82 protein-coding genes (1 of these 82 cut by a window edge) are annotated in these 84,287 nt (G+C 40.5%); 43 read left to right on the forward strand and 39 right to left on the reverse strand.

The annotated features are described in order from the left end of the window. Positions 1 to 1,446: the 3' portion of a glucan 1,4-alpha-glucosidase gene (locus tag EGC86_RS16815; RefSeq protein WP_123778314.1), read on the forward strand. It extends 1,017 nt beyond the left edge of the window; only the last 1,446 of its 2,463 coding nucleotides appear in the window; its start codon lies off the left edge, out of view; its stop codon occupies positions 1,444 to 1,446. A 173-nt stretch (positions 1,447 to 1,619) separates the two neighbouring features. Continuing rightward, positions 1,620 to 2,015 (forward strand): DUF805 domain-containing protein, encoded by a 396-nt coding sequence (locus tag EGC86_RS16820; RefSeq protein WP_011637240.1) that lies wholly within the window; start codon positions 1,620 to 1,622, stop codon positions 2,013 to 2,015. A 165-nt stretch (positions 2,016 to 2,180) separates the two neighbouring features. Here the strand turns inward: EGC86_RS16820 and EGC86_RS16825 are convergent, their stop codons facing one another. The 3 genes from EGC86_RS16825 to EGC86_RS16835 form a co-directional block, all read right to left on the reverse strand. Next, positions 2,181 to 3,113, reverse strand: a complete 933-nt coding sequence (locus EGC86_RS16825) for a DUF808 domain-containing protein (RefSeq protein WP_011637239.1) — start codon at positions 3,111 to 3,113, stop codon at positions 2,181 to 2,183. Between the two features lie 197 nt (positions 3,114 to 3,310). Beyond that, positions 3,311 to 4,348 carry a LacI family DNA-binding transcriptional regulator gene (locus tag EGC86_RS16830; RefSeq protein WP_011637238.1) on the reverse strand — a complete coding sequence of 346 codons (1,038 nt, stop codon included), beginning with the start codon at positions 4,346 to 4,348 and terminating at the stop codon, positions 3,311 to 3,313. A gap of 88 nt (positions 4,349 to 4,436) precedes the next feature. After that, a complete protein-coding gene (locus tag EGC86_RS16835) occupies positions 4,437 to 5,147 on the reverse strand; it encodes a DUF3334 family protein (RefSeq protein ID WP_011637237.1) in 711 nt (236 codons plus the stop codon). A gap of 276 nt (positions 5,148 to 5,423) precedes the next feature. Between EGC86_RS16835 and EGC86_RS16840 the strand changes: the two genes are divergently transcribed. The 13 genes from EGC86_RS16840 (at position 5,424) to EGC86_RS16900 (ending at position 17,665) form a co-directional block, all read left to right on the forward strand. Beyond that, positions 5,424 to 7,040, forward strand: coding sequence for a methyl-accepting chemotaxis protein (locus EGC86_RS16840; protein WP_123778315.1), 1,617 nt, complete (start codon positions 5,424 to 5,426; stop codon positions 7,038 to 7,040). A gap of 333 nt (positions 7,041 to 7,373) precedes the next feature. Continuing rightward, a complete protein-coding gene (locus EGC86_RS16845) occupies positions 7,374 to 7,631 on the forward strand; it encodes an HPr family phosphocarrier protein (RefSeq protein WP_041413537.1) in 258 nt (85 codons plus the stop codon). Positions 7,632 to 7,643: 12 nt separating this feature from the next. Next, positions 7,644 to 9,368, forward strand: coding sequence for a phosphoenolpyruvate--protein phosphotransferase (ptsP, locus tag EGC86_RS16850; RefSeq protein WP_123778316.1), 1,725 nt, complete (start codon positions 7,644 to 7,646; stop codon positions 9,366 to 9,368). A gap of 78 nt (positions 9,369 to 9,446) precedes the next feature. After that, positions 9,447 to 9,956, forward strand: a complete 510-nt coding sequence (crr, locus tag EGC86_RS16855) for a PTS glucose transporter subunit IIA (protein WP_011637233.1) — start codon at positions 9,447 to 9,449, stop codon at positions 9,954 to 9,956. 275 nt (positions 9,957 to 10,231) lie between these two features. Continuing rightward, positions 10,232 to 10,573, forward strand: a complete 342-nt coding sequence (locus EGC86_RS16860; protein ID WP_123778317.1) for an ArsC family reductase — start codon at positions 10,232 to 10,234, stop codon at positions 10,571 to 10,573. Then, positions 10,573 to 11,706: a succinyl-diaminopimelate desuccinylase gene (gene dapE / locus EGC86_RS16865; protein WP_123778318.1), complete on the forward strand. Its 1,134-nt coding sequence runs from the start codon at positions 10,573 to 10,575 to the stop codon at positions 11,704 to 11,706. Before EGC86_RS16860 ends, dapE begins: the two co-directional genes overlap by 1 nt. After that, positions 11,697 to 12,407, forward strand: a complete 711-nt coding sequence (locus EGC86_RS16870; protein WP_123778319.1) for a M15 family metallopeptidase — start codon at positions 11,697 to 11,699, stop codon at positions 12,405 to 12,407. The genes dapE and EGC86_RS16870 overlap by 10 nt, the downstream gene beginning before the upstream one ends. Before the next feature lie 35 nt (positions 12,408 to 12,442). Then, positions 12,443 to 13,291, forward strand: coding sequence for an alpha/beta fold hydrolase (locus EGC86_RS16875; protein WP_123778320.1), 849 nt, complete (start codon positions 12,443 to 12,445; stop codon positions 13,289 to 13,291). Positions 13,292 to 13,400: 109 nt separating this feature from the next. Beyond that, positions 13,401 to 14,015, forward strand: a complete 615-nt coding sequence (gene can / locus EGC86_RS16880; RefSeq protein WP_011637228.1) for a carbonate dehydratase — start codon at positions 13,401 to 13,403, stop codon at positions 14,013 to 14,015. Between the two features lie 169 nt (positions 14,016 to 14,184). Continuing rightward, the gene (kdnA, locus tag EGC86_RS16885) at positions 14,185 to 15,369 is read left to right on the forward strand and encodes an 8-amino-3,8-dideoxy-alpha-D-manno-octulosonate transaminase KdnA (protein WP_123778321.1); all 1,185 of its coding nucleotides are present in this window, start codon (positions 14,185 to 14,187) and stop codon (positions 15,367 to 15,369) included. Between the two features lie 71 nt (positions 15,370 to 15,440). Next, on the forward strand, positions 15,441 to 16,511 hold the full coding sequence (kdnB, locus tag EGC86_RS16890; protein ID WP_123778322.1) for a 3-deoxy-alpha-D-manno-octulosonate 8-oxidase KdnB: 1,071 nt from the start codon (positions 15,441 to 15,443) through the stop codon (positions 16,509 to 16,511). Positions 16,512 to 16,599: 88 nt separating this feature from the next. Next, a complete protein-coding gene (gene kdsB, locus EGC86_RS16895) occupies positions 16,600 to 17,337 on the forward strand; it encodes an 8-amino-3,8-dideoxy-manno-octulosonate cytidylyltransferase KdsB (RefSeq protein WP_011637225.1) in 738 nt (245 codons plus the stop codon). A 76-nt stretch (positions 17,338 to 17,413) separates the two neighbouring features. Next, positions 17,414 to 17,665, forward strand: coding sequence for a DUF2897 family protein (locus tag EGC86_RS16900; protein WP_123778323.1), 252 nt, complete (start codon positions 17,414 to 17,416; stop codon positions 17,663 to 17,665). Between the two features lie 271 nt (positions 17,666 to 17,936). Here the strand turns inward: EGC86_RS16900 and EGC86_RS16905 are convergent, their stop codons facing one another. Then, on the reverse strand, positions 17,937 to 19,019 hold the full coding sequence (locus EGC86_RS16905; protein ID WP_011637223.1) for an AI-2E family transporter: 1,083 nt from the start codon (positions 19,017 to 19,019) through the stop codon (positions 17,937 to 17,939). 25 nt (positions 19,020 to 19,044) lie between these two features. Beyond that, positions 19,045 to 19,266: a sulfurtransferase TusA family protein gene (locus EGC86_RS16910; RefSeq protein WP_011637222.1), complete on the reverse strand. Its 222-nt coding sequence runs from the start codon at positions 19,264 to 19,266 to the stop codon at positions 19,045 to 19,047. 163 nt (positions 19,267 to 19,429) lie between these two features. Here EGC86_RS16910 and bepA point away from each other — a divergent pair, with 163 nt between their 5' ends. The 4 genes from bepA to EGC86_RS16930 all read left to right on the forward strand — a co-directional run bounded on the left by bepA (position 19,430) and on the right by EGC86_RS16930 (position 23,802). After that, entirely contained in the window at positions 19,430 to 20,863 is a 1,434-nt protein-coding gene (gene bepA, locus EGC86_RS16915; protein ID WP_235585896.1) for a beta-barrel assembly-enhancing protease, read from the forward strand. A gap of 97 nt (positions 20,864 to 20,960) precedes the next feature. Continuing rightward, entirely contained in the window at positions 20,961 to 21,323 is a 363-nt protein-coding gene (arsC, locus tag EGC86_RS16920) for an arsenate reductase (glutaredoxin) (RefSeq protein ID WP_245423176.1), read from the forward strand. A gap of 11 nt (positions 21,324 to 21,334) precedes the next feature. Further along, complete coding sequence (locus tag EGC86_RS16925) at positions 21,335 to 21,712, forward strand: DUF2069 domain-containing protein (RefSeq protein ID WP_011637219.1); 378 nt, start codon at positions 21,335 to 21,337, stop codon at positions 21,710 to 21,712. A gap of 149 nt (positions 21,713 to 21,861) precedes the next feature. Further along, on the forward strand, positions 21,862 to 23,802 hold the full coding sequence (locus EGC86_RS16930) for a hypothetical protein (protein ID WP_123778325.1): 1,941 nt from the start codon (positions 21,862 to 21,864) through the stop codon (positions 23,800 to 23,802). 115 nt (positions 23,803 to 23,917) lie between these two features. Here the strand turns inward: EGC86_RS16930 and hda are convergent, their stop codons facing one another. Further along, on the reverse strand, positions 23,918 to 24,628 hold the full coding sequence (hda, locus tag EGC86_RS16935; RefSeq protein ID WP_059745344.1) for a DnaA inactivator Hda: 711 nt from the start codon (positions 24,626 to 24,628) through the stop codon (positions 23,918 to 23,920). 153 nt (positions 24,629 to 24,781) lie between these two features. Then, complete coding sequence (locus EGC86_RS16940) at positions 24,782 to 25,879, reverse strand: DUF2066 domain-containing protein (protein WP_123778326.1); 1,098 nt, start codon at positions 25,877 to 25,879, stop codon at positions 24,782 to 24,784. Between the two features lie 238 nt (positions 25,880 to 26,117). On the opposite strand from EGC86_RS16940, the gene EGC86_RS16945 reads away from it, so the two are divergent. Next, a complete protein-coding gene (locus tag EGC86_RS16945) occupies positions 26,118 to 27,347 on the forward strand; it encodes a uracil-xanthine permease family protein (protein ID WP_059745346.1) in 1,230 nt (409 codons plus the stop codon). A gap of 126 nt (positions 27,348 to 27,473) precedes the next feature. Here the strand turns inward: EGC86_RS16945 and grxD are convergent, their stop codons facing one another. After that, positions 27,474 to 27,815 (reverse strand): Grx4 family monothiol glutaredoxin, encoded by a 342-nt coding sequence (gene grxD / locus EGC86_RS16950; RefSeq protein ID WP_011637214.1) that lies wholly within the window; start codon positions 27,813 to 27,815, stop codon positions 27,474 to 27,476. A 235-nt stretch (positions 27,816 to 28,050) separates the two neighbouring features. Between grxD and sodB the strand changes: the two genes are divergently transcribed. The 4 genes from sodB to EGC86_RS16970 all read left to right on the forward strand — a co-directional run bounded on the left by sodB (position 28,051) and on the right by EGC86_RS16970 (position 33,747). Next, positions 28,051 to 28,635 carry a superoxide dismutase [Fe] gene (sodB, locus tag EGC86_RS16955; protein ID WP_011637213.1) on the forward strand — a complete coding sequence of 195 codons (585 nt, stop codon included), beginning with the start codon at positions 28,051 to 28,053 and terminating at the stop codon, positions 28,633 to 28,635. A gap of 297 nt (positions 28,636 to 28,932) precedes the next feature. After that, entirely contained in the window at positions 28,933 to 30,867 is a 1,935-nt protein-coding gene (locus EGC86_RS16960; RefSeq protein WP_102036894.1) for a PrkA family serine protein kinase, read from the forward strand. 63 nt (positions 30,868 to 30,930) lie between these two features. After that, positions 30,931 to 32,196 (forward strand): YeaH/YhbH family protein, encoded by a 1,266-nt coding sequence (locus EGC86_RS16965; protein WP_123778327.1) that lies wholly within the window; start codon positions 30,931 to 30,933, stop codon positions 32,194 to 32,196. A 9-nt stretch (positions 32,197 to 32,205) separates the two neighbouring features. Further along, the gene (locus EGC86_RS16970) at positions 32,206 to 33,747 is read left to right on the forward strand and encodes a SpoVR family protein (protein ID WP_123778328.1); all 1,542 of its coding nucleotides are present in this window, start codon (positions 32,206 to 32,208) and stop codon (positions 33,745 to 33,747) included. A gap of 124 nt (positions 33,748 to 33,871) precedes the next feature. On the opposite strand, the gene fadR is transcribed toward EGC86_RS16970, so the two are convergent. Then, positions 33,872 to 34,591: a fatty acid metabolism transcriptional regulator FadR gene (fadR, locus tag EGC86_RS16975; RefSeq protein WP_011637209.1), complete on the reverse strand. Its 720-nt coding sequence runs from the start codon at positions 34,589 to 34,591 to the stop codon at positions 33,872 to 33,874. Between the two features lie 590 nt (positions 34,592 to 35,181). Here fadR and nhaB point away from each other — a divergent pair. Together nhaB and dsbB are read left to right on the forward strand one after the other, a co-directional pair. Further along, a complete protein-coding gene (gene nhaB / locus EGC86_RS16980) occupies positions 35,182 to 36,768 on the forward strand; it encodes a sodium/proton antiporter NhaB (RefSeq protein WP_011637208.1) in 1,587 nt (528 codons plus the stop codon). A 112-nt stretch (positions 36,769 to 36,880) separates the two neighbouring features. Then, the gene (gene dsbB / locus EGC86_RS16985; protein WP_011637207.1) at positions 36,881 to 37,390 is read left to right on the forward strand and encodes a disulfide bond formation protein DsbB; all 510 of its coding nucleotides are present in this window, start codon (positions 36,881 to 36,883) and stop codon (positions 37,388 to 37,390) included. A gap of 70 nt (positions 37,391 to 37,460) precedes the next feature. Here the strand turns inward: dsbB and EGC86_RS16990 are convergent, their stop codons facing one another. From EGC86_RS16990 to EGC86_RS17000, 3 genes are all read right to left on the reverse strand, one after another. Beyond that, on the reverse strand, positions 37,461 to 37,907 hold the full coding sequence (locus tag EGC86_RS16990; RefSeq protein ID WP_123778329.1) for a YcgN family cysteine cluster protein: 447 nt from the start codon (positions 37,905 to 37,907) through the stop codon (positions 37,461 to 37,463). Positions 37,908 to 37,969: 62 nt separating this feature from the next. Continuing rightward, positions 37,970 to 38,938, reverse strand: coding sequence for a lytic murein transglycosylase (locus EGC86_RS16995; RefSeq protein ID WP_123778330.1), 969 nt, complete (start codon positions 38,936 to 38,938; stop codon positions 37,970 to 37,972). Between the two features lie 31 nt (positions 38,939 to 38,969). Further along, a complete protein-coding gene (locus tag EGC86_RS17000) occupies positions 38,970 to 39,248 on the reverse strand; it encodes a YcgL domain-containing protein (protein WP_011637204.1) in 279 nt (92 codons plus the stop codon). 118 nt (positions 39,249 to 39,366) lie between these two features. Here EGC86_RS17000 and minC point away from each other — a divergent pair, with 118 nt between their 5' ends. Genes minC through minE form a run of 3 tightly spaced genes read left to right on the forward strand, consistent with a single transcriptional unit; the run spans position 39,367 to position 41,132 of the window. Then, positions 39,367 to 40,032 (forward strand): septum site-determining protein MinC, encoded by a 666-nt coding sequence (gene minC, locus EGC86_RS17005; protein WP_123778331.1) that lies wholly within the window; start codon positions 39,367 to 39,369, stop codon positions 40,030 to 40,032. Between the two features lie 27 nt (positions 40,033 to 40,059). Beyond that, entirely contained in the window at positions 40,060 to 40,869 is an 810-nt protein-coding gene (gene minD / locus EGC86_RS17010) for a septum site-determining protein MinD (protein ID WP_011637202.1), read from the forward strand. A 2-nt stretch (positions 40,870 to 40,871) separates the two neighbouring features. Then, complete coding sequence (gene minE, locus EGC86_RS17015; protein ID WP_011637201.1) at positions 40,872 to 41,132, forward strand: cell division topological specificity factor MinE; 261 nt, start codon at positions 40,872 to 40,874, stop codon at positions 41,130 to 41,132. Between the two features lie 102 nt (positions 41,133 to 41,234). Here minE and rnd read toward each other — a convergent pair whose 3' ends face one another. The 11 genes from rnd to EGC86_RS17065 all read right to left on the reverse strand — a co-directional run bounded on the left by rnd (position 41,235) and on the right by EGC86_RS17065 (position 51,499). Continuing rightward, complete coding sequence (gene rnd / locus EGC86_RS17020) at positions 41,235 to 42,347, reverse strand: ribonuclease D (protein WP_059745357.1); 1,113 nt, start codon at positions 42,345 to 42,347, stop codon at positions 41,235 to 41,237. Positions 42,348 to 42,437: 90 nt separating this feature from the next. After that, a complete protein-coding gene (gene fadD / locus EGC86_RS17025) occupies positions 42,438 to 44,111 on the reverse strand; it encodes a long-chain-fatty-acid--CoA ligase FadD (protein WP_123778332.1) in 1,674 nt (557 codons plus the stop codon). A gap of 198 nt (positions 44,112 to 44,309) precedes the next feature. Beyond that, on the reverse strand, positions 44,310 to 45,203 hold the full coding sequence (locus tag EGC86_RS17030; RefSeq protein WP_123778333.1) for an alpha/beta hydrolase: 894 nt from the start codon (positions 45,201 to 45,203) through the stop codon (positions 44,310 to 44,312). 21 nt (positions 45,204 to 45,224) lie between these two features. After that, the gene (locus tag EGC86_RS17035) at positions 45,225 to 46,088 is read right to left on the reverse strand and encodes a class I SAM-dependent methyltransferase (protein ID WP_123778334.1); all 864 of its coding nucleotides are present in this window, start codon (positions 46,086 to 46,088) and stop codon (positions 45,225 to 45,227) included. Continuing rightward, a complete protein-coding gene (locus EGC86_RS17040; protein ID WP_123778335.1) occupies positions 46,085 to 46,762 on the reverse strand; it encodes a M50 family metallopeptidase in 678 nt (225 codons plus the stop codon). Before EGC86_RS17040 ends, EGC86_RS17035 begins: the two co-directional genes overlap by 4 nt. Next, positions 46,755 to 47,084: a hypothetical protein gene (locus tag EGC86_RS17045; protein ID WP_123778336.1), complete on the reverse strand. Its 330-nt coding sequence runs from the start codon at positions 47,082 to 47,084 to the stop codon at positions 46,755 to 46,757. Before EGC86_RS17045 ends, EGC86_RS17040 begins: the two co-directional genes overlap by 8 nt. A 59-nt stretch (positions 47,085 to 47,143) precedes the next feature. Next, positions 47,144 to 47,845, reverse strand: coding sequence for a tRNA (adenosine(37)-N6)-threonylcarbamoyltransferase complex dimerization subunit type 1 TsaB (gene tsaB, locus EGC86_RS17050; protein ID WP_123778337.1), 702 nt, complete (start codon positions 47,843 to 47,845; stop codon positions 47,144 to 47,146). A 73-nt stretch (positions 47,846 to 47,918) separates the two neighbouring features. Next, on the reverse strand, positions 47,919 to 49,844 hold the full coding sequence (gene yoaA / locus EGC86_RS17055) for a DNA repair helicase YoaA (RefSeq protein WP_011637193.1): 1,926 nt from the start codon (positions 49,842 to 49,844) through the stop codon (positions 47,919 to 47,921). A gap of 240 nt (positions 49,845 to 50,084) precedes the next feature. Beyond that, positions 50,085 to 50,213, reverse strand: a complete 129-nt coding sequence (locus tag EGC86_RS21165) for a hypothetical protein (RefSeq protein WP_259397006.1) — start codon at positions 50,211 to 50,213, stop codon at positions 50,085 to 50,087. Positions 50,214 to 50,238: 25 nt separating this feature from the next. Next, positions 50,239 to 50,469 carry a thioredoxin family protein gene (locus tag EGC86_RS17060; RefSeq protein WP_123778338.1) on the reverse strand — a complete coding sequence of 77 codons (231 nt, stop codon included), beginning with the start codon at positions 50,467 to 50,469 and terminating at the stop codon, positions 50,239 to 50,241. Positions 50,470 to 50,485: 16 nt separating this feature from the next. Further along, positions 50,486 to 51,499: a permease gene (locus tag EGC86_RS17065; protein ID WP_123778339.1), complete on the reverse strand. Its 1,014-nt coding sequence runs from the start codon at positions 51,497 to 51,499 to the stop codon at positions 50,486 to 50,488. Between the two features lie 349 nt (positions 51,500 to 51,848). Here EGC86_RS17065 and EGC86_RS17070 point away from each other — a divergent pair, with 349 nt between their 5' ends. Then, on the forward strand, positions 51,849 to 53,192 hold the full coding sequence (locus EGC86_RS17070) for a hypothetical protein (RefSeq protein ID WP_123778340.1): 1,344 nt from the start codon (positions 51,849 to 51,851) through the stop codon (positions 53,190 to 53,192). A gap of 162 nt (positions 53,193 to 53,354) precedes the next feature. Next, positions 53,355 to 53,906: a DUF1569 domain-containing protein gene (locus EGC86_RS17075; RefSeq protein WP_123778341.1), complete on the forward strand. Its 552-nt coding sequence runs from the start codon at positions 53,355 to 53,357 to the stop codon at positions 53,904 to 53,906. Between the two features lie 54 nt (positions 53,907 to 53,960). Here the strand turns inward: EGC86_RS17075 and EGC86_RS17080 are convergent, their stop codons facing one another. Beyond that, positions 53,961 to 54,335, reverse strand: a complete 375-nt coding sequence (locus EGC86_RS17080; protein WP_123778342.1) for a Fis family transcriptional regulator — start codon at positions 54,333 to 54,335, stop codon at positions 53,961 to 53,963. Between the two features lie 189 nt (positions 54,336 to 54,524). After that, positions 54,525 to 55,409 (reverse strand): diguanylate cyclase domain-containing protein, encoded by an 885-nt coding sequence (locus EGC86_RS17085; protein WP_123778343.1) that lies wholly within the window; start codon positions 55,407 to 55,409, stop codon positions 54,525 to 54,527. A gap of 836 nt (positions 55,410 to 56,245) precedes the next feature. On the opposite strand from EGC86_RS17085, the gene hisG reads away from it, so the two are divergent. From hisG to hisIE, 8 genes are all read left to right on the forward strand, one after another. Next, the gene (hisG, locus tag EGC86_RS17090; protein WP_011637186.1) at positions 56,246 to 57,145 is read left to right on the forward strand and encodes an ATP phosphoribosyltransferase; all 900 of its coding nucleotides are present in this window, start codon (positions 56,246 to 56,248) and stop codon (positions 57,143 to 57,145) included. 5 nt (positions 57,146 to 57,150) lie between these two features. Further along, on the forward strand, positions 57,151 to 58,443 hold the full coding sequence (hisD, locus tag EGC86_RS17095; protein ID WP_123778344.1) for a histidinol dehydrogenase: 1,293 nt from the start codon (positions 57,151 to 57,153) through the stop codon (positions 58,441 to 58,443). A 73-nt stretch (positions 58,444 to 58,516) separates the two neighbouring features. Further along, positions 58,517 to 59,566: a histidinol-phosphate transaminase gene (hisC, locus tag EGC86_RS17100; RefSeq protein WP_123778345.1), complete on the forward strand. Its 1,050-nt coding sequence runs from the start codon at positions 58,517 to 58,519 to the stop codon at positions 59,564 to 59,566. Positions 59,567 to 59,639: 73 nt separating this feature from the next. After that, positions 59,640 to 60,707: a bifunctional histidinol-phosphatase/imidazoleglycerol-phosphate dehydratase HisB gene (gene hisB, locus EGC86_RS17105; RefSeq protein WP_102037562.1), complete on the forward strand. Its 1,068-nt coding sequence runs from the start codon at positions 59,640 to 59,642 to the stop codon at positions 60,705 to 60,707. A 9-nt stretch (positions 60,708 to 60,716) separates the two neighbouring features. Continuing rightward, entirely contained in the window at positions 60,717 to 61,379 is a 663-nt protein-coding gene (gene hisH / locus EGC86_RS17110) for an imidazole glycerol phosphate synthase subunit HisH (RefSeq protein WP_011637182.1), read from the forward strand. After that, on the forward strand, positions 61,376 to 62,113 hold the full coding sequence (gene hisA / locus EGC86_RS17115; protein WP_123778346.1) for a 1-(5-phosphoribosyl)-5-[(5-phosphoribosylamino)methylideneamino]imidazole-4-carboxamide isomerase: 738 nt from the start codon (positions 61,376 to 61,378) through the stop codon (positions 62,111 to 62,113). Before hisH ends, hisA begins: the two co-directional genes overlap by 4 nt. Further along, a complete protein-coding gene (hisF, locus tag EGC86_RS17120; protein WP_123778347.1) occupies positions 62,095 to 62,868 on the forward strand; it encodes an imidazole glycerol phosphate synthase subunit HisF in 774 nt (257 codons plus the stop codon). The genes hisA and hisF overlap by 19 nt, the downstream gene beginning before the upstream one ends. A gap of 58 nt (positions 62,869 to 62,926) precedes the next feature. Continuing rightward, positions 62,927 to 63,547 (forward strand): bifunctional phosphoribosyl-AMP cyclohydrolase/phosphoribosyl-ATP diphosphatase HisIE, encoded by a 621-nt coding sequence (gene hisIE / locus EGC86_RS17125; protein WP_123778348.1) that lies wholly within the window; start codon positions 62,927 to 62,929, stop codon positions 63,545 to 63,547. Positions 63,548 to 63,609: 62 nt separating this feature from the next. On the opposite strand, the gene EGC86_RS17130 is transcribed toward hisIE, so the two are convergent. The 14 genes from EGC86_RS17130 to speA form a co-directional block, all read right to left on the reverse strand. Next, complete coding sequence (locus EGC86_RS17130; protein ID WP_011637178.1) at positions 63,610 to 64,485, reverse strand: mechanosensitive ion channel family protein; 876 nt, start codon at positions 64,483 to 64,485, stop codon at positions 63,610 to 63,612. Positions 64,486 to 64,533: 48 nt separating this feature from the next. Next, entirely contained in the window at positions 64,534 to 65,469 is a 936-nt protein-coding gene (gene lpxM, locus EGC86_RS17135; RefSeq protein WP_123778349.1) for a lauroyl-Kdo(2)-lipid IV(A) myristoyltransferase, read from the reverse strand. 315 nt (positions 65,470 to 65,784) lie between these two features. Beyond that, positions 65,785 to 66,084 (reverse strand): integration host factor subunit alpha, encoded by a 300-nt coding sequence (gene ihfA, locus EGC86_RS17140; RefSeq protein WP_011637176.1) that lies wholly within the window; start codon positions 66,082 to 66,084, stop codon positions 65,785 to 65,787. A 3-nt stretch (positions 66,085 to 66,087) separates the two neighbouring features. Beyond that, positions 66,088 to 68,475: a phenylalanine--tRNA ligase subunit beta gene (gene pheT, locus EGC86_RS17145; protein ID WP_123778350.1), complete on the reverse strand. Its 2,388-nt coding sequence runs from the start codon at positions 68,473 to 68,475 to the stop codon at positions 66,088 to 66,090. Positions 68,476 to 68,490: 15 nt separating this feature from the next. After that, entirely contained in the window at positions 68,491 to 69,474 is a 984-nt protein-coding gene (pheS, locus tag EGC86_RS17150; protein WP_123778351.1) for a phenylalanine--tRNA ligase subunit alpha, read from the reverse strand. Positions 69,475 to 69,953: 479 nt separating this feature from the next. Continuing rightward, positions 69,954 to 72,812, reverse strand: coding sequence for an ExeM/NucH family extracellular endonuclease (locus EGC86_RS17155; protein ID WP_123778352.1), 2,859 nt, complete (start codon positions 72,810 to 72,812; stop codon positions 69,954 to 69,956). Between the two features lie 523 nt (positions 72,813 to 73,335). Then, entirely contained in the window at positions 73,336 to 74,220 is an 885-nt protein-coding gene (locus EGC86_RS17160; protein WP_011637172.1) for a putative ATP-dependent zinc protease, read from the reverse strand. A 54-nt stretch (positions 74,221 to 74,274) separates the two neighbouring features. Continuing rightward, on the reverse strand, positions 74,275 to 74,625 hold the full coding sequence (locus tag EGC86_RS17165) for a DUF3802 family protein (RefSeq protein WP_011637171.1): 351 nt from the start codon (positions 74,623 to 74,625) through the stop codon (positions 74,275 to 74,277). An 82-nt stretch (positions 74,626 to 74,707) separates the two neighbouring features. Beyond that, entirely contained in the window at positions 74,708 to 75,283 is a 576-nt protein-coding gene (locus EGC86_RS17170) for a YceI family protein (RefSeq protein WP_041412905.1), read from the reverse strand. A 50-nt stretch (positions 75,284 to 75,333) separates the two neighbouring features. Beyond that, positions 75,334 to 75,831, reverse strand: a complete 498-nt coding sequence (locus EGC86_RS17175) for a YaiI/YqxD family protein (protein WP_123778353.1) — start codon at positions 75,829 to 75,831, stop codon at positions 75,334 to 75,336. Further along, positions 75,831 to 76,469, reverse strand: coding sequence for a pyridoxamine 5'-phosphate oxidase (gene pdxH / locus EGC86_RS17180; protein WP_102037126.1), 639 nt, complete (start codon positions 76,467 to 76,469; stop codon positions 75,831 to 75,833). Before pdxH ends, EGC86_RS17175 begins: the two co-directional genes overlap by 1 nt. A gap of 102 nt (positions 76,470 to 76,571) precedes the next feature. Continuing rightward, positions 76,572 to 76,772, reverse strand: coding sequence for an arginase family protein (locus EGC86_RS17185; RefSeq protein WP_123778354.1), 201 nt, complete (start codon positions 76,770 to 76,772; stop codon positions 76,572 to 76,574). A gap of 261 nt (positions 76,773 to 77,033) precedes the next feature. Continuing rightward, a complete protein-coding gene (locus EGC86_RS17190; RefSeq protein ID WP_123778355.1) occupies positions 77,034 to 77,963 on the reverse strand; it encodes an adenosylmethionine decarboxylase in 930 nt (309 codons plus the stop codon). A 244-nt stretch (positions 77,964 to 78,207) separates the two neighbouring features. Continuing rightward, positions 78,208 to 80,118: a biosynthetic arginine decarboxylase gene (gene speA / locus EGC86_RS17195; RefSeq protein ID WP_059745387.1), complete on the reverse strand. Its 1,911-nt coding sequence runs from the start codon at positions 80,116 to 80,118 to the stop codon at positions 78,208 to 78,210. A gap of 585 nt (positions 80,119 to 80,703) precedes the next feature. Between speA and EGC86_RS17200 the strand changes: the two genes are divergently transcribed. The 4 genes from EGC86_RS17200 (at position 80,704) to EGC86_RS17215 (ending at position 84,063) form a co-directional block, all read left to right on the forward strand. Then, complete coding sequence (locus tag EGC86_RS17200; RefSeq protein WP_123778356.1) at positions 80,704 to 81,537, forward strand: CvfB family protein; 834 nt, start codon at positions 80,704 to 80,706, stop codon at positions 81,535 to 81,537. Positions 81,538 to 81,642: 105 nt separating this feature from the next. Beyond that, the gene (locus EGC86_RS17205) at positions 81,643 to 82,296 is read left to right on the forward strand and encodes a YceH family protein (RefSeq protein WP_059745388.1); all 654 of its coding nucleotides are present in this window, start codon (positions 81,643 to 81,645) and stop codon (positions 82,294 to 82,296) included. A 37-nt stretch (positions 82,297 to 82,333) separates the two neighbouring features. Continuing rightward, positions 82,334 to 83,167 carry an ABC transporter permease gene (locus EGC86_RS17210; protein ID WP_123778357.1) on the forward strand — a complete coding sequence of 278 codons (834 nt, stop codon included), beginning with the start codon at positions 82,334 to 82,336 and terminating at the stop codon, positions 83,165 to 83,167. Next, on the forward strand, positions 83,164 to 84,063 hold the full coding sequence (locus EGC86_RS17215) for an ABC transporter ATP-binding protein (protein ID WP_011637161.1): 900 nt from the start codon (positions 83,164 to 83,166) through the stop codon (positions 84,061 to 84,063). The genes EGC86_RS17210 and EGC86_RS17215 overlap by 4 nt, the downstream gene beginning before the upstream one ends. Positions 84,064 to 84,287 lie beyond the last annotated feature (224 nt).

Here is an 84,287-nt window from a genome sequence, read left to right on the forward strand (position 1 = left end):
AAGCCATTAAATGACATGAGCAGCAACACTAAAGATAACGGTAAATTACTCTATGCCAGCGCCTTAGTGTTAAAAGCTCAAGAAGATAAAACTCATGCTGGTGCGTTAATCGCATCACTTTCAAATCCTTGGGGCGACACGGTTTCAGCTAAAGTCGGTAGCACAGGCTATAAAGCGGTATGGCCACGTGATTTTTACCAATGTGCAATGGCATTTTTAGCCATGGGCGATACTCAAACACCCAAAGTGGCTTTTGAATATTTAAAGCAGGTTCAAGTTCAACAACAAACACCGGATTTTGCAGGTACACCTGGATGGTTTTTACAGAAAACCCATGTCGATGGTGAAATTGAATGGGTTGGCGTGCAGCTCGATCAAACTGCCATGCCAATCATGCTCGGCTGGAAACTGTGGCAAGCAGGTGTACTTAACGATACAGAAATAACCCAATGGTATAACGACATGCTTAAACCAGCCGCTAACTTTTTAGTTAAAGGCGGCAAAGTAAAACTGGATTGGAATGACACTAAAATTACTCCTCCAAGTACTCAACAAGAACGCTGGGAAGAACAAGCAGGATTCTCTCCATCCACAACTGCAGCCGTAATTGCCGGTTTAGTGGCTGCCAGTGATATTGGATCGCTAGCGAAAGATGAACAAGCACCTGAGTATGCCGATTTAGCACGTAAGCTACAACGTCAGCTCGAAACAACGATGGTCACCACCACAGGCTTATTAGGTCAAACAGATTCCAAAGGTAAAGCGGCACCTTATTATGTGCGCATTAGCCCAAATGGTAACCCTAATAACACCGATAAGCTCATTGATAACAATGGTAAACCTGGTTTAGATCAGCGCTTGATCCTCGACGGTGGATTTTTAGAATTAGTCCGTTATGGTGTGGTTAACGCTAAAGACCCTGTTATTAAAAACAGCGTCATGCTAATAGACAACCAAAATCTTGAAGATAACTTACGAGTTAAATACCAATTTACCGCCAAAGATGGCAGTAAAGTACCAGGATACCGCCGCTATGGTAATGATGGATACGGTGAAGACACTGTTACAGGCTTTAGCTACGCTGAAAAAGGCGACACCGAAAATCAACGAGGCCGAGTATGGCCCTTCTTTACCGGTGAACGCGGTCATTACGAATTAGCCTTAGCAAAAGCAAATGACACGTTAACCCCAGACACGAAGAAAGTTTTAATCAATACCTATGTTCAAGGCATGGAAACCTTTGCTAACCAAGGGTTAATGTTGCCAGAGCAAGCTTGGGACGGCGTAGGCAACGCGACTCGTTATAATTACAAAATGGGCCAAGGTACCAATACAGCAACACCGCTAGCGTGGACCCATGCTGAATACGTTAAATTGGTGCGTTCGATGACCGATGAAAAAGTATGGGACTTTTACCCTGTTGTACAACAAACACTCGCTAAATAGCACTGTATTAATCGCAATATATTGATGGCACTGTTATTAGCTTGTTCAATAAGCCGTTGTGACTCACAACGGCTTTATTTTTTGTGTGTATTATGAAACAAAACCTTGTTAATTCAACACTATCTTGTTACTAATACTCCAGATTAAAAAAAGTTAACGTTAAGGAACAACAAATGGATTGGTATGTAAAAGTATTGAAACAGTATTTTGATTTTAGCGGCCGTGCACGTCGCAAAGAATACTGGATGTTTGGATTAATCAGCGCCGTTATCAGTATCGTATTGACGCTATTAGACATGGGTGTCGGTTTGTACAGCGACGTTTACGGTGCTGGGGTATTAAGCTCAATTTATTCACTCGCCATCATGATCCCAAGTATCGCAGTGAGTGTCCGTCGTTTACACGACACAGACCATTCCGGTTGGTGGTTATTGTTGATATTTATTCCACTGCTTGGCGTATTAATTTTACTGGTTGTAATGTGCTTTAACAGTAAAGATGACAACGAGTATGGGCCAAATCCAAAAACAGTACCAAATCCAGACAGTCCGGATAATTTAGCGGTTTAGTCCTAAGAGACTGATTAACATCGTCGTTATCGTCAATACCACGAAAAAAGCATAGTCATAGACTATGCTTTTTTTGTATGTTTTTACCCATCATTGCTTACCACAACAATTGCTTGGATTTACTAATCTTTTTGCAGGCATTAACTAGTTTTTTGCAGGCACTAACTAATCTTTTGCAGGCAGTAACTTGGTCACACCATTCATCAATAATACCGCCAAACCACCAGCAACGACGCCAAAGAGCGCATTTAACACGCTTGGGGTTAATAGTCCTAAAACGTCACCAACAACACTCACTTGGCTAACCAGCGTTTCTGCATGTAAAATCCATTCAGACACGACATGAATACCATGAGTTAAAATACCGCCACCGACCATAAACATGGCAATAGTGCCGACAAATGTCAGGATTTTCATTAGATAAGGAGCAGCAGATACTAATCCTAGGCCTAATTTATGCCCTATTCCACTCGGTTTACGCTGAGCAAGATACAAACCAAGATCATCGATTTTAACAATCCCTGCCACTAAGCCGTACACCCCGACCGTAATCACAATGGCAATAACGCATAAGGTTAAAAATTGCCCCATTAGATCCATGTGTGCTGCCACGCCTAAACTAATTGCGATAATTTCAGCCGATAAGACAAAGTCGGTGCGAATAGCCCCTTTTATTTTTTCTTTTTCGAATGCGGCTAAGTCTTCGATATCAGCTTTTGCTTTGGCGACTACCGCATCGTCATCGATCACAGGAGCGCGTTTATGAGTTAATGAATGATAGACTTTTTCAAAGCCCTCATAACATAAAAACAAACCACCAAACATCAATAAAGGCGTTATAGCCCATGGAATAAACGCACTGATCAGCATGGCCATCGGCACTAAAATCACTTTATTTTTAAATGATCCCATCGCTACCGCAAATACCACCGGTAGTTCACGCTCAGACGCAACACCCGACACTTGTTGCGCATTTAAGGCTAAATCATCACCCAGAACGCCCGCTGTTTTACGTGCAGCCACTTTACTCATGGCCGCTACATCATCCAAAATAGTCGCAATATCATCTAATAGGGTTAATAAACTGGCACCTGCCATAAAAAAATTATCCTTTAAAAAATTTAACTAGCAAGATCGACGCACAAGTATGATAGCGTTTAATAGTATCTGCATAGGACGGTCGCTGGAAATAAATAATATTAACTCAGTGTTTTAGCTCGCCAAGACTCTGCAAACAAAATAAAAAAGGGTCTACATAAAATGTTAGATGCACTTCATGGCTTGATGTCTGTGAGTTAATTATCTTCTACATTTGCACCACATGAACTACGTACCACTAAATGGGTCTTGATTAATCGCTGGCTAACTTCTTGACCACGGATTAACTTCAACACACTTTCGACAAGTATTTCACCTGCAAACTGAGTATCTTGCTTAATGGTTGTCAACGCCGGATTGGCAAAACTGGCCACCGGAATATCATCGTATCCCACTACAGCAACTTGCTCCGGAACTAAAACACCGCGCTTTTTCAATGCACGAATCGCCCCTATCGCAATTAGATCACTCGCAGTAAAAATAGCATCAAATGTCACGCCGCTATCTAATAATACGTTGGCGGCATGATAGCCAGAGGCTTCGGTATTAATAGCGTCATGCTGTAACTGTGTGTCGGCCTCGATACCGGTAGATTGTAAAGCATCAACATGACCTAAATATCTGTCGCGAAATTCAGGGCTGCGACTTGACGAGTCACCTAAAAAAGCAATGTGTTTATGCCCTAACCCAAGCAAATGTTCCGTGGCAACAAAACCACCTTGATGATTATCGCAACCAATAGACAACACCGCTTTATTGTTATGCTCAGCTCCCCAGATAACAAAATGAGTATTTTTTTCGATAAGCTTATCAAGCTTATGGGCATAATCCATATAATCGCCATAGCCTAATAAAATAATACCATCGGCTTTATTACTGTCTTCATAATCTGCATGCCAATCAGTTGAAAGCTGCTGAAATGACACCAATAAATCATAACCTTGACGGGCGGTTGCTCGAGTGATCGAACCCAACATAGAGAGGAAAAATGGGTTGATCATCGACTCATCATTAGTTGGATCTTCACAAATTAGCAATGCTAACGTATGGCTGTTTTGCATGCGCAAGTTACTGGCATTTTTATCGACTTTATAATTGAGTTCTTTTGCAATGGCTTGGATACGCTGTCGCGTTTCTAAATTTACCAACGGACTGTTTCTTAACGCACGAGACACAGTCGATTGCGACACGCCTGCACGGTAAGCTATATCAATAGAAGTCGCTTTAGATGCCATTTTTATGGTTAACCTTTTATTTTTATTGTCATCGCCACTATAAAAAAACCACCAAGTTGATAAACCAACCTGGTGTTATAAAGCGAACTTATAATCCAAGCTCACTAAGCAAGTCATCTGCGTCATCGACAACAATGCCTTTAATATTGGGATCATTTAATACATCTTTTGATTTTGCAGTGTTAACTTGCGCTGCTTTACCATGAGTTTCAATTAACGAATCTAAATCAAACTCTTCGTCCATTTCAAAATCAGCAGAACGAATAAACTCGGTTTTATCCATGGCGAATTCGAGATAAAAGATATGATTGTTTTCAGTCTTAAATGATACTCGTCTGGCTACGGCATTATCGAGGTTAGTGTCTACCGAAATCGTTAATTCTTTATTGATAACCAACATTTTAGGTTGGCTTTGGCTAATTGATGTTTGTAATTCTTTTGATATTTTACCAATAAAATCACCCAAAATTTGGTTCATTAATTCGCCCATAACATTACTGACATCATCAGAAGTATGTGAAAACGCGAGTTCTGTTTCAGGCATACCCATGTTGAGCATATAGCGACGGTAAATCTCAATCGCTGCTGCGGCAGAAAAGTTAATCACAACCAAGCCAGAAAAGCCGCCGTCGAATATGGAGAAACATGCCAAATCCGGTTTTAAACGGGTACGAGAAATACTTTGAACCATCCCAGCATGACTAACATGGCTCGCACTAGTGCTAGAAAGAACATGAGAAACAGAATGACAAAGCTTAAGTAAAATGTCGTCATTTTTGACTGTAGAAGATGAATTCATAACGTTGATACCTTATCCATTAATTAAGCTAATCTTGCGGGTAAAACAAAAAAAAATCAAAATTAAAACAATCGATTAGCATGATAATTAATCAATCGGATTTAATGGTACACTAATCCGTTGATAATCAATAATTTTTTACTAAATTAATACATTTTATTCACAAATGTAAAAATCAGCTGTCTGCTCACAAAAACAATCTTTCAAGCTTATGTTTTTTGAAATTTTCATTATAATTGCTTCACTTTGTATGGATACTTTGAATTAGGACAGATAATGATTAGATTATTAAGGCGTTTAACCATTTTAAAGCGCTTATTCATTATGTTAGCTTTAGCCGCTGTAGGTACTGTGGTTTTCGGTTCTTTTTCAATTAAAGAACAATACGATCATTTAATCGAAGAAAAATATAAGCAGATAAGTGGGCAAGTCAACCAATTAAGTAGCACTCTAGATGCGTTTAAATTGGCCAAACCGGATGCTACGGTTGAAATATTAAGCCAATTTGCCAGTAAAATTGAAGTTAATGATCATCAAGCTTTTATCATTGTTGATAACCAAGATCGCATTATTGTTAATCCATTAAATCAAAACTCAGTCGGCAAGCCCCTCTCCAATTTAGCAACATTCAACGGATCCAATTCATACCAACAGTTGTTCGCCAGCGCCAAAAAAAATAACGTCGCACAGGCTGAACTAGCTATTGTTGATCAACAAAATCGGCCACAAACAGTATTAGCAGTAGCGCAATATTATTCAGCCCTTAATTGGACCTTAATCACTCAAGCTAACGTCAACGATGTTAATGAAAGCATGACGGGTATCATTATTGACTATTTTATTATCATGATGATTATTTCAGTGCCTATTTTTGGGTTCTTTTTATTGCTGAATCATTCTATTACCCAACCTCTCAACGTCACTATCGATGCGATGGAACAGATAGCCAAAGGTGAAGGTGACTTGACCCAACGCTTGTCTACCGAAGGTAATGATGAAGTAGCCAAATTAGCAGATGCATTCAATCAGTTTGTGATTAAAATTGCCAATATGGTGGCTAATTTGCAACCGCTCGGGCATACCTTAAATAATGAAGCCATACATTTATTAGACACCGTAAAGTCATCGAATCAAAGTGCGAATCAAGTGCATAGTGAAACTCAAAGCGTCGCCGCAGCTATCAACCAGATGTTGTCGACTAGCCAAGAAATGGCACGAAATACACAAGATGCAGCTGACGGGGCCGCTAATGTAAAACATCAAGCGGAGCAGAATCAAAAATTGATGCAACAAACCGTTGAACAAACACAAAGTTTAGTCCACGAATTACATCAAGCTGAAACAGTATCATTAACACTGAGTCATTCATCCGCTGAGATTGGCAGTATTCTTGATGTTATTGGCAGCATTGCAGATCAAACTAACCTGCTTGCGCTCAATGCCGCCATTGAAGCTGCACGAGCCGGTGAACATGGTCGAGGTTTTGCTGTCGTGGCAGATGAAGTACGAGCTCTTGCGAATAGAACTCAGTCATCGACTAATGAAATCAATAAAATTATTAGTCAGATCCAAACGGGTATTCAATCGGTTATCGACAGCATTACTCATACACAACGACAATCTACTCAGTTACAGTCAAAAGCCGTACAATCAAGCGATGCGATTATCGAAATTTTAGCGCTCATCGATAATATTAGCGGCATGACAGCACAACTTGCTAGTGCCACTGAAGAACAAGCATTGGTTACCGAAGACATCAATGTCAACGTCAATACCATTTCTGAACTCACCGAACAGTCGTTAACAGCGAACGAAACTCACAATCAGGCAGCGCAATCGTTGCAAGGCATTAGTGTTGATATGAGCAAAACTCTAGGGCAATTTAAAATATAGCTATTAAAACAATTGATTAACTAAGGCTTTTTAGACTTGGCTTTACAACTGCCAACCTAAAAAGCCTTTAGATTTACCTTCTAAACTTTCATATTATTACCGCAACCAATATTGACTTAAAGCCTTGATTAATACATCACGGGCAATTTCGAGTCGAACATCACTTTTAGCCCTTATGACTTTAAGGTATATTGTGTCCATCAGATTAAATACTTGAGCTCAACAAGGTATTTTAGCAAAAAATGCTAGTAAACATTTCCCACTAGCGTATTGAAATATTGATACTTAATCCAATGAGTATTTAGTTGTCATTCATTACAGAGTATGTTTTTTATGTATCAAAAAACGGTCACCATTGTTGCTCCTCACGGCATTCACACGCGTCCAGCGGCATTACTGGTAAAAGAGGCAAAAGAGTTCGACTGCGACATCATGGTCGAATGTAATGGAAAACAGGCCAGTGCTAAAAGTTTATTTAAATTGCAAACATTGGGCCTTTACCAAGGCATGTCGGTGACGGTATTGGCGTCAGGTGAACACGGTCAAGCGGCTGTCGACAAAATAGCCTCAATGCTGATTACACTTAGCTAATAGGACAACGTTATGTCAATCAATGGAATCGTTGTATCTGCAGGCATCGCTTTTGGTAAAGCCCTGACTATTACCACTCAACTGCCACCTCTCGATTTTAAACTGCTTTCTATTGAGCAAATTGACCAGCAACAGCAACAGCTAACCCAGGCAATTAATCACTTAATTGCTCATTTACAACACTGCCAACATCACCTGTGCCCAGATTGCGATAATTTCCAACTCATTGATAGCGATATTATGTTGCTAGAAGATGAGGAGCTACAGCAGCAACTACATCAACATATTAATCAATTTAGAGTTTGCGCAGCGGTCGCGGTTGATCGGATTTTTAATCAACATGCAGCAGAAATGTCGTCATTAGACGACCCTTATTTAGCCAATCGTAGCGGTGATATTATTTGTTTGGCTAAACGCCTGACCAGTGCTTTGCATGGCCATTTGCAATGGGACTTATCAACACTCGCAGAAGACACGATTTTGCTCGCTGATGATTTAACTCCTGCTGAATTTGCCATATTGCCACTAACCCACATAACCGGACTTATTCTCGAATCTGGAGGCCTAACAAGCCATACTGCGATTTTAGCTCGGGCAGCGGGTATTCCAGCGTTACTTAATTATCAATTCTCACAATCTGAAAACCTCATCATAGATGGCTCGCAGCTCATTTTAGATGGTATGTCAGGTGAGTTACATATCGCCCCATCACCTGAACTTTTCGACCAGTTAAAGCAAAAACAACAACAAGAATTGCTGCGTCGTCAAGCATTGATGATTTATAAAGATAAGCCCAGTCAAACCCTTGATGGTCATAAGATCACTTTGCTGGCTAATGTGGGAAATCTGAGTGAAATATCTCATACAGCCGAAGTCGGAGCACAAGGTATTGGCTTGTTTCGTACCGAATTTTTATTGATGAATGCTAAAGCGCTACCCGATGAACAGCAACAATATAAACTCTATAGCGATGCTCTGCATAGTTTACAAGGCGACGTGTTGACTATTCGAACGTTTGATATTGGCGCAGATAAAGAGATCCCTTGTTTGCCGCAAAGTAACGAAGACAACCCTGCCCTTGGTATTCGTGGTATTCGCTATAGTTTGGCGCACCCAGAGACCTTTATCCCCCAAGTAAAAGCGATACTTCGGGCGGCAAACCATGGCCAAGTTCGATTAATGTTTCCGATGGTTAGCCAGGTTGAAGAACTTGACGCCGCGTTTTTATTAATTGAACGTGCCAAAGCGGAGTTAATTGAACAAGAAAAAGGTTTTGGTACTTTGAGCTACGGTATTGTGGTTGAAACCCCAGCAGCAGTTATGAACCTACCCAGCATGCTGCCACTGCTTGATTTTGTCAGTATCGGCACCAATGATTTAACCCAGTATACTTTAGCGGCCGATCGTACTAATCCGCATTTAGCCAAACAATATCCGCCTCTGTCACCTGCTGTTATCCAGTTAATTTCCATCAGCATAAACCACTGTAAAAAGGCAAACGTTAAAGTCTCTTTATGTGGTGAACTTGGTAGCGATCCACGCGTCTTACCTTTATTAGTCGGACTTGGGCTTGATGAATTGAGTATCAACCCAGCTAATTTATTAGATGTAAAAGTGGCATTGATTAAGGGGCATTACGCTGAATATGTCCGCCATGCACAACACATTGCTTTGTTAACTCGAATTACTGATATACGCTCAGCCATTAACGCTTTTGCACTTGATTACAATCAATAGCACGAATAAAGTTGGTAAAGTTCGCAGAGCCGTTTACAATTAACCGCATAAAAATATTAATAAAAGAGGCTTGTTCTTATGGGATTTTTAAGCCGTATTAGACGACTTATTTCTGGCCAACCACCATTAACAGGTGGTATTGCCATTTATGCACCTGTATCTGGTGATATTGTTGCAATTGAAAAAGTACCCGACGTGGTATTTGCTGAAAAAATTGTTGGCGATGGCATTGCTATCGACCCAAAGGGCGAATTTATTGTCGCTCCGATAGATGGCACCATAGGTAAAATTTTTGAAACCAACCATGCATTTAGCATTGAGTCTCCACAAGGGCTTGAACTGTTTGTGCACTTTGGGGTTGGAACCGTTGAACTGCGAGGTAATGGCTTTAAACGTTTGGCCGAAGAAGGTCAGCAAGTTAAAGCCGGTGAACCGATTTTGTCTTTCGACCTTGCCTATTTACGCGGCAAAGTCGACAGTTTACTGACTCCGGTAGTGCTGGCCAATATGGAAGACGTTAAACAATTAGATAAGGCTCAAGGCAGCGTTGTTGCTGGTAAAGATATTATTTTTACGGTGCAAATGTAACATCAAGTTGACTCTATCTATTTAACAACCCTATTCAATGGTTATCGTAAACTATCGCGCCACAATAATATGCAACCTTCAGCTTAAGTGAGCGTAGGTTGCATATTATGAAATCTTTTCAAAACACCGTCTTCGGCTTGTTCAAGCCGCTTCACAATGCCACAATGTTGTTAAATGCATTCAATGATATCCCTTTTACATAAGGCACTTTTTCAGGCTTATCTACAAAGCCAAGCCTTACATGACAACCCTATCGACATTAATGGAGTATTCTTTTGACTTTATACGGCATAAAAAATTGCGATACAGTTCGTAAAGCGCGTAAATGGCTTGAAGCCGAAAAAATTGATTACACGTTTCACGACTTCCGTGAAGATGGTCTAAATGAAACCATGGTTACGCAGTGGGCTGATGTTGTCGGTTGGGAAACCTTATTTAACAAACGCAGCACCAGTTTTCGTGGTTTGACTGATGCTGAAAAAACGGATATCACTCAAGACAAAGCCATAGCATTAATGGTGCAATATCCAACATTGATTAAGCGCCCGGTTCTGGTCAACAACGATAAATTACTGGTTGGTTTTAACCTAGCTCAATACCAAGCGTGGTTCGCATAATGAATAATGATGTAGTTGAATTAGCAAAAGATCTGATATCACGTCCATCGGTAACACCATTGGATGAGGGTTGCCAAACCTTAATGGCCAATCGCCTTGCCGCTGTTGGGTTTAATATTGAACCGATGGTTTTTGAAGACACCACCAATATGTGGGCAAGACGCGGTAACTGTGATCCGGTTTTCTGCTTTGCAGGTCATACCGATGTAGTCCCAACTGGCGATCTTAACCGTTGGCATACTCCTCCGTTTGAACCGACCATTATTGATAACTATTTACATGGTCGCGGCGCGGCAGACATGAAAGGATCGTTAGCCGCGATGATTATCGCGACCGAACGATTTGTTGCTAAACATCCAGACCACAATGGCTCTATTGCTTATTTAATTACCAGTGACGAAGAAGGTCCATTTATAAACGGCACCACGCGGGTTATTGATACGCTCGAAGCTCGTAATGAAAAAATGACATGGGCGCTAGTTGGCGAACCTTCTTCAACGCATAAATTAGGTGATGTCGTCAAAAATGGTCGTCGTGGCAGCTTGACTGGCAACTTAACCGTTAACGGAATTCAAGGCCATGTTGCCTATCCACACTTAGCCGACAACCCTATTCATAAAGCGGTTCCAGCACTAACTGAACTCGCACAAATGCATTGGGATAATGGTAATGAGTTTTTCCCACCGACCAGTTTCCAAATTGCTAACATTAATGGCGGTACTGGTGCATCGAATGTTATCCCCGGTGAATTAACCGTGATGTTTAACTTCCGTTACTCTACCGAAGTGACCGCAGAAGAATTGATCCTGCGGGTGGTGAGTATTCTTGATGCTCATGGCTTAGATTATGATATCAACTGGGTTTTTAATGGTTTACCGTTCTTAACGGGTGCCGGTCCACTGCTTGATGCCACACGAGAAGCGATTCGCGAAGTCACAGGTTATGAAACCGACCCACAAACTTCAGGTGGTACCTCAGATGGTCGCTTTATCGCACCAACTGGCGCACAAGTGTTGGAGTTAGGCCCAGTCAACGCGACAATTCATAAAGTGAATGAATGCGTCAACGTGGCCGACTTAGAAATATTAGCTAATTGCTATGAACGCATTTTGGAAAAGCTATTGTGCAAATAAGCTCACTGCTTTGTTCGATTGATATCCCTAGCGAGCAAGCTAAATTATACGGCTTAGACGATCGACATTTAGTTTCAATCGGACAGTTTTTGCTTGAACAACGCACTGCAACTGCATTTATGCAGTTGCAGTGCGCGGCATCTGTTGCGGGGTTTGATGTACAAATATGTTCTGCATATAGACCATTTGATCGTCAATTGAGTATTTGGAACGCCAAAGCCACAGGTCAGCGACCATTACTCGACCAAGACTCAAATCCAGTTGAGTTTACGTCACTCACGCCCCAACAGCTGATTGATACCATTTTGATATGGTCTGCCCTGCCTGGCGCATCTCGGCATCATTGGGGCACCGATTTCGATATATATGATGCGAATAACATTAGCAAACAAGCACTGCAGTTAATCACTGCAGAATATACAGCCGATGGCCCTTGTGCTCATCTACATAAATGGCTTATCTCGCATGCTGCTGAGTTTGGATTTTATTTTCCCTATCAACCTGATTTAAGTGGTGTTAGTCCTGAGCCATGGCACATGAGCTATTTTCCTGTCGCTAATGAGTTGTTGGAGCAATTTAGCGCAGATGAATTTGCAAAAGTGTTGTCTGCGGCAAAAATATCGTTAGAATCACCCTTAATTGAACGGCTAACAGAGTTAGTTAATCATTATGTTTTCTTTGTTGCGCCCTCTCCGGCTTAGTGTTTGCGCGCATTTCCTCTTTAAATGAGTCTGTTATGTCCACTTTACTGCATCACATAAAAATTGATAATCAACCACTGTATTACTTGGATGAAGGGCATGGACCTGTTGTTATCTTTTGTCATGGCTTACTCACCAATAGCACGATGTGGCGATCGCAAATTGACCAACTTTCATCACAGTATCGATGCATCGCCATCGACTTTTGGGGTCATGGTAAAACAACCACTATCCCTGAATCTGTTGAAAATTTACAAGATGTGGCTCAACACGTATTAATGTTAATGGATAAGCTTGAAATCGACTCTGCCGCCATCGTAGGTCATGGTAGTGGCGGCGCAATTGCAGCTGAACTTATTTTACATGCACCGGCTCGTATTAGTGGCTTGGTGATGTTAAACAGTTTTGTGGGGTTTGAACCGCAAGTTAATTGCGTTAAATACCAAGGGTTAATGGCTCAAGTTGCCAACGAACAAGCAATATCAACAGACCTTGCCCAAACCATTAGCACGTTATTTTTTAGTAAAGATATTGAGCAATTGATCAGTCTAGCCCCTAATCTGGCGACAAGAGTTACACAGTTTAACGCTGAATTAACGTCTTACTCTAGCGCCCAACTTAGTGCGTTACTGAAGTTTGCCAATATGGCCATATTCAAACGAGACACACTCGAATCGGTTGAGTTATTAACATTACCGACTTTAGTGGCGGTAGGATTAAGTGGTTATTTGCGTACTGCACTAGAAAGTTATTTAATGCATGACTGTATTGATGGCAGTCAATTATTGCACATTGAACAAGCTGGTCATTTAGCTAACATCGAAAAACCAGCCATTTTTAATCAACATCTTATTGATTTTTTGAGTAAAGTTAATTTTAATTAATCACCTCAATGGATAGACCAGATCCGTCAACATTGCTGATATACTCATTACAAAATGACCTATTACCTGTAATACCTTACCGGTAAAAAACGACCTAATTCGAGCGCTCATGAAACTTCTTAAACCATTATTTGATAATAATCGCCGTTGGGCTGAACGGATCAACAAAGAAGATCCTACCTTTTTTGCGCAACTGGCAAAACAACAAAACCCAGAATATTTATGGATTGGTTGCTCAGATAGCCGAGTGCCTTCTAATCAGATTATCGACTTATTACCCGGTGAAGTGTTTGTTCACCGTAACATCGCTAATATGGTCATTCACACAGATTTAAATTGTTTATCAGTGCTGCAATATGCTGTTGATGTGTTAAAAGTAAAGCACATCATGGTCGTTGGGCATTATGGCTGTGGTGGTGTTCGTGCAGCAATGAATAAAGAGCGATTGGGCTTGATTGACAATTGGCTCGGACATTTACGCGACATTTATCGTATTCACGAGGAGGCTCTTGAATCGATGAGTGAACAAGCACGTTTTGATCGCCTATGTGAGCTTAATGTAATGGAACAAGTGTCAAATGTTGTGTCGACCAACATAGTTCAAGAAGCATGGGATCGTGGTCAAGATGTAGCAATACATGGTTGGATTTACGGAATTAATAACGGATTACTCACAGATTTAGACGTGACAATTGACCGTCTTCATGGCCGCAATTTAGCATAATCTTGCCTTCTATCTCCATTTACACTTTTAATAGGCCTGTTATTTAGCAGGCCTTTGTTTATTGTTATTAAAAATATGCAATAAAAGTCGCGAACCACCACTGAAGAACGTTATAATCATCCAGTTTATTTAGCGCTACTATGCGCAGAATTTTTAGGAGATGATTTCCATGCCTGGTTTTGAATTATTTGGTCCTGAAGAAAAGCAGGAAGTTGCTGACGTAATGGAGAACGGTTTTACCTTCCGTTATAACTTCGACCATATGCGTAATGATCGCTGGAAAACCCGCGACATGGAGCAACTACTTTGCGAAAAAATGAACGTGAAACACGCTCATTTAGTATCAAGCGGTACTGCTGCATTACAAACTGCAATGGCAGCAGCGGGCATTGGTGCTGGCGATGAAGTCATTGTGCCTCCATTTACCTTTGTAGCCTCTGTTGAAGCCGTGTTTATGGCCGGTGCTGTACCTATTTTTGCTGAAATTGACGAAACATTGTGTTTATCTCCAGAAGGTATTGAAGCTGTAATCACGCCACGTACCAAGGCCATTAACCTTGTTCATATGTGTGGTTCTATGGCCAAGATGGACGAAATCAAAGCAGTGTGTAAAAAGCATAACTTGGTGATTTTAGAAGATGCATGTCAAGCCATCGGTGGCAGTTATAAAGGCCAAGCATTGGGCACTATTGGTGATGTAGGTTGTTACTCATTTGACTCAGTTAAAACCATCACCTGTGGTGAAGGCGGCGCGATTGTCACTAACAACAGCGAAATTTATAACCACTCACACATGTTTTCAGATCACGGCCATGACCATGTTGGTAATGATCGTGGTGCAGAATCACACCCAATTATGGGGTTGAATTTCCGTATTTCAGAAATGAATGCAGCAATGGGTTTAGCACAATTACGTAAGCTTGATAAAATCATTGCTATTCAACGTAAAAATAAGAAAACCATTAAAGATGCAATGGCATCTATTGCTGAAATCACCTTCCGTGAAATTCCTGATCCAGATGGCGATTCTGCAGGCTTCTTAACATTTATGATGCCAACAGAAGAACGCACTCAAGAAATTAATAAAAAGCTGGCTGCCAACAAAGTTGATGGTTGTTTTTACTGGTATGTTAACAACTGGCATTACCTTAAAAATTGGAAACACATCCAAGAACTTAAAGCGCCTGCCGCATTACCTATTATGCTAATCGCTGATCGCCCTGACTACACTAAAGTGCTGACACCCAAATCTGACGCTATCATGAGTCGAACGATTTCGATGTTAATCAAGTTGTCTTGGACTGATGAGCAAATAGCTGAACGTATTGAAAATATCAAACGCGTTTTTGCCTAGCATTGATGCCTCTCGGTCAGTGATGGCTGAGAGCACTTTTTACAGTACTTATCTCAATGGAGACTGTTGTAATGAGTTTTAAAAATTTTAAATGTGTACCTAAAATGATCTTTGGCCGTGGTTCATTTGTGCAACTTGATGTTGTATTAGGTCAAGAACGTCAAGATGCTAACGATTTTGTCGTTTTCCTTGTCGATGATGTACATCAAGGTAAACCGCTAGCTGACCGCGTGCCAACGCAAGCGCACGACCTACTGATTTACGTAAACGTAGATGATGAACCAACAACTGAACAAGTTGATGCGTTAACGGCGCAAGTTAAAGTATTTAACACTAAGTTACCAGTGAGCGTAGTCGGTTTAGGCGGCGGTTCAACAATGGACTTAGCCAAAGCTGTATCACTCATGCTCACTAACCCTGGTAGTTCTTCTGAATACCAAGGTTGGGATTTGATTAAAAACCCTGCGATACACCACATTGGTATTCCAACAGTATCTGGCACGGGTGCAGAAGCATCACGTACTGCGGTATTGTGCGGACCAGTTCGTAAACTAGGTTTGAACTCAGATTACACCGTATTTGATCAAATCATCATGGACTCTGAATTAATTGCAGGGGTTCCGACTGACCAATGGTTCTACACTGGTATGGATTGCTTTATTCATTGTGTAGAATCATTACAAGGCACTTACTTAAACGAGTTTGCTAAAGCATTTGCCGAAAAATCTATGGATTTATGTCGTGAAGTGTTCTTAGACGACCACGCAGAAAAAGACGACAAGTTAATGATGGCGTCTTACATGGGCGGTATGAGCATTGCTTATAGCCAAGTTGGTGCATGTCATGCGGTATCTTACGGTTTAGGTTATGTGCTGGGTTATCACCACGGTATTGGTAACTGTTTAGCCTTTGATGTGCTGGAAGAGTTTTACCCAGAAGGTGTGACTGAATTCCGCAAAATGATGAAAATTCATAACATCACTCTGCCTAAAAACATCTGTAAAGATTTGCCAGATGAAACTATCGCTAAGATGGTTGCCGTTACTAAGAGCATGGGTCCACTTTGGGACAACGTGTACGGTAAAGGCTGGGAAGAGAAAGTTACCGATGAAATGCTGACTAAGTTATTCCGTCGTATATAATAAACGACAGATTAAGTCATAAAGGGCTCTTATGAGCCCTTTTATTTATTGTCTATACCATTGTCACAACCACAAGTAGGTCATATTAATGAAAGTTACTCTATTAATCCCGGCACGTTATGGTTCAAGCCGTTTCCCGGGCAAGCCGCTAGCCCCGATTAATGGTAAACCCATGATCCAACACGTTTATGAACGTGCATCATTAGCAAAAGGTCTCGATAGCATCTATGTTGCTACAGATGACGACCGCATTAAAGATGCCGTTGAATCCTTTGGTGGTAAAGTGGTAATGACCAGCCCTGATGCAGCATCTGGTACCGACCGTATTAACGATGCCATTGCATTACTGGGTCTTAATGATGACGATTTAGTGATTAATTTACAAGGCGATCAACCGCTGATTGATCCTATCTCAATCGAACAAATCATTAGTCTATTTGAACGTCACCCTGGTGAATTCGAAATGGCAACATTAGGATTTGAGATCGTCGATAAAAGAGAATTAGACGACCCAATGCACGTTAAAATGGTGTTTGATAATGACCATAATGCATTATATTTCTCTCGCTCTCGTATTCCCTTTGGTCGCGATACCAATGACTATCCGGTTTACAAACATTTAGGTGTTTATGCTTACACTAAGCGTTTTGTGAATGCCTTTGCTAAGTTGCCTTTAGGCAGACTTGAAGATCTTGAAAAATTAGAACAGCTACGCGCACTCGAATACGGCCACAAAATTAAAATTGCTATCAGTGCTTTTGATTCTCCAGAAGTCGATACTCCAGAAGATATTCGCAAATGTGAGCTACGTTTAGCCGTCGACTAATAACCAAACACGTATGGTTCTAGCCCTGTTGTCTTAAAAACACGGCTAGAAAATTTCAGCTTAAAAGGAGTTTCCAATGAGTCTAGAAGGTTATGAAGTTTGGCTAATTATTATTTTAGTTATAGGCGTTATTGCAAGTAATATCGCGGTATTGAAATATTCTGCCAAATTTAAAATGCCTCAATTTGGTGAACATAAAGATCAAACGCACACCAAAGGCAAAGAAACTAGTTCACCAGAAACAGAAGATAAACTGACAGCAGCACCTTCAGATGAGAAAGGCAAAGACAGCAAAGACAGCAAAGACAGCAAAGACAAAACGTTATAATGCTCAATTGACCTATCAATAAAATGAACCTAGCTATTTTTTATAGCAGTATGCAATTAACATAACGTCCATGTTGCTCTATATTCTTATGCTTAATCGTTGTTATTTGTCTAACGGTCACTCTTTCTATCGCGATTACCATTCGTACAATCTCTAAATGTTACAACATAAGCCTGATAATAAAAAAGCTAACACCATAATGGGGTTAGCTTAATGTGTATCCAACAGGCTTTGTTTCTGTACAGGTGTAGTTCAATACCATAGGTAAGTGTTATTCACTGTCAAACTTGACTCGTTGTTGCTCTTGGTTATTCGGCCAAGCATTGATGACGGCTTTGACTAACGAAGCTAGTGGTATGGCAAAAAAGACTCCCCAAACGCCCCATAAGCCACCAAATACTAACACGGCGGCAATAATCACAACGGGATGTAAATCAACAGCATCAGAAAAGAGTAGCGGTACTAACACATTGCCATCTAACGCCTGAATAATCCCATAACCTAACATTAAATAACCAAATTCAGCACTAAAACCCCACTGAAAAAATGCCACTAACGCGATCGGCAATGTAACCAATGTTGCGCCAACATATGGGATCAATACCGACAAACCTGTTAATACGCCCAGTAGCGCTGAATAACGCAACCCCATGATAGCAAAAAAGATATAACTGGCTACGCCAATAATAACAATCTCAATCACTTTACCGCGAATATAATTAAAAATTTGTTGGTCCATTTCAAACCAAACTTTTCGTGCAAGACCACGGTTAGACGGGAAAAATCGTTTGCTACCGTTTAATAAAAACTCTTTGTCTTTTAAAAAGAAAAATACCAATAATGGTACTAAAATCGCGTACACCATTAACACTAATAATGACGCAGAATAACCAAGAATTTGTTTACCTAAATCAATCAGGTGCTGTGTATCAAGCATCTTGTTGATTTCTTCCATCATCGAATCAAGTTGCGATGCACTCACAAACTGCGGGTAATCAGCACTAAATTCGCGCACGATTATCATGCCCTTATCGATCATAGAAGGTAAATCGGTGACCAATGACACTCCTTGGCGCCAAATACTGGGCACTAAACCAAACGTCAAAATAATCATCAACCCTAAAAAAACCACCAACACAATTGTTGCAGCAGCGGTTCGGCTTATACCCAGTCGCGACATCTGTGCTACTGGCCACTCTAATAAAAAAGCTAACACCAAAGCAACCAGTAATGGCGCAAGTAATCCGGAACCAAAGTACAATGCAAGACCAATCCCAATAATGATAAACATTAACGTTATGGCTTGTGGGTCACTAAAACGGGTTTTGTACCAATCAGTTAAAATTTCCAGCATTGAAAAACCTTTTATATAAACAATATTAATTTGTTTTGGTGATGATAAATGACAAGCATTGCGGTTGATCAGCAATGATTTCAATACCAAAACCCATTTTTTTTATCAACAAGGGAACATCTCGGCGTGAACCAGGGTCAGATAAGAGTACATGTAATTTTTCATCCAGATCCATTTGCTTTAGTAAAAGTTTAATTTTTACTAAAGGATAAGGACAAACATAGGGTGTTAAATCAATTAAAATCATTATCAACTTGCTTTAAACAATCTAGGGCTATTATCCTAGCTTGTACAATAAACCACAAGCAATGTAACTTAAGCAAACTTGTTGGTTAAGCTTATATTTTCGATTCAATCATCATTAAAGGCTCCGCTTGAGTAAATTATCATTATCGACCTTTTCAAAATCACTGGCTGCTAGCGCTATTAGTGTGCTTTTTGCTGCCAGTATTGGCCACAGTTTTGCCAATAATGATCTTCCAGATCTAGGTACCGCAGCGGTCAATACTTTTAGTTTAGAAAAAGAAACTGTCTACGGTGACGCTTATATGCGCGTTATTCGTTCATCGGCACCGGTACTCAGTGATCCAGTGTTAACCCAATATTTATCTGAACTGGGTAACAAGCTAGTTGCTAATGCCACGGGGGTAAAGACACCATTTTATTTCTTTTTACTCCGTAATGATGAAATCAACGCATTTGCGTTCTTTGGTGGTCATGTTGGCGTACATACGGGTTTATTTTTAAATGCCGACAACGAAAGTGAGCTTGCATCAGTATTAGCCCACGAAATTACCCACGTGACTCAACGCCATCTAGCACGATCTCTTGAAGCACAACAAAAAAGCTCGACTGCAACGATTGTGGGAATGTTAGGGGCTATTTTATTAACAATTGCTGCACCTCAAGCCGGTATGGCTGCCTTGGCGACAACTCAAGCATTAGCAACGCAATCTAAAATAAACTATACCCGCTTACATGAAAAAGAAGCTGACCGTATTGGAATGCAAATTCTTGTCGATGCTGGATTTGATCCTAATGCTGCTGCTACATTTTTTGGTCAATTAGCAATTCGCTATCGTTTTACCACAACACCACCACAAATGTTGCTGACGCATCCATTGCCAGAATCACGTATTACTGAGGCTCGTAACCGCGCAGCTCAGTACCCTAAACGTAATGTCCCTAACAGCCTTAACTTTCAGCTAGCTAAAGCCCGTATCCAAGTTCGCTTTTCAAGTTTTAGTGATGATGCCGCGTTATCTTTGTTTGAACAACAACTCAAAAAGAATGAGTATTCTTTTAAACAAGCGGCACTCTATGGCAAAGCGTTAGCACTTTTCCGTTTGGAAAAATTTGCTCAAGCTGAAGTGATCATCGATGATCTACTAAAACAAGATGACAATAATCTGTTCTACATCGACACCAAAACAGATTTGTTAGATCAGAAAAAAGATTTTGCAGGCGCAATAGCATTATTAGAAGCTCAGCGGAAATTGAAACCGACTTCGCAAGTGGTCAACACAAACTTGGCCAATATTTATGTTCAGGCAGATCAACCGAAAAAAGCGATTCCACTTTTAGAAGAACTGATATTTTTCGATAAGCAAAATATGCTGCCGTATCAAATTATGGCTGATGCATATCGTAAGCTAGACAATAAGGCGCTTGAGTATTATAGCAATGCTGAACTCATGGCCTTATCGGCTAACTATAAAGGTGCTATTGACCAACTCAATTATGCATATCGCTATTCTGATGGACAAAACCTGCAACTGGCGCGAATTGAGGCAAGAATAAGACAATTCAGACAAGCAGATAGGGCAATGGAAGAATTAAAATAGCCGCGATAATCTAACCTTATAAGCTATTTTTTGATAGAATAATGGCAAACAATAAATCTACTTATTGTTTGCCATTTTTTAATGACGGACTATGACTATGACAATGACAACCACAAAAACAACGATATACCATAACCCTCGCTGTTCAAAAAGTCGTGAAACACTCGCTCTGTTGCAAGCTAATGCAGCAGATGTCACTGTCGTTGAATACTTAAAGACGCCACCTACAGCGGATGAAATTCAGACTATTTTACAACAACTTGGTTTAACAGCTCGCCAGCTTATGCGCACTAAAGAGGACGAATATAAAGTTCAAAATTTGGCTGACGCATCGTTATCGGAAGATCAGCTCATCGCTGCAATGGTGGCAACACCTAAATTAATTGAACGGCCTATCGTGCTAGCCAACAACAAAGCAGCCATTGGTCGTCCGCCAGAAAATATTTTGTCTATTCTTTAACGAGTAAAATAATGACTTCACAAACCTTGTTTCAACTAAGTCGAATTGGTTACCTTGCATTACTCCTGCTGCTCAGCGGCTGGTTTATTCAACAAGGCATGAATGGCACCTACTCTTTAGGGTTCAGCTTAATATGGATTGTACCTTTACTGTTTCCACTTAAAGGCATCTTAACCGGTAACCCATATACATATGCATGGGCCAGTTTTATTCTGTGTGTATACTTATTACATGGCTTAACCCTTGCTTATGTCACTACTGATGCACTGGTATTTGCACTGATTGAATCAGTATTGATTTGTGTGTTGTTGGTGAGTTTTCCATTCTATGCTCGTAAGCGCGGCCGAGAGCTAGGATTAGGGTTGAAGAAAAAGTCTGAACAACAATAAACAACTTTCATTTTTGTTGTTTATTTGAGCGCCTTCGGGCGCTTTTTTGTTGCTTGCATTTAACCAAAACAGCGTGCTACATTCGTTAGTTAACAAGATGTTATGTAAGTGTATTTAAAATAATAACAATATAAACATGGAGTCGTTTAATGAAGTTATCACGAAATTTAGGAACCTACAGCCTTTTAGCCAGTGCTATGTTAGTTAGCGCCTGCGGAGGAGATTCAGACAATAACGATCAAGGTGTGCCTACCTCATCCGCTTTCGAAATTTGTAGTGAAAATATCACTTATTCCATTGCCGACACAGACTCTCAACTGACTTTTGTCCTTGAACACGAATATGCCAAAGACAAGCCTGGTAGCATTATTGCCAACCTTAATGAACAAGACACTATTGGCAAAACATTTTTGTGGCAGCAGGTTTCAGGACCCATTCTTGAACTTGCTGCAGTTAATAGTCAGGTTTTAGCATTCACACCCACAAGTAACCAAGATTACGCTTTTAAGGTGACTGTCTCTGGCGATAATATCAACATTGAAGAAACGATAACAATTACTGCCGATTCTAATGACAATATTTTACGCATTAATAGCGATCATCAAATGGTGAGTTTAACTGATGCTAGTTTGCGTATACAGAATATAAACGGCCAAGTACCTGAAAATATTAGTTGGTGTATGTATCCTAGTACTAATAATAAAGCCTTGACCAACGTGGATTTAAGTGACATTAATAGGCCGCTTTTTGTTGCGCCAAACGTCGATACCGATCAGCTATTCAGCCTGAAAGCCACTGCCACATTTGACGGCCAAACCATTAGTGATGACGTTAATTTACTCGTAACCAAAGAAAAAACGACTCCATCGGACGCTTTCTTCAATTCCCCAGTTGCACGAATGCACGCTTACAAGCATGACTCACCATATGCAAAGCAGCTAACCTCTTGTGTTTACTCGAACCAACTCGTTGATGCATGCAACATTATTAATGAGTTACCCTTCATTAGCAAAGATACTAAGCCAGATCCGATTGATACTATCATGGACAGAGTCCTCGTTTCACACGACTGGATGGGGGCAAACTTTGAAGCCTATTTACGTGCACAAACTCATAATGATTTTGTAGAATTGTTGCAATCAGTGACGGCTGTAGTCATCAGTTACGATATCAGACCAGCCTTTTATGCTGGTTTTATTGGAGCAATATATCTTGATCCTGAATATGTGTGGCTAACTTCGGTTCAGCGAGATACGATTAATGAAACCCCTGATTATCGCAGCAACTTTGGTGAAGAGCTAAATTACCTCTCGCCATATCGTTATGTTAAAAACAACAATTATGCTGGTGAATATATAGAAATAGGCAACCGTACAAATCGTACCATGGAGAATATGTCTTCTAACCTAGCCAGGCTCTTGTACCATGAACTGGCTCATGCAAATGATTATTTTCCACAAAGCATGCATGAAAATCTGCAAGGTCCAACCTTAGAAAATGATTTTAATCGTCGGTATGATAGTAAAGAGATGACATCAGACCAACTTAACATCCGCTATCCATTAACCAGTACTGAAATGTATGCTCTTGCTAACGTTCAATACTCTGGTGAAAATGCAAATAATACCCAAAAAGCGTATACACCGAATGATGTAGCGCAATTTTTTGCAAACGATCTCGCCAACGATGATTATGCCTATTCTTCAACACGAGAAGATGCAGCAATGCTATTTGAAGAAGTGATGATGAGCCATCGTTACGATGTATTACGTGATATGGCAATAACTGATAAACCTGAAGATGCCACTGGTTCCACCATTGTGGTTGAGTGGGGTCAACGTGGCCGAGTCGGTCAACCTGAGTTATACGATCGCGCTAGCTACGTCTTGAGCCAAATACTGCCTGAAGTTGATGTTAGCCAAGTGATGGACGGTTTACCTGCACCAGTAGCGTTAGTTAAAGGCCAAACCTGGACACAAAACTTGGTGCTAGCAACTGATCCATCAAAATCACCACAGAAAGTCGCTGAACAAAATGCTGTTGACACTAGACCATTGCAATTTAGTGGCAGTGATCACGTGAAACACTAAGCCATTGACTCACTTATTAAAAAACGCCAAATGAATTCATTTGGCGTTTTTTAATTGTGTAATTAGTTAGACTAATGACGATAATTTTTTACCTAAGGAATTAAAACCTAAGGTATTAAAGCCTCAACATCTCTTTTATAAACGGAATAGTCAGTTTACGCTGATGTACCATAGAAGCTTTATCGAGTTTATCGAGAACATCAAACAAGGTGCGTAAATCACGCGCCATTCGCGTCAGTAAGAAGCGCCCTACTTCATCAGACAACTGTAAACCACGCATTGCCGCTCGGCGCTGCAAGGCCACAAGCTTTTCATCGTCTGCCATTGGTTGTAATTGATAGATTAATCCCCATTGCATACGAGAAACCAAATCAGGCAATAAAAAACCGGTTTCAGAAGGTGATGCCTTTCCGCTAACAATTAAACGACAATCTTGTTGCTCAGCTATACGATTATATAAATGAAAAATAGCTTCTTCCCATACAGGATGACCCGCTATGGCTTCAATATCATCAATACAAATTAACTCCAGAGACTCTAGACCTTCAAATAATGCCGGTGAAATACTGGCATGAATGCCTAATGGGATATAGAGAGTACGGCGTTCAAGGTCATTGGCAAGTGCACAAGCTGCATGCATTAAATGGGTTCGGCCTGATTTTTCTGGGCCATATACATATAAAGAAGACGCTAGATTGCCTTCAGCGCTAGCTTGAAGTTTCTGGATCAACTCATCATTACCCGAAGCAGGATAATAACTCTGAAAGGTTTCATCGTCAGGTAGATAAACGGGTAAAGATAATTGTCTTGGTGAGTTTTGTGTCACTCAGATAGGTCTCAAAATCATAAACTAACTAACGCTATTATACCTAAATCCGTCAATTATGCGAGTATCAGCGAGAAGCCAGCATAGAAAGATAACCTTGGTATAAAATTCACGCTGTACGACTAAAGTGTACAGCGCATCTGGTGATAATACTTATTGGCCCAACCATTGATAAAGTAATTTAGGCGCTGGATTGTCGTCCTTAGATTCATAAAATGACTCCACACTACCCACTGTATCTAATTGTGATAACCGGCTATCAATATTAAGCAATCTTTGCAGGTCATCTACACTACTAAATAATTCTATCGTATATGTTGCTGCATCACCCTTGAACTGACTCAGTTTAAGGGATTTTACCGCACTGAGCTGGCGAAGATATGTTTCAACATGTACCAGTTGAGTCATGTTATTTAACCCAGTAAAGCTAACTTGGGTAGCAACATCTCTGCCTGTAGAGGCTATGGCATACTGGCTAATATAATAATCGGCTAGAATGTTCATCATTCGCTTCGTGGCTTGTTGATTATCAGTCGCATCACCTTGTTGCGAAATTAACGGTTGTAACACACCATTAGTTCTATTTTTATCAAATAATTTGATGGTGTAATGAACGTTAACGCCTTGAGTATCCAAATTGGCAATAGCGAAATAATCAGCTTGATAACGAGTGGATGCATTAGCTAGCACATCGGTAAACATTCCACGTACATCAGTGATACTGACTTGCATCACATCATCCAAATCCATTATTGGCAACAATAATGGAATGCCTTTGTTACTAGACTCTTGAGCCAACTCAGATCGAATATCGGCCGAAGAAGCATCTGCTAAAATAGACGGTTCATTATTTTCATCAACCGACATCCATAACAAGGTTAATGGGCGTTGACTGCCCCAAACAGGTAAACCTGCTTCACGTAACGTTGAAATAACCCGTTGATGGTCAAAGCTGGCTTTGAGCATCAGTTCGCCATTTTTCTCATAGTAACCATATTGAGTCAAAATGACTTCTGGGTTATTAATTTGGGCTTTAACCAATGGGTTTAATACCACACTTGGTAGACCAGAGTTTTTTAAGAAAACGGCAGATAATGCCTCTTTAAGGGCGTTGTTTTTCACATCGTTTGCGCGTGATGCTACCGTAATATCGGCTTCATCAAGCTTGTTCACTTCCGCAGCATGTACAAGCGTAATCGAAGTTAACGCAATTAGTGGTAACGCAATGAGATTAATTAGTTTTTTCAGCATCTGATAACATAAACGCAGCAAATATAAGTGAACAAATTATATCATAATAAAATTCTATCGAGTAATGGATAACGAAAACTCTTTTTTACTACTGCCAAATTGACCCAGTATTGTAGCCATATCAAATAACAATAATCGCTACAGCGTCCTCAAAGTTGTTATGCATATGATCGCTTTTATGTGACAATTCGCGCCGTTTAATCACACGCTAACTTTCTAAATAATGATGGAGAACAATATGAAACGCGTGTTAATTCCGCTTCAAGGCGCACAAATGCTATTTGTCGCTTTTGGTGCACTCGTGCTAATGCCGTTATTAACGGGTTTAGACACAAGTGTCGCCTTATTTACAGCCGGTTTCGGTACCCTACTGTTTCAATTAGTCACTAAACGTCAAGTCCCTGTGTTTCTCGCTTCTTCCTTTGCTTTTATCGCTCCCATTTTATATGGCGTGCAAACATGGGGTATTCCAGCCACCATGGGCGGTTTAATGGCTGCTGGCGTGGTTTATATGCTACTTGGATTAACAGTGAAACTTCGTGGCACTGGATTTATACATACTTTATTGCCACCGGTTGTTGTCGGCCCAGTCATTATGATCATTGGCTTAGGCTTAGCACCTGTAGCTGTCAATATGGCATTAGGTAAAAGTGGCGATGGAAGTCTTATCATCGTAGAGCAAAATGTCGCACTAATGATTTCACTTTCGGCTTTAACGACCACCATAATCGTCGCGATTTTTGCTAAAGGATTGGTCCGATTAATGCCCATCCTAGCGGGAATTTTAGTTGGCTATGGTGTTAGCTTAGCCTTTGGGGTTGTCGATTTCACCCCTGTTACCCAAGCCGCTTGGTTAGCTATGCCAAACTTTGTTGCCCCTGAATTTAACTGGCATGCAATCCTATTTATGATCCCAGTTGCCATTGCGCCAGCGGTTGAACATATCGGCGATATTTTAGCCATCTCTAACGTGACGGGTAAAGACTATTTTAAAAAGCCAGGTTTACATCGCACACTTACTGGCGATGGTATTGCTACGATAGCAGCATCGGCGTTGGGTGGACCGCCTAACACCACTTATAGTGAAGTAACAGGAGCTGTTACACTAACCAAAAGTTTTGATCCACGTATTATGACCTGGACAGCCATTACTGCGATAACCCTCGCCTTTGTAGGTAAACTTGGCGCTATGATGCAAACCATACCAGTACCGGTAATGGGCGGTATTATGTGCTTACTGTTTGGTTCGATTGCAGCAGTTGGATTAAATACCTTAATTCGTCATCAAGTCGATTTATCTGAACCACGTAATCTTAGTATTGTTGGGGTAACGTTGGTATTCGGTATTGGCGGAATGGCGTTTGGTATTGGCTCGTTTAGCTTAACGGGGATTAGTTTGTGCGGTATTGTCGCTATTTTGATGAACTTGATTTTACCTGCGGTGAAAAAACCACAAGCTGAAAAGTAACTTTCTGTAACCTCATGCAGCAACACTGCTTTGTAAGTGCTCGTTTTAAAACGATATAAAAAAGCCCCAACAGCCTTTAGCTGTGGGGCTTTTTATTCAGTGCGTAAAGCACTTAATCTTCTGCAATTACTCTGCAGCGTCTTCTGTACGGAATTTGTCAGCAGTCGCTTTAATGATAGGTTGAAGTTCACCTTTTTGGAACATTTCAGTGATAATGTCACAACCACCAATCAACTCTCCTTCAACCCATAATTGTGGGAATGTTGGCCAGTTAGCGAATTTTGGTAATTCAGCACGAATATCTGGATGCTGTAAAATATCCACGAATGCAAATTGTTCACCACAGTTGATCATCACTTGAGCAACTTGAGATGAAAATCCACAGCTTGGTAATTTAGGTGAACCTTTCATGTACACAATAATTGGGTTTTCGCTAATTTGCTGTTTAATCTTTTCTACAGTTTCCATTTGATTTCCTAAGTACGACGACTGAACACATTGTGCCTATTGTACGACACCTAGACAAAGAACAAAATGCCACAGTTTGTAGGGTTTATTTAAAATCCATAAAATCGATTACTGCAATCCACATAATTCCTTAAACAATGATTCACATCACAAAAATAATCAGTACAATAGCAGTAGAGCAATGTTACCTGATTGGTAAACAAAAACGATAACCTGAATCCATGGAGAGATACTAATGGCTTTCGAACTACCAGCATTACCTTATGCAAAGAACGCACTTGAACCACACATTTCTCAAGAAACCATTGAGTTCCATTATGGTAAGCATCACAACACATATGTGGTAAAACTAAACGGTTTAGTTGAAGGAACTGAGTTTGCTGGCAAAACACTAGAAGAAGTTGTTAAAACTTCAACTGGCGGTATGTTCAACAACGCGGCTCAAGTTTGGAACCACACTTTTTACTGGAACTGCTTAGCACCTAATGCTGGCGGCGAAGCAACTGGCGATATCGCTGCTGCTATCAATGCTTCATTTGGTTCTTTTGAAGAATTCAAAGCTAAATTTACTGATTCTGCAGTAAATAACTTTGGTAGCGCTTGGACATGGTTAGTGAAAAAAGCTGATGGTTCATTAGCTATTGTTAACACTAGCAATGCTGCTACACCGTTAACAGATGAGTCTGTTACGATTCTATTAACTGTAGACGTATGGGAACATGCTTACTACGTTGATTACCGTAACGCACGTCCAGAGTATTTAGCTCACTTCTGGCAGCTTGTTAACTGGGAATTTGTTAACAAGAACTTTGCTGCTTAATTTCGATTAATGGCAAAAACTTAAGGAGCCTTTTGGCTCCTTTTTTTATCATTTTATCCGCCTAAAGTACGCAGTCGGTCATCGCACTATTTTTGCAACTATTGCAAATGCTACTGTTTGTTGTTGTTTTTATTTGATTTATTTTTCACTAAAACTTAGCCAAGTTATTTTTCCTGTCCTACACTTTAGTCTTAAAGCCTAATATTGCGCTAACAGATATAACATTACATTCTTGACCATCGCATTAATCACTCAGGCTTTTTAAGTCATACAACGGTACGTTTTGAGGGGGTTACTATGGGCATTTTTGAACACTATCAACAACGTTATGAGAAAAAACGCGACGAAGAATATACCTTAGAGCAATTCCTCGACATCTGTAAACAAGACAGAAGTGCTTATGTGTCTGCGGCTGAACGGTTACTCATGGCCATTGGTGAACCGCAGATTATTGACACTGCAAAAAATCCAATTTTAAGTCGGATTTTTTCTAATCGTGTTATTGCACAGTATCCCGCATTTAAAGATTTTTATGGCATGGAAGATGCGATTGAACAAATCGTGGCCTACTTAACACATTCAGCTCAAGGCCTTGAAGAGTCAAAGCAAATATTATATCTCTTAGGTCCTGTCGGTGGCGGTAAATCATCGTTGGCCGAAAAACTCAAAGCATTAATGCAGCAAGTACCGATTTACATATTAACTGCCGATGGCATTCGCAGCCCTGTCAACGACCACCCATTTTGTCTGTTTGATCCTGAAGAAGACAGTGAACTACTCAAAAACGAATACAACATCCCAAGTCGTTATATCAAAACGATTATGTCACCATGGACTGTAAAACGTTTACACCAATATGGTGGTGATATATCAAAATTCAGAGTTGTTAAAGTGTACCCATCGGTGCTCGATCAAATCGGTATTGCTAAAACAGAACCTGGAGATGAAAATAACCAAGATATTTCTGCTTTGGTGGGTAAAGTTGATATTCGTCAGTTAGAGCATTTTTCTCAAGATGATGCCGATGCTTATGCTTACTCAGGTGCGTTATGTCGTGCAAACCAAGGATTAATGGAGTTTGTTGAAATGTTTAAAGCACCCATTAAGGTACTTCACCCATTATTAACTGCGACTCAGGAAGGCAATTACAACGGTACTGAAGGCCTGTCAGCCTTGCCGTACAACGGTATTATTTTGGCCCATTCGAATGAGTCTGAATGGTCCGCGTTTAGGAATAATAAAAACAACGAAGCATTTTTAGATCGCGTCTACATCGTCAAAGTGCCCTACTGTTTACGGGTATCTGAAGAAATGGAAATTTACCAAAAACTATTAGCCAATTCTGAACTATCGACGGCATCTTGTGCACCTGGCACCTTAGAAACCCTGGCACAATTTAGCGTGTTATCACGGTTAAAAGTGCCCGAAAACTCCTCTATTTATTCAAAAATGCGCGTCTATAACGGTGAAAGCTTAAAAGACACCGATCCAAAAGCAAAATCCTACCAAGAATATCGTGACTATGCTGGCGTAGATGAAGGCATGCAAGGGCTATCGACCCGCTTTGCATTTAAGATTTTGTCACGTGTATTTAATTTTGACAGTGCAGAAATAGCCGCAAACCCAGTCCACTTATTTTATGTACTCGAAAAGCAAATTGAACAAGAACAATTTCCTAACGATATAAGTGAGAAATATTTAGAGTTTCTTAAAGGTTATTTAATCCCTAAGTATGTTGAGTTTATCGGTAAAGAGATCCAAACAGCTTACCTTGAGTCGTATTCTGAATACGGACAAAATATTTTCGACCGATATGTTACCTATGCAGATTTTTGGATCCAAGATCAAGAATATCGCGACCCAGAAACAGGACAACTTTTTGATCGTGGTGCCTTAAATGCCGAATTGGAGAAAATTGAAAAACCAGCGGGGATCAGTAATCCAAAAGATTTCCGCAATGAAATTGTTAACTTTGTCTTACGTGCTCGAGCCAATAATGAAGGTAATAATCCTCTGTGGACTAGCTATGAGAAATTACGCACAGTGATTGAGAAAAAAATGTTTTCCAACACTGAAGATTTACTGCCTGTGATTTCGTTTAATGGCAAAACATCGAATGACGATCAGCGTAAGCATGACGACTTTGTTAATCGCATGATGGAAAAAGGCTACACCAAAAAACAAGTCAGACTATTGTCAGAATGGTATTTACGAGTGCGTAAATCTTCGTAGAAACCCAATGTTGGTAGCGCCACTGGCAAAGGCGCTTCCAAAAATAAGACTTGGGAGCAGCGTATGGCAAATTTTATTGATAGACGACTCAATGCAAAAGGAAAAAGCACAGTTAATCGGCAGCGTTTTATTGAACGTTATAAAAAACAAATTAAAAAAGCTGTCGGTGATGCGGTAACACGTCGAAGTGTCACTGATATTGATAAAGGTGAACAGATTACTATTCCCAAACGGGATCTCAGTGAGCCTGTATTTAGACAAGGACAAGGTGGCATAAGGGACAGAGTTCACCCAGGTAATGATCAATTTAATCGTGGCGACCAAATCCAACGACCTAATGGCGGACATGGAGGCGCTGGTCAAGGCGATGCATCAAATAGTGGCGAAGGTGATGACGATTTTGTATTTACTATTTCAAAAGATGAATATTTAGCATTGTTGTTTGAAGATCTCGAACTGCCAAACTTACAGAATAATCGCCTTAATAAATTGGTTGAGTATCAAACTTATCGTGCAGGTTTCACCAATGATGGCGTGCCCGCCAATATCAATATTGTCAGATCACTGCGCTCATCACTTGCTAGACGCATTGCCATGAGCGGCGGCAAGAAAAAAGCATTACAGACATTGGAAGCTGAACTTACAGTATTAGAAAATACTCCTGGCGCTAAGGCCGAGCGCATTATAACCATCAAAGAGCAGATAATAGTGCTTAAGCAACAAATCGCCAAAGTGCCTTTTATCGATACTTTTGATTTACGCTATAACAACTATGCAAAACGTGAAGTCCCTTCTAGTCAAGCGGTTATGTTCTGCTTAATGGATGTGTCAGGGTCAATGGATCAAGCCACCAAAGACATGGCTAAACGTTTTTATATTCTATTGTATCTATTTCTCACCCGCAGTTATCAAAACCTCGAGGTTGTGTACATTCGCCACCATACACAAGCAAAAGAAGTCGATGAACACGAATTTTTTTACTCACAAGAAACTGGCGGAACCATAGTATCAAGCGCATTAAAACTAATGCACGAAATACAACAAGCTCGTTACCCTGACAATGAGTGGAATATTTATGCCGCGCAAGCTTCTGATGGCGATAATTGGTCCGACGACTCTCCTATTTGCCATGAGATATTAGCAAAACATATTCTCCCCAAAGTACGCTATTTCAGTTACATCGAAATCAGCCATCGGGCGCATCAAAACTTGTGGCATCAATATGAACAGTTACAACAGCAGTTTGACAACATTGCGGTACAGCAAATTCACCAAGTTGAAGATATCTATCCCGTTTTCCGTGAACTCTTTAAAAAACAAGCTATATAGGAGGCTATCATGGTTCAACATAACCGTAACCCGTTAGATGATGGTCCCGAGTGGACATTTGATTTACTGCAACAATATCAACGTGAAATTGAACAGGCCGCAGCTTTCTTTAAACTTGATACTTACCCGAATCAAATTGAAATTATTACCGCGGAACAAATGATGGATGCCTATGCAGGAATAGGAATGCCCATTGGTTACACTCACTGGTCATTTGGCAAACGATTTATTCAAACAGAACAAGGCTACAAGCGCGGCCAAATGGGGTTGGCGTATGAAATTGTGATCAATTCCGACCCATGTATTGCTTACTTAATGGAAGAAAATACCATCACGATGCAAGCATTGGTCATGGCCCACGCTTGTTATGGCCACAATAGTTTTTTTAAAAATAACTATTTATTTAACACCTGGACCGATGCAAGTTCGATTATCGATTATTTAGTTTTTGCTAAGAATTATATCCGTGAATGTGAGTTACGTTATGGTGTAGAACAAGTTGAACTGATCTTAGACTCTTGCCATGCATTAATGAATTACGGTGTAGACCGCTACAAACGTCCAGCTGAAGTGTCACTAAAAGAAGAACAAGCAAGACAACAAGAGCGTGAAGATTATTTACAAAGCCAAGTGAATGACTTATGGCGAACTCTGCCGACATCGCCACCAAAAGACAACCCTGAAACGACAGTCGTTTTTCCTAGTGAACCTCAAGAAAATATTTTATATTTTATTGAAAAAAACGCACCATTATTAGCACCTTGGCAACGTGAATTAGTCCGTATAGTACGTAAGATGGCGCAGTATTTTTACCCACAAAAGCAAACCCAAGTAATGAACGAAGGCTGGGCAACTTTTTGGCATTACACCATCCTCAATCGATTATATGATACCGGCAAAGTAACCGACCGTTTCATGTTGGAATTTTTGCAGAATCACACCGCAGTGGTCGCGCAACCTGCTTATAATAGTCCACATTATAGTGGCATAAACCCCTATGCTTTAGGTTTTGCGATGTTTATCGATATCAGACGTATCTGCGAAACCCCCACTAAAGAAGATCGAAAATGGTTTCCAGACATTGCAGGCAGCGATTGGCTCACTACGGTTCACTTTGCTATGAAACACTTTAAAGATGAGAGTTTTATTAGCCAATATTTATCACCTAAAGTGATACGTGACTTTAAACTATTTGGTATTTTAGATGATGAAAAACGCGGTCAACTATCAATATCGGCCATTCATGATGATCAAGGTTACCAGGATATTCGCAACACCCTATCACAACAATATAATCTGTCGAATATCGAGCCCAATATACAAGTACAACAAGTTCAAGTGAACGGTGATAGGTCAATTATCTTACGCTACATACCATTTGACAACATTCCGCTGGCAGACAACCATCAAGAGGTATTAAAGCATTTACATCGATTATGGGGATTTAATGTCACTTTGGAGCAATTTGATCACTTAGGCATTGTTAGTACCTTGTCAATGTGCCCAGAAACGACACCACAAAGTCTATCTAGTTTACATTCGATGCTGTGAGTATGAGCAATTTTGTTGTTAAAAAAACCAATCAATTTGATTGGTTTTTTTAACGTGTAATGAGAGATTTAATGGCTTAAGTTACTATCTCACTATCTCACTATCTCACTATCTCACTATCTCACTATGATTTATCATGACCCATTTCAGCGGGTAAATCATCACGCAATTTTTGCCACATTTTGCCACTTTCAATACCATTTGTACGCATTAACGCTGGTACGTCTGAGTAATTTTTATCCTGAGCCAATTTCTCTAATTTAAGATAAAAACGCATGGTTAATTCACGAGCTTCTTGGCTAGAAAAATAATATCGACCAACACGATTATAAAGGCCTTTAAAACCATTTAAAATCAACACATACAATGGATTGCCTGACGCAAAAGCTAATGTATGGTGCAACTGGTAATCAAATGTCGCATACGCTTCAGCATCATTTTCTAAACTATGAATACCCGCTAATACTTCAACCACTTTTTCAGGATTGTGACGGATAGAAGCCCGAAAATAAATATTACTGACATTACCACGAGCGGCCATTAACTGGTCGACTAATAATGGAAAACCATCAGGATTCAAGTCCGCAATGGTTTCTAAAATATTTAGCCCAGACGTTTCCCAAAAATTATTCACTTGGGTAGGTTTACCATGTTGAATTTTCAACCAACCATCTCGAGCAAGACGTTGTAATACTTCTCTTAACGTTGTACGTGTAACGCCGATAAGTTCAGACAGCTCACGTTCAGCAGGTAAAATTGATCCCGGTGGGAATTTGTTTTCCCAAATGGAACGAACAATATATTTCTCGGCAAAACTCGCTGGCCCTTTGGCATTGATGATCATCAGCCTTAATATCCTATTGCTAAATAATGGCGAAACTATTGGGACTGATCATACCAGAGCGGTAGAAAATAAAAACCATTGTTTAAACACGACACTCATTACGATTGAATTTCAAACAACTGAAGCATAGCAAGTAACAATAATTGAATATTAATCACATTACACTACTATAATCATCGACATATCATCACTTTATCTGATAAAACCCTAGCAGTTTAGTATATACTGATGTAATTAAATTGTTAACGCCGCGTGTTTTTACTAACAAAAATAACAGCGTTACAATTCAATTTTTTTTACGCTACACTAGCGATGAAAAATAAGAGCCATGCGTAGTTAGTGAGTAAATTATTTAACTAACACATTGTTTGCTATAACAAGATATCTATATTCTACAGAGAGAAATTGGCCAAAATCACTCATTCAATCGAGTTGAATTTAAAACTCAATTAACGAAAAGTTGATACTCATCAAGTTTTCGAATATGAGTTGCCTCTATTCTCCCAAATCTGTTTGAAAATAATGATGTATTGTAAGCTATCCAAAAATGGTACCAATACAGTCACAATAACAATATCGGAGAGGCTGCTATGCAGGCAACCAAAAGTCAGGCGCTATTTGTCAACTTTTTAGGCAATTCACCTAAATGGTACAAATACGCAATTATGGCATTTTTAGTCATTAATCCCCTGCTGTTTTTTTATGTCAGTCCATTTGTCGCTGGATGGGTACTGGTAGTTGAATTTATTTTCACCCTTGCCATGGCACTTAAATGTTATCCACTTCAGCCCGGCGGTTTGCTCGCAATTCAAGCCGTATTTATTGGCATGACATCCCCCTCACAAGTTCTACATGAAATTGAAGCCAACCTGGAAGTATTGTTACTTTTAGTCTTCATGGTCGCCGGTATTTACTTTATGAAACAGTTATTACTGTTTGTATTTACCAAGATGATTACTAAAGTGCGTTCAAAAATCATTGTTTCGTTGATGTTCTGTACTGCGTCGGCATTCTTATCTGCGTTCTTAGATGCGTTAACAGTCATCGCGGTTATCATTGCTGTTGCCGTTGGTTTTTACTCCATTTACCACAAGGTCGCTTCAGGTAAGAGCTTTAACGATGGCCATGACCATACATCTGAAACAACCGAACAGTTAAACAATGAAGAATTAGAAGCATTTCGTGCATTCTTACGTAATTTATTAATGCATTCAGGTATTGGTACCGCTCTTGGTGGAGTCTGTACTATGGTGGGCGAACCACAGAACTTGATCATTGCGGCACAAGCCCACTGGCAGTTTGGTGAGTTTTTCTTACGGATGTCACCGGTGACTATGCCGGTATTGGTTGCAGGAATATTCACTTGTTTTCTTGTCGAAAAATTCAAAGTATTTGGTTATGGCGCGCAATTACCTGGTGCAGTACATAAGATTTTAACCGATTACGCTAATCATGAAGACTCACACAGAACCAACCAAGATAAAATGAAACTGGTTGTCCAGGCTCTTATTGGAGTTTGGTTAATTGCAGGTTTAGCACTTCACCTAGCTTCTGTGGGCCTCATTGGTTTATCGGTCATTATTTTAGCAACAGCATTTAATGGCATAACCGACGAACATTCTTTGGGTAAAGCGTTTGAAGAAGCCTTGCCTTTCACTGCGCTTTTAGCGGTATTTTTTGCCATCGTTGGTGTGATCATTGACCAGGAACTGTTTGCTCCAGTGATCCAATGGGCATTAGGTTATGAAGGCAATATGCAGTTAGTGATTTTTTACATCGCTAACGGCTTATTATCTATGGTCAGTGACAACGTGTTTGTGGGCACGGTTTACATTAATGAAGTGAAAGCTGCATTGATGAGTGGCCAAATCACTCGAGATCAATTTGACTTACTTGCTGTGGCAATTAACACCGGTACTAACCTACCTTCTGTGGCTACACCGAATGGACAAGCAGCGTTCTTATTCTTGTTAACCTCAGCCATAGCACCGCTTATTCGCTTGTCATACGGCCGTATGGTATGGATGGCGTTGCCTTATACGATTGTATTATCGATTGTGGGTGTAATGGCCATTGAGTCTGGTTTCTTAGTCGACATGACTGATGTTCTTTATGAAACTCAATTAATAATCCACCACTCTGCCAAAGACATCAGCGGTGCGGTAATGGGTCATTAATTAAATCAGCATATTGGACTTAGTAGATAATTTATCTTAAAGTCGTGACAATCCATCTGAACACCCTCATTTGAGGGTGTTTTTTTACCAGCACATTTATTAGGAACTGAAATTGTCACAACTACAGCAGTTTTGCCATAATCGTTTTTCTTGGGGTTTATTATTATTATCCGCTATTGGATTAGAGTTGGCAGCCCTCTTCTTTCAATATGGAATGGATCTAGCACCGTGTGTAATGTGCATTTATATTCGTGTTGCTGTACTCGGTATTATTCTGGCAGCGCTGATAGGCATACTACAACCTAAAGTGTGGTTGCTACGATTAGTGGGTATGGCTGGATGGGCTGTATCGGCGGTTTGGGGCTTTAAATTAGCTTATGAGCTAAACCAGATGCAAGTTAATCCTTCACCGTTTGCGACTTGTTCTTTTTACCCCGAATTCCCCAGTTTTATGCCATTAGACACCTGGTTACCTTCAGTCTTCTCGCCAACGGGTATGTGCAGTGACTCACCATGGTCATGGCTGTCTGTCAGCATGGCACAATGGATGATGCTTGGTTTTGCTATTTATGGTGTTATTTGGTTGTTAATGTTGTTACCGGCACTTAAATCTGCAAAATAAATCAGCAAAATGTTCGAAATCAAATATAAAAAAGACCTCAATGAGGTCTTTTTTATATTTAAAGAATTGATTATTCAACGTCCAGCATCGGCCACAATACAATACAGTCTTCCAAATACTTCACTTTCATTTCGTTTACCGTTTTACCTTGTACCGAAATGCCCGCTGCATGCATGGCCTCTTTATTCCCCGTCAGCAACGGATGCCAGCTAGGTAAGCCTTTGCCAACATGCAAACGACGATAGGCACAACTATCTGGTAACCAAGTTAATTCAGCAATATTCTCTGGCGTAATGGCAGTACATTCAGGCACATAAGTAAAACGATTAGGGTATCTACGGCAACCGCAAGTATCGTTGTCCAATAGGTGGCAGGCGGCATTTGTATAATAAAGTTCATCAGTTTCATCATCGATGATTTTATTTAGACAGCACTTACCGCAGCCGTCACAAAGAGACTCCCATTGTTCGGGTGTCATTTTTTCTAAAGGTGTGGTTATCCAAAACTGAGTCATCATTTTATGTCTAAAGTGGCTTATTATCTAAATTTTCACGCATTTTACACCTAAAACAGTACAATTTACTGTTTAATTTTCTCAGAAAGGTAGGTTATTGCCAACGTATCGTACAAAGAATTATTAAATTGATGTAATAAACGAAAATTATTATAGGTTAAATAAAAGCGACCTTTGGGTCCATCCGGCGCAATTAATGATACTTCCATGTCATTACGTTGGGGTAAATCTGTACCATCAAAACGCCTGACACCATAGGCTTGCCAATGTGGAAATGTGTGATGTGTTTGTAAACCAAGTAAGTTGGGATCTAACATCAAGGTCGTTTTTACCTGTCTTCCCCATGTAGAATCATATTGCCAACCTTGTCGATGTAACATATTAGCCGTAGATGCAAAGGCATCATCCATACTGTCCCAGACATTAATGATGCCGTCTTTATCGGCATCTATACCGTATTGGAGTATCTGGCTAGGCATCATTTGCATCTGCCCCATAGCCCCAGATGAAGAACTCCGCAATAAATCTTCGGTAATATTTTTTTGTTCAATTAATTTAAGCGCTGCAATAAATTCATTAATGTAAAAAGCTTCTTTATCGCCTTTATAAGCCAGTGAGGCTAAAACAGATAACCCAGAAAAACGTCCTGTACGTTCACCAAAACGAGAGTTCATCCCCCATAGCGCCATCAGGAAACGTGGTTGAACCTGATAAGCTCGGCTTAAATTTTGTATTTGTGATTCGTGCTGCTGAAACATTGCTCTGGCAGTACTCACGGTAATTTCAGGTACAGCTTGGGGAATAAAGTCTTCTAATGTTTGTGATTCGTCTGAATGGGTATTAAGGCTGGCTTTTTTGAAGATTTTAATATTAGCAATATAGCGTTCTGCTGTGAGTTGATTAACGCCAGTGGCAATTGCCTTTTGCTGTAGTTCCAACAAGTAGTCAGTAAATTCGCCACGGCTGTCTTCCGCCATGGCAATATTAGAACAAATGAAGTAAAAAAATGCGCATAAAATGATTTTTTGAATCATATTCGTCTTGATTACTCCTTTAAGAATGAGCTTATTTCTTAAAAGCTAATTCTTGTTTGTGTTGTTCGAGTAAATTAATTTGTGGTGGTGGTATTTGTAAGTAATAGCCTTGTTCAACTAATGCTACCTTCACTTTGTCAATATCAGCGATACCTAAATGGTCTCGTTTAGATAAAGGTACAATCATCACTAATGTCTTTGAGCCAAACATTTCCATTAACGGTTCAGGAACGTCATCAAAAACATCACGTTTTTTGACAAAAAGGTAAGTATCTGCTCTTCGACCGCTTTTATATACTGCACATATCATTTTAGTGTAAATTTCCAAAGGTTCAAACTTGATAGTCAACTAAGCACACTATAACATGGTGGCACAAGAAAATAATTGTAAATCAGTTTATCGCTGAGTATTGGAGAATCACGCCGGGATGGCTAAACAAAATCTCGAATTAAAGGCCACGTCTTTTACATTATCAGTGCTGCATATCAATCATAACGATCTCGATATCATTGCGGCTGAATTAGACAACAAATTGGCTCAAGCTCCTCAGTTCTTTTTGGGCGCACCCTTGGTATTAAATTTATCTGCCATTCAGCATACCCACATTGATTTTAATGCGCTAAAACAATTATTAATTGACCGAAATCTTATTATTGTAGGCATTACCGATGCAAGCGCTGAGCAAATTGAACAAGCAAAGAGCATGGGAATTGCAGTGGTAAAGTCAGGGAAACAAGCCCGCAAAGCAGAGTTACCTGAACGAGCAACTAAAATTGTTAAACAAAATGTGCGTTCTGGACAACAAATATACGCACAAAATGCTGATTTAATCATTTTTGGTGCGGTTGGTAATGGCGCTGAAGTCATTGCTGATGGTAGCATCCATATATATGGTGCTCTTCGTGGGAAAGCCATGGCGGGTGCTGCGGGAGATAATCAAAGTGTGATTATCGCTAACTCGTTAGAAGCAGAATTAGTATCGATTGCTGGACAGTATTGGTTGACAGAACATTTGCAACAATACGATCTAAGTCAAAGAGGCTGTGTTCGCCTTGAAGGCGCATCTCTTACTGTTGAATCATTGCCCCAATAATCGGCAAATACAAGGATATAAATATAAATGGCGCAAATTATTGTTGTCACATCAGGTAAAGGCGGTGTGGGTAAAACAACATCCAGTGCAGCAATTGCCACCGGATTGGCCTTAAAAGGAAAGAAAACTGTCGTTATCGATTTTGATATTGGGTTACGTAATCTTGATTTGATTATGGGTTGTGAACGCAGAGTCGTATATGATTTTGTTAACGTCATTAATGGTGAAGCTAATTTAAACCAAGCGTTAATTAAAGATAAACGCTGCGACAAACTGTTTATCTTACCCGCGTCTCAAACACGCGATAAAGATGCGCTCACTAAAGAAGGCGTTGGCCGGGTACTTGAGAATTTAGCCAAAGATTTCGATTATATTGTTTGTGATTCACCAGCGGGTATTGAACAAGGTGCCATGATGGCGCTTTACTTTGCCGACATCGCGATTGTTACCACTAACCCTGAAGTGAGTTCTGTACGTGACTCAGATCGTATATTAGGCATGCTGCAGAGCCGTTCACGTCGTGCGGAATTGTCTTTAGAGCCCATAAAAGAATATTTATTGTTAACTCGTTACTCTCCTGCGCGGGTCAAAACGGGTGAAATGCTCAGTGTTGAGGATGTGAAGGAAATATTAGCCATTGAATTACTCGGTGTGATCCCTGAGTCTCAATCGGTACTGAAGGCGTCAAACTCTGGTGTACCGGTCATTATCGATCAAGAAAGTGATGCAGGTTTAGCTTATGGCGATACGGTTGCACGCTTATTAGGTGATGATGTACCTGTTCGATTTATTACAGAAGAAAAAAAGGGATTCCTTAAAAGGATATTTGGGAGCTAACTATGTCGATACTTGATTATTTTAGAAGCAGTAAAAAGCCCAATACCGCATCATTGGCAAAAGAACGATTACAAATTATTGTGGCTCATCAACGTGGTGAACGTGGTGCACCTGATTATTTCCCAAAGATGAAACAAGAAATCATCGAAGTGATCCGTAAGTATGTGCAAATATCAGATGACCAAGTCTCTGTGCAACTTGACCAAAACGATGACAATTTATCGGTGTTAGAGTTAAACGTTACCTTACCTGATTCAAAGTAATCAGCCAAGGTCACCCTACTCTGCTTAAAACAAAAAAGGATACTGGCATTATGCGAGTATCCTTTTTTGGTATGTTGATAAATTGCATTAACTAAAGCTGTATTAACTAAAGCGCACTGGCTCTAGTAAATCACCTACCAACTGCCCACGCCAACCAACCAAGAGTATCGGTGTTGGTGTTTGCTTGTTGTGGTATAACCATAATAGAAATTCATGAATATGGCGTTTAGAACCAACAAATTCTAATGCGACGTTTTCACGCTCACATAATTCAGTTAAGACTGTTTTTACTTCTTTAAAAGCTGATTTATAACCAGACTTAAGCGCCACAACATCAACTTCTTCAGGGAGATTAATTAAATCTGCCGTCGCCATAACCGTTAATAAATCTTTGCCGTGAATACGTTTCTCTTGATCTGTTAAGTCATTTAAACTATTCAATTCCGCTAATGTGGTTGGTTGTTTTTTGGCTAATGCAATTAATGCATGGTCTTTTACAACAAAACCTAGCGCAAGATTACGGCTTACCGCTTTGGCTAAACGCCATTTAGCCAATACTTTTAAATAGGCTAGCTGCTGACTCGATAGTTGAAACGCATTTTTAACTTTAAGGTAGACGCTGTCGCCTTCTGGCAATGACATGCGCCCTTCGGTCATACGCTGACCTTCTTCAAACAACCATTCAACACGATTGTCTGCAGCAAGCTTCTGTTGCAGCTGTGGGTATAATTGATACAAGTAAAACACATCATTAGCCGCATACTGTAATTGTGCATCAGAAAGCGGACGATTCATCCAATCCGTGCGTGACTCACCTTTATCTATTTCGACTTGCAAGCATGCGTCAACCAGCTTAGCATAACCTAAACCGTGGCCTAAACCAGCAAAGCTTGCAGCTATTTGGCTATCAAATAGTGGGCTTGGCTGGCATTCACCGTAATGAGCAAATACTTCGAGATCTTCACTGCATGAATGCACTAATTTGACAATATTTTGGTCAGTTAATAACTGCCAAAATGGGCTTAAATCGGTAATCGCAACAGGATCAATTAAGGCTAAAGTTTTGCCATCATAGGCTTGAATAAGGCCTAATTTAGCATAATAGGTTCGAGTGCGGACAAACTCAGTATCTAGCACCAGTAAGGTGCTTTGTTGGTATTGTTCAACTAATGACAACAGGCTGGCATCATCACTGATATATTCAAACGTTAACAAAATAGGCTCCGCTAAAAAAAAGGTGTGAGCAATACGATAAGCTGATAACAACCAAACATAAAAAAGCCGGCTCAGTTGCCGGCTTTGATTTTACGCTTTGTTAACTTCATCTCGAAGTTGTCGGCGTAAAATTTTACCCACATTGGTTTTCGGTAATTCGTCTCTAAATTCTACCAGCTTAGGAACTTTATATCCCGTTAAATGATGACGACAGTGCTTAATCAGCTCTTCTTCGGTTAATGATTTGTCTTTTGCTACCACAAAAATCTTCACTAACTCACCACTGGCATCGTTAGGAACTCCGACGGCAGCGACTTCGATAACTTTAGGGTGTAAGGCAACAACCTCTTCCACTTCATTCGGGAATACATTAAAACCTGACACTAAAATCATATCTTTCTTACGATCGACAATGAAAAAGAAACCTTTTTCATCCATATAGCCAATATCACCTGTGGCTAACCAACCGTTTTTATCAATGACACTCGCCGTTTCTTCCGGACGTTGCCAATAACCTTGCATCACTTGTGGGCCTTTCGCAAATAATTCACCCGTTTCTCCCTGGGCAAGTACTTTACCATCATCATCACGTATTTGAATGAACGTTGAAGGCGCAGGAAAGCCAATTGAACCATTGTAACCACTGAGGTTATATGGGCAGCATGTGACCAATGGTGAGGCTTCAGTTAAACCATAACCTTCGAGTAGGCGTGTCTTAGTTAGGTTTTGCCATTTATCAGCTACGGCACGCTGCACCGCCATCCCGCCGCCAATAGACAACTTTAAACCAGAAAAATCAAGTTGAGTAAATTCTTCGTTATTCACTAAAGCATTGAATAAGGTATTAACACCCGTTAATACCGTAAACGGGTACTTTCTAAGTTCACCCACAAATGCTGGGATATCGCGAGGGTTAGTGATCAGTAAATTTTTGCTACCTTTATGTATAAACAATAAACAATTCACTGTTAGGGCAAAAATATGGTACAGAGGCAATGCTGTCACCACAAACTCAGCACCATCATCAAGCGCTGGCGAATAAGCACCACTAGCTTGTAAAACGTTACTTACTACGTTTTTATGGCTTAACATGGCACCTTTAGATACCCCTGTCGTTCCACCGGTATACTGTAAAAAAGCCAAATCCTCGCCACTAATATCGGCTTTAATGTACTGTAGGCGTCGGCCTTTAGAGAGTGCATCGCGAAATGATAATGCATGAGGTAAATGATATTTTGGCACTAATCTTTTAATGTATTTAACAACAAAATTAACTAAAGTGCGTTTAGGTGCACTGAGTTGATCACCAAGATTAGTAATAATGACTGATTCTATTGGAGTTTGATCGACAATTTCTTCTAGGGTATTAGCAAAGTTAGACACCACAATGATGGCTCTTGCACCCGAATCGACTAATTGATGTTTTAATTCCCGTGGCGTATACAGTGGGTTAACGTTAACCACTACCATTCCCGCACGTAAAATACCAAACAGAGCAATAGGATATTGCAGCAAATTAGGCATCATAATGGCAACACGGTCGCCTTTATTTAAGTGCAGTTCGTTTTGTAAATATGCAGCAAATGCTCGGCTTCGCTCTTCGAGTTTACGGTACGTCATCGTCGCACCCATGTTAATAAATGCAGGTTGGTCAGCATATTTTGCTACTGCATCTTCAAACATGTGTACTAAAGAACTGAATTGAGATGGGTCGATTTCGGCCGGAACATGTTCAGGTAAATTATTAATCCAAGGCTGGTCCACAGGTGTCTCCTAATAATGCCCACTGTGCTAAGACGTGCATTCCCCGTCAGTGGTAAAATATTTTATTGTCTGCGTATCATTAAAATTGTTTTCGCAGGCTTTATTATGTTGCTTGTCGTGAACTAAGTCATACAAGTGTTTTAATTTTCGATCATAATCACATAAATAAACTAAAAATAACAGCGTTTTTACCTATGGTTAACGGCTATTTAGAATAAATGCTCCAATCGATTTAGCAACTTGCTCGGCATTTCCCATGTGAAGATGATGGTCTCCGGCTAAATGAACGATATCAATATTGGAAAACCATTTATTGGCTTGCTCGGTTGATGCTGTTAATTGTTTAAAACCATCATGGCCAACAATAAGTAAAGAAGGCGTGTCACTTATTGTCATCAAAGCATCAACCTGTTCAAAGGTATATCGGTTAAGTGAATCTAATTTTAACCGAGGATCACTACGCCATGAATAATGGCCATCTGTGACTGCCATATTACGTTTGGTGATTATTTCGCACCATGGTAATGCTAATCCAGTGAGTTGATGGCGAGCCTGAATGGCAATATCCATTGAAGAATACGTTGGAGTTGCTCTAGCCAATTGACGATTAAAGCGTTGTTGTTGCTGTAAGCCTTTACGTAAGCGATCTTTAGCTTGTGTAGCAGATTCAGATAACGGTGCAAGGGCTTCTATTAAAATGAGTTTATGGATGTTGTCAGCAAGACATGCATTATAAGCTGACGCCACAATGCCGCCGAGCGAATGGCCCAATAAGATAATGGGACCTGTTTCTTGTGACAGAGTATGGATCACGGCTTGTAAGTCGTAAATATAATCAACCCAATGCAAAGGATAACGCCCGGGACGATGATCTGATAATCCATGCCCTGGCCAATCGATACATATCAGTTGGAATTTATCGAATAACCCTTGCTGGGCAAAGGCCTGCGCTAAGGGGATAAAACTGTCAACATTATCAAGCCAACCATGCAAAGCCAATATTACTGGCTTATCGGCTTGACCATATCGTTTAGCAGCAAGAGTAATATGAGCCAACGGCAATTGAATTTCTTCTACATCAATGTTCAACATTGTTGGCTCACTTTGTAATAATTATTTAGCGGCTGTTTTGGTAAATTTGATTGTCATACGATCACTTTCACCAATATCAAGGTACTTCTGTTTATCTTGATCACCCAACGCTAAACGCGGTGGTAATGTCCATACACCTTTCTCATAATCTTTACTGTCTTTAGGATTAGCATTTACTTCAGAGCTGCCGGTTAATTCAAAACCGTATTTATTGGCCAACTCAACCATTTGATTTTGATCCATATAGCCACTTTCTGCCGCCATACCGATATTAGCTCTGTGTTCAACAATACCTAATGAGCCTCCAACTTTTAACACGTCATGAGCAGCTTTGAATACACCTTCCAACTCTCCTTTCATTGCCCAATTGTGCAAGTTACGGAATGTTAATACGTGGTCTGCAGAATTATCTTTACCCAATGAAAACTTAGCCGGTGGATCTAACGTTACAAACTGTACATTGCCTACACTGGCTTTGTTATCGCTGACCCATTTTTCAAACTTTAGACCCGCCGATTTGTAATAAGCTGTTTGACGGTTTTCTTCTGCCGGTTTTGTTTCAAAATTAGCAGCAACATATTGACCTTTTTCAGCTAAGTAAGGCGCTAAAATCTCAGCATACCAACCGCCACCAGGCCAAAGTTCAATTACAGTTTGTTCAGGCTTCACATCAAAAAATGCCAATGTTTCAGCAGGATGACGATATTGATCACGTAATTTATTATCTGCAGTACGAAACTCGCTAGCCACTGCTTTAGCAAGGGCGGAATGAACCTGCGGTGCCGTCACTTTTTTATCGGCCATACTATCGGCTGCGTATATTGCAGTTGACATACCTAAACTTGATAAGCCAATTAAGGCTCCTAACATCATGTTACGTTTCATTTTGACACTCCCTTTTTTCGATCAACTTTACGCCAACAGAGCAACAGCATAAACCCGCTAAAGGCGAGCCATGTTATTACCCATATCCATGCAGGTAGCCAAGTCATTTCAGCTAACATAACCGCATCGCCTTGGCCGCTTAACCCTAATAACACCATCGGACTTGCCATGGCATTTAAAATAATCATTAGGCCTAATATACGCAGTAAGGTGTTTAACAGATTACTATTTTTTAATTTAAGTGGTAACAAAAAAAGTATTATCAATACGCTAAGAATAACAATAGTTAATACATCTCGAGCCCAAAAAAGTAATGATGCTGCCACAGTAAGCGCGAGTAAAGTCAGGGTAAATCTAATGGTCTGTTTTTGAGTTGCCATCAGAAATATTGAATAGCCCCACAATGCGGCGCCAAAATAGCCAGCATAAGCAATTAGTATGCTGCTGCCGCCTTGGCTAAAACAAAAACCTGCACCATTTGGAAATAGCTGAATATGACTAACAGACCCGCCAGTTAATAATGTCGCGATGCCATGAGATAATTCGTGAAAATAGCTTTCAAACCATTTAAAAGGAATAAAGATATAGGGAAATCGCGTCAGTAAAAAAGCCAACAATAATTCAATCATAAAACGGCTGCGACTGGGTGTTGCAGACAACTGCACATTAGGCATATAAATCAATACCAACCATTTGTTGAATTTCGTCTCTTTTAGCAGAATGCTGAGTTGATAAATACTGCGCAATAGCACCACGTTGACTGTGAGTATCACGATCGTATTCTACACGGGCTTGCTGTTTGGCTGACAAAGTAGAATCATCAACAATGGCAATGTTGCGAATTTCAATGCCTTGAACGTCACGTTCTTCAGCAGAAGGATTGACAATAATAGGTTCACGGGCCGGAGTTATCGGCCGATTACCGGCAACAGCTTGGCTCAGACTAATAGGACCTGATTGATTATTTGCCATTGATAATGCTGCATTTATCGTCATTAACGACACCATTTACCTTTATTCGTACCTTATACTCTATGTCAAATAACCGTCAATGGCTATTCTCGGCCCGGAAGTTTTTTCCATGTAACGGTATCACGAAGGTATACCGGCGAAAGTTCATCAACAATAGTATGCAAACCTTGTTGATGACCTTGTTGCGCCAAAACTAACATAGCTTTCGCATCTGGATAAGTCGCTTCAATGCATGGTGTCATGTGTGGCGCTATCGTTAATAACTGTGGGTAAGCTTCAAAGCCAGTGCCACAAACACTAATATTTTGTTGTGTGTCGAGGATCAACTCAATCGCTTCAGGCGCACTAACGTGCTCTTCGCCTACTAACGTTGCAATGCCGTCTTTGGCAATGTATTGGCCCCAATAAACTTCCTTCATACGCGCATCAATACAGCACAAAATTTGCGTGGCACCTTGTTCTGTTATGGCTAATTGGGCCATTGCCGCTAAGGTCGAAATGCCAATAACCGGTAAATCGAGTCCTAAAGCTAAGCCTTGAGTCATACTGGTACAAATACGGATACCAGTAAAACTGCCAGGACCGCGGCCATAAGCAATCATATCCACATCGCCCAATGTCACTTTGGCTTGAGCGAGCACTTCATCAACCATGGGTAGTATTCGTTGGCTATGCTCACGTGGTGCATCTGCAATAAGCGAAAACACGTTGCCATTACTGGTTAACGCAGCAGAGCAAGTTTCGGTGCAAGTATCAAGAGCGAGAATGGTTAACGGCTTTGGCATTATGATGGGTTACCCAGTAAAAAAACATCAAATAGACTCAATATGATAACTGATGCGCACGGTTTTAAAAAGCTTAAGGGATTTGTTTTAAAAATTGTAATGCTAGGTCTAAGTCACGTGTGCGCTGCATTGGTGGCAACGAATTAATAAACGCCTGCCCATAAGCACGATTTACGATACGGTTATCGCACAAAATAAGCACACCGCGATCTTTTTCATCACGTATTAGCCGCCCGACTCCTTGCTTTAAACTTATCACCGCTTGTGGCAGAGAAATATGGCTAAAGGGATCAAGTCCCTGGCGTTCAGCATTAGCGGCCCGTGCTTTGTATAAAGCATCATCTGGCGATACAAACGGCAATTTATCGATAATCACGCAGCTGAGTAACTTACCGCGAACATCGACTCCTTCCCAAAAACTGCTGGTGCCGAGCAACACTGCATTACCTAATTGTCTAAATTTATTTAATAAACTTTGTTTGCTGGCTTGGCCTTGTACCAATAATGGATAAGCGACTTTACCTTGTAAAGCGGATGCAACTTGTTCGAGCATTTGATGACTAGTAAACAATATGAACGTACGGCCTTGAGCGGCGTTGATAGCTTGAACACACACATCAACTAATTGTTTAACTGTATGTTGCGACTGCCCTACTTTACCTAAATGGCGCGGCACACAAAATACCGCTTGATTAGGGTAATCAAACGGACTGTCTAAAATAATTTGCTTCGCGGATGATAAGCCAAGCTCGGTCGCAAAATGGCCTAAACTTCGGTTTACTTGCAAGGTCGCCGAGGTAAAAATCCAACGGGTTTTGGCATCAAACAGCTGCTGGCATTGTTTGGCCACATTAATGGGGCTAAGCCGAAGCATGATAAAACGTGGGCCTAACTCGACACTATAAGCCGCTTGCATGTCTTTGCATTCAAAATAGTCTTGTAGCTTTTCAGCAAGCTCGTGTAATTGTTCAAACGCTAAATCGAGCAGGTCTTCGCGGCCAAGATGATGACGAAGCACATTCGCAAGATCTGCTAATGATTGTTGTAATGCCCATGACACGGTTGCTAATTGCTTATTGGCAAGCACTTTACGCCAATCTGACACTTGATTGTCATACATCGCATTGTGCCAATCACTTAATGCCACCAGCCCACGTTGCGATAATTGCTCTATTTGAATACTGTCACGAATAACCTGTTTATGTATTTTGATGATGCCATTGAGTAACAGATCGATTTCGCGACTGGATATATGACTGCCAAAATAATTGATACAAATATCGGGTACCAAATGGGCTTCATCAAAAATAACCACATCGGGATCTGGCAATAACTCGGCAAATCCGGTGTCTTTTAGCAATCGGTCAGCAAAAAATAAATGGTGATTAACCACCACCACTTTGGCCTCCATTGCTCTAATACGTGCTTTACGGGTAAAACACACATCATAATGATCGCATTTTTTACCCGTACAGGTTTCTTTAGTGCTCACTACGCTAGGAATAACTTCTGAATGCTCTGCCACCGAGGTTAAATTGCCGATATCGCCATCTTTGCTCAAATGTGCCCATTGATTAATTTTTAGCAAGTCATCAATATAATATTCGCTAAATTGACTGGCATTTTGCATTTGTTTTTCTAGGCGTAACTGACATAAATAATTGTTACGCCCTTTTAATAACGCAATAGGTACATGTACATCTAGCATGGCGAGTAATGCAGGGAGATCTTTAAGAAATAGCTGCTCTTGCAGGTTTTTACTGCCAGTACTCACAACCACTTGTTTACCGCTGAGTAAGGCCGGAATTAAATACGCATAGGTTTTACCCACACCCGTACCAGCTTCTAAAATCAGATTATGCTTTTTAGCAATAGCGTCACTTACCGCAACGGCCATATCTGTCTGACTTTGTCGGTGGTGATAATGATGCACATGTTTGGCTAACGCGCCGCGATCGCTAAATTCATGGATTACAGATTGGGTAAGTGTAGAGCTCAAAGCATCCTCAAATTATCGCGCTAACGTTGATGTAATGTGGTTTGGGCTATTATGCTTATAACGGCTTCATGTTCCAACTGTTTATCACCAAAAATTGTAAAGGCAGTTGTATTAACAATATCGATGATTTGGCTTATTAGGCCGGAAACAAAAAATGCTGGCCACCAGCGTGACTCAGCATTTTTGACTCGGATAAAATATAATCAATCGTTTATCTTTTAGTTATTCAGATAGCAGGTTTTAAATGTGCTGTTCAGGGGTGAGTTCAAACGCCATTTTTTGATTGGCCGCCTTGTGTTTCACACTCATGCTCATGACTTTTTCAGCCTCGGCTAGGCCAAACAAGTCAAATGACAATATATCGGACATAAAAATCACCCGTAAAACATATCTTCTATATCCACATTGCCATTTGATCTTTAGTGGGTTTACTGCCTTTATGGACCACTTTCTCATCAACGACTACCGCTGGCGTACTCATTACGTCATAAGCCATAATTTGCGCCATATCGGTTACTTTTTCGATTTTTATAGCAACACCTTTTTCGTCGGCAACAGCTCGGGCAAGCTCTGCAGTTTCAAGACACTTTTTACAACCAGAACCTAATACTTTAATGATTTTCATTTATTGTTCCTTATGACTAACTCGTAGATGATAGCAACGGAGCAAATGCATTAAATATCCACCCCACTATAGTGAATGAAACTAATAGCATGCTGAATAATATCGCCAGCAAGCGCCATTGCATCACTTGTTTTAACAAAATAAACTCAGGAAAACTGGCTGCTACGGTACTCATACAAAATGCCAACGTAGTACCAATCGGTAACCCATTAACAATCAGGCTTTCCATAATAGGAATAACGCCTGTCGCATTGGAATAAAGTGGAATACCCAGCAGTACCGCAGCGGGTACAGACCACCATTGTCCGTCGCCCAAATGCGCTTCAATCCAACCATCTGGCACAAAACCATGTAATGCGGCGCCTAACCCCACACCAATAATGACCCATTTCCAGACACGGCCGAATATATCTAGCATTTCAGTTTTGGCAAATTGATGTCTTTGTTGTAACGACATAGTTTGCACATTGGCACTCTCATCAGCCGTATTGCCAACCCCCTTCTGCTGGCCACGCTTTAAGGCTTCGGCCGCAAACGATTGTAGCCAACGTTCAGCCTTAATACTGTCGAGAAACAAACCGCCTAACATCCCCACACTCATTCCAACGGCAATATACAATAAAGTAAATTTGAGTCCCAATAAGCTCATCAATAGTAATATTGCGACCTCGTTGATTAAAGGCGAGGTAATCAAAAAGCTCATAGTGATCCCCAATGGGATCCCGGCAGAAGTAAAGCCTAAAAATACAGGAATGCTCGAACAAGAACAAAATGGCGTTATGACACCAAAACCAGATCCCATTAAATAGCCTAATCCTCGGTGCTTTCCAGCTAGATAATCTCTGACCCGTTCAACATTTAACGAAGCCCGGATTAAGGCAATGAAATAAATCATCACCAGTAGTAAAGCAAAAATTTTAGTCACGTCTTCAACAAAAAAATGCAGCGCATCACCGAGTTTAGTCTCAGCAGACAACCCCAATACACTATAAATAAGCCAAGATGCAAAATCAGAAAATATCTGAAACATAAGTCATTACTCAATAAAAACGCTACTGTAAAGATAGCCTTATTTTAAGTCGCAGTATAAGATCCAGATCTCGATTTTGTTGATGATAGGAATAAACACAGAGTATCCGAAATAATATGTGGTTAATTCTTGTCTCAGTAGAACGTCTCTTTTTTGTCCGTTTTACGAATCATGACTCGTTCAAACTCAAAATTTAAATGTCGATAACAAATACATATGAAAGTTAATGAGTTAACTATCTTTTCATGACATTAATTACTGTATATTTCATTGCAATGTAAACAGCATCATAATAACGTAGCCTAAAGAGAGATTTGTTCATCGGCAACAAGCTTAAGGAAAAGCAATAATGAAATGGTTAATCGTAGTGGCAATTAGTTGGTGTATCGGGTTTATCAGTTTTCCGCTGATATGGCCTAATGACACCCCAAACACTACTGAACATCGCGGTTTACTTTCTAAAACACAACCAACTAATACTTCAAAATCTGTCTCTACAGGACAATCTAATATTACCTCAGAGAATAATTTACCCCACAATACTCACGACCGGGAAGCATTTAAGGCATCGTTAAGCAATGATGAAACGCCTTACATGTCGATTTTTCGTATCATGCAACTGGCCGAACAAGACCCTTTAGAAGCATTGCTGGTTGCCGAAGAAACTCAACATGAAGACTTATATGGATTAATTTTAGAAATAGCTGGCAAAATGCAATTTTCAAATGTCATTTCATGGCTAGAACAACAAAAGTCGACTGAACAGTATGAGTCATTACTCGACGGTTATTTGCGTGGTTTAGCGTCTGTAAATCCGCAACAAGCATTAAGCGATGTCGAGTTATTGGCAGTAGAACCGATGAAGTCATCGATCATCATGTCGATTGTAGACTCATGGGCCAATACCGATGCAATTGCCGCATTTGAATGGTTAGAGCAGCAAACAGAAACTCAATCAACGTTAAAAATGTACTTAAATACCATGTATTACTACATTGAACAGTCACCTAATGAAGCCGCAAATCTTATTTCATCACTGCCATTAAATGAGTCGACTAATTATCTTATAACGTCGATGGTATATCAGTTGGTTGAAAAAAATACTCAAGATGCTGTTGACTGGTTAGATACGATTGCCGTTGAGCAACGTGCCAGCGGGATATATATTGTCTCACGAAAAATGGCACAAACCGATCCTGAGGCTGCTTTAGTATTTTTAAACAATCAAAAACAAGCCTACGATTTAAACCAAGATTATTTCAACAGTGCCGTAGCTGAAATCGCCAGTGTTGAACCCAATATGATGCTAGCGCGAATAGATAATTATGAAACTAATGTTCAGCGAGATATCATTATCAACGCCAGTTATGCCCTCGCAGAACATTCGGAAGTCGATTTTTTGCAGGTTATTAATTCACTGTCTGATGACAACAAAGACATTGCATTTCGTCAACGATCGGCACAATTGAGCCAAACGGATCCTCAACAAGCGTTTAATGTAGCCGAACGTATTAATGACACTACCATTCGATTAGAGTCTATTGCTGGTACCGTCAATGTGTGGAGTGGTTTTGACAAACGAGCTGCGCTGACGGCGATTGATAACTCCACCCTATTAACTGCCAGTCAAAAAGCCGAAATAAGCAGTCAAATACAATTGCAGCTAACATCATCGAATATAATTTATCCTTGAGTAGCCATTTGATTATTTGGCTACCTAACTTGTTCTATTGATTCCCATAACAGCTAACATCTTGTATAGAAATCTGCTTTCAACACAGATGCATAGAGTCGTTAAGTTGATTATGATGACGGCATTAAATGTTAAGTGAATACCGATCAAAGAGGCCACATAATGCAACGCAGACAGTTTTTAAAAGTAAGTGTAATGGGTGCCGCTGTTGGAATAACTAGTGCCAGTGCAATATGGTTAAGCCAAGGCAATGATCCTGAGCAACTCACCATTACTGCACTATTAGCCAAATTGAATCAGTTAACAATGTTATCTACCGAACAACTTGCGCATTTAAGTCACGGAGAATGGAACAGTGCTGAAGTGTTTGCACATTGCGCGCAAAGTGTTGAATTTTCAATGAGCGGGTTTCCTGAACATAAATCAGCACTGTTTAAACAAACCGTTGGTGCACTGGCATTTACGGCATTTGCCACCAAAGGCGCGATGTCACATAACTTAGCCGAACCAATTCCTGCGGCGCCGAAGTTAGATCGTAATCTTGATGTTAATCTAGCGCTTGCTAGGCTGATACAATCTTTAACTGATTTTCAACAATATCAAGCTGAGTTTGCTCCGCACTTTGCATATGGTGAATTAAACAAAGCTGATTACGAACTTGCCCATGTACTGCATTTTTATAATCACCAACAAAGCTTTACCAAAATGAGTTAATTTCTCCCAGCACCTAATCAAAATTAACGGCTTGTGCCCACTGAAACCAAACTGCTAATTCAACTTAGATTGCCTACTTTTAGCGATATGATTAACTCGTAATGCCCAATTACCATTATGTTGCTGCTCACAAGCGGTTTCAGTATCAAAACTAACATGTTGATTAATGTCTCTGAGGTTAATCTGGTATTGAGCAAGAGTGCGTTGAATTAACGTTAACAGTACCGCTTTATCGCCACTTTGGTTAAATTGCGTTAGCAGTGACTCATTGTCAAATATACAAATAATCTGTAAGCTTTTAGGGAATAGCATGTAATCAACTACGTGTGTAATCCATGCAAAACCAGGATAATTATCCAATGCATGTTCGCATACGGTAGTTAATCCCTCTCTTAATTGATTATCTATTTTTTTATCAGTTTTACGCATACTTAAAATATCATTCCTTATCTGTACAACTAAATGAATTCAGCACCTTATTAAACACTACTAAGCAAAATGTTGTGTGGATAGCACATCGAAAACCATCGCTCTGATTGTAATTTATGAAGACCAGCTACTTTCAAAAACGTCTTGTTCAAGTTTAAAGCCCAATCATAATAAGGTTAGGCAATAACACTAGGTAGCATTGTCTACACCAACATCAACTCGGTTACCGCCGGCATTTTTTGCTCTATACATTGCTTGATCTGCATACTGAAGTAATTGCTGCTCATCATCACCATTTTCAGGGTAGCGAGCAACACCGATACTCGGTGAAAGTTGCAAATTAAGATCATCAAATTGATAAGTTTTTTCGAGCTGAGCTCGAATGTTTTCAGTAATAACCAGCACATTATCAAATGAATCTATGCCATTTAACACCACCACAAACTCATCGCCGCCAAAACGTCCAACCGTATCGGACTTACGGACACAATCACGTAAACGTTGAGCTATGTTCTTAAGTAGCTTATCACCTACAAGATGACCATAACTATCATTAACATGTTTAAACCCATCAATATCAATAAATAACAACGAAAGATGGCTACCTTCACGACGAGCTAATCCAAGTGACGTTTGTAAGCGACCAAACAATAATGCTCTATTAGGTAATTCAGTTAATGGATCATGTCCTGCAATGTAATGCAGTTGTTGCTCCATTAATTTTCGTTCAGTAATATCGTGAGCAATCGCAATTCTAAATTGGTGATCTTCAGACCATCTAGCCGACCAAAGAATGTCGATAATTTTGCCATCTTTACGGACCCAACGATTCTCAAAACGAGGCTGTTTTTTACCCTCCATCAATGACTCAACAACTTTAAGTGTTTTTATGCCATCTTCTGAATAAACATGGTCAATCATGGGTTTGCCTATCACTTCGTCTGGCGAATATCCAAAAATATCTTCAAATGCAGCACTAACAAAAACAAAAGTTCCCGCTTTATCAACCACGCAAACAGCATCTAGCATCAAATCCATAACATCTCTAAGCGCCACTAAATCAATGGTCTTCATACAGTGCATACCTCGAGACGTTAGCTAAATTAATAAAAAGTAATACACGCCAGCTTATAAGTAGCGTCCAATAAACTCAATGGCTTATAACGATATGATTTAAACATTGCGATTCATAAAGACTGAAGGAACAAGTTTCAACACACTAAAACATCGGTTATCCCTTGAATAATCGACTAGCACACGGCTCTTGTTGCATAAGAGTCAAGCCATTAAACGGTATCATTAACTTAAGTGATGTAGAGTGCCAAATGGGAGGCGTCATTACGCTAACGGTCTACCCTTTGTATTTATTGAGTTCTCAAAGTCATTTATTGACAAACAAACAACAAACAACAAACAACAAACAACAAACAGAGTTTAATCCCCAGGGACATTGATAGCTAACATATTAAGCAGCTGTGCTGTTAACGCTTTGCTTAACCGGCTCTAATGATCACCAATAGACAAGAAAGCATATCTTATGCAAAAAATATGGTAATTAAATAACATTAATGCTTTGTTCACTCTTGCAAACAAGCATAAATGGGGTTAAGTTAACAGCAAGTCGATAAATACGACTTCAATGAGTGCATAAAACCTCATTTAAACTGATTAACTAATATCAAGTAAATATCAAATAAAGAGTATTGAAATGAACATCCAAGTGACTACAATCCACCATCATCACCATATGCGGTAGCCTTCGGATGCTAACTGCCGAAGGACGTTATCCTTCTGGTGGTGAACACTTATTCACATAAACCCCTGGAAGGAATTTCAGGGGTTTTTTGTTTTTTTAAATTTATATTTTTAATTTTCAACAATTTATATTTTATATATTAAGGAAGTACCATATGAGCCAGTCAAAGCGTTTACGCATCGCCATTCAGAAATCGGGCCGTTTATCTAAAGAGTCTCAACAGTTACTTAAAAGCTGTGGTGTGAAATTTAACGTTAATGAGCAACGCTTGATTGCACACGCAGACAACATGCCAATCGATTTATTACGCGTTCGTGATGATGATATTCCAGGCTTAGTCATGGATGGTGTTGTTGACCTAGGTATTATCGGTGAGAACGTTCTAGAAGAAGAACAAATTGAACGCCAGCTAGCTGGAAAACCAGCTGAATGCACCAAATTACGTGAATTAGATTTTGGTTCATGTCGTTTATCACTTGCTGTACCCAATGAGTTTGAATACAAAGATGCCAACTCACTTGAAGGCCTTCGCATCGCGACCTCTTACCCAAACTTGCTGCGCCGCTTTATGCAAGAAAAAGGCATTAACTACAGCGACTGTATGTTGAAAGGCTCAGTTGAAGTAGCACCACGCGCTGGATTATCAGATGGCATTTGTGATTTAGTCTCTACTGGTGCAACCCTTGAAGCAAACGGCTTATATGAAACCGAAGTCATTTACCGCTCAATGGCGTGCATCATTCAATCAAATAAAACTCAATCTACTGAAAAACAAGCGCTCATCAACAAAATCTTATCGCGAATTAATGGTGTTATCCGTGCCCGTGAAAGTAAGTACATCTTATTGCACGCCCCAGTTGAAACTTTAGACCAAATTGTTGCCCTGCTCCCAGGCGCTGAAAACCCAACAGTATTACCACTCAATGACGACACCAATCGCGTGGCTATACACGTTGTAAGTACAGAAGATTTGTTCTGGGACACCATGGAAGAGTTAACAGCATTAGGTGCAAGCTCAATTCTAGTGATGCCAATTGAAAAAATGATGGGGTAACACACATGCAAATTCTCGATTGGGCTTCTTTATCTACCGAACAACAACGACAAACGTTAGCGCGCTCGCCATTAATTGGTGATGCAAGTGTAGAACAACGTGTTCGTGGCATTATTGAGCAAGTGAACGCTCAAGGTGATAGCGCGTTACTGGCTTATAACAAGCAATTTGACGGTGTTGAACTGACTCAACTAGCGTTATCAACTGACGAGATTGCTGCAGCATGTACACGTGTAGGTGACGACGTCAAACAAGCTGTTGCGCAAGCGGTGAATAACATTGAAACCTTTCATAAGGCGCAAGTGTTTCAGGGTGTTGATATAGAAACTCAAGCGGGAATTCGTTGTGAATTGCGCAGCGAACCCATCGAGCGAGTCGGCTTATATATTCCCGGTGGTACTGCGCCATTAATATCCACTGTGATGATGTTGGCGTTACCAGCAAGAATAGCCGGTTGCGAAAAGCGTGTATTAGTCAGTCCACCGCCGATTAATGATGCGATTATTTATGCTGCTAATGTATGCGGTATTACAGACATCTTTCAGGTCGGTGGTGCCCAAGCTATTGCAGCATTAGCATTTGGGACAGAATCGGTGCCAAACGTAGACAAAATATTCGGTCCGGGTAATCGTTATGTGACTGAAGCAAAACGATTAATGTCACAGGACAGCCGTATTAGTGTGTCAATAGACATGCCTGCAGGTCCGTCTGAAGTACTCGTGATTGCCGACAAAGATGCAAATCCTGGTTTTGTTGCTGCCGATTTATTATCCCAAGCAGAACACGGCGTTGACTCGCAAGTAATGTTAGTGACTGACTCATTAACACTGGCAGAGCAAGTCAACCAAGCCTTAATAGAACAATTAGCACTGTTGAACCGTAAAGACATCGCCGCACAAGCACTAGAATGTAGCCGCAGTATTATTGTTAGCGATATGGCTCAAGCCGCAAAAGTGTCAAACTTGTATGGCCCAGAACATTTGATTATTCAAACTGCGGCACCTCGAGACGTATTAACGCAAATTCGCGGTGCAGGTTCAGTGTTCTTAGGGGCTTATACCCCTGAGTCTGTAGGCGATTATGCTAGCGGTACTAACCATGTATTGCCGACTTATGGCTATAGCCGCTCGGTTTCAAGTTTGTCATTAGCCGACTTTAGTCGCCGTTTTACGGTTCAAGAGCTTAACCAACAAGGGCTTAAAACCTTAGGTAACACCGTCATGGTGTTGGCAGAAAATGAATTATTAGATGCACATAAAAATGCTATCGCCATTCGCTTAGCCAGTTTTGAGTCTTGAGTCATTCATATTGTCAGCGCTATCGCTAAGCGCTAGTTAGCACCTTATAGAGTAGAAAGTAGAGAACACCACCATGAGCCAAACCTTAGCTGCGCCTTTTGATCCAAAAACGTTGGCCAGACCCGAATTATTGACGTTGACCCCCTACCAGAGTGCACGACGAATTGGTGGTCGTGGAGATATTTGGATTAATGCCAATGAATCACCATTCAATAATAGTGAGCTTGATAAAGTTAATCGTTACCCTGAGTGCCAGCCGCCAGCATTAATCAATGCTTACAGCGATTATGCTGGCGTAAAAGCCAGTAACGTGATTGCTAGCCGTGGTGCTGACGAAGCAATTGAATTGCTAATTCGAACATTTTGTATTCCTGGTGTAGACAGTATTGCTTGTTTTGGTCCCACTTATGGCATGTACGCTATTAGTGCAGCCACGTTTAATGTGGCGGTTACCGCGTTAAGTTTAACCGATGACTATCAATTACCTGATGCATGGTCAACTCAAATCGGTAGTGCCAAAATTGTATTTATTTGTAATCCAAATAACCCAACAGGCACAGTGATAGCTAAAGATAAAATTGAACAGGCTATTCAAGCGGCGCCAAATGCAATTGTGGTGGTAGACGAAGCCTACATTGAATTTTGCCCAGACTACAGCGTGGCTGATTTACTGGGTACATACCCTAACCTTGTCGTATTACGTACATTATCAAAAGCATTTGCGTTAGCGGGCGCACGTTGTGGTTTTATGCTCGCAAATGATGACATTATTGATTTAGTCATGCGAGTTATTGCTCCTTATCCGGTGCCATTACCAGTGTCAGACCTTGCAGTAAAAGCGTTAAGTCCTGCTGGTATCGACACAATGCGAACTCAAGTGGCCAGTTTAATTGAACAAGGTAAACGTTTAAGTACTGCATTAACCGCTTATGGCGCTAACGTGTTACCTGCCAACGGTAATTATGTATTAGCTAAATTTGACGATGTAAATGTAGCAGCAAAAAGACTCAGTGATTCCGGTGTGGTTGCCCGTGCGTACAAAGATCCACGCCTTGCTGATGCAATTCGTTTTAGTTTTACCTCAGCCAAAGAAACCGATGTGATTATTCAGTTATTTCGTTAAGGCACGTTACATATCGGCCAATACCCTATACATCATAAATAAGAATTAGATATCACCATTTAAGGTAGTTAGCATGAAACAGAAAATCCTTTTTATCGACCGCGACGGTACATTAGTTGAAGAACCAGCCATCGATAAGCAACTCGATAGTTTGGCAAAATTAGTATTTGAGCCAAAAGTGATCCCAGCGTTACTTAAATTACAGAATGCAGGTTTCCGCTTAGTGATGGTCAGCAATCAAGACGGTTTGGGCACACCTTCGTTTCCAAAAGAAGACTTTGATGCCCCGCACGACATGATGATGCAAATTTTTGCAAGCCAAGGTGTGATATTTGACGATGTAGTTATCTGTCCACACTTTAATGATGAAAACTGCAGCTGCCGTAAGCCCAAACTGGGCTTAGTAAAAGACTATTTAACCCAAGGCAAAGTGGATTTTACCGAATCGGCAGTCATTGGCGATCGTGAAACTGACGTTGAACTTGCCAATGCCATGGGCATTAAAAGCTTTAAATATAATCGTCAAACACTCGACTGGGACACTATTACCAGCGCGTTACTGAGTAAAGGTCGCGTTGCGACGGTCGTGCGTACCACCAAAGAAACTGACATCAAAGTCACCATCGACTTAGACAACCAAAGCAAAGGTAAGATTGAAACTGGTATTGGCTTTTTTGACCACATGCTAGATCAAATTCAAACCCACGGTAACTTTAAAATGGACGTCCATGTTGACGGCGACCTAGAAATTGATGACCACCACAGCGTAGAAGACACTGCTCTCGCGATTGGCGACGCAATTCGTCAAGCCTTAGGCGACAAGCGCGGTATTGCTCGTTTTGGTTTCAGCTTACCGATGGATGAAGCCAGTGGCGAATGCTTAATGGACATTTCTGGTCGTCCGTTTATAAAATTCAGTGCTGATTTTGACCGTGAAATGGTGGGTGAAATGGCTATCGAAATGGTACCTCACTTCTTCCGCTCATTCGCTGATGGTCTGCGTTGCACTTTACACATTGGCTCAAAAGGCGACAATGATCACCACAAAGTGGAAGCGCTATTTAAAGTGCTAGGCCGCACACTTCGCCAAGCGGTGAAAGTGGAAGGTGACATACTGCCATCAAGTAAAGGTGTGCTGTAAGGAGCTTCTATGACACAAGTATCGAATGCTTCAAATACTGGCAATGATCTTACTGTGATTATTGATACCGGTTGTGCCAATTTAAGCTCTGTACGGTTTGCTTTTGAGCGCCTTAACGCCAATGTTATTGTCAGCGCTGACTTTGATGTCATCCGCAGCGCCGCAAGAGTAGTACTGCCTGGTGTTGGCACCGCAGGTGCGGCCATGGACGCCCTAAAACAAAAGAACCTTATCGAGCTAATTAAAAGCTTAACACAACCTGTTATGGGTGTGTGTTTAGGCATGCAAATGCTGGCATCTTTGTCTAATGAACATGGCGGTCGCAGCGAGCAAAATATCACCTGTTTAGGATTAGTGCCGACAGACATTGGCGACCTAGACAGCAAAGGCTTACCGCTGCCACACATGGGCTGGAATCAAATTGAGGTAAGCGACCATCCTTTATTTGTTGGTATAGAAAATGGCAGCTACGTGTATTTTGTTCACAGCTATCGTGCACCAATCAGTGAGTACACCTTAGCCAGCAGCACATATGGCGAGTCATTCAGTGCAGCCATTGGTAAAGGTAACTTTTTTGGGGTGCAATTCCACCCGGAAAAAAGTGCCAAAGTAGGCGCGAAAATTTTACAGAACTTTTTACAGATGGGGTTAAACATGGGGGCACCACAATGATTATTCCTGCCATTGATTTAATTGACGGCCAAGTGGTGCGTTTATACCAAGGTGACTACGACAAACAAACCACCTTTGACTTAAGTCCACTGGCACAGTTGCAATCTTATCAAGCCCAAGGGGCAAAGCTGCTGCACATCGTCGACTTAACGGGAGCTAAAGATCCTAATAAACGCCAAACTAAATTGATTGCTGAACTTGCTGCAGGGCTTGATGTTGATATTCAAGTGGGCGGTGGTATTCGCAACGAAGATCAAGTCGCAGAATTGTTGGCCATTGGTGTCAAACGCGTAGTTATTGGTTCGCTTGCGGTTAAAGAACCTGAGCTGGTAAAAAGTTGGTTTGTAAAATACGGTAGCGATGCTATTTGTTTAGCGCTGGACGTTAACATCAATGATAACGGCGACAAAATTGTTGCGGTATCGGGCTGGCAATCTGGTGGTGGTAAATCGCTAGAGTCATTAGTTGCTGAATTTGAAACTGTCGGCCTTAAGCATGCTTTAGTGACCGATATCAGCCGTGACGGCACCTTAACTGGCGCTAATACTGAACTTTACACTGAGTTAGCCGCGACTTATCCAAATATTCTGTGGCAAGCCTCTGGCGGCATTGCCACGCTCGATAACGTCGCTGCGGTACGCGACAGCAAAGCATCGGGTATCATTATCGGTAAAGCACTGTTGATTAATCAATTTACCGTTGAGGAGGCAATACAATGCTGGCCAAACGCATAGTTCCGTGTCTTGACGTACGTGAAGGTAAAGTAGTTAAAGGAGTGCAGTTTCGTAATCACGAAATAGTTGGAGATATCGTTCCCCTCGCCGCCCGTTATGCAGAAGAAGGCGCTGATGAATTAGTATTTTATGACATCACCGCCAGCGCCCACGACCGTGTTATCGATAAATTTTGGGTAAGCCGCGTTGCTGAACAAATTGATATTCCATTTTGTGTCGCTGGTGGTATAAAAACCATCGAGCAAGCCCGTGAAAAGTTAGCCTTTGGCGCGGATAAAATATCAATCAACTCGCCCGCATTAAGCGATCCGAGTTTAATATCACGCCTACAAGATGAGTTCGGCCGCCAATGTATTGTCATCGGCATTGACTCATTTTACGATGCTGTTAGTGATAGCTATAAAGTAAAACAGTTTACCGGTGACGAAGCGGCAACCAAAGACACTCAATGGTATACCCAAGATTGGGTTGAAGAAGTGCAAAAACGTGGTTGTGGCGAAATTGTATTAAACGTCATGAACCAAGACGGCGTGCGCGGCGGTTATGACATCAAACAGCTAAGCATTGTGCGCGCGATTTGCGATGTACCGTTAATCGCTTCAGGCGGTGCTGGCACTATGGAACACTTTAAAGAGGTGTTTGAACTGGCTAAGGTTGACGCCGCATTAGCAGCTAGCGTATTTCACAAAGGCATTATTGATATTGGTGAGTTAAAGCAATACTTGCATGCCAATAACATTGCGATTCGTTTATAGGCTTACGCTTAACGACCAAACCAAACAGTAAATAGCCTCATCAAATAAGAGATTACACATGACAAGCATTACATTTGATAGCACAAGCCTAGATTGGGACAAGCAACAAGGGTTAATCCCAGCCGTTGTACAGCACCACCTAACTGGCAAAGTACTTATGCTAGGTTACATGGATCAAGCGGCATTAGAGAAAACCTTAGCCACTAAACAAGTGACCTTTTTTAGTCGCTCTAAACAGCGTTTATGGACTAAAGGTGAAACCTCAGGTAACACACTTGATCTCATCGCTATCGACAAAGACTGCGACAACGACAGCTTTTTAGTACAAGTCATCCCTAACGGTCCTACATGTCACACGGGGACAGAAAGCTGCTGGAAAGATGGCAACGCTCACCCTTTTATTGATAATCTGACCAATTTGATTATTTCGCGTAAAGGCCAAAGTGCAGATTCAAGTTATACCGCATCACTATTTGAAAGTGGTACTAAACGTATTGCGCAAAAAGTTGGCGAAGAAGGCTTAGAAACCGCCCTTGCAGCCGCAACGCATGACAAAGAAGAGCTTGTTAATGAAGCCTCTGATTTGATGTATCATTTAATTGTGTTACTTGAAGACCAAGGTTTATCGATGGCAGATATTAATAAAAACTTATTGGATCGCCATAATAAAGCCAAGTAGCTTTTAAGCGTTAATCGCACAATAAAAAAGACGCATTTGCGTCTTTTTTATTGGAGGTAAACTCAGAGCTGATTTTTATGACTTTGAGTTATCGTCAAATGTCCATCTACATGCAAGTCGCGCTGAGGGTATGCTATAGACACATTATTCTCATTGAATAGCTCGTACATTCTAAAACGAATTTCACTACGACGGCGGCGGATATCAGTTTCTGACACGGCGCTGACCCAAAATATCAAGTCAAAAATCAATGCGTTGTCGCCAAAGTCCTCAAATAAGACTGAGGGTTTAGGTTGCGGCAAAATATCATCCCGTTCAGCAATAACTTGATAAATCAGCTCGCGAACTTTAATCACATCCGAACCGTAAGCGACACCAACACGAACAAATGTTCGTGCATTTTTATCAATCAAAGTCCAATTGGTCACTGTATTTTCAAGCAGTTGGCTATTTGGAACCAACATGTGCACCCCATCATTACGGCGTATCAAGGTTGAGCGAGTATTAATACACTCTACAACTCCACGGGCTTCACCAACTTCTAAAAAGTCACCGATTCTAATTGGGCGTTCCCACATTAAAATCCAACCACTGATAAAGTTATTGATTATGTTCTGGGCACCAAAACCGACACCAATAGCAATAGCACCAGACACAAATGCAAAAGCGGTTAATGGAATATTTAATATTTCCATACTGGTGAAAACCAACACCGCAATACTGATAATAAAGTACATGCGAGTGAACAAGTGAATGGCATCAGCGCCCACTTTACGTCGCTTTAGTGCTTTAACAATCAATCGCCCAACACGAGTAATAATAAACCACGCTAAAAATATGTAGAGAGGCACTTGCAGCAGCTGCAATAAAGTTATTTGATGTTTATCGTAGGTGAATACCACAAACGATAAAGACGTTAATAATTCATTAAAATCCATATAAACCTCTTATTATTTTTGTGTTCATATTATGGTGATAATTATATTTTAGTAAAATTCTTGCTCACCTGGAGGGCGAGTTTTGAGTAATTTTAAAAACCACATATATTGTTCTGGATAAGCGTTAATGACCTGCTCAACGACTTTGTTTAATGCGATAGCTTCGTTTTCTTTGCCAATCATTTCATCAGGATTAACCGCTGGCATCACCGTCATAATAAATTGTTTAGCTTGTTGATCGTATCCAATTTTAACAGGCATAACTTGCGCGTTACCTGCTTGAGCTAAGCGCCCTACTACAGGTAAAGTCGCTTTAACCGTACCCATAAAAGGTGCAAACACACTCTGTTCAGGGCCTAAGTCTTCATCTGGTAAATAGAAAAAACTGTTATCATTTTTTAACTCTGCTAACAATGCTCTGATGCCTGCTTCACGCATATACACGCGACCATTTTGACTGCTGCGCATCCGATTGCTAAACCAATTAAATAACCCATTGCGATGAGCCTTAGCCATAGTCACTAAAGGTATTTCCATGTTAATACGAAGACCTGCATACTCCATCGGCCATACATGCGGCATGATGAAAATAATCGGCTGCTTAGCATCTCGAGCTGCTTTAACATGCTCAAAACCGTTAAGTTGAATACGTCGTTTAAGGTGCGCGTTAGAACGAATAAGCAGCTCTGCTTGCGATAACAAAGTAATGACAAATGTCTCAACATTTTTTTTGATTAATTCATCGACTTGTTCAGCTGATTTTTCTGGAAAACAATGGGTAATGTTCACCTTTGCTATTCGCAATGGTTTTTTGGCCACTTTCATCACGACTCGAGCCAACAATCTCGCAATGGGATCTCTTACGCTTGCGGGAAGTGCGCCAAATAGAAACAACACGGCGATAGCTAGCCATGTTCCCCAGTAACGAGGATGCAATAGTGATTTATTAAAGCGAGTATCAAAATGTTTTGCTTGTCGTGCCAAAAGAAACTCCAAATAAACTGACCGTGACCCACGGTGAAAAATCATATTATAACGATGGCATTATACTAGTGATTGATGGGTGTGAAACAGAAATTATACCAGACAATTCCAAACGTCTGTGTTGCCATACAGTCAGCTCCGTTTTATAGAACAGCTTGGGCAATATTTATCAGATAACAAAGTGACCATGCCAATAACAAGCTGATGGTATAGACGAGGGCATGCATTCACCAAATTCAAAAACAAAAGAGCCACTCAATTAAGAGTGGCTCTTCGTAATACAGATCCGTTCGGATTGGCGTATTAACTAGTGAACTATTTTTTACCCGAGTTTGCCGCTTCGACACGTGATTTTAACTTCTGTCCAGGACGGAAGGTAACAACACGGCGTGCAGAAATCGGAATATCTTCACCAGTTTTCGGGTTCCTTCCCGGTCTTTGATTCTTGTCCCTAAGGTCAAAGTTGCCAAAGCCAGATAACTTGACCTGCTCACCACTTTCGAGTGCTTCACGAATTTCTTCAAAGAAAGACTCGACCATCTCTTTAGCCACACGTTTGTTAATGCCTAATGTTTCAAAAAGATGTTCTGCCATTTCGGCTTTGGTAAGTGCCATACTTTAATCCCTCAACGATGCGTTGAACTCGGTCTTTAGAGCCGATACCACTGATTCCATAGTCTCAGTAATATCTTTATCTTCAAGTGTACGAGTAGTGTCTTGTAACGTAAGTGCGATGGCTAGGCTCTTTTTGCCTGGCTCAACACCTTTACCTTGGTATACATCGAACAAGTTTAAGCCAACCAACTGATTTTCGCCAACTTTTCTTATCAAATTCATAACATCAGTTGCAGAAACTGTTTCATCTACTACTACCGCGATGTCGCGGCGATTGGCAGGAAACTTAGACACAGCTTGGGCTAGCGGCAAACGGGCGTGCAATAATGCATCCAGTTCTAACTCAAAAACAATTGTTTTTCCATTGAGTCCAAACGGCTTTTCCAAACTAGGATGGATAGCACCGATGTAACCAATGACTCGATTATTTCGTAATATTTCAGCACATTGACCTGGATGCAGCGCAGGATGTGTTGCCCCTCTAAAGCTAAATTCTGTAGAGGCAACTGTCAAGCCGATTATTGCTTCTAAATCACCTTTTAAATCAAAGAAGTCGACTGTTTTCGATTCCATTGACCAATGTTCTTCGTTTTGAGCACCAGAAATAACCGCGCCCAGCATAGCTTGTTGACGAACACCAGAATCTGCTTGTGCATCAGGAACAAAGCGTAAACCTGTCTCAAATAAACGTACTCTATTTTGCTGGCGGCTCTGGTTATAGCCTACTGCGGTCAATAAACCAGTAAACATTGATAAGCGCATTGCTGACATTTCTACAGAAATCGGGTTAGGCAACACCATCGCTTCTTCGCCAGGATGAACAATGTTCTGCATCTTCGGGTCGACAAAGCTGTAGGTAACCGCTTCTTGGAAACCTCGAGCCACAAAGATACTGCGCACACGTTTTAACGAAATATCCGCTTCTTTGTGATCTGGCATGCTTAACGCCGCTTTTGGTGCGGTATTAGGAATGTTGTTGTAACCGTAAATACGGGCAACTTCTTCGATTAAATCTTCTTCAATCGCCATATCAAAACGATAAGTCGCGGTTGTCACATTCCATACATCACCGCTGGTTTGCACGCTAAAACCTAAACGTTCTAGAATTTCAACCACGTCAGAGTCAGGAATAAAGTGACCTAAGGTTTTATCTAACTTGCTACGACGCAGAGTTATTTTAGCCGCTGTTGGTAAATGCTCAGTAGACACCGCTTCAATCACTTGCCCTGCTTCACCACCACAGATATCCAATACAAGGCGAGTAGCGCGGTCCATGACCTTATGTTGCAGCTCAGGGTCTACACCACGCTCAAAACGGTGTGACGCGTCTGTGTGTAAGCCTAAACGACGAGATTTACCCATAATGGCTAACGGTGCAAAGAAAGCGCACTCTAAAAGAATGTCTTGAGTGTTTTCATTCACACCAGTACTTTCGCCGCCAAACACACCCGCAAGCGCTACCGCTTGTTTGTCGTCTGCAATCACTAAGGTATCGCTTGGAACGGTAATTTCGTTGCTATCCAGTAAGGTTAGCTTTTCAACACCATCAGCTAAACGCACGGTAATACCGCCGTTTAAGGTATTTAAATCAAACGCATGCATTGGCTGACCAAATTCGATCAACACATAGTTGGTGATATCAACGATTGGATCAATTGAGCGAATACCACTGCGACGCAATTTTTCTTGCATCCATAATGGCGTAGTAGCCTTAACATTGATGTTTTTAACCACACGGCCTAAATAACGTGGGCACAAATCTGGTGTAACAACATTAATGCTAAATGGCGCGTCAATCGTGGCCGTTACCGCGTCCCAAGAAGGTTCTGTCACTGCTTGGCGATTTAAGACACCCACTTCACGAGCAAGTCCTGCCATGCCTAAACAATCAGCACGGTTAGCCGTTAAATCAACATCAATAATGGCGTCATCTAATTGCAAGAATTCACGTACATTGACACCGATTGGTGCATCAGTCGGTAGCTCAATAATGCCATCGCTTTCGATGTCGATACCTAACTCGCCATACGAGCACAACATGCCCATTGACGGTTGACCGCGCAACTTAGCTTTTTTAATTTTAAAATCGCCAGGTAACACAGCGCCAACCATTGCTACAGCAACTTTTAAGCCTAAACGACAGTTTGGTGCACCACAAACAATGTCGATAAGCTCATCGCCGCCAACATTGATTTTGGTGACGCGTAATTTGTCTGCATCTGGGTGTTGGCCACATTCAACCACTTCACCAATTATCACGCCGCTAAAAACAGCAGCTACGGCATCAATACCGTCAACTTCAAGACCGGCCATGGTGATTTGGTGTGATAATGCGTCACGACTTACTGATGGGTTAACCCACTCACGAAGCCAAGATTCACTGAATTTCATCTAATTTTTGCTCCGTTATTTGAATTGCTTAAGAAAACGTAAATCGTTTTCGAAGAAGGCACGTAAATCATTTACGCCGTAGCGCAACATGGTTAAACGCTCAACACCCATACCAAAAGCAAAACCAGAGTATTTCTCAGGGTCAATACCAACACTGCGCAGTACATTTGGATGTACCATGCCGCAGCCTAATACTTCTAACCATTTGCCATTTTTACCCATCACGTCTACTTCAGCAGAAGGTTCTGTAAATGGAAAGTAAGATGGGCGGAAACGTACTTCTAAGTCTTCTTCAAAGAAGTTACGTAAAAAATCATGCAAAATGCCCTTAAGCTCTGCAAAGTTAACGTTTTCAGCAACCATTAACCCTTCAACTTGGTGGAACATTGGCGTGTGAGTTTGGTCGTAATCATTACGATAAACACGGCCTGGAGAAATGATCCGAAGTGGCGGCTTTTCATGTTCCATCGTGCGAATTTGTACGCCCGATGTTTGGGTGCGTAACATCACTTTAGGATTAAAGTAAAAAGTGTCATGATCGGCACGAGCAGGATGATGCTCAGAAATATTTAACGCATCGAAATTATGGAAATCATCTTCGATTTCAGGACCTTGCTTAACAACAAAGCCTAACTCACCAAAGAAGGTTTCAATACGTTCGATAGTACGCGTAACCGGATGCAAACCACCGATATCTAAGGTACGACCGGGTAAAGTCACATCAATATTTTCAGCAATTAATTTGGCTTCTAACTCAGATGCTTTTAATCCGTCAATACGCTCAGTCAACTGTTGTTGAACGGCTTGTTTTGCTTGATTGACTGCGGCACCAAAGGCAGGTTTTTCTTCTGCACTTAATGATCCCATCATTTTCATCATGTCAGTGATTTTACCTTTTTTACCAAGGTAATCGACACGGATATCATCCAATGTCTTTAGATCACTGGCCTTCTGAATGACTTCTAAGGCTTGTTCTACGATCTCGGTTAACTGCTGCATGTTATCATCCACTGCATTTTTGCATTTAAATGCGATTGGGCGTCTTGTCGGCTATGCGAGTATACAAAAGCGATAACTCGGTAGTGAGTGACGACGCGGTAGTTTGACGCTTATTATGACAAATAAATCGCCAAAACTGGGGTTAAAATAAAAGAGTGAAATTTTACGTTAGCGAGTCTAAATTTACTAGTCATTATTGGTATATTTAATGGCAAATAGTTGTATTTACCTGCAATTAACCCACTTAGCATGTATCTGCGACGACAAGTAATAAGCCGACAGTCTAGCTAAGCAAAATCGTCGGTCTACTGATGATGAGAATGAATGAATATCTATTGGGCTTGTATGTAACAATTTGGAGGTGTCGAAAAGTTATCACAAAGGACGTTTTGTATGGAGAAAGCACAATAAAAAAGGCGCATGTTGCGCCTTCCTTATTATTTGTAGCGAATATTTATTCACAAATCGACAATATTGACCTATCTAAAATTGAGTGTTGCAGTGTCTTTTTCACCGTCATTATCGACAACCGTCAGTGACACAGCTTTATCGCGACGACTGAAACTAAACGCGATTGGCCCATGTGCTTTACGACCATTGTTAAATAGCCAGTTTTGACGTTTAATAAAACCGTCTTGGTCATAGCTAGTTGAAATAAATAATTTCATAAACCATAAATTGACCAGGTGTATTTGCGCAGTAGGCGCGATATTGGTCGGTTCAATAAGCACATTTATGGTTTTAACGGTTGTCACAACGTCGCCTTTATTGTCAGTAACAGTAAGCTGGACTTGATAATTGCCTGATTGTTGATACTGATGCGAAGCCGTTTCTCCATTAGCAACAGTACCATTAACGATAGTACCATCACCAAAATCCCATTCTAATAACGTAATGTCACCATCATTATCAATAGAGGTAGACTGAACCTGTAGCTGACTACCATTAAGTTGATGGTCAAAACTGGCGATTGGGAGCTCATTTTGGATCTCAAATTGCAGCGAAACAATCACTGGATCATGGTCTGAAGAACGGAAACCATCAGCGTGATACAAGTCTAGTATCTGAGCTGCTGATTTATACTCTTCGTTATAATCAAGGATCCTTGGCTCGTCAGCATTAATATGCCATTCCGTTATCGCTAATACATTATCCAATAACGCTTGGTTTGCTAATGCATGGTCTAATTGACCTGACTCACCCGAGAACACGTAGGAGTACGAATTAACATTACCAAAATGCGCATTAAGCTCGCTATAGCCATGGTTGGCAAGTTGAGTGAGCGGATTTTCTTTGGCATAAGCATTTAAATCACCTATTACCAAGATTTTTTGCTCTGGATACTGAGCCATTAACCATTGCCCAATGGCATCTGTTGCTCGAGTACGAGTTAAATTACAGTTTCCTTGGCCATCAAATAAATCGGGGTCATTGATACTGTCGCAACTGCTTCCTTTTGATTTTAAATGGTTTACGGCAACAACAATGCTGTCATTCCGATCATTCAACATAAATGATTGAGTTAACATTGGACGGTTTTTGCCGTCATCGAATAACGCGGTGCCATTTCCATCAACAGGCGAATTAGCTGATGATAATATTTGAGCATCACCTGTTGGAGTTATTTTATCAGCACGATAGATCATTCCCACTGCAATTGCATCGGTACCTATTTGTGTCACTGAAGGCACAACATAAGCGTATATCTCCGCCCCCATAGCTTGGTTTAATCCGCTGACTAAGTCGTTAATGGCTGAATCGCTACCATAACCGTCATTTTCAATTTCCATTAAACCAAATACATCAGCGTTAATGGCATGCATTGCACTGATAATTTTAACGCGTTGACGCTCAAATTCAGATAACGTGTCGGCGCCGCGATCGGTCGGAAATCCATTGCCATTCCCATCACCGTTGAAATAATTAAGCACATTGAAACTGGCGACACGAAGATCTGCGTCAAGCGGTAACTCTGGAGTAGATTGACGCTGGTTACTTTGCACCACATTAACCACTTGAGCTGGTATCACTCGATATTGGCTAAAGCCATAATGCATTATGCCCTCGAGCCCAGAAACAGAATCCCCTACCCGTAATGTATTTGTGGCTGATAATCCAGGAGCTGGATAACGAATTTGTTCCGGATTTTGACTGGTTAAGCCATCATCCAACAAGATACTATCTTTGGCATTTGCTTCTGTCACAGCCAGAGCAGCAGCACCAGGTAAAGCAACTTGAGTACCTATAAAATGGCGACTACTGCCTAAAGACACTTCACCATAACGGCCCAAATTATACACTTCATTGACCACTAGAGATTGATCGAATAATACACGCATGCCTTCAACACGCTCAAGTTGTTGATTGTCGGCTAACGGCAATGTGACAGTAGCAACCACAGGTAATGATTGATTAGTGCCACATAGAGCAAATTGAGTCACATTAGATAACTGAGTTGTACCTTGGTATTCGGCAACAGAAGCTTGTAAACGAACTCGATCTCCGGCATTCACATCCAATGGTTGATTACCGCTGTAAACAAAAATACCTTCTGAGGTGTTAATGTCAGTATCGACTTCGCTGTCGGCCATTTGGATAAAGATACCCTTTAGCCCAGCTTGTTGATTACTTGTCACAATAGCTTCAACCACCACGTCTGAACCCACTAATGGGCTTGCGGCATCCATACCTTGAATGTCATGGATTGCGACAGCACTTTGTGAACACACAAATTCAATTGGGTCAGTTGGATCAACTGGATCTGTTGGGCCTGAATCATTACCTGCGAAAACACCTAGATCACTGATGTCATCTTGAGTAAAACCTTGCCAGCCTGTTAAGGTGACTTCATCGTCAATAATGGCATCGGCAACTAATTGACTGGTGTCTCGACGAAGAGTGTTATTTTGAGTCGATAAATCACCCGTACCCCATTGTGATCCGGGGTCTGTACCCACTTGCCCTAAGGAGTCGATAACTAGGTTATTGTGACTGAGTACAATGGCATCATCACCATTAAAAAAGCTCGCAGTACTAATCTGTTGGGCAAGCGCAAGGATTTCTGCTGATGCATCATTATCGGCGATAACAAACGTTGAGTTGGCTGCAATATTACCATCCAATGTAATATTGGTTGTCGCTGCGGTATTGCCATTAAAATAAAACGACAACACATAATCACTCAAATCTATCGCTGTCGAACTTGGATTGTACAATTCTATAGCTTTGTTATTACTGCTTCCTTCTATGTACTCCGAAATAAGCACATCTTGGGCAGCAACATTGAATACCATTAATGATGATATCGACATCGCGAGCAACGACTTTTGAACTAACATAGTGAACCCCTATTCATTATCCATAAATCCAATGAGTTAATTTAATTATTCAATTGATATGTTATTGATTGCTATAACCTCAGCTCGGATTAATCGTTGTAATAAACAGATAAAGATCCGTTTATGTTCAAATCATCAATATCAAGCTTGCCATTGTTTTGCTAACAAACCGTATTGACGAATCAATAGTGTGCGAGTTGTCATTGATACAACTGCGATAGCGGGGTAATAACTGCCTGTTTGATAGGTATTTACCATCCTGCTATGAGGTTACATAGCTCAATCAGCGCCTACTATATCGATTACGGATGACAATAAGGTTGCAAAGATGTTGCAGTGAATACAAAAGTAATTTCAGTCCACACGCGCTCCTAACTACCGCTTCTCCTCCTCTGTCAACGATATTGTTTGGTTACCTAGGCGTGAAAAACAGCCAAAAAAATACCGCTCATAATGAGCGGTATTGTTAGCTGATGTTATTGACCAACGTTATTGACCAACGTTATTAATCCATAATAAGCAATTAATGTTTTTTAGACACATCAACCATATAGTGACCCTGTAACCAATTTCGGCCAATTAATAATTTATAACCCATTTCGGTACGATCTTTAAGGTTCACATCGACTATAAATTCGTGACGAGGCTCACCAACACTTAACCTCACCATATAACGTCTTTCTGTACCTTGTGCATTACGAATTAACGATGTACCCCTAATTTTGGTGCGTACATCGGCTTTTTCGCCTTTTTCATTCGCTGTAGTAAACGTAATCATCTTACCGATGTTATTTTCAATGTTCACTTTGTCCTCATTTTCGACTCGAATATTCACAGCGTGTAATGAGTTTTCTACGGCACCTGTGTCGATACGCGTGTTGTACATTAAGCCAGTTTGTTTAATGCTTAACTCGGCTAAAGGACCTATGGTCTTTTTGTCTGATACGTCCACAATGTAATTGTGCTTTAAAAAATTACGTCCGATGAGTAGTTTGTAATTCATGTGGCTTCGGTCGCGTAAATTAACATGAATATCATGCAACTCACTGGGAAAACCGACATCAAGCTTCACCATATAACGGGTTTCAATACCTTGAGAATTCTTCACCCTTGAAGTACTAACAATTTCGGCTTGAATGCGTTTTTTCTCACCGCGTTCATTTTCAGTGGTGAATTCGACAATTTTGCCAACATTGCTTTTCATTTTTTTAGATGCACCGCCAATGATTTCTAAATCGACAGCATGCAGTGAAGTATTTACGGCACCTGTATCAATGCGGGCATTATATTGTAGTCCTGACTTAGCGACGGTCATGGTTTCAACTTGACTTAAAACGGTTTTATTACTCGCGAAAACAGATATAGAAAGCAAACACAGCAGAGTCGAAATCACAATTCTTTTAAACATGGTCAATCCCAAAAAATCTACAAATCGCTTTATTAGCGGCCAGTTGTAATACGTTTATTGCAATAAATGATCAACTTCTTGATCGAATAAATTTTTAATCAGTCCAGAAAATTCAGTAATAAAGATACTCTGTTCAGGGGTGGCTTGTTGATTGGAGACAGAGGCTAAAATCTCTTCTAAATCATATACAATTGCGTCAATTTCGCGGATCACCATATTACGCTGTGCGAATGATAATTGCGGGTTTTGACCACATACCATAATGATCTGAGCAGATAACTGCTCTTCAAACAGTTCCATGACGGTTTCCGTTGCAGCGGCATTATTCTGGGACGACTCAAACAGCCCTAAATGTTCAGTTAAATACTGAATTAAATGCATGTATCCGTCTTTGTCAGTAACCATTTTATACCACCCTTATTAAAAACTTCTTAACAACAAATGGCTCTCAACCTGATGATTGAAAGCCATTAACAACCACGTATAACTATTGCGCTAAGGTTAGCACAAATGACACTGGCACTGCTAAACTGATGCTCGGCAATCCCGCCATTTCTTTAAGTTTTTCGACACCGGACACTAAATCAAATTCATTTGCTTGAACAATTACTGGCGCTAAACTTGAAATCACCATTTTCTTGTCAGACAATTTAGCCACTAACACTTCAAAACTTTTCTGTTGTTTCTGACCATGTAATTTTATGGTCGCCTCAACTTGAGTCGTTAGCGTGTCACCGACTTTTAATCCAGCTAGCAATTTCGGATTAACTACCGCATCCAAAGTTAACTTTGGAAATTGTGCAACTTCAAATAATACGGTCTGCATCCGTTGATCACGAATTTCTATTCCGGTATCAACACTGCTTAAATCAATCGATAGAGAAAAGGCACCAGCATCCGTTAAAGCACCTGCAACTTGTTTAAAATGATGCACTTCGGCAACATCGGCCTTCTTAATCGAAATGAAGCTCACTCGAGAATGATCTTGATTGACTTGCCAATCGCCTGCCATCACTGATGTACTCAGCAAGCTCGCGGCTAATAATGGTAACCATTTTTTCATCATAAAGTCCTTTGTATAGAAAGTCAGATTAAGTATAGAGTAATCTTTGGTTATATCTTGCTGGGGATCAATCTCGCCAGCCATTTGTCCAACGCTTGTGCAAATGCATGTTTATCCGTTTGCGAAAAACTATTCGGACCGCCAGTATGGATACCACTGCTGCGCATTTCTTCCATAAAGTCACGCATAGTCAGAATCTGCTTTATATTTTCAGCGGTATACACCGTACCACGAGGGTTTAATACTAATGCGCCTTTATCAACCGCATCAGATGCCAGAGGAATATCAGCAGTAATCACTAAGTCCCCTTTCACTACTTGTTCCACAATGTAGTTATCTGCTTCATCAAAACCCGAACTCACCCTTATCATGCTAACTAATGGTGAGTTAGGTACTTTAATCATTTGATTGGCCACTAACACTAATCGAACTGATTTACGCTCAGATGCCCTAAATAACATCTCTTTAACTGGGTTAGGGCAAGCATCAGCATCAACCCAGATTTTATTGGTTATCACCGCAAAATGCTCCACTTCATTAACACTCATTAAGGTGCCAACCGATCAATATTCCAATCCGCATCGGTTTTAGTGTAAATAAATCGGTCGTGTAACCGATGTTCACCGCCCTGCCAAAACTCAATGCTGGCTGGTCGCACTAAATATCCACCCCAAAACTTAGGTAATGGAACCTCACCTTGGGCAAATTTAGCTTTCATTTCAGCAAATTTACCTTCTAGAGCCTGCCTTGCGCTAATCTTGCTTGATTGTTTAGATACCCAGGCAGCGATTTGGCTGTCTTTTGGTCTAGACATAAAATATTTAGCCACATCCAACATCGATAATGGCTCCGCTTTCCCTAATACAGCCACTTGACGTTCTAGTGGATGCCAGGGAAACAGTAAACTGATTTTACTGTTAGTGGCAATCTGTTTTGCTTTGCGGCTTTCTAAATTAGTAAAAAATACAAAACCGTTATCATCAAACTTTTTTAGTAACACAATACGCTGAAAAGGTTGGCCATCTTCGTCCACCGTCGCGACGCACATGGCCGTCGGGTCAGAAAGTTGGGCATCTTTTGCCTGTTGCATCCATTGTTCGAATAGATCCATTGGGTTAACAGGCAAATTCGCTCGTCTTAATCCACCTTGGGTATATTCACGGCGAATATCACTTAAATCACTCATATTGGCTCCTCATTAAACCTTTCTGTATCTATTCTACGCTGAGCCGACACAAAAAAGCCAACGTCAACTCGTTGGCTAATGTGTTTAATTACAAAGTTGAAATTACTTTTTAATTAAGCCTTTACCTTCAGTCCAGACGTGTAGCATTTCAAGGCACAGTGCTACTTCAGCAAGAGCGGTAATATATATAAAATTGTAAGACGGTGCCACTTCAACAACATCCATGCAGACAACGTTTATACCGAGTAGACCACGAATAATCATCATCACTTTATTGCTAGATAATCCGCAACAAATAAGCATAGTTCTTTAAGGTGCAAATTTGGGTCTAAACAACCATTGACGGTAGCGGCATCAACAATACTTTTACTCAGGCTAAAATCTCAAGGCCAACGGTTGTTCCCTATGAAAAGGTAAACCGATCACCACAACGTCTGCGTCAGACTCGGTTGATTTAAAACCGAGCGGTTAGCGTAAATAGCTAAATGCGTTTGAATAAAGCGGATAATCAGTTTTTTCGCGAAAGTAGTCATAAACTATCCAAAAGCTGGCAACTGCAGGTAATTACAAGAGTGTAGGGCTTAGCACTTCTAAGCCATTTTGCTGATAGTGGCTGAAGTGTATATTGAAACCTTGCTCAATTGTCATCGCGCAATGGCTTAAACACAAATAATGTGGGAAAGGCTTATTGGCAATATGACTATTAAAACCAATAATGTCGCAGCTATTAGGCTGTAATAATCTCACCAACTCAGCAAAAATATCAACCTGAGTTGAGCTGATATCAATGTTAGTTTCAACACTCACATAAGAGCTATTTTCTTGTGGCGTAATGTGTATTGTAAAATATTCAGTACCGCGAATACCGTTGATTGAATAACCTAACGGACTGAATAAATGCTGATCAACACTAAAACCATTAAATAATTGTTCCAGTTGCAGCATCTGACTAATTTGAATAGTTGATTGCTGATCGCCTCGTAAATAATCGGCCACTGTCCCACTAATATGGTACATCAATAATTCATTGGTGGTATCAAGTCGACTGGCTTGATAATGCTTATCGGTGGTAAAAATATAATGATGATGACTGTCTAAATGCCCCATTCTATAGGCCTGCCCTGCAATAAAATGCCTTAATCTGAGCACATCATCGCTAAAAGAGCTGGCTTGTAAATGAGCGTAATATTCATTTTTACGTTGATAACATACGTAAGCAATCGCTTGTTCGCCTAAATGTTCAATGCAGTAACAAGCTGACTCTGCCAACGTGCTAGCTCCGCATGTGAGCATTACAATACGATCATCCCAGACAAATAAACTCGATTCACTCAGTAAATAAGCATCACAAAATTCATTACTTATTGACGATAAAATGTCTGCATTTGAGGCAGCAACAAGCTTCAGCCAAAATATTCGATCTAAAGATCGTAATTTAGGCGCTGATGCATTCACAATTATCTCTAATTTTTTTTCTGAACCTTCAAAAAACATGTGTTACTACTCAGCATCCATTCTAATTAGAGATGTTTGTATTAAGATGTAATGTAAATGCTCAGGCTAGCTTAATTCAAGGAAAAACGCAGTTTAGTGGTTCAAATAAGCATTTTTCAACGATGAAATACCTATTAATGGTAACTGCCTGAGTCGTTGCACGTATCTTAACAACTTAAAAGCCTAGCAACCTGAGGTCACTAGGCTTTTTTAATAACAAGTTAACATCACTTAGTCGATAAGATTAAAAATCTTCTAAGTAAGTGTAACCTTTAAGCCCTAACTGTAACTCTTCTAGAATGCTGGCACGCTCATCTTCAACAATATGTTGATTCACAAGCTCTTCATAGGTGCGCATAAAGTCAACCGCATCTAAGTTCACATAACGTAAAACGTCAGCAACTGTGTCGCCTTCTAAAACAGATTCAATCTGGCTTAAACCACGCTCATCAATACGCACAACCGCAGAGTTGGTATCACCAAACAAGTTATGCATATCACCCAAGATTTCTTGGTATGCGCCAACCATGAAGAAACCAATCAAATATGGGCTGTCGGCGCTCCATGCTGGGACTGGCAACGTGGTTTCAATGCCTTGACCGTCAACATATTGATCAACAATACCATCTGAGTCACAGGTAATATCTAACATAACCGCACGGCGCTCTGGTGCTTTATCTAAACCCGATAACGGCAATACAGGGAACACTTGATCAATACCCCATGCATCAGGTAATGACTGGAATAAAGAGAAGTTAACAAAAAACTTATCGGCTAACTTTTCATTTAATTCATCAATCACTGGGCGGTGATAACGGTTATTGTTACTTAATAATCCCTTCACTTCATGGCAAACACGTAAATTAGCTTGTTCTGCCCAAGCTCGGTCAGCCAAACTTAATTGACCCACAGCAAACAATGAGTGTGCTTCAGAAATATCACTTTGACTATCATGGTAAATTTCAATAATTGCACGTTGATCATATCGACCGCTGATTTCTAACCAAGATTGCCACATATTGTGGAGCAATTGCGGCGCATCTTCACTTGGTTCCTGAATATTTTCTGGTTGATACGCTTCAGTACCAATAACATCAGTAATTAACACCGCGTGATGCGCCGTTAAATGGCGACCAGATTCAGAAATAATACGCGGCATTGGTTGCTCGTACTCATTACATAAATCGGTTAATACGTTGACGATATTGTTGGCATACTCATTTAAACCATAGTTCATTGAGTTATTGCTTTGGCTACGAGTACCGTCGTAGTCAACCGCTAATCCGCCGCCCACATCGAAACAGTCAATGCTGGCACCGAGTTGGCGCAATTCACAGTAAAAACGACCGGCTTCACTTACGCCTTGGCGAATGTCGCGAATGTTGGCAATTTGCGAACCTAAATGGAAATGTAATAACTGCAGAGAATCAAGCATATTAGCACTTTTCAATTCAGCTATAACTTTCAACACTTGTGCAGCAGACAAACCAAATTTAGACTTTTCACCACCACTGGCTTGCCATTTACCTTTGCCCTGGAACGCCAAACGCACACGTAAACCCAAGCGAGGTGTAATACCAAGCTTTTCAGCTTCAATTAGTACCATTTTAAGTTCTGACATTTTTTCCAGAACGATATACACCTTATGGCCAAGCTTTTCGCCGATAAGTGCTAAACGAATATATTCTTTATCTTTGTAACCATTACATACAATGACCGAACTGGCTTTTTGTGCCATAGCAAGTACAGCCATTAACTCTGGCTTACTACCGGCTTCAAGTCCTAACTGAGGGACTTCTTTAGATTTTTGGCTAGCTAAAATTTCTTCAACTACCGTTTTCTGTTGGTTTACTTTAATTGGGTAAACTAACAAGTAATCATTTTGATAATCGTACTTCTTAATTGCATCGTTAAATGCTTCGCATAAACTTTCCACTCTATGGTGTAAGATTTGCGGGAAACGGACTAATACCGGTAACGAGACGCCTGCTTCGACCATACTTTTGGCTAATTCATTTAAGCCAACTTTATGATCAGGATTTTGTGGGTTAGGTGACACAGTCACTTCGCCATCTTCACGAATACCATAAAAACCTTGGCTCCAGTGAGTCACGTTATAACCCGAGCGAGCATCTTCGATAGACCAATCAGACATAATTATTTTCCGTATTTGTATCAAAGTTAGCAGTTAACCAAAAGTGGCTTCTGCTTGTTAAAAATTCAGATAGCACAATAAAGCTATCCAAGAAATAAAATGGTTTATCCAGCACTATGATTATGGCTGTAAAACCTGTGACAAACAAAATAAAGGCACTATACGTTGGCCCAATATCATATCGTCATTGTTATCATGTTTCGCATCTACTTATAGTAAGCATCTTACGCAGAAATTCATAAAGCATGCAAATTTTAGCTGCTGGACATCAATTGGCAGCTGTAACAAGTATTTTACTGATTAAGCCTGCAGTTAGTTCATTTTTAATTGATAACCAACCACATTTTCAGCCTTTATAAAAACGGCGCAATTAAAACCTGCAATGGTGCGTAATGCAAGTTAATTACCGATTAATTACTATAAAAAATCATCTACAATCGTTGCCATAAACCTCAACAAACAAGGTGATAAGCCTAAATGATTTTCGATAGCGATTAATTGGCACAACGTGAGCTTAATTTACGTGTATAATTACGTGTTTTTCCTAAGATCATCTTTTCATTTTTAATTAAAGTAGAGTCATTCATGATACAAATCGGTAAACGTTATTCATTAGAAGTTGTTAAACAAGTTAATTTTGGGGTTTATCTAAATGCTCAAGAGCTTGGACAAGTCTTGCTTCCTAATAAATTTGTCCCTACCGGTTGTAATGTCGGTGATATGGTAGAAGTGTTTCTTTACCTAGACTCTGAAGACATTGTGATTGCTACCACCCAAAAATCGTTAGCTCAAGTGGGTGAATATGCTTATTTAAAAGTAATCGCCACGGGCCCATTCGGCGCATTTTTAGATTGGGGCTTAGACAAAGATTTATTACTCCCGTTTGGTGAGCAACATAAACCGGCCGAAGAAGGCCACTCATACTTAGTTTATGTCCATGCTAACCATGCCGACGAACGTATTATGGCATCGTCAAAACTGGATAAGTTTGTCGATAAAACAGAAGCGCATTACACCGAAGGTGAACAGGTTAACTTAATCATTGGAGGCACTACAGAGCTAGGTTACAAAGCCATTATTAACAACCTGCATTGGGGCGTAATTTACGCTAACGAAGTTTTCCAAAAATTGCGATTTGGTCAAAAAGTAACTGGTTATATCAAAACAATGCGCAGTGATGGCAAAATTGATCTTGTGCTGCAAAAAGGTGATAAAGACGAGCTAGATAAAAATGCCCGTTTGATCATTAATAAATTGCGAAGCGCTAATGGTTTTTTACCACTACATGACAAAACTGATGCTGATGTCATTTATGACAAACTCGGCATGAGTAAAAAAGCCTTTAAGAAATCAATTGGTGGTTTATTTAAAGCAGGTGAAATCACTATCGAAAGTGAAGGTATTCGCCTAACTGTGTGAACAATAATCGATTAGCCTCGGTAAACTAGTCCAATCCTTTGAGAAAAAGCATGCCTCTGTTATAAAAGTAATAGAATCATGCTTTTTATTAAAAGGATACTGTGTATGGAATTAACCTCACTAGAAGCTAGAGTTATCGGATGCTTACTCGAAAAAGAACTCACCACTCCTGATCAATATCCTCTGTCATTAAATTCACTCGCCTTAGCATGTAATCAAAAAAGCAGCCGCGAACCAGTGCTATCCCTGAGCGAGTCTCAAGTAAAAACAGTATTAGACGATCTTACCAAAAAACGCTTACTGAGCGAGCAATCTGGTTTCGGTAGTCGAGTCGTAAAATATAAGCATCGCTTTTGTAATACTGAATTCAGTGAATTGCAGTTAAGCAGTGCTGAAGTAGCAATAATTTGTGTGTTGTTATTGCGCGGCCCACAAACACCAGGCGAACTCAAAACTCGCACTAATCGACTCCACGAATTCGCTGATGTATCACAGGTTGAAACAGCATTATTGGCATTAAGCCAACGTGAAAAGCCTTTAGTTGTACAACTTGCTCGAGAAGCGAATAAACGTGATTGCCGCTTCCTTGAGTGCTTTAGTGGCAACGTTGATGACTATGATGTGAACAGTAGTGATGCCATTGTCGTGTCGAATCACACTCAACAAACGTTACAGCAAGACTCTAAGATTGTAGAATTAGAACAAAGAGTTGAGTTGCTAGAACAAAAGCTAGCGCAATTAGAGTCGCTATTAAACTAATTAACGCTTTCCGAAACAGCTAAGCAAGGAAAAGTATATGGACCGTACCGCCTCTCCATCGACACTGACTCATATTTGGTTATTAGCAAAATATGAGTTAACCAAACGTTTTACTAACAAAAGCGGCATGATTTCATTAATCGCCTTTATGTTAATTTGGGCTATTTTATTGTTGTACCCTATCAAGAGTGCATCTGAATTTATTATGCAGCCTAACTTTAAAGACTTTACTGAAGCCCTCTTTGGACCAGGAAGTTTGCGCCATCTGTTCGAATGGCCAGTTGAAGAGTTTGCAGTGTTCTGGTTAGCTGCACTGTACCTTTTTCCCATGTTCAGTATTTTTATCGCCGCAGATCAATTTAGTTCAGATAAACAACGTGGTAGTTTGCGATTTCTAACCTTAAGAGTCAGTCGTTCAAGTTTATTTTTTGGTCGTTTCTTAGGGCAAATGTTTATCCAATTGATGTTGATCATCTTAACGTTATTGGCAACCATCGCATTAGCATTATCTCGTGATATATCTTTGTTATTGCCATCAATAACAACTAGCTTAATAGTAATGGTTAACCTAGTAATCGTATTATTACCCTACACTGCTGCTATGGCTGTGCTGTCATTACATGCAAACTCAGCAAGACAAGCCAGTATTTTTGCGGTTATCTTGTGGGCTGTAGTATCAATATTTATTGCATTAATTAATATGAATTTCCCACAATTAAGCTGGTTGAACTGGATGCTGCCTGGTTCGCAAATAGGCAATTTGATCAATACTCAAGGATTAGGCTCATTTGTATACGCTCCCATTCCATTACTGCAAACTGCGGTTATTTTATTTGCTGGTAAAGTCTTAATGAGTAGGAGTGCGCTATGAGTATCATTCAATGTGACAACCTTTCTAAACAATACGGTAATAAACTTGCGCTCGACACTGTATCGTTAACGCTTACACAAGGCGCTCCTATAGCATTAGTTGGCCCCAATGGTGCCGGTAAAACAACGCTATTCAGTTTACTCTGCGGTTATATCCAACCAACCAGTGGCAGTGTTAGCATTTTAGGACATAAACCCGGTAGCAAAGCGTTACAAGGGCTATTGTCGGCATTGCCTCAAGATGCAGCATTGGATCCTAATTTTAGTATTGTGTCGCAACTTCAGTTTTTTGCCCAATTACAAGGCATGACAGCAGCGGCAGCAAAGCAAGAAGCATTAAGAGTGCTCACCCTTGTCGACTTAAGTGACTCAGCAGAGGCTAAACCTAAAAGTTTAAGTCACGGCATGAGTAAACGAGTCTCTATTGCCCAAGCTCTAATGGGTTCTCCTAAAATTGTGTTACTCGACGAACCGACAGCGGGACTAGATCCTGCCAATGCGAAAAAGATTCGTCAAATTGTCAAAGAGTTATCCGACCATACAACTTTTGTGATCAGCTCGCATAATCTTGATGAACTTGAAAAGTTATGCGACCAAGTTGTTTATCTAGAACATGGAAAATTGCAGCAGTCGGTATCCATTAAAGCCAACCAAGCGACTGACTTTATTACGCTGACAATGAAACAATGCGACATGGACAGCCTTCATCAGCAGTTATTAGGTCTTAACGATATTATTGAAGTAAGGCGTATCGGTGATGAGCAATATGTTATCGAGTACCAGAAGCAATCCAGCTTTGCCATTGAAATTCAGTTATTTGAACTGTTTACTGCTAACCAGTGGCAATATAAAGCAATACTTAAAGGCCGAACCTTGGAAGAAACCTTGTTTTCTTAACTCACAAATATCAATCGTTCTGTCACTGATGTTAATCAATACTGATATCGAAATGAAAATGACTCACGACTTGGTATTTTAATTAGACGCACAATGCCGTAATGCCGTTCACTTAAGGTGAGCGGCATTTTTTCTTTTTGCGACCGGATAACCATTTTTACTGACTTTTAAGCAGCGCGGGTAACTTCTTTCTCGCTTACCCTCCAACTTAAATTGCTTCGCAT

It is taken from the genome of Shewanella frigidimarina (assembly GCF_003797125.1).
In the GTDB taxonomy this organism is placed as follows: Bacteria; Pseudomonadota; Gammaproteobacteria; order Enterobacterales; family Shewanellaceae; genus Shewanella; species Shewanella frigidimarina.

Bases quoted from the DNA above. Each gene is read 5' to 3' on its own strand.
- EGC86_RS16820 (WP_011637240.1), top strand. From the start codon at position 1,620: ATGGATTGGTATGTAAAAGTATTGAAACAGTATTTTGATTTTAGCGGC.
- EGC86_RS16825 (WP_011637239.1), bottom strand. From the start codon at position 3,113: ATGGCAGGTGCCAGTTTATTAACCCTATTAGATGATATTGCGACTATT.
- EGC86_RS16830 (WP_011637238.1), bottom strand. From the start codon at position 4,348: ATGGCATCTAAAGCGACTTCTATTGATATAGCTTACCGTGCAGGCGTG.
- EGC86_RS16835 (WP_011637237.1), bottom strand. From the start codon at position 5,147: ATGAATTCATCTTCTACAGTCAAAAATGACGACATTTTACTTAAGCTT.
- EGC86_RS16840 (WP_123778315.1), top strand. From the start codon at position 5,424: ATGATTAGATTATTAAGGCGTTTAACCATTTTAAAGCGCTTATTCATT.
- EGC86_RS16845 (WP_041413537.1), top strand. From the start codon at position 7,374: ATGTATCAAAAAACGGTCACCATTGTTGCTCCTCACGGCATTCACACG.
- ptsP (WP_123778316.1), top strand. From the start codon at position 7,644: ATGTCAATCAATGGAATCGTTGTATCTGCAGGCATCGCTTTTGGTAAA.
- crr (WP_011637233.1), top strand. From the start codon at position 9,447: ATGGGATTTTTAAGCCGTATTAGACGACTTATTTCTGGCCAACCACCA.
- dapE (WP_123778318.1), top strand. From the start codon at position 10,573: ATGAATAATGATGTAGTTGAATTAGCAAAAGATCTGATATCACGTCCA.
- EGC86_RS16875 (WP_123778320.1), top strand. From the start codon at position 12,443: ATGTCCACTTTACTGCATCACATAAAAATTGATAATCAACCACTGTAT.
- can (WP_011637228.1), top strand. From the start codon at position 13,401: ATGAAACTTCTTAAACCATTATTTGATAATAATCGCCGTTGGGCTGAA.
- kdnA (WP_123778321.1), top strand. From the start codon at position 14,185: ATGCCTGGTTTTGAATTATTTGGTCCTGAAGAAAAGCAGGAAGTTGCT.
- kdnB (WP_123778322.1), top strand. From the start codon at position 15,441: ATGAGTTTTAAAAATTTTAAATGTGTACCTAAAATGATCTTTGGCCGT.
- kdsB (WP_011637225.1), top strand. From the start codon at position 16,600: ATGAAAGTTACTCTATTAATCCCGGCACGTTATGGTTCAAGCCGTTTC.
- EGC86_RS16900 (WP_123778323.1), top strand. From the start codon at position 17,414: ATGAGTCTAGAAGGTTATGAAGTTTGGCTAATTATTATTTTAGTTATA.
- EGC86_RS16905 (WP_011637223.1), bottom strand. From the start codon at position 19,019: ATGCTGGAAATTTTAACTGATTGGTACAAAACCCGTTTTAGTGACCCA.
- EGC86_RS16910 (WP_011637222.1), bottom strand. From the start codon at position 19,266: ATGATTTTAATTGATTTAACACCCTATGTTTGTCCTTATCCTTTAGTA.
- arsC (WP_245423176.1), top strand. From the start codon at position 20,961: ATGACAATGACAACCACAAAAACAACGATATACCATAACCCTCGCTGT.
- EGC86_RS16925 (WP_011637219.1), top strand. From the start codon at position 21,335: ATGACTTCACAAACCTTGTTTCAACTAAGTCGAATTGGTTACCTTGCA.
- EGC86_RS16930 (WP_123778325.1), top strand. From the start codon at position 21,862: ATGAAGTTATCACGAAATTTAGGAACCTACAGCCTTTTAGCCAGTGCT.
- EGC86_RS16940 (WP_123778326.1), bottom strand. From the start codon at position 25,879: ATGCTGAAAAAACTAATTAATCTCATTGCGTTACCACTAATTGCGTTA.
- EGC86_RS16945 (WP_059745346.1), top strand. From the start codon at position 26,118: ATGAAACGCGTGTTAATTCCGCTTCAAGGCGCACAAATGCTATTTGTC.
- grxD (WP_011637214.1), bottom strand. From the start codon at position 27,815: ATGGAAACTGTAGAAAAGATTAAACAGCAAATTAGCGAAAACCCAATT.
- sodB (WP_011637213.1), top strand. From the start codon at position 28,051: ATGGCTTTCGAACTACCAGCATTACCTTATGCAAAGAACGCACTTGAA.
- EGC86_RS16960 (WP_102036894.1), top strand. From the start codon at position 28,933: ATGGGCATTTTTGAACACTATCAACAACGTTATGAGAAAAAACGCGAC.
- EGC86_RS16965 (WP_123778327.1), top strand. From the start codon at position 30,931: ATGGCAAATTTTATTGATAGACGACTCAATGCAAAAGGAAAAAGCACA.
- EGC86_RS16970 (WP_123778328.1), top strand. From the start codon at position 32,206: ATGGTTCAACATAACCGTAACCCGTTAGATGATGGTCCCGAGTGGACA.
- fadR (WP_011637209.1), bottom strand. From the start codon at position 34,591: ATGATCATCAATGCCAAAGGGCCAGCGAGTTTTGCCGAGAAATATATT.
- nhaB (WP_011637208.1), top strand. From the start codon at position 35,182: ATGCAGGCAACCAAAAGTCAGGCGCTATTTGTCAACTTTTTAGGCAAT.
- EGC86_RS16990 (WP_123778329.1), bottom strand. From the start codon at position 37,907: ATGATGACTCAGTTTTGGATAACCACACCTTTAGAAAAAATGACACCC.
- EGC86_RS16995 (WP_123778330.1), bottom strand. From the start codon at position 38,938: ATGATTCAAAAAATCATTTTATGCGCATTTTTTTACTTCATTTGTTCT.
- EGC86_RS17000 (WP_011637204.1), bottom strand. From the start codon at position 39,248: ATGATATGTGCAGTATATAAAAGCGGTCGAAGAGCAGATACTTACCTT.
- minC (WP_123778331.1), top strand. From the start codon at position 39,367: ATGGCTAAACAAAATCTCGAATTAAAGGCCACGTCTTTTACATTATCA.
- minD (WP_011637202.1), top strand. From the start codon at position 40,060: ATGGCGCAAATTATTGTTGTCACATCAGGTAAAGGCGGTGTGGGTAAA.
- minE (WP_011637201.1), top strand. From the start codon at position 40,872: ATGTCGATACTTGATTATTTTAGAAGCAGTAAAAAGCCCAATACCGCA.
- EGC86_RS17030 (WP_123778333.1), bottom strand. From the start codon at position 45,203: ATGTTGAACATTGATGTAGAAGAAATTCAATTGCCGTTGGCTCATATT.
- EGC86_RS17035 (WP_123778334.1), bottom strand. From the start codon at position 46,088: ATGAAACGTAACATGATGTTAGGAGCCTTAATTGGCTTATCAAGTTTA.
- EGC86_RS17040 (WP_123778335.1), bottom strand. From the start codon at position 46,762: ATGCCTAATGTGCAGTTGTCTGCAACACCCAGTCGCAGCCGTTTTATG.
- EGC86_RS17045 (WP_123778336.1), bottom strand. From the start codon at position 47,084: ATGACGATAAATGCAGCATTATCAATGGCAAATAATCAATCAGGTCCT.
- tsaB (WP_123778337.1), bottom strand. From the start codon at position 47,845: ATGCCAAAGCCGTTAACCATTCTCGCTCTTGATACTTGCACCGAAACT.
- EGC86_RS21165 (WP_259397006.1), bottom strand. From the start codon at position 50,213: ATGTCCGATATATTGTCATTTGACTTGTTTGGCCTAGCCGAGGCTGAA.
- EGC86_RS17060 (WP_123778338.1), bottom strand. From the start codon at position 50,469: ATGAAAATCATTAAAGTATTAGGTTCTGGTTGTAAAAAGTGTCTTGAA.
- EGC86_RS17065 (WP_123778339.1), bottom strand. From the start codon at position 51,499: ATGTTTCAGATATTTTCTGATTTTGCATCTTGGCTTATTTATAGTGTA.
- EGC86_RS17070 (WP_123778340.1), top strand. From the start codon at position 51,849: ATGAAATGGTTAATCGTAGTGGCAATTAGTTGGTGTATCGGGTTTATC.
- EGC86_RS17075 (WP_123778341.1), top strand. From the start codon at position 53,355: ATGCAACGCAGACAGTTTTTAAAAGTAAGTGTAATGGGTGCCGCTGTT.
- EGC86_RS17080 (WP_123778342.1), bottom strand. From the start codon at position 54,335: ATGCGTAAAACTGATAAAAAAATAGATAATCAATTAAGAGAGGGATTA.
- EGC86_RS17085 (WP_123778343.1), bottom strand. From the start codon at position 55,409: ATGAAGACCATTGATTTAGTGGCGCTTAGAGATGTTATGGATTTGATG.
- hisG (WP_011637186.1), top strand. From the start codon at position 56,246: ATGAGCCAGTCAAAGCGTTTACGCATCGCCATTCAGAAATCGGGCCGT.
- hisD (WP_123778344.1), top strand. From the start codon at position 57,151: ATGCAAATTCTCGATTGGGCTTCTTTATCTACCGAACAACAACGACAA.
- hisC (WP_123778345.1), top strand. From the start codon at position 58,517: ATGAGCCAAACCTTAGCTGCGCCTTTTGATCCAAAAACGTTGGCCAGA.
- hisB (WP_102037562.1), top strand. From the start codon at position 59,640: ATGAAACAGAAAATCCTTTTTATCGACCGCGACGGTACATTAGTTGAA.
- hisH (WP_011637182.1), top strand. From the start codon at position 60,717: ATGACACAAGTATCGAATGCTTCAAATACTGGCAATGATCTTACTGTG.
- hisA (WP_123778346.1), top strand. From the start codon at position 61,376: ATGATTATTCCTGCCATTGATTTAATTGACGGCCAAGTGGTGCGTTTA.
- hisF (WP_123778347.1), top strand. From the start codon at position 62,095: ATGCTGGCCAAACGCATAGTTCCGTGTCTTGACGTACGTGAAGGTAAA.
- hisIE (WP_123778348.1), top strand. From the start codon at position 62,927: ATGACAAGCATTACATTTGATAGCACAAGCCTAGATTGGGACAAGCAA.
- EGC86_RS17130 (WP_011637178.1), bottom strand. From the start codon at position 64,485: ATGGATTTTAATGAATTATTAACGTCTTTATCGTTTGTGGTATTCACC.
- ihfA (WP_011637176.1), bottom strand. From the start codon at position 66,084: ATGGCACTTACCAAAGCCGAAATGGCAGAACATCTTTTTGAAACATTA.
- pheT (WP_123778350.1), bottom strand. From the start codon at position 68,475: ATGAAATTCAGTGAATCTTGGCTTCGTGAGTGGGTTAACCCATCAGTA.
- pheS (WP_123778351.1), bottom strand. From the start codon at position 69,474: ATGCAGCAGTTAACCGAGATCGTAGAACAAGCCTTAGAAGTCATTCAG.
- EGC86_RS17155 (WP_123778352.1), bottom strand. From the start codon at position 72,812: ATGTTAGTTCAAAAGTCGTTGCTCGCGATGTCGATATCATCATTAATG.
- EGC86_RS17160 (WP_011637172.1), bottom strand. From the start codon at position 74,220: ATGTTTAAAAGAATTGTGATTTCGACTCTGCTGTGTTTGCTTTCTATA.
- EGC86_RS17165 (WP_011637171.1), bottom strand. From the start codon at position 74,625: ATGGTTACTGACAAAGACGGATACATGCATTTAATTCAGTATTTAACT.
- EGC86_RS17170 (WP_041412905.1), bottom strand. From the start codon at position 75,283: ATGAAAAAATGGTTACCATTATTAGCCGCGAGCTTGCTGAGTACATCA.
- EGC86_RS17175 (WP_123778353.1), bottom strand. From the start codon at position 75,831: ATGAGTGTTAATGAAGTGGAGCATTTTGCGGTGATAACCAATAAAATC.
- pdxH (WP_102037126.1), bottom strand. From the start codon at position 76,469: ATGAGTGATTTAAGTGATATTCGCCGTGAATATACCCAAGGTGGATTA.
- EGC86_RS17185 (WP_123778354.1), bottom strand. From the start codon at position 76,772: ATGCTTATTTGTTGCGGATTATCTAGCAATAAAGTGATGATGATTATT.
- EGC86_RS17190 (WP_123778355.1), bottom strand. From the start codon at position 77,963: ATGTTTTTTGAAGGTTCAGAAAAAAAATTAGAGATAATTGTGAATGCA.
- speA (WP_059745387.1), bottom strand. From the start codon at position 80,118: ATGTCTGATTGGTCTATCGAAGATGCTCGCTCGGGTTATAACGTGACT.
- EGC86_RS17200 (WP_123778356.1), top strand. From the start codon at position 80,704: ATGATACAAATCGGTAAACGTTATTCATTAGAAGTTGTTAAACAAGTT.
- EGC86_RS17205 (WP_059745388.1), top strand. From the start codon at position 81,643: ATGGAATTAACCTCACTAGAAGCTAGAGTTATCGGATGCTTACTCGAA.
- EGC86_RS17210 (WP_123778357.1), top strand. From the start codon at position 82,334: ATGGACCGTACCGCCTCTCCATCGACACTGACTCATATTTGGTTATTA.
- EGC86_RS17215 (WP_011637161.1), top strand. From the start codon at position 83,164: ATGAGTATCATTCAATGTGACAACCTTTCTAAACAATACGGTAATAAA.